Source organism: Rhizobium sophorae (assembly GCF_013087515.1).
Lineage (GTDB): Bacteria > Pseudomonadota > Alphaproteobacteria > Rhizobiales > Rhizobiaceae > Rhizobium > Rhizobium sophorae.
In genome coordinates, this window is the sequence record NZ_JABFCN010000045.1 from 166,085 (window position 1) to 279,415 (window position 113,331).

Annotated in this window: 106 protein-coding genes (2 of these 106 only partly in view); 42 read left to right on the forward strand and 64 right to left on the reverse strand. The window is 62.2% G+C overall.

All coding sequences use genetic code 11. The features are described from left to right. Positions 1-820: the 3' portion of a DMT family transporter gene (locus G9X64_RS23635; protein WP_168311042.1), read on the forward strand. 128 nt of this gene lie to the left of the window's left edge; only the last 820 of its 948 coding nucleotides appear in the window; its start codon lies beyond the left edge, outside the window; the stop codon is at positions 818-820. Positions 821-943: 123 nt separating this feature from the next. Here G9X64_RS23635 and ubiA read toward each other — a convergent pair whose 3' ends face one another. The 5 genes from ubiA to G9X64_RS23660 all read right to left on the reverse strand — a co-directional run bounded on the left by ubiA (position 944) and on the right by G9X64_RS23660 (position 7,354). Further along, on the reverse strand, positions 944-1,903 hold the full coding sequence (ubiA, locus tag G9X64_RS23640) for a 4-hydroxybenzoate octaprenyltransferase (protein WP_171377453.1): 960 nt from the start codon (positions 1,901-1,903) through the stop codon (positions 944-946). 160 nt (positions 1,904-2,063) lie between these two features. Beyond that, positions 2,064-2,876: a MipA/OmpV family protein gene (locus G9X64_RS23645; RefSeq protein ID WP_168311044.1), complete on the reverse strand. Its 813-nt coding sequence runs from the start codon at positions 2,874-2,876 to the stop codon at positions 2,064-2,066. Positions 2,877-3,003: 127 nt separating this feature from the next. Then, positions 3,004-3,585 (reverse strand): histidine phosphatase family protein, encoded by a 582-nt coding sequence (locus G9X64_RS23650; protein WP_168311045.1) that lies wholly within the window; start codon positions 3,583-3,585, stop codon positions 3,004-3,006. 66 nt (positions 3,586-3,651) lie between these two features. Next, the gene (locus tag G9X64_RS23655; RefSeq protein ID WP_168311046.1) at positions 3,652-4,911 is read right to left on the reverse strand and encodes a cyclopropane fatty acid synthase; all 1,260 of its coding nucleotides are present in this window, start codon (positions 4,909-4,911) and stop codon (positions 3,652-3,654) included. Positions 4,912-5,044: 133 nt separating this feature from the next. Then, a complete protein-coding gene (locus G9X64_RS23660; protein WP_171377454.1) occupies positions 5,045-7,354 on the reverse strand; it encodes a Tex family protein in 2,310 nt (769 codons plus the stop codon). Positions 7,355-7,768: 414 nt separating this feature from the next. Between G9X64_RS23660 and glyS the strand changes: the two genes are divergently transcribed. Beyond that, a complete protein-coding gene (gene glyS, locus G9X64_RS23665; protein ID WP_168311048.1) occupies positions 7,769-9,883 on the forward strand; it encodes a glycine--tRNA ligase subunit beta in 2,115 nt (704 codons plus the stop codon). Positions 9,884-9,941: 58 nt separating this feature from the next. Further along, positions 9,942-10,430: a 2-thiouracil desulfurase family protein gene (locus G9X64_RS23670; RefSeq protein ID WP_168311049.1), complete on the forward strand. Its 489-nt coding sequence runs from the start codon at positions 9,942-9,944 to the stop codon at positions 10,428-10,430. Between the two features lie 80 nt (positions 10,431-10,510). Here the strand turns inward: G9X64_RS23670 and G9X64_RS23675 are convergent, their stop codons facing one another. From G9X64_RS23675 to G9X64_RS23715, 9 genes are all read right to left on the reverse strand, one after another. Then, a complete protein-coding gene (locus G9X64_RS23675) occupies positions 10,511-12,334 on the reverse strand; it encodes a methyl-accepting chemotaxis protein (RefSeq protein ID WP_168311050.1) in 1,824 nt (607 codons plus the stop codon). A 415-nt stretch (positions 12,335-12,749) separates the two neighbouring features. Next, complete coding sequence (locus G9X64_RS23680) at positions 12,750-13,211, reverse strand: plant virulence effector HPE1-like domain-containing protein (protein ID WP_168311051.1); 462 nt, start codon at positions 13,209-13,211, stop codon at positions 12,750-12,752. Positions 13,212-13,310: 99 nt separating this feature from the next. Further along, positions 13,311-14,588, reverse strand: coding sequence for a phosphoribosylamine--glycine ligase (gene purD, locus G9X64_RS23685; protein WP_171377455.1), 1,278 nt, complete (start codon positions 14,586-14,588; stop codon positions 13,311-13,313). Positions 14,589-14,654: 66 nt separating this feature from the next. Continuing rightward, complete coding sequence (locus G9X64_RS23690) at positions 14,655-16,589, reverse strand: DUF2207 domain-containing protein (protein WP_171377456.1); 1,935 nt, start codon at positions 16,587-16,589, stop codon at positions 14,655-14,657. Positions 16,590-16,625: 36 nt separating this feature from the next. Next, complete coding sequence (locus tag G9X64_RS23695; protein WP_168311392.1) at positions 16,626-17,888, reverse strand: 3-phosphoshikimate 1-carboxyvinyltransferase; 1,263 nt, start codon at positions 17,886-17,888, stop codon at positions 16,626-16,628. A 173-nt stretch (positions 17,889-18,061) separates the two neighbouring features. Further along, entirely contained in the window at positions 18,062-18,613 is a 552-nt protein-coding gene (locus G9X64_RS23700) for a LemA family protein (RefSeq protein ID WP_171377457.1), read from the reverse strand. 136 nt (positions 18,614-18,749) lie between these two features. Continuing rightward, a complete protein-coding gene (locus G9X64_RS23705; RefSeq protein ID WP_168311393.1) occupies positions 18,750-19,706 on the reverse strand; it encodes a glycine--tRNA ligase subunit alpha in 957 nt (318 codons plus the stop codon). A 391-nt stretch (positions 19,707-20,097) separates the two neighbouring features. Continuing rightward, entirely contained in the window at positions 20,098-20,289 is a 192-nt protein-coding gene (locus G9X64_RS23710) for a hypothetical protein (protein ID WP_168311394.1), read from the reverse strand. 18 nt (positions 20,290-20,307) lie between these two features. Then, on the reverse strand, positions 20,308-21,168 hold the full coding sequence (locus G9X64_RS23715; protein ID WP_168311395.1) for a S49 family peptidase: 861 nt from the start codon (positions 21,166-21,168) through the stop codon (positions 20,308-20,310). Positions 21,169-21,339: 171 nt separating this feature from the next. Here G9X64_RS23715 and G9X64_RS23720 point away from each other — a divergent pair, with 171 nt between their 5' ends. After that, positions 21,340-22,680 carry an Nramp family divalent metal transporter gene (locus G9X64_RS23720; protein ID WP_168311396.1) on the forward strand — a complete coding sequence of 447 codons (1,341 nt, stop codon included), beginning with the start codon at positions 21,340-21,342 and terminating at the stop codon, positions 22,678-22,680. A 60-nt stretch (positions 22,681-22,740) separates the two neighbouring features. Here G9X64_RS23720 and G9X64_RS23725 read toward each other — a convergent pair whose 3' ends face one another. Both G9X64_RS23725 and G9X64_RS23730 read right to left on the reverse strand, forming a co-directional pair. Next, positions 22,741-23,511, reverse strand: a complete 771-nt coding sequence (locus G9X64_RS23725) for a tRNA1(Val) (adenine(37)-N6)-methyltransferase (protein WP_168311397.1) — start codon at positions 23,509-23,511, stop codon at positions 22,741-22,743. Positions 23,512-23,517: 6 nt separating this feature from the next. After that, on the reverse strand, positions 23,518-23,745 hold the full coding sequence (locus G9X64_RS23730; RefSeq protein ID WP_168311398.1) for a putative signal transducing protein: 228 nt from the start codon (positions 23,743-23,745) through the stop codon (positions 23,518-23,520). Between the two features lie 107 nt (positions 23,746-23,852). On the opposite strand from G9X64_RS23730, the gene G9X64_RS23735 reads away from it, so the two are divergent. From G9X64_RS23735 to moaB, 4 genes are all read left to right on the forward strand, one after another. Next, on the forward strand, positions 23,853-24,869 hold the full coding sequence (locus G9X64_RS23735) for a polyprenyl synthetase family protein (RefSeq protein ID WP_168311399.1): 1,017 nt from the start codon (positions 23,853-23,855) through the stop codon (positions 24,867-24,869). A 134-nt stretch (positions 24,870-25,003) separates the two neighbouring features. After that, the gene (locus tag G9X64_RS23740) at positions 25,004-26,836 is read left to right on the forward strand and encodes a tetratricopeptide repeat protein (RefSeq protein ID WP_168311400.1); all 1,833 of its coding nucleotides are present in this window, start codon (positions 25,004-25,006) and stop codon (positions 26,834-26,836) included. A 12-nt stretch (positions 26,837-26,848) separates the two neighbouring features. Beyond that, entirely contained in the window at positions 26,849-27,745 is an 897-nt protein-coding gene (locus G9X64_RS23745) for a 4-(cytidine 5'-diphospho)-2-C-methyl-D-erythritol kinase (protein ID WP_168311401.1), read from the forward strand. Then, positions 27,745-28,296: a molybdenum cofactor biosynthesis protein B gene (gene moaB / locus G9X64_RS23750; protein ID WP_020048682.1), complete on the forward strand. Its 552-nt coding sequence runs from the start codon at positions 27,745-27,747 to the stop codon at positions 28,294-28,296. The genes G9X64_RS23745 and moaB overlap by 1 nt, the downstream gene beginning before the upstream one ends. 22 nt (positions 28,297-28,318) lie before the next feature. Here the strand turns inward: moaB and G9X64_RS23755 are convergent, their stop codons facing one another. After that, a complete protein-coding gene (locus G9X64_RS23755) occupies positions 28,319-28,654 on the reverse strand; it encodes a hypothetical protein (protein WP_168311402.1) in 336 nt (111 codons plus the stop codon). A gap of 191 nt (positions 28,655-28,845) precedes the next feature. Continuing rightward, positions 28,846-29,364: a glycosyltransferase family 2 protein gene (locus tag G9X64_RS23760; protein ID WP_018245012.1), complete on the reverse strand. Its 519-nt coding sequence runs from the start codon at positions 29,362-29,364 to the stop codon at positions 28,846-28,848. A gap of 137 nt (positions 29,365-29,501) precedes the next feature. Here G9X64_RS23760 and G9X64_RS23765 point away from each other — a divergent pair, with 137 nt between their 5' ends. Then, a complete protein-coding gene (locus tag G9X64_RS23765) occupies positions 29,502-30,659 on the forward strand; it encodes a PA0069 family radical SAM protein (protein ID WP_168311403.1) in 1,158 nt (385 codons plus the stop codon). Positions 30,660-30,882: 223 nt separating this feature from the next. Further along, positions 30,883-31,572 carry a ribonuclease HII gene (gene rnhB / locus G9X64_RS23770; protein WP_168311404.1) on the forward strand — a complete coding sequence of 230 codons (690 nt, stop codon included), beginning with the start codon at positions 30,883-30,885 and terminating at the stop codon, positions 31,570-31,572. A gap of 225 nt (positions 31,573-31,797) precedes the next feature. Here the strand turns inward: rnhB and G9X64_RS23775 are convergent, their stop codons facing one another. The 11 genes from G9X64_RS23775 to G9X64_RS23825 all read right to left on the reverse strand — a co-directional run bounded on the left by G9X64_RS23775 (position 31,798) and on the right by G9X64_RS23825 (position 43,040). Then, positions 31,798-32,289 (reverse strand): F0F1 ATP synthase subunit B, encoded by a 492-nt coding sequence (locus tag G9X64_RS23775; protein WP_168311405.1) that lies wholly within the window; start codon positions 32,287-32,289, stop codon positions 31,798-31,800. Between the two features lie 3 nt (positions 32,290-32,292). After that, positions 32,293-32,916: a F0F1 ATP synthase subunit B gene (locus tag G9X64_RS23780; protein WP_029872627.1), complete on the reverse strand. Its 624-nt coding sequence runs from the start codon at positions 32,914-32,916 to the stop codon at positions 32,293-32,295. Positions 32,917-32,993: 77 nt separating this feature from the next. After that, positions 32,994-33,221, reverse strand: coding sequence for a F0F1 ATP synthase subunit C (locus G9X64_RS23785; RefSeq protein ID WP_003545854.1), 228 nt, complete (start codon positions 33,219-33,221; stop codon positions 32,994-32,996). Positions 33,222-33,288: 67 nt separating this feature from the next. Then, positions 33,289-34,041: a F0F1 ATP synthase subunit A gene (locus tag G9X64_RS23790; RefSeq protein WP_168311406.1), complete on the reverse strand. Its 753-nt coding sequence runs from the start codon at positions 34,039-34,041 to the stop codon at positions 33,289-33,291. Between the two features lie 62 nt (positions 34,042-34,103). Further along, positions 34,104-34,442, reverse strand: coding sequence for an AtpZ/AtpI family protein (locus G9X64_RS23795; RefSeq protein WP_012756239.1), 339 nt, complete (start codon positions 34,440-34,442; stop codon positions 34,104-34,106). A gap of 271 nt (positions 34,443-34,713) precedes the next feature. Further along, the gene (locus G9X64_RS23800; RefSeq protein ID WP_168311407.1) at positions 34,714-35,943 is read right to left on the reverse strand and encodes a cell wall hydrolase; all 1,230 of its coding nucleotides are present in this window, start codon (positions 35,941-35,943) and stop codon (positions 34,714-34,716) included. 263 nt (positions 35,944-36,206) lie between these two features. Beyond that, the gene (locus tag G9X64_RS23805) at positions 36,207-38,105 is read right to left on the reverse strand and encodes a potassium transporter Kup (protein ID WP_168311408.1); all 1,899 of its coding nucleotides are present in this window, start codon (positions 38,103-38,105) and stop codon (positions 36,207-36,209) included. An 18-nt stretch (positions 38,106-38,123) separates the two neighbouring features. Next, positions 38,124-39,101, reverse strand: a complete 978-nt coding sequence (locus tag G9X64_RS23810; RefSeq protein ID WP_168311409.1) for a magnesium transporter CorA family protein — start codon at positions 39,099-39,101, stop codon at positions 38,124-38,126. 447 nt (positions 39,102-39,548) lie between these two features. Beyond that, positions 39,549-40,721 (reverse strand): Mrp/NBP35 family ATP-binding protein, encoded by a 1,173-nt coding sequence (locus tag G9X64_RS23815; RefSeq protein WP_168311410.1) that lies wholly within the window; start codon positions 40,719-40,721, stop codon positions 39,549-39,551. A gap of 533 nt (positions 40,722-41,254) precedes the next feature. Continuing rightward, complete coding sequence (locus tag G9X64_RS23820; protein ID WP_168311411.1) at positions 41,255-41,989, reverse strand: LuxR family transcriptional regulator; 735 nt, start codon at positions 41,987-41,989, stop codon at positions 41,255-41,257. Positions 41,990-42,242: 253 nt separating this feature from the next. Further along, positions 42,243-43,040, reverse strand: coding sequence for an IclR family transcriptional regulator (locus tag G9X64_RS23825; protein ID WP_168311412.1), 798 nt, complete (start codon positions 43,038-43,040; stop codon positions 42,243-42,245). A gap of 104 nt (positions 43,041-43,144) precedes the next feature. On the opposite strand from G9X64_RS23825, the gene G9X64_RS23830 reads away from it, so the two are divergent. The 5 genes from G9X64_RS23830 to G9X64_RS23850 all read left to right on the forward strand — a co-directional run bounded on the left by G9X64_RS23830 (position 43,145) and on the right by G9X64_RS23850 (position 47,202). Next, positions 43,145-43,909: an SDR family NAD(P)-dependent oxidoreductase gene (locus G9X64_RS23830; protein WP_376766410.1), complete on the forward strand. Its 765-nt coding sequence runs from the start codon at positions 43,145-43,147 to the stop codon at positions 43,907-43,909. Continuing rightward, a complete protein-coding gene (locus tag G9X64_RS23835) occupies positions 43,909-44,826 on the forward strand; it encodes a 2-dehydro-3-deoxygalactonokinase (RefSeq protein WP_168311413.1) in 918 nt (305 codons plus the stop codon). The genes G9X64_RS23830 and G9X64_RS23835 overlap by 1 nt, the downstream gene beginning before the upstream one ends. A 13-nt stretch (positions 44,827-44,839) precedes the next feature. Further along, positions 44,840-45,481: a 2-dehydro-3-deoxy-6-phosphogalactonate aldolase gene (locus G9X64_RS23840; RefSeq protein ID WP_168311414.1), complete on the forward strand. Its 642-nt coding sequence runs from the start codon at positions 44,840-44,842 to the stop codon at positions 45,479-45,481. Continuing rightward, positions 45,478-46,365 carry an SMP-30/gluconolactonase/LRE family protein gene (locus tag G9X64_RS23845; RefSeq protein WP_168311415.1) on the forward strand — a complete coding sequence of 296 codons (888 nt, stop codon included), beginning with the start codon at positions 45,478-45,480 and terminating at the stop codon, positions 46,363-46,365. Before G9X64_RS23840 ends, G9X64_RS23845 begins: the two co-directional genes overlap by 4 nt. A gap of 231 nt (positions 46,366-46,596) precedes the next feature. Continuing rightward, on the forward strand, positions 46,597-47,202 hold the full coding sequence (locus G9X64_RS23850) for a PRC-barrel domain-containing protein (protein ID WP_171377459.1): 606 nt from the start codon (positions 46,597-46,599) through the stop codon (positions 47,200-47,202). A gap of 73 nt (positions 47,203-47,275) precedes the next feature. Here G9X64_RS23850 and G9X64_RS23855 read toward each other — a convergent pair whose 3' ends face one another. Both G9X64_RS23855 and G9X64_RS23860 read right to left on the reverse strand, forming a co-directional pair. Continuing rightward, positions 47,276-48,640 (reverse strand): putative bifunctional diguanylate cyclase/phosphodiesterase, encoded by a 1,365-nt coding sequence (locus G9X64_RS23855; protein WP_168311417.1) that lies wholly within the window; start codon positions 48,638-48,640, stop codon positions 47,276-47,278. A gap of 154 nt (positions 48,641-48,794) precedes the next feature. Continuing rightward, the gene (locus tag G9X64_RS23860) at positions 48,795-50,516 is read right to left on the reverse strand and encodes a response regulator (RefSeq protein ID WP_171377460.1); all 1,722 of its coding nucleotides are present in this window, start codon (positions 50,514-50,516) and stop codon (positions 48,795-48,797) included. 183 nt (positions 50,517-50,699) lie between these two features. Between G9X64_RS23860 and mutL the strand changes: the two genes are divergently transcribed. Further along, positions 50,700-52,502 (forward strand): DNA mismatch repair endonuclease MutL, encoded by a 1,803-nt coding sequence (mutL, locus tag G9X64_RS23865; RefSeq protein WP_171377461.1) that lies wholly within the window; start codon positions 50,700-50,702, stop codon positions 52,500-52,502. A gap of 173 nt (positions 52,503-52,675) precedes the next feature. Beyond that, positions 52,676-52,906, forward strand: a complete 231-nt coding sequence (locus G9X64_RS23870) for a DUF2093 domain-containing protein (RefSeq protein WP_003588271.1) — start codon at positions 52,676-52,678, stop codon at positions 52,904-52,906. A gap of 235 nt (positions 52,907-53,141) precedes the next feature. Here the strand turns inward: G9X64_RS23870 and G9X64_RS23875 are convergent, their stop codons facing one another. The 3 genes from G9X64_RS23875 to G9X64_RS23885 form a co-directional block, all read right to left on the reverse strand. After that, the gene (locus tag G9X64_RS23875; RefSeq protein ID WP_168311420.1) at positions 53,142-54,059 is read right to left on the reverse strand and encodes a sugar ABC transporter substrate-binding protein; all 918 of its coding nucleotides are present in this window, start codon (positions 54,057-54,059) and stop codon (positions 53,142-53,144) included. A gap of 75 nt (positions 54,060-54,134) precedes the next feature. Further along, the gene (locus tag G9X64_RS23880) at positions 54,135-54,899 is read right to left on the reverse strand and encodes an ATP-binding cassette domain-containing protein (protein ID WP_168311421.1); all 765 of its coding nucleotides are present in this window, start codon (positions 54,897-54,899) and stop codon (positions 54,135-54,137) included. Then, a complete protein-coding gene (locus G9X64_RS23885; protein WP_171377462.1) occupies positions 54,896-55,954 on the reverse strand; it encodes an ABC transporter permease in 1,059 nt (352 codons plus the stop codon). The genes G9X64_RS23880 and G9X64_RS23885 overlap by 4 nt, the downstream gene beginning before the upstream one ends. A gap of 98 nt (positions 55,955-56,052) precedes the next feature. On the opposite strand from G9X64_RS23885, the gene G9X64_RS23890 reads away from it, so the two are divergent. Beyond that, positions 56,053-56,937 carry a GntR family transcriptional regulator gene (locus G9X64_RS23890; protein ID WP_168311423.1) on the forward strand — a complete coding sequence of 295 codons (885 nt, stop codon included), beginning with the start codon at positions 56,053-56,055 and terminating at the stop codon, positions 56,935-56,937. 156 nt (positions 56,938-57,093) lie between these two features. Here the strand turns inward: G9X64_RS23890 and lpxK are convergent, their stop codons facing one another. The 6 genes from lpxK to G9X64_RS23920 all read right to left on the reverse strand — a co-directional run bounded on the left by lpxK (position 57,094) and on the right by G9X64_RS23920 (position 63,056). After that, complete coding sequence (gene lpxK, locus G9X64_RS23895) at positions 57,094-58,167, reverse strand: tetraacyldisaccharide 4'-kinase (protein WP_168317483.1); 1,074 nt, start codon at positions 58,165-58,167, stop codon at positions 57,094-57,096. A gap of 182 nt (positions 58,168-58,349) precedes the next feature. Continuing rightward, entirely contained in the window at positions 58,350-59,072 is a 723-nt protein-coding gene (locus tag G9X64_RS23900) for an HAD family hydrolase (RefSeq protein WP_171377463.1), read from the reverse strand. 9 nt (positions 59,073-59,081) lie between these two features. Further along, positions 59,082-60,401, reverse strand: a complete 1,320-nt coding sequence (gene waaA / locus G9X64_RS23905) for a lipid IV(A) 3-deoxy-D-manno-octulosonic acid transferase (RefSeq protein ID WP_171377464.1) — start codon at positions 60,399-60,401, stop codon at positions 59,082-59,084. A 172-nt stretch (positions 60,402-60,573) separates the two neighbouring features. Continuing rightward, on the reverse strand, positions 60,574-60,822 hold the full coding sequence (locus tag G9X64_RS23910; protein WP_018244984.1) for a DUF4170 domain-containing protein: 249 nt from the start codon (positions 60,820-60,822) through the stop codon (positions 60,574-60,576). Positions 60,823-60,883: 61 nt separating this feature from the next. Beyond that, positions 60,884-61,693, reverse strand: a complete 810-nt coding sequence (locus tag G9X64_RS23915) for a 3'(2'),5'-bisphosphate nucleotidase CysQ (protein ID WP_168311426.1) — start codon at positions 61,691-61,693, stop codon at positions 60,884-60,886. 16 nt (positions 61,694-61,709) lie between these two features. Then, positions 61,710-63,056 (reverse strand): TldD/PmbA family protein, encoded by a 1,347-nt coding sequence (locus G9X64_RS23920; protein WP_168311427.1) that lies wholly within the window; start codon positions 63,054-63,056, stop codon positions 61,710-61,712. Between the two features lie 119 nt (positions 63,057-63,175). On the opposite strand from G9X64_RS23920, the gene G9X64_RS23925 reads away from it, so the two are divergent. From G9X64_RS23925 to G9X64_RS23940, 4 genes are all read left to right on the forward strand, one after another. After that, a complete protein-coding gene (locus tag G9X64_RS23925; protein ID WP_168311428.1) occupies positions 63,176-64,990 on the forward strand; it encodes a monovalent cation:proton antiporter-2 (CPA2) family protein in 1,815 nt (604 codons plus the stop codon). A 90-nt stretch (positions 64,991-65,080) separates the two neighbouring features. Further along, positions 65,081-65,488 carry a hypothetical protein gene (locus G9X64_RS23930; RefSeq protein ID WP_171377465.1) on the forward strand — a complete coding sequence of 136 codons (408 nt, stop codon included), beginning with the start codon at positions 65,081-65,083 and terminating at the stop codon, positions 65,486-65,488. 89 nt (positions 65,489-65,577) lie between these two features. Further along, complete coding sequence (locus G9X64_RS23935; RefSeq protein WP_171377466.1) at positions 65,578-66,951, forward strand: PepSY-associated TM helix domain-containing protein; 1,374 nt, start codon at positions 65,578-65,580, stop codon at positions 66,949-66,951. A 13-nt stretch (positions 66,952-66,964) separates the two neighbouring features. After that, complete coding sequence (locus tag G9X64_RS23940) at positions 66,965-67,429, forward strand: copper uptake system-associated protein (protein ID WP_171377467.1); 465 nt, start codon at positions 66,965-66,967, stop codon at positions 67,427-67,429. Between the two features lie 13 nt (positions 67,430-67,442). Here the strand turns inward: G9X64_RS23940 and G9X64_RS23945 are convergent, their stop codons facing one another. The 3 genes from G9X64_RS23945 to G9X64_RS23955 are packed head-to-tail and all read right to left on the reverse strand — an operon-like array spanning position 67,443 to position 70,752. Further along, positions 67,443-68,324 carry a patatin-like phospholipase family protein gene (locus G9X64_RS23945; protein WP_171377468.1) on the reverse strand — a complete coding sequence of 294 codons (882 nt, stop codon included), beginning with the start codon at positions 68,322-68,324 and terminating at the stop codon, positions 67,443-67,445. 12 nt (positions 68,325-68,336) lie between these two features. Beyond that, positions 68,337-68,897, reverse strand: coding sequence for a 16S rRNA (guanine(966)-N(2))-methyltransferase RsmD (rsmD, locus tag G9X64_RS23950; RefSeq protein WP_168311432.1), 561 nt, complete (start codon positions 68,895-68,897; stop codon positions 68,337-68,339). Next, a complete protein-coding gene (locus G9X64_RS23955; protein ID WP_171377469.1) occupies positions 68,878-70,752 on the reverse strand; it encodes a pseudouridine synthase in 1,875 nt (624 codons plus the stop codon). The genes rsmD and G9X64_RS23955 overlap by 20 nt, the downstream gene beginning before the upstream one ends. Before the next feature lie 90 nt (positions 70,753-70,842). Here G9X64_RS23955 and G9X64_RS23960 point away from each other — a divergent pair, with 90 nt between their 5' ends. Beyond that, positions 70,843-71,280, forward strand: a complete 438-nt coding sequence (locus G9X64_RS23960; protein WP_171377518.1) for a nucleoside deaminase — start codon at positions 70,843-70,845, stop codon at positions 71,278-71,280. Positions 71,281-71,329: 49 nt separating this feature from the next. Here G9X64_RS23960 and G9X64_RS23965 read toward each other — a convergent pair whose 3' ends face one another. The 4 genes from G9X64_RS23965 to G9X64_RS23980 all read right to left on the reverse strand — a co-directional run bounded on the left by G9X64_RS23965 (position 71,330) and on the right by G9X64_RS23980 (position 77,134). After that, positions 71,330-71,959 carry a hypothetical protein gene (locus G9X64_RS23965; RefSeq protein WP_168311434.1) on the reverse strand — a complete coding sequence of 210 codons (630 nt, stop codon included), beginning with the start codon at positions 71,957-71,959 and terminating at the stop codon, positions 71,330-71,332. A gap of 133 nt (positions 71,960-72,092) precedes the next feature. Further along, on the reverse strand, positions 72,093-74,984 hold the full coding sequence (gene ileS, locus G9X64_RS23970) for an isoleucine--tRNA ligase (RefSeq protein ID WP_171377470.1): 2,892 nt from the start codon (positions 74,982-74,984) through the stop codon (positions 72,093-72,095). A 287-nt stretch (positions 74,985-75,271) separates the two neighbouring features. Continuing rightward, positions 75,272-76,255: a bifunctional riboflavin kinase/FAD synthetase gene (locus G9X64_RS23975; protein ID WP_171377519.1), complete on the reverse strand. Its 984-nt coding sequence runs from the start codon at positions 76,253-76,255 to the stop codon at positions 75,272-75,274. Positions 76,256-76,285: 30 nt separating this feature from the next. After that, positions 76,286-77,134, reverse strand: a complete 849-nt coding sequence (locus G9X64_RS23980) for a TIGR01459 family HAD-type hydrolase (protein WP_171377471.1) — start codon at positions 77,132-77,134, stop codon at positions 76,286-76,288. Positions 77,135-77,532: 398 nt separating this feature from the next. Here G9X64_RS23980 and groES point away from each other — a divergent pair, with 398 nt between their 5' ends. The 3 genes from groES to G9X64_RS23995 all read left to right on the forward strand — a co-directional run bounded on the left by groES (position 77,533) and on the right by G9X64_RS23995 (position 80,627). Then, a complete protein-coding gene (gene groES / locus G9X64_RS23985) occupies positions 77,533-77,829 on the forward strand; it encodes a co-chaperone GroES (protein ID WP_003545797.1) in 297 nt (98 codons plus the stop codon). A 72-nt stretch (positions 77,830-77,901) separates the two neighbouring features. Beyond that, positions 77,902-79,542: a chaperonin GroEL gene (gene groL, locus G9X64_RS23990; protein ID WP_018244970.1), complete on the forward strand. Its 1,641-nt coding sequence runs from the start codon at positions 77,902-77,904 to the stop codon at positions 79,540-79,542. Between the two features lie 632 nt (positions 79,543-80,174). Further along, a complete protein-coding gene (locus G9X64_RS23995) occupies positions 80,175-80,627 on the forward strand; it encodes a hypothetical protein (protein ID WP_171377472.1) in 453 nt (150 codons plus the stop codon). A gap of 216 nt (positions 80,628-80,843) precedes the next feature. Here G9X64_RS23995 and G9X64_RS24000 read toward each other — a convergent pair whose 3' ends face one another. Continuing rightward, positions 80,844-81,554, reverse strand: coding sequence for a glutathione binding-like protein (locus G9X64_RS24000; RefSeq protein ID WP_171377473.1), 711 nt, complete (start codon positions 81,552-81,554; stop codon positions 80,844-80,846). Positions 81,555-81,768: 214 nt separating this feature from the next. Between G9X64_RS24000 and G9X64_RS24005 the strand changes: the two genes are divergently transcribed. Then, on the forward strand, positions 81,769-82,206 hold the full coding sequence (locus G9X64_RS24005) for a DoxX family protein (protein WP_168311440.1): 438 nt from the start codon (positions 81,769-81,771) through the stop codon (positions 82,204-82,206). 79 nt (positions 82,207-82,285) lie between these two features. Here the strand turns inward: G9X64_RS24005 and hisG are convergent, their stop codons facing one another. The 3 genes from hisG to hisS form a co-directional block, all read right to left on the reverse strand. Next, positions 82,286-82,981 (reverse strand): ATP phosphoribosyltransferase, encoded by a 696-nt coding sequence (gene hisG, locus G9X64_RS24010; RefSeq protein WP_171377474.1) that lies wholly within the window; start codon positions 82,979-82,981, stop codon positions 82,286-82,288. Continuing rightward, positions 82,978-84,099, reverse strand: a complete 1,122-nt coding sequence (locus G9X64_RS24015; RefSeq protein ID WP_171377475.1) for an ATP phosphoribosyltransferase regulatory subunit — start codon at positions 84,097-84,099, stop codon at positions 82,978-82,980. Before G9X64_RS24015 ends, hisG begins: the two co-directional genes overlap by 4 nt. Before the next feature lie 231 nt (positions 84,100-84,330). Next, complete coding sequence (gene hisS / locus G9X64_RS24020; protein ID WP_171377476.1) at positions 84,331-85,851, reverse strand: histidine--tRNA ligase; 1,521 nt, start codon at positions 85,849-85,851, stop codon at positions 84,331-84,333. A gap of 130 nt (positions 85,852-85,981) precedes the next feature. On the opposite strand from hisS, the gene G9X64_RS24025 reads away from it, so the two are divergent. The 3 genes from G9X64_RS24025 (at position 85,982) to copM (ending at position 87,598) form a co-directional block, all read left to right on the forward strand. Then, positions 85,982-86,743: a hypothetical protein gene (locus tag G9X64_RS24025; RefSeq protein ID WP_171377477.1), complete on the forward strand. Its 762-nt coding sequence runs from the start codon at positions 85,982-85,984 to the stop codon at positions 86,741-86,743. A 57-nt stretch (positions 86,744-86,800) separates the two neighbouring features. After that, positions 86,801-87,163, forward strand: a complete 363-nt coding sequence (locus G9X64_RS24030) for a hypothetical protein (protein ID WP_171377478.1) — start codon at positions 86,801-86,803, stop codon at positions 87,161-87,163. Between the two features lie 75 nt (positions 87,164-87,238). Then, complete coding sequence (copM, locus tag G9X64_RS24035; protein WP_171377479.1) at positions 87,239-87,598, forward strand: CopM family metallochaperone; 360 nt, start codon at positions 87,239-87,241, stop codon at positions 87,596-87,598. A gap of 66 nt (positions 87,599-87,664) precedes the next feature. Here the strand turns inward: copM and G9X64_RS24040 are convergent, their stop codons facing one another. Continuing rightward, the gene (locus tag G9X64_RS24040; protein ID WP_171377480.1) at positions 87,665-88,714 is read right to left on the reverse strand and encodes an aldo/keto reductase; all 1,050 of its coding nucleotides are present in this window, start codon (positions 88,712-88,714) and stop codon (positions 87,665-87,667) included. A gap of 230 nt (positions 88,715-88,944) precedes the next feature. Between G9X64_RS24040 and G9X64_RS24045 the strand changes: the two genes are divergently transcribed. Continuing rightward, positions 88,945-89,649 carry an HAD family hydrolase gene (locus tag G9X64_RS24045; protein ID WP_168311448.1) on the forward strand — a complete coding sequence of 235 codons (705 nt, stop codon included), beginning with the start codon at positions 88,945-88,947 and terminating at the stop codon, positions 89,647-89,649. 121 nt (positions 89,650-89,770) lie between these two features. Here G9X64_RS24045 and G9X64_RS24050 read toward each other — a convergent pair whose 3' ends face one another. Together G9X64_RS24050 and G9X64_RS24055 are read right to left on the reverse strand one after the other, a co-directional pair. Then, entirely contained in the window at positions 89,771-90,277 is a 507-nt protein-coding gene (locus G9X64_RS24050) for a hypothetical protein (protein ID WP_168317469.1), read from the reverse strand. After that, the gene (locus G9X64_RS24055; RefSeq protein ID WP_171377481.1) at positions 90,274-90,903 is read right to left on the reverse strand and encodes a DNA-3-methyladenine glycosylase I; all 630 of its coding nucleotides are present in this window, start codon (positions 90,901-90,903) and stop codon (positions 90,274-90,276) included. Before G9X64_RS24055 ends, G9X64_RS24050 begins: the two co-directional genes overlap by 4 nt. A 248-nt stretch (positions 90,904-91,151) precedes the next feature. Between G9X64_RS24055 and G9X64_RS24060 the strand changes: the two genes are divergently transcribed. From G9X64_RS24060 to G9X64_RS24070, 3 genes are all read left to right on the forward strand, one after another. Next, a complete protein-coding gene (locus tag G9X64_RS24060) occupies positions 91,152-91,901 on the forward strand; it encodes a L,D-transpeptidase (RefSeq protein WP_171377482.1) in 750 nt (249 codons plus the stop codon). Positions 91,902-92,142: 241 nt separating this feature from the next. After that, positions 92,143-92,835, forward strand: coding sequence for a L,D-transpeptidase (locus G9X64_RS24065; RefSeq protein WP_168317467.1), 693 nt, complete (start codon positions 92,143-92,145; stop codon positions 92,833-92,835). A gap of 120 nt (positions 92,836-92,955) precedes the next feature. Next, the gene (locus tag G9X64_RS24070; RefSeq protein ID WP_171377483.1) at positions 92,956-93,630 is read left to right on the forward strand and encodes an outer membrane protein; all 675 of its coding nucleotides are present in this window, start codon (positions 92,956-92,958) and stop codon (positions 93,628-93,630) included. 18 nt (positions 93,631-93,648) lie between these two features. Here G9X64_RS24070 and G9X64_RS24075 read toward each other — a convergent pair whose 3' ends face one another. The 4 genes from G9X64_RS24075 to G9X64_RS24090 all read right to left on the reverse strand — a co-directional run bounded on the left by G9X64_RS24075 (position 93,649) and on the right by G9X64_RS24090 (position 98,218). Then, positions 93,649-94,089, reverse strand: coding sequence for a hypothetical protein (locus G9X64_RS24075; RefSeq protein WP_171377484.1), 441 nt, complete (start codon positions 94,087-94,089; stop codon positions 93,649-93,651). Between the two features lie 65 nt (positions 94,090-94,154). Then, positions 94,155-95,465: a glycolate oxidase subunit GlcF gene (gene glcF, locus G9X64_RS24080; RefSeq protein WP_171377485.1), complete on the reverse strand. Its 1,311-nt coding sequence runs from the start codon at positions 95,463-95,465 to the stop codon at positions 94,155-94,157. A 117-nt stretch (positions 95,466-95,582) separates the two neighbouring features. Then, positions 95,583-96,782, reverse strand: coding sequence for a glycolate oxidase subunit GlcE (gene glcE / locus G9X64_RS24085; protein ID WP_171377486.1), 1,200 nt, complete (start codon positions 96,780-96,782; stop codon positions 95,583-95,585). Then, entirely contained in the window at positions 96,779-98,218 is a 1,440-nt protein-coding gene (locus G9X64_RS24090; RefSeq protein WP_168311456.1) for an FAD-linked oxidase C-terminal domain-containing protein, read from the reverse strand. The genes glcE and G9X64_RS24090 overlap by 4 nt, the downstream gene beginning before the upstream one ends. A gap of 160 nt (positions 98,219-98,378) precedes the next feature. Here G9X64_RS24090 and G9X64_RS24095 point away from each other — a divergent pair, with 160 nt between their 5' ends. Next, the gene (locus G9X64_RS24095) at positions 98,379-99,275 is read left to right on the forward strand and encodes a LysR family transcriptional regulator (RefSeq protein WP_168311457.1); all 897 of its coding nucleotides are present in this window, start codon (positions 98,379-98,381) and stop codon (positions 99,273-99,275) included. A gap of 13 nt (positions 99,276-99,288) precedes the next feature. Here the strand turns inward: G9X64_RS24095 and G9X64_RS24100 are convergent, their stop codons facing one another. Continuing rightward, positions 99,289-100,140 (reverse strand): LysR family transcriptional regulator, encoded by an 852-nt coding sequence (locus G9X64_RS24100; RefSeq protein ID WP_171377487.1) that lies wholly within the window; start codon positions 100,138-100,140, stop codon positions 99,289-99,291. Positions 100,141-100,283: 143 nt separating this feature from the next. Here G9X64_RS24100 and G9X64_RS24105 point away from each other — a divergent pair, with 143 nt between their 5' ends. Then, the gene (locus G9X64_RS24105; protein WP_168311459.1) at positions 100,284-101,279 is read left to right on the forward strand and encodes a zinc-dependent alcohol dehydrogenase family protein; all 996 of its coding nucleotides are present in this window, start codon (positions 100,284-100,286) and stop codon (positions 101,277-101,279) included. A gap of 19 nt (positions 101,280-101,298) precedes the next feature. On the opposite strand, the gene G9X64_RS24110 is transcribed toward G9X64_RS24105, so the two are convergent. Continuing rightward, positions 101,299-102,456, reverse strand: a complete 1,158-nt coding sequence (locus G9X64_RS24110; RefSeq protein ID WP_168311486.1) for an adenosylhomocysteinase — start codon at positions 102,454-102,456, stop codon at positions 101,299-101,301. 96 nt (positions 102,457-102,552) lie between these two features. After that, the gene (locus G9X64_RS24115; protein ID WP_171377488.1) at positions 102,553-103,464 is read right to left on the reverse strand and encodes a LysR substrate-binding domain-containing protein; all 912 of its coding nucleotides are present in this window, start codon (positions 103,462-103,464) and stop codon (positions 102,553-102,555) included. A 232-nt stretch (positions 103,465-103,696) separates the two neighbouring features. Here G9X64_RS24115 and G9X64_RS24120 point away from each other — a divergent pair, with 232 nt between their 5' ends. The 4 genes from G9X64_RS24120 to G9X64_RS24135 all read left to right on the forward strand — a co-directional run bounded on the left by G9X64_RS24120 (position 103,697) and on the right by G9X64_RS24135 (position 108,064). Further along, a complete protein-coding gene (locus tag G9X64_RS24120) occupies positions 103,697-104,227 on the forward strand; it encodes an NUDIX hydrolase (protein WP_168311461.1) in 531 nt (176 codons plus the stop codon). Positions 104,228-104,289: 62 nt separating this feature from the next. Then, entirely contained in the window at positions 104,290-105,789 is a 1,500-nt protein-coding gene (locus tag G9X64_RS24125; RefSeq protein ID WP_168311462.1) for an inorganic phosphate transporter, read from the forward strand. A gap of 17 nt (positions 105,790-105,806) precedes the next feature. After that, positions 105,807-106,544: a 16S rRNA (uracil(1498)-N(3))-methyltransferase gene (locus G9X64_RS24130; protein WP_171377489.1), complete on the forward strand. Its 738-nt coding sequence runs from the start codon at positions 105,807-105,809 to the stop codon at positions 106,542-106,544. A gap of 146 nt (positions 106,545-106,690) precedes the next feature. Continuing rightward, positions 106,691-108,064: a glutamate--cysteine ligase gene (locus G9X64_RS24135; protein WP_171377490.1), complete on the forward strand. Its 1,374-nt coding sequence runs from the start codon at positions 106,691-106,693 to the stop codon at positions 108,062-108,064. Between the two features lie 66 nt (positions 108,065-108,130). Here G9X64_RS24135 and G9X64_RS24140 read toward each other — a convergent pair whose 3' ends face one another. From G9X64_RS24140 to G9X64_RS24150, 3 genes are all read right to left on the reverse strand, one after another. Then, entirely contained in the window at positions 108,131-109,015 is an 885-nt protein-coding gene (locus G9X64_RS24140; RefSeq protein ID WP_171377491.1) for a hypothetical protein, read from the reverse strand. Between the two features lie 67 nt (positions 109,016-109,082). Continuing rightward, the gene (gene iolE / locus G9X64_RS24145) at positions 109,083-109,994 is read right to left on the reverse strand and encodes a myo-inosose-2 dehydratase (RefSeq protein WP_171377492.1); all 912 of its coding nucleotides are present in this window, start codon (positions 109,992-109,994) and stop codon (positions 109,083-109,085) included. Positions 109,995-110,069: 75 nt separating this feature from the next. Continuing rightward, positions 110,070-111,065 carry a LacI family DNA-binding transcriptional regulator gene (locus tag G9X64_RS24150; protein WP_129418039.1) on the reverse strand — a complete coding sequence of 332 codons (996 nt, stop codon included), beginning with the start codon at positions 111,063-111,065 and terminating at the stop codon, positions 110,070-110,072. Between the two features lie 181 nt (positions 111,066-111,246). Here G9X64_RS24150 and G9X64_RS24155 point away from each other — a divergent pair, with 181 nt between their 5' ends. Continuing rightward, positions 111,247-112,197 carry a sugar ABC transporter substrate-binding protein gene (locus G9X64_RS24155; RefSeq protein WP_138328939.1) on the forward strand — a complete coding sequence of 317 codons (951 nt, stop codon included), beginning with the start codon at positions 111,247-111,249 and terminating at the stop codon, positions 112,195-112,197. Positions 112,198-112,302: 105 nt separating this feature from the next. Beyond that, positions 112,303-113,331, forward strand: partial view of an ABC transporter permease gene (locus G9X64_RS24160; protein WP_168311468.1) — the 5' portion only. 93 nt of this gene lie beyond the right edge of the window; the window shows 1,029 of its 1,122 coding nt (coding positions 1-1,029); its start codon is at positions 112,303-112,305; its stop codon lies off the right edge, out of view.

Below are 113,331 nucleotides of genomic sequence, written 5' to 3' on the forward strand. Positions count from 1 at the left end.
GGTCTGTCTGCTCATGATGTTCGATCGCCGGTTCCGGCCGATGGGGATGACACCCTCACGGTTCTTGATCGGCCTGCTTCTTGGTGGTGCAGGATATGTCGGATATTTTGTCAGCGCTGCCTTTGCCGTGCAGCTTGCGGGTGCCGCCATCCCTCCGGTCATCATCGGCACCATGCCAGTGTTTCTAGCCATCATCGGCAATATTCAAGACCGTTCCGCGCCATGGCACGCTCTCGCCTTTCCACTGGCAATGATCGCGACCGGAGTGGTGATCGTCAATGTCGCGACGATCCGGGCGGCAGACCTTTCCACCACGGCGGGGATCATTCTCGGCATTCTCGCCAGCTCAGTCGCGCTGGCGATCTGGATTGTCTATGGACTGGCAAATGCGGCCGTGATGCGGTCAGCCGACGCCCCAGACGGATTGCAATGGACAGGACTGCAAGGCATCGGAGCGGCAATCGGCAGCCTTCTCCTGCTGCCACTTGCTTCTTTGGATCTGGCGGATACGGCATCCGTTCCCGAAGTCTCGCGTTTCATCGGATGGGCGTTGGTGATGGGGCTCGCCGGCTCGTGGTTCGCGACCTGGTGCTGGGTGGTCGCTTCCCGTCGCCTGCCGCTGGCTCTCTCCGCCCTGCTCATTGTTGCCGAAACAATGTTCGGCCTCGCCTATGGCTTCATGTTCGAGGGGCGGTTGCCATCTCCTGCCGAGGCGATCGGCGCGGCATTGCAGCTCGCCGGCGTCTGCGCTGCCGTCGCGGCTTTCAGCAAGCCGCGCCCTCTATCCGAGCTTTCGCAAGACTCCGTCGCGAAAATTTGAGCTTTTTTGCGAGGGAGCTTTGCGACAGAAAATTCCCAAAAAGCGCGGCGTTGTAGGAAGAATTCGATATTCCAGTCTACGGCGAATCCAGGGCTGGCGCCCGCGCCGGGATTATCGTCCCGATCAGGGAATAGCAAACAGCAGCGAGACGAAGAGGCCGAAGAAGATGATCAGGCCGACGCGGTTGTTCGATTTGAAGAGCGCCAGGCACTGCTCGGCATCGTTGATATCGAGCCGGACGATCTGCCAGGCGAACATGCCGGCCGCACCGAGCAAGGCCAGGAAAGCGATGAGATTGGCGCCGGCGAGAGCGAAAGCAATAAACATCAGCAGCAGCGTCAGCCCATAAAGGCCGATCAGCCATTGCCGTGTCCTGTCGCCGAACAGGCGCGCGGTGGAACGGACGCCGATCAGCTCGTCATCCTCCTTGTCCTGATGCGCATAGATCGTGTCATAACCGATCGTCCAGGCGACGGAGGCGGCGTAGAGCAGGATGGCAGCAAAGGAGAGGCCACCCAAAATCCCGGCCCAGCCCATCAGCGCGCCCCAGGAAAAGGCAAGTCCGAGGTAGAATTGCGGCCAGTCGGTGAAACGTTTGGCAAAGGGATAAAACGCCACGATCCCGAGCGAGAGCACGCCGAGGAAGACGTTGAGCCAGTTGAACTGCAGCAACACGATGAGGCCAACCAGCGCCTGCAAGCCGATGAAGATCTTCGCGTGGGCGCGCGTGACGCGGCCGGAGGGCAGCGGACGCGACCGCGTGCGCGCCACTTCCATGTCAATCTCGTGGTCGACGAGATCATTATAGGTGCAGCCGGCGCCGCGCATGGCGACCGCGCCGATGAAATAAAGGAACAGATGAGACACCAGCAAGCTGCCGGAATAGAGCCCCTCGCCGATCGCCGCATTGGCCGCAAGTGTCGCCGACCAGAAGCACGGCCACATCAACAGCTGCCAGCCGATCGGGCGATCCCAGCGTGCGAGCTGCGCATAAGGCCAAAGCCATGGCGGCAGGATCCGGTAGACCCAGTTATCGGAAGGTGCGTCGGAGACGCGATCGTTGAAGTCGCCGGTATCGTGCATGCCGCTCATCTAGCGGCGGGCCGTCGATCCGGTCAAGAAGCGATCATTGCGCTGCCATTTGTATCATTCCTTGGATCGGGATCGATCCAAAGACGAAATTATACGGCAATTCAAAGTGTTACAGCGCTGCGCATCTGAGAGAGATGCGCAGCCGCATCAGTCACTGCAGTGAGAAATTGAACTTGTAAGTCGCCGAGACGCCGATCAGGACCTGGTTCTTCGAGCCGCGGTCACGCACGAGGCTGCTGTCGGCGGCAGGGCCTGCCAGCCGCTTATATTCGAGGAAGGAACTTGCCGAGAGGTTTTCCGTCGCCTTCCAGGTCAGCGCCGCGCCTGCGCCATAGGATTGGATGCCAGACGACGGCTTATAGGGATCAAGGCCGCTTGCCGCCGCCTGCTTGGCGTTGACGCCGTAATAGGCGTCGTAATAGCCGCTGGTGGCGAAGGTCGCACGCGGTCCGCCCGACAACTGCAGGTCGGGGGCGATATCGGTGAAGGCATCGACCGCGAGATCGGCGACGATGCCGTCATGCGAGCGGATGCCCTGGCGGACTTCGGCGCGGGCACGAAGGAAATCTGTCGGGTAGACCTCGACGAAACCGCCGGCTTCCGCCCCCCATTTGACCTTCTTCAAGCCCTTCAGCTCGCTGCCGTCGCCGTCATCGCGCGACGGCACGAACCTGCCGACGATGCCGGCGCGGAAAGCGCCCTTGTCGATGAGGGCGAAAGAGGGATTGTCGTTGCGCGAGGAAAAACGCGCCCCGGCACCTTGGCGGCCGACGGAGATCAGCGGGCTGAACTTGAATTCATTGTGCGACGAGCCCTCGAATTTCGGAGCGGAGAAGCCGGCGACACCGACGCTCAGATACCAGTCGCCGGACCAGAAGTGCTGGCCGCCTTCCTGGGCGGCCACCGAACCAGCGGATAAAAGGGCAATAGCCAAAGAGATCGATACGACTGATCGATGAGACACGTCCACACTCCAGAAAACGCAAAAACAAAGCCGCGGAGGGCGGCGCTCGCTACATCTATCCCGATGTCGTTACCTCAATGTTAACCACGGCTGCGAGATTGAGCGGGCAGTGGACTGCGTCTGATTTTTATCTCTGGTTCCAGCGGCGGATGACCGGTTCGGTCAGATCGTGCTCGTAGCCGAGCACGCTGATGCTCGCCGTATCAAGCACGAAACGGGAGCCGTCTTCCGGCGGCAGGCCGAGCCAGCGGGCGGCGAGGACGCGCAGGAAATGCGAGCTCGAAAAGACCAGGATGGTGCCGGCCGTTTGACGAAGTCCGCCAATCACGGCGTCGGCGCGATCGCCGACATCGGCGGCGAATTCGCCCTTCGGGCAGCCGTCGCGAAAGAGCTGCCAGCCGGGGCGGCCCGCCAGGATTTCCTTGGTGGTGATGCCTTCATAGGCGCCATAGTCCCATTCGGCGAGATCGTCCTTGATCACCGCGCCCGGTCCGAACCCGGCGAGCGCGCAGGTCTTACGGGCCCGCTCGGACGGGCTCGACCAGACGGCGGAGAAGCTAAGGCCCGCCAGCCGGTCGGCGAGTTTGCGGGCAGCGGCCTCGCCGTTCGCCGTCAAGGGAATATCGCTGCGTCCGGTATGGCGCCCGGACAGGCTCCATTCGGTTTCACCGTGGCGGACCAGGTAGATCTCGGGAAACGCACTGCTCATCGGCACAACCTTTCATGAGGACCGGTTCCTCGGCAAAATCGCAGCGGAAGCGGCATTTCCGGGGGATCAGAATGTCACCTTTTCGAGCGGAGCGCGCCTCGCCTCGAATTCCTTCAGCTTCGCTTCGTTGCGCGCGATGTAATTGCGATTGTCCGGAACGGCGAACTGGTTCTTGGCGATCTGGATCTGCAGGATGAAGAGCTCGTCCCAGCGGAAGCCCATTTCGGAACCCGCCAGATAGAATTCCCACATGCGGAAGAACTGCTCGTCGTAAAGTGCCACCGCTTCGGCCTTGCGCGCCACGAAACGCTCGCGCCAATGACGCAGCGTATAGGCATAATGCAGCGGCAGGATTTCGATATCCTTGACCAGCAGCCCGGCCTTTTCAAGCGGCGGCACCACCTCGCCGACGGAGGGGATGTAGCCGCCCGGGAAAATGTATTTCTCGATGAAGGCATTGGTGCCGAAGCTCGGCTTCGGGCGGCCGATCGAATGCAGCACCATGACGCCGTTGTCGTCGAGGAGATCCGATACCTTACGAAAGAAATTGCCGTAATGGCCGATGCCGACATGTTCGAACATGCCGACCGAAACGATGCGGTCGAACTTCCTGCCCGTCATGGTGCGGTAGTCCTGCAGTTCGAAACGCACCCGATCGGCAAGGCCGCGCTTTTCGGCGCGCGTACGCGAGACCTTGAGCTGCTCTTCGCTTAGCGTGATGCCGGTGAACTCGGCACCTTCGGTCGCCTCCGTCAGGTACATGCCCATGCCGCCCCAGCCGGAGCCGATCTCCAGGATGCGCTGGTTCGGCTCGAGCAGAAGCTTGGCGGCGATATGGCGCTTCTTGGCGAGCTGCGCCTCGTCGAGACCAATGCCCGGCGGCTCGAAATAGGCGCAGGAATATTGCCAGTCCTCGTCGAGGAAAAGATCGAAGAGCTTGGCCGACAGGTCGTAATGATGGGCGACATTGTGCTTGTTGCGATTGACCGGCACGCGGCTCTTCAGCTGCTGCCAGGCAATGCGGCCGAGGAGCAGTGCCGCCATCTTGAAATCGAAGATTTCATTGGTGGTGTTCTGTTTCACCAGCGACAGGAAATCGTAGATGTTGCCCTGTTCGAGAATGAACCGGCCTTGCATGTACATTTCGCCGAGCTTCATGGTCGGGTCGCGCCGGATGGCGTCCTCGGCCTCTTGATCGGCAAGTCGGGCGACAACGGGTTCACCGGTGCCGTCGCCGATAGTGTAGGTTTCGCCATTGGCAAGGGTAAGTTTTAATGAACCCTTGCGGACGATTTGCTGGACGATCGATAAGAATGCCGACGCCATGGACGCCTCGCAAATGTGACAGGACAGTCACATCAACTTAATAGCTCTCTTTCGCCTTACAAGCGCCGGATTTAGCACTCCGCTCAGAACGCTGCCAAACTGTTGCATTTTTGCCGAAATACCGGCTAAACCCTTATTTTCGCTTCATCGCCTCGGCAAGTGCTGCGCCGAAGGCGCCCTGGCTTTCGGCTTTCTGCGCCGCCGGCCGGCGTTCGTTCTGCGGCCGGGAACCCTGACTTCCGCGAGAATCACCACGGGGCGGAGGGGCTGAAGAGCCGTCATCACGTTTCATCGAGAGAGCGATGCGCTTGCGCTTGGCGTCGACTTCGACAACCCGCACCTTGACGACATCGCCGGCCTTCACGACTTCGTGGGGATCCTTGACGAAGCGATCGGCAAGCTGGGAGACGTGCACCAGACCATCCTGGTGCACGCCGATATCGACGAAGGCGCCGAAGGCGGCGACATTGGTCACCGTGCCTTCCAGCACCATGCCGGGTTTTAGGTCGGAAATTTCGTTGACGCCCTCGGCAAAGGTCGCGGTCTTGAAGCTCGGGCGCGGGTCGCGGCCGGGCTTTTCCAGCTCCGCGATGATGTCTTTGACCGTCGGCAGACCGAACTTCTCATCGATGAACAGGCGCGGATCAACCGATTTCAACACGGCGCTGTCGCCCATCAGCGCGCGCAGATCGCGGCCACAGGCGGCGACGATCTTCTTGGCGACGCCGTAAGCCTCCGGGTGCACCGAGGAGGAATCGAGCGGCTCCTTGCCGTTGGGAATGCGCAGGAAGCCGGCGCATTGCTCGAAGGTGCGGCCGCCGAGGCGGGCGACCTTCAGGAGATCCTTTCGCGTCTCGAAACGGCCTTCGCTGTCGCGGTGGCGGACGATGGCATCGGCGATCGACGGGCCGAGGCCGGAGACGCGCGACAGCAGCGGCGCAGACGCGGTGTTGAGATCGACACCGACGGCATTCACCGCGTCTTCGACGACGGCATCGAGCGAACGCGACAGCTTCTGCTGGTCGACGTCGTGCTGATACTGGCCGACGCCGATCGATTTCGGCTCGATCTTGACGAGTTCGGCCAGCGGATCCTGCAGGCGCCGCGCGATGGAGACGGCGCCGCGCAGCGACACGTCGAGATCGGGGAATTCCGCCGCTGCAGTCGCCGAGGCGGAATAGACCGAGGCGCCGGCTTCCGACACGATGACCTTGGTCGGCTTCGGCGCCGGCAGCTCGGCCAGCATGTCGGCCACCAGCTTTTCGGTTTCCCGGCTGCCGGTGCCGTTGCCGATCGAGATCAGCTCGACATTATGCTTGCGGATCAGCGATGCGAGCTCGACCTGGGCGCCGCGCACGTCGTTCCGCGGCTGGAAGGGATAGACGGTCGATGTCGCCACCACCTTGCCGGTGCCGTCGACGACGGCGACCTTGACGCCGGTGCGGATGCCGGGATCGAGACCCATCGTCGCGCGCGAGCCGGCGGGCGCCGCCAGCAGCAGGTCCTTGAGATTGCGGGCGAAGACGTGGATCGCCTCTTCTTCGGCCCTTTCGCGCAGTTCCCGCATCAGGTCGAGCGAGAGCGACATGGAAAGCTTGACGCGCCAGGTCCAGCTTGCGACCTCCATCAGCCAGCGGTCGCCGGGACGGCTCGTACCGATCTCGTAAGCAGCCACGATCATGCGTTCGACCGGCTTGTTCGGAGAGGCGGTTTCGGCGTCGGCCTCGATCGTCAGCGTCAACACCTCCTCGTTCCAGCCGCGCAGCATGGCGAGCGCGCGGTGGCCCGGCGCAGTCGCCCAGCGTTCGGAATGGTCGAAATAATCGGAAAACTTCTCGCCCGTCGCCTGCTTGCCGTCGACAACTTTTGCCTTCAGCAGTGCGGCCTGGCGCATATGGGCGCGCAACTTGCCGAGCAGGTCGGCATTTTCGGCAATGCCTTCGGCGATGATGTCGCGCGCGCCTTCGAGCGCCGTCTTCACATCGGGTACGTCAGCCGTGACGAAGCCTTCGGCCAATACCGCCGGTTCCCTGGCTCGGTCGGCAAGGATCGTCTCGGCGAGCGGGCCGAGGCCGCGTTCGCGGGCGATTTCCGCGCGGGTGCGGCGCTTCGGCTTGTAGGGCAGATAGAGATCTTCGAGCTCGGCCTTGGTTTCGGCGCCAGCGACCTTGGTCATCAGCTCGTCGGTCATCTTGCCCTGGCCGGTGATCGATTCGACGATCGCGTCGCGCCGGGCTTCGAGTTCGCGCAGATAGACCAGCCGCTCGGCGAGATTGCGCAGCTGCGTATCATCCAGCCCACCCGTCACTTCCTTGCGGTAGCGGGCGATGAAGGGCACGGTGGCGCCCTCGTCGAGCAGCTCGATGGCGGCTTTGGCCTGTTCGGGCCGGGCGTTGATTTCGGCGGAGATGCGGGCTGCGAGAAAACGGAGGTCTGCGGCCATGAGATTTCCTGTTTCGTCAGAGGTGGCGGGACCATAGCGGCGAAAAGCGGCAAGGCAATGCCCGACTGTGGTTTTCACAGGTTAATGGATTGGGGGATCATCGGCGTGTTGCCGTGTGGCCCCCTCATCTGCCTGCCGGCATCTTCTCCCCGAGGGGAGAAGGGATATGCCGCACTGCTTTCCTCCATCACAAACGGCAGCGGCAAGAATGGATCGCTGAGGCAACTCCCCTTCTACCCATCGGGGAGAAGGTGCCCGGCAGGGCGGATGAGGGGGCCACGCGGCAACACGCCTGCCGGTTGCCCCACCCCATCGCTCTCGTCCGTTTTTGCGGTTGTGCAGATGCGGCATTCTTTGATAGCAGAAGCAACGTTTTTGGATCGCCCTGCCCGCGGGCGCAAGGAAAAGATTGACATGCCAAACCTTCTTCTCGAACTCCGCTCCGAAGAGATTCCGGCCCGCATGCAGCGCAAGGCTGCCGGCGACCTGAAGAAGCTCGTCACCGATGCGCTTGTCGAAGCGGGTCTATCCTACGAGGGCGCACGCGAATACTGGACGCCGCGGCGGCTTGCGCTCGACATCCATGGCCTGACGGCCCGTTCAGCCGATGTGCGCGAGGAACGCAAGGGACCGCGCACCGACGCCAACGAGAAGGCGATCGAAGGTTTTCTGCGCGGTGCTGGCCTGTCCTCCGTCTCCGAGGCGCAGGTGGTGAGCGATCCGAAGAAGGGCGATTTCTACGTCGCAGTCATCTCCAAGCCCGGCCGTGCGACGGAAGAGATCGTCAGCGATGTGATGCCCGGCATCATCCGCGATTTTCCCTGGCCGAAATCGATGCGCTGGGGCAAGGCCTCGTCGAAGCCCGGCGCCCTGCGCTGGGTGCGGCCGCTGCAGTCGATCGTCTGCACATTCGGCCCGGAGCATGAAGAGACCACCGTCATCCCCTTCGAGATCGACGGCATCACCGCTTCCAACATCACCTACGGCCACCGTTTCCACGCGCCCGAGGCGATCACGGTGCGGCGCTTCGACGATTATGCGGCGAACCTGGAAAAGGCGAAGGTCATCCTCGACGCCGAGCGGCGCAAGGACATCATCCTGCACGACGCCCGCGATATCGCCTTTGCCAACGGGCTCGAGCTGGTGGAAGACGAAGGCCTGCTGGAGGAGGTCTCCGGCCTCGTCGAATGGCCGCAGGTGCTCATGGGCAGCTTCGAGGAGGATTATCTCTCGATCCCCTCAGAAATCATCCGGCTGACGATCAAGACCAACCAGAAGTGTTTCGTGACGCGGCCGCAGGGTGGCGAAACGCTGTCGAACAAGTTCATCCTCGTCTCCAATATCCAGGCAAGCGACGGCGGCAAGGAAATCGTCCACGGCAACGGCAAGGTGGTGCGGGCCCGGCTTTCGGATGCGCTGCATTTCTGGAAGCGCGATCAAGGCAATCTGCCGGATCTCGAGACGCTGACGGCTTCGGCGGCAAAGTTCGGCCTCGACATCAAGAAGCCGCTCGACCAGCGCATGGCCAAGCTCGATGCGCTTGACGTGACCTTCCATGCCAAGCTCGGCACACAGGGCGCGCGCGTCGCCCGCATCCGCACGCTGGCCAAGGAATTGGCCACTATAACCGGCGCAGACGCGGCTCTGGTCGATCGTGCCGCCGTGCTCGCCAAGGCGGATCTGCGCACCGAAGCCGTCGGAGAGTTCCCGGAACTGCAGGGCTTGATGGGCCGCAAATATGCGGTGCTGCAGGGCGAGAATGCTTCCGTTGCCGCGGCGATCGAGGACCACTACAAGCCCCAGGGCCCATCGGACCGCGTGCCTGAGGACAGAGTGGCGATCACGATCGCCCTTGCCGACAAGCTCGATACGCTGATCGGCTTCTGGGCTATCGACGAAAAGCCGACCGGGTCGAAAGATCCGTTCGCCCTGCGGCGTGCGGCGCTCGGTGTCGTCAGGATCCTGCTGGAGCGAAGGATCCGCCTGCCGCTGCTGGCGACGACCAGGGATGGCGACCTGCTCTCCTTCTTCCACGATCGTCTCAAGGTCTATCTGCGCGACCAGGGCGCCCGCCACGATCTGATCGACGCCGTGCTGACGCCCGATGCCGACGACCTGCTGATGGTGGCGCGCCGGGTCGAAGCGCTGACGGCTTTCATCACCTCTGAAGACGGCAAGAACCTGCTTTCCGGCACCAAACGCGCGACGCAGCTGCTTGCCGCCGAGGAAAAGAAGGGCACGGTCATCGCCGACGGCGTTTCGCCAGCGCTTCTGAAGCTCGATGCCGAGAAGGAGCTCTTCGCCGCAATCTCCAGCGCCTCGAAGGATGCCTCGGACGCAGTTGCCGGAGAGGATTTCCGCTCGGCGATGGAAGCGCTTTCCAAGCTGCGCGGCCCGGTCGACCGCTTCTTCGAAGAGGTACTCGTCAACGACGAGGACGCCGCCATCCGCGCCAACCGTCTCGCTTTGCTGCGGCTGATCCGCGAGGCGACGGGAACGGTTGCGGATTTCTCGAAGATTTCGGGGTGATGTTCGGCCGCCATCGGCCGTCTGGCATTGCCGCCGCCGAGGCGTTATTCATGCAGACATGCAGAGCAAGATTCTCGTCAGCGCCTGTCTCATGGGCCACGCCGTCCGCTATGACGGGCGGGCGAAGCCGTTGCTTCATCCTGTGATCGAGACATGGCGGGCCGAGGGCAGGCTGGTGACGATCTGTCCGGAGATGTCGGCGGGCATGACGGTGCCGCGGCCGCCGGCGGAGATTGCTGGGGCGGCAACCGGCGAGGATGTGCTGGCCGGCAAGGCGCGGGTTGTCGAATTGACGGGTGCCGACGTGACGGAAGAGTTCCTGCAGGCGGCAAGGAATGCCGTGACGCTCGCACTGCAAGCCGGCTGCCATTATGCGCTGCTCATCGACGGCAGCCCGTCCTGCGGATCCGGTTTCATCTATGACGGCACGTTTTCCGGCCGCAAGCAGGCCGGTAACGGCGTGACGGCGGCGGCGCTAAAAGCGGCCGGTGTCGAAGTGTTTTCCGATCACGAAATCGAGCAGTTGATCGACCGCATCGCGGAATAGTGGGCCAAATGGCACGGCCGCCGGAGAACCGACGGCCGCTAAGAATTTGGTGATAAAATTTCCTATTGTCCCCGCGCCGTTTAGGCGGCACGGCGACCTTGATGCATGGCCGGGGCAGCGCTTTCGCCACTGACGCGGAAGCCGCGGATGAGGTCGATCAGCTCGTCGGTATCGGTGGCGAGTGTCTCGGCGGATGCCGTGGTCTCTTCAGCCATGGCGGCATTCTGCTGGGTGGCGGCGTCGAGCTGGTTCATCGAGGACGAGATCGAGCGCAGCGTCGTGTCCTGTTCGGAAGCGCTGTGGGCAATCTTGGCGACGATCTCGTTGGCGGCCTTGATCTGGTCGGAGATGCGCTTCAGCGCTTCGCCGGCCTCACCGACCAGACGGACGCCGTGGTCGACCTGGCTGGAGGAGCGGGCGATCTGATCCTTGATCTCCTTGGCCGCAGCCGCCGAGCGCTGGGCAAGTTCGCGGACTTCCTGGGCGACGACCGCAAAACCCTTGCCGGATTCACCGGCACGCGCCGCCTCGACGCCGGCATTCAGCGCCAAGAGGTTGGTCTGGAAGGCGATCTCGTCGATGACACCGATGATCTTGGTGATCTCCGAGGACGACTTCTCGATGCCGCTCATCGCCTCGATCGCCTGGGTGACGATCGCATCGCTATGGGTGGCTTCGGTGCTGACCGAGTGAACACGCTTGCTGGCCTCATGGGCGCCGTCAGCCGTCTGACGGACGGCGACGGTGAGTTCGTCGAGTGCCGCCGAAGTTTCTTCCAGGCTGGCGGCCTGGCGCTCGGTGCGCTGCGACAGTTCGTTCGAAGCGCGGCGGATCTCTTCCTTGCTGGTGCCGATATCGGTGCCCTTGGCGCTGACCTTGGCCATGGCGGCTTCGAGATGCGACAGCGCATCGTTGAAGTTGTCGCGGAGGGCGGCATATTTCTGGCCGAGATCGGCGCAGCGGACAGTGAGATCGCCGCGGGCAATCATCTCCAGTGCCTGGCCGATCGTCGTCACCACCTGCGCCTGCAGCGTTGCTTCGTCCTGCTGCTGGCGCAGATTGTTTTCGCGCTCGCTTTCCAGCGCCAGCTGCTGGGCCGCCTCGCGATCGGACATCGCATGACGTTCCCTGATCTTTTCCTGCAGCGACTGTGTCGCCTTGGCCATCATGCCGACTTCATTGTTCATGCCGATGTGCGGAATGGTGATCGAAACGTCCTCTTCGGCGACAGCCTTCAGGGCGGCATGGACGTTGTTGAGAGGTCCCGATATGCCGCGGATGACGAAGTAGGCGGCAGCCATGGCAAGGAAGAACAGGACGATGCTGCCGGAGAGTGCGGTCAGGATCGTGCTGTTTATCTGTGCATCGAGATCGTCCATATAGACGCCGGTGATGACGACGACCTTCCAGGGATCGAAGGCCTGTCCATAGGCCGTCTTGCGGTAATCGCCGACCGGCTGGCCCGGTTTGCTGGTGGAATAATATTCGACGAGACCGCCGCCCTGCTGCCCGAGCTTGACCAGCTCTTCGCGATAGAGCTTGCCCTTGCTGTCCGGCTGACCCTTCAGGTTCTGCCCGACTTTCGCGGCATCGTAGTGGAACATCATCTGGACGTCGTAGCTATAGCCGAAGAAATAGCCGTCCGGATCGTATTTCATCCCGTTGACGGTGGTGTAGGCCTGCTTCTGGGCATCCTCCAGCTTCATTTCGCCGGCGGTGACCTTGGCCTGGTAAAGCTTGAGAACGGAGACCGCCGACTGAACCTCGGCGCGCAGCATGTCGTAACGCTCCTTGTAGATCGCATCGACCGAGGAGCGGATCTGCAGGGAGGTGGCGATCGCAAAGGCGATCATCAGGCCGACGACCAGCAATATGAGCTGCTTCGATATCTTCAAATTTTTCATGACGCCTCGCAACGGGAATGAATGGCTGCATTCCGGTGCGGTTTTCTACCGCCTGTGCGAGCGCGCCAAACAAGACGGCGCGTCTACCGCTGCTAAAACAAACATGCTGCGACCGGGTAAGTAACAATTGATGCTTACCCTATAAGAAAGCTTTAATTTTATTGAACGCGGCGCGAGTTTCCCTAAAAATCGAGGGGTAATTTGCAAGGCAAAACCGCCGGATTTCAGGCATATTAAAACAGGAATGCACCCTCGCTTCTCTTCGAGGGTGCATCCGGTCCACCGGAGGTGGAACCCCAAGCGATCGAAACCTTGATCAGGCAGGGGCAGGGAACTTTGGTTTTTACGCAATTCCCGGCAAAACCGCTGCGCGCTTTGCCTGGGAAAACCGCTGCGCACTTTCGCGCGACATGCTTTAGAAACGCAGCTTGAATTCGGAAACGTTCAGGGCTGCGGGTTGTTCCGCCATGCCGGCGGAAACGGGCTTGGCGTCGCCGCCGATGACAGCCGCCGTCGTCGCATTCATGTCGATGCCGTCGGCAGGCAGGGCGGAAGGCGCCGCGGCAAGCATCGCTTCCGGGGTCGCCTTGCTGACGAAGACGACGGGCGAGCCGCCCATCCAGCCTTCGGTGCGATAGAGCTTCTTTTCGCCGCCGACATCGCGGATTTCACTCGCCTGGAGGACGCCGGGCTTCAGCTCCGGCACCGTATAGTCCTTCTTGGTCAGCTCGTCCTGGAGCGGCGGGCAATGGGCGCAGGTTTCGGTGACGATGCTGCCTTCAGCGGACGGCGCAGTCTTGCCGACCACCTCGATCGAGGACGCCATTGCAGAACCTGCCATCAGCAGGATTGCCGCACCGAGGAAAATCTGACGCATCAAAGCTACTCCGTCTCATCTTCGGAGCAAATTAACGCAGCTTTGTTTCCATCCCGTCAGGGGAAAGGGTAAAAATTTAAAGAACGCGGCAGTTTATACTCACTGCGATCCGGTTTCGCGCTCGATCGCCCGCCAGCCGATGTCGCGCCGGCAGAAGCCGTTTTCCCATCTCACCCTGTCAAGCAGCGCGTAGGCGCGGTCCTTGGCCTCGGCGACCGTGCCGCCTGACGCGGTAACATTCAGCACACGGCCGCCGGTCGCAACCAATGCGCCGTCCTTCAGACCCGTGCCGGCATGAAACACCTTCTCGCCCTCGCCTGCCCCCGGCAGGGAGAGGATCGGCGTATTCTTCTCGTAGGCGCCGGGATAACCCTTCGAGGCCATGACCACCGTCAGTGCCGGATCGTCGCTCCATTCGGCCTTGACCTGATCGAGCGTGCCGTTGGCGGTGGCGAGCAGCAGCGGCAGGAGATCGCTCTTCAACCGCATCATCAGCACCTGGCATTCGGGGTCGCCGAAGCGGACATTGTATTCGATCAGCTCCGGCCCCTTCCTGGTGATCATCAGCCCGGCGAAAAAGACGCCGGAGAAGGGATGACCGCTCTCGGCCATGCCGCGGATCGTCGGCTCGATGATCTCCTTCATGGTGCGCTCGACCATTTCGGCGGTCATCACAGGCGCCGGCGAATAGGCGCCCATGCCGCCGGTATTGACGCCGGTATCACCCTCGCCCACCCGCTTATGATCCTGGGCGGTTGCGAGCGGCAGCGCATTTTTGCCATCGCAGAGACAGAAGAAGCTCGCCTCCTCGCCATCGAGATAGGCTTCGACGACGACTTCAGCGCCGGCAGCGCCAAAGGCGCCTTCGAAGCAGTCGTCGACGGCAGCCAGGGCCTCGTCCAGCGTCATCGCCACGGTCACGCCCTTGCCGGCGGCAAGACCATCGGCCTTGACGACGATCGGCACGCCTTGGGCACGGATATAGGCTTTCGCCTTCGGTCCATTGTTGAAGCGCTGGTAGGTGCCTGTCGGAATATCGTAGCGGGCGCAGATATCCTTGGTGAAGCCCTTGGAACCCTCGAGCTGGGCGGCGGCAGCGGAGGGACCGAAGACCGCTAGGCCATCGGCGCGCAGCCGGTCTGCGAGGCCGGCGACGAGTGGCGCTTCGGGACCGACGACGATGAAGTCGATCGCCTTCTCCCGGCAGAAGGCGGATACCGCTTCATGATCCTCGACGTCGACCGGCACGAGGACAGCGTGTTCCCCGATGCCGGGATTGCCGGGCGAAGCGTAGAATTCGCTCATCAACGGCGATTGCGCCAGCTTCCAGGCGAGCGCATGCTCGCGTCCGCCCGATCCGATCAACAGAACCTTCATGCGCCACCCCTTTCCTGTTCCGTCAGGCGGTTAAGGGCCACAGGCTGAAAGGTCAAGCGAGAAAGCTTACCAGCCCCCGCCTCCCCCACCTCCGCCACCGCCACCGGACGAGCCGCCGCCGGAAAAACCGGAGGATGAGCTCGACGGCGGCGGTGAAGGTATCGTCGACGCGATGGTCGAGGCCATCGACGAGGAAAAGCCGCCGATACGATCGGAGAAGCTGCCACTGTTGAAATTGCCGGAATACCAGGCGGGCGCATAGGCTGCAGCCGTGCCAGCGGCAGCGGCCGCAAGCCAGGTCTCGAAGGTGCGCGACCAGGGCTTTTCGACGCCGAGCGCCACCGCATAGGGCAGCAGCGTCTCGAAATGCCGCGGCGACATATCAGGTGCGCCTGCCGTGTTCATCCGGTCTTTCTCGGCAAGCGTCAGATATTGCCGCAGGCCGTCTATGCCATCCATCATCTTGGCGCCGAGCGGGGTCGGCGCACCCATGATGAAGAAATAGAGAATGTTCAAAAGCACGATGCCGCCGACGGCAAAGAGCATCGGCGTCTCGTGCAGTTGCACCAACGAGGAGGCAAGCGCCAGCCCCATGGTCGCCAGGATGCTGATGCCGACGAAGACGCCGATCGCGGCGGAGATGATGGCGATGATCTTGCCAAACAGCGACTTGCCGCGATGCAGCGACCTGACGAGACCGGCGACGAACACCGAAACGAAGACCGAGATGACGATCGGGATCAGCATCACCGCGATGGTGTCGGGCTCAAGCGAACCGAAAACGAACAGGATCACCAGGGCCGCGGCGCTGAGCGCGATGCCGCCTGCGGTATAAGCCAGGTTGGAATTGTAATATTTGCCGCGGTGCTCCTTCTCGATCGCCGAGCGGAAGGCCTGGCCGACGGACTTCACCCGCTCGCCATTGGCCTTGTCGATCGTCAGCGTCGAGCCGGCGCCACCGGCAACTCTCAGCAATTCGATCTCGCCGGCCTGGAATTTCTCCTTGCCGAGCGGCTTGCCGGTTCCGCGGATGACGATCGAATTCTTCAGGTCTTCGAGCTTGACGTAACCGCGGACGGCAAGATTGAGCGCGGTGGCGGACAGCGCCGTCCAGCCCTCTCCGGAGAAGCCCTTATTGTCGATATAGTTGACCAGCGCCGGCGAGATACCATCAGGCGCGTCCCAGCGTGGCACGACGACGCCACGGGCGGGATCGCGGCCGACCTTCAGCCAGGAGCGCGTGTAATAGGCGAAAACGAGGATCAGGCCGCCGAAGCCGATGAAATAATTGCGGTTGTCCTTCAGCCACCAGGTGCTTTCCATGTCCGCGCTCGGCGGATCGATCGACCCCTTCGGCATGCGGATTGCAAAGGTCAGCCCTTCGTTGGGGCCAAGGGGCGTGGTGGTGGAAAAGACCAGGCCAGCGCCGGTCTCGCTGACGCGGGCGTTCTTTCCGGTGGCTCCCTGCGGGCCGGTGAAGAAGGTCGTCTCCGTCGCGCTGACGTCAGGCGGCAGCTTCACCGTCGCAGTTGCCAAGCGGATCGGGAAGATCCAGCCATTGCCGGTGACGTTCCAATAGAGTTCGTCATGATCGTCGAAATAGCGGATCTGGCGATTGGTCCTGTAGGTGAAGACATATCGATGACGGCCCGGCGTCACCGTCACATCGGCAGAACCGGCATAGATGCGGATGCCGCCTGAGATCGATTCGGTGTGCCAGGGCTCGTCGTCGCCGTCGCGCTGGACCGACACCACGTCGAAATCGACGCTGCGGCGGCGGCCCGCAGCGTCGGTGAAATAGAGCGGGAAATCACGGAAGATGCCATGGTTGATCTGGTTGCCCTCGGCATTGACGGTGATCGTTTCGGTCACTGTCATCGCACCGCTTTTTTCGAGCGCGATGTCGGACGCGAAACTGTCGATCACCTCGGCGGCAAAGGCCACTGGGGCGGCGAGCATCAACAACAGTGCAAAGCAAAATCCGAAAAACCGACGCCCCATCCCTGTCTCCCCGCCGGCAGCCTCGGCTGCGTTTCGTCAATCGTTGTCCTGATAGGTCACGCCGAGGGCCGCCAGAGTCCTCCAATAGGCTGGGAAAGTCTTGCCGACGCAATCGGGATCGAGAATGGTGATGCCGTCGATCTTCAGCCCGGCGAGTGCGAAACTCATGGCGATGCGGTGATCGGCGAAGCTGTCGATCTCAGCCAGAAGCGTCTGACCAGCGAGAGCAGGATCGGAATGGACGATCAGATCGTCGCCGTCCTCCACGGCCAGGCCTCCGCGGATATTGTTGAGCCCCGTGGACAGGGCGCGGATGCGGTCGCATTCCTTGACTCGCAGATTGGCGATGCCAACGAAGCGGACCGGCGTCTCATTGAAAGCGGCAAGCACCGCGATCGTCGGAACGGCATCCTGCATCTGCGAGCCGTCGATTTCAGCCGGCAGATGCGGGAATTTGGCGATCGCCTCGTAGGCCTTGGCATCCGGCTGGGTGAAGGCATCGTTCGGCACGCCGAGATCGATCTTGCCACCACTCAGCACTTCGGCCGCCCAGAGATAGGTCGCGGCGGATGCATCCGGCTCGACGATGAAATCGGTGGCCCGGTAGGTGGTCGGCTCGACGCGCCAGATGACGGGACTGGTCTTTTCGACGTTGGCACCGAAGGCCTTCATCGCCGCCGTCGTGAGATCGATATAGCCAAGAGCGCCGATATCCTCACCGACGAGTTCGATATCGACAGGACGGTCGCCGCCGGCCGCCATCATCAGCAGCGCCGAAACATATTGGCTGGACAGGCCGCCATCGATCAGGATTCGGTCGGCCTCAAAGCGGCCGGTGCCCTTGACGGTGACCGGCGGGCAGCCGGTCTCGGCTGTGACGTCGATGCCGAGCGTGCGCATAGCCTCGACCAGCGGACCGATCGGGCGCTTGCGCATATGCTCGTCGCCATCGACGACAACGGTGCCGTCGACAAGGGCGGCGGCCGCCGTCAGGAAGCGTGTCGCCGTGCCGGCATTGCCGAGGAAGAGCGGCGCCTTCGGCGGCTTGAGCCTGCCGCTGCCGGTGACGACGAAGGTGGTGTCATCGGGCTCGTCGATCGAAACCCCCATGGCACGCAGCGCATCAGCCATATACCGCGTATCGTCGCTCTTCAGCGCACCCGTCAACCGGCTGGTGCCTTTGGCAAGGCCTGCGAGCAGCAGTGCGCGGTTGGTGATCGATTTGGAACCCGGCGGCATGGCGCGGCCCGAAAGCGGCTTGCCCGGCGGGATGATTGTGAGTTTGTCTGTGCTTTTCATGCTATGTCTTCCGTCCATAGGGCGACTCTAAAGCGCGTGCCGCGCTTTAGGTATTTGGTTTTGGGCATGTCGTCATCGCAAAACCGCTGCACACTTTTGCGCGACATGCTATAGCCGGCCGCGATCTGCCCCTGCTCTTAATCGCTTTCTCGCAAAGGCAAAATGCCGGATCGTCAGAATTTCACGGTGGGGACGGCGCGGTCGGCCTCGTTGGTGATTTCGAAATATTCCCGCTTGGCAAAACCGAACTGACCGGCAACGAGATTGGAGGGGAAGCTTTCGACCTTGACGTTCAGGTCGCGGGCGGCACCGTTGTAGTAACGCCGGGCCATTTGGAGCTCGCCTTCCATGGTTTCCAGCGAAGCCTGCAGCTCGGCAAAGTTCTGGTTGGCCTTGAGATCGGGATATGCCTCGGCGAGCGCGATCACCCGGCCCAGCGCCTGGCCGAGCAGACCTTCCGCCTGCGCCCTGCCCGCGACATCGCCTGATGGCACGGCCTGCGCCTTGTTGCGGAGCTCAACCACCTCTTCGAGCGTCGACTTTTCATGGGCGGCATAACCCTTGACCGTCTCGACCAGGTTCGGGATCAGGTCGGCGCGACGCTTGAGCTGGACGTCGATGCCCGACCAGGCCTCTTCCGCCATCTGCCGCGCGCGAACCAGGCCGTTGTAGACGAAGACGAGATAAAGCGCGACCAGAACGATGACGCCAAGTGCAATATACATCGCGAATCCCCGCAGCGAAGTAATGTCCGGGCGGACACTAAGCGGTTTTGGCGGCTGCGGTCAAACGCCGGCATCTCCAAGGCTTCGGGTGCCGACTAGCCACTTATATGGACGATACGGCCGGCGGGCTGTTGCGTCACGCCGCCTCTTTCGAGAGATTGACGCCGCCGGCGTCGGTCAGCAGGAAGGCTTCGCCACAGGCCTTGGCAAGCGTGCGTACGCGCAGGATATAGCTCTGGCGCTCGGTGACCGAGATGACGCCGCGGGCGTCGAGCAGGTTGAAGACATGGCTTGCCTTAATGCACTGGTCATAGGCCGGGAATACGCATCTGTGCAGGCGCTGGTTGGCGTTGTCGCCGGGGGCGCCGGCATCGAGCAACGCCCGGCATTCCTTCTCGGCATCGACGAAGTGGCGATGCAGCATCTCGGTATTGGCGAATTCGAAATTATGGCGCGAATATTCCTGCTCGGCCTGCAGGAAAACGTCACCATAGCTGATCTTCTCGTCGCCGTCGCGGCCGTTGAAGTTCAGGTCGTAGACATTGTCGACGCCCTGGACATACATGGCGAGGCGTTCGAGACCATAGGTCAGTTCACCAGCGACGGGCGAGCATTCGATGCCGCAGACCTGCTGGAAATAGGTGAACTGCGAGACTTCCATGCCATCGCACCAGCACTCCCAGCCGAGGCCCCAGGCGCCGAGCGTCGGGCTTTCCCAGTCGTCCTCCACGAAGCGGATATCATGCAGCAGCGGATCGAGGCCGATCGCCGCCAGCGAGCCGAGATAAAGCTCCTGCAGGTTGGGCGGGTTCGGCTTCAGGATGACCTGGTATTGGTAATAATGCTGCAGCCGGTTCGGGTTCTCGCCATAGCGGCCGTCGGACGGGCGCCGCGACGGCTGGACGTAGGCCGCCTTCCACGGCTTCGGGCCGAGGGCGCGCAGCGTGGTGGCCGGATGGAACGTACCGGCACCGACTTCCATGTCGTAGGGCTGCAGCACCGCGCAACCCTTGTCCGCCCAGTAGTTATGCAGGGTCAGGATCAGCGCCTGGAAGGAGCGCTTCGGGTTCATATGGTCTGAGATAGCTGACATCGAACGGCACCGATTGCTTGGGATTTATCGGCGCGACAGGTGCCATGGAGGGCGGCGGGGGTCAAGACATTTGCGGCGGACAGCCGGCGATGGCCGATATGGAAGAGGACTTCGCCGCCTCTCACCCTAACCCTTGTGGCAGCGGGGAATACCCCCCTCTGCCCTGCCGGGCATCTCCCCCACAGGTGGGGAGATCGACCAGTGGCTAGGGTTTCCCCAAACAACGAAAGCGCCTGCGCGAAGCAGTCAGGAAAGCCGAGACATTTCCCCTTGCCAATCTCCCCCCTTGTGGGGGAGATGTCCGGCAGGACAGAGGGGGATTCCAAGCCCGCCCTACGCTGCGCACTGCTAAGCGACTGCCGGATGAGAGGCAGATGAGTGGCGACGCCTTTTATTCTCCCTCGCGCTTCAACCGGTATTCTCCCGTCGCCGGGTCCTTGATCAGCGTGCCGATTGCGCCGGTCTGGCGCTCCTTTTCAGCGCGCCGCGACTTTTCGGCGAGCTTGCGGGCATCGGAGACGAAGCGGCGGTAGAGCCACCAGGCTGAGAAAACCAGGACCAGGATCGTAATAAGCTGTGCCATGCCCCTCTCTTGCTCCTCTCAAAGTCCGAAACGGCTCCACAATGCTCTCTCTTCCGCCGCTTCGACAAGCCCCGTCGCGAGGCCGGATACAGCACCTTCGAGCGAGACTGGCGATACGCCTGGAATCCGGCGGCCGAACAGGCCGCGGCCGGCGGTGACGAGCTCCAGCTTGGTCTTCTGGCCGTAGCGCCTCTTCAATTCCTGGCGCATGTCGCCGAGGCCATCGATCAGGCCGAGTTCGAGGCCGCGTGTGCCGCTCCAGAACAGGCCGGAAAACACCGTCGCATCGTCCGTCAGCTTGCCGGCACGGCGCTCGCGCACCATGGAGATGAAGACCTGGTGAATTTCGAGCTGCAGGCTCTTCAGATACTCGATGTCCTTTTCCTTTTCCGGCTGGAAAGGATCGAGGATCACCTTGTTTTCGCCCGCCGTATAGACGCGGCGCTCGACGCCGATCTTCTTCAAGAGCTCGGGAAAGCCGAAACCGCCGGAGACGACGCCGATCGAGCCGACGATGGAGGTGGCGTCGGCGATGATCTCGTCGCCGGCAAGCGCGATCATGTAACCGCCCGAGGCGGCGACATCCTCGACGAAGACCAGAACCTTCTTCTGCTTCTCGCGGGCGAGCTCGCGAATGCGGGTGAAGATCAAGCGCGACTGCACGGGTGAGCCGCCCGGCGAATTGATCGAGATGGCGACCGCCGGTGTGTCCTTCATGGCGAAGGCCTTTTCCAGAACCGGAGAGACATTGGCGAGGTTGAGGGTCGGCCGGAACTGGCCACCGCCGCTGATGATCGCCCCCTGCAGGCGAACGACCGGAATGGTGATGCCGTCCTTGCGGAACCGTTTCGGCATCAGTTTTCTCAAGAATCCGGCCATTTCCCATCCTTCGCTTCAGGTCGTTCGATCGTCACCCATGTATGCGCTGGAACGACAAACGCAATGGCTGCGTTCCTGAAAACATTGGGTTTGAATTTGTTGTTGCGAATGACTTGCATTGTCATTCTAACTCGTCATAGTGCGATGCACGGTAAAACAGGTGGAATTCGTATGGACGTTCTCAATCCGAAGACAAAGAGCGGCTGGCGGCACGAACGCGGAGAAGCGTCGCTGTCGGATGTCTACCGCACCGTCGGAACCGGGCGTCACAGCTCGATGTGGCGAAGGGCGGCAGCCTTCGCCGGGCCGGGCTACATGGTCGCCGTCGGTTACATGGACCCCGGCAACTGGGCGACCTCGCTCGCCGGCGGCTCGAAATTCGGCTATGCGCTGCTCACCGTCGCGCTGCTTTCCAACCTGATGGCGATCGTGCTGCAATCGCTCTGCGCGCGCCTGGCGATCGCCTCCGGCCGCGATCTCGCGCAGGCCTGCCGCGACGCCTTTCCGAAATATGTCTCGGTGCCGCTCTGGGCCTTTGCCGAGATCGCCATCATCGCCACCGACATCGCCGAGGTGATCGGCACGGCGATCGGCCTCAACCTGCTGATGGGGATTCCGCTCGAACTCGGCGTGCTGATCACCGCGCTCGACGTCTTCGTGATCCTCTTCCTCCAGAAGCTCGGTTTCCGCTGGGTGGAAGCCTTCATCATCGCGCTGCTCGGCGTCATCGCGGTCTGCTTCGGCGTGCAGATCCTGCTGGCCGACCCGCAATGGGGCTCCGTCCTCACCGGCTTCTTCCCGACGACCGAGATCGTCACCAATCCGGAGATGCTCTATCTGGCGCTCGGCATTCTCGGCGCGACCGTCATGCCGCACAATCTCTACCTCCACTCCGGCATCGTGCAGACGCGGGCCTATGGCCATACCGTTCCCGAAAAGAGGGAGGCGCTGACCTTTGCGACGATCGACTCGACGGTCGCGCTCTGTTTCGCGCTGCTGATCAACGCCTCAATCCTGATCCTGGCGGCCGCTGCCTTCAATGCCAACGGCAAGACCGATGTCGTCGAACTCGGCGATGCCTATTCGCTGCTGTCGCCGCTGCTCGGCCTCGCCATCGCGCCGACGCTGTTCGGCATCGCGCTTCTCTGCTGCGGCCTCAACTCGACTGTGACGGCGACGCTTGCCGGCCAGATCGTCATGGAAGGCTTCCTCAAGATCCGGCTGAAGCCGTGGGTGCGCCGCCTGATTACCCGCGCCATCGCCATCGTGCCGGCAGCGATCGTCACCATCTGGTATGGCGACCAGGGCACGGCGGAGCTGTTGATCCTGACCCAGGTGGTGCTCAGCCTGCAGCTTTCCTTCGCCGTCTTCCCGCTGGTAATGTTTACCGCCGACAAGGCCAAGATGGGCGAACTCGTGGCGCCGCGCTGGCTGAGCGGCATCGCCTATCTGATCGCGATCGTGATTGCCGGGCTGAACGTCAAGCTGCTCCTCGACTTCGTCACCGGCTGAGGCAATTCCGGAAAAAATGGGAAGCAGTTTTTCCCGGAATTGCGTGGGAACGAAACCGGTCTAAAGCCTGGCATAGGCCGCCCGGCCATTGTTGAAATCATCGACGAGAGGGGAGAACTTGTGGCTCCCCTCTTCGTGCATGATGAGGGCCGCACGCAGCGACAGCCGCGCCCGCGATCCCTTGATACCAGTCACCAGGATACGCACGGCATTTTCGCCGGGACGCGGATGGATGGCGGTGATCTCGATGCCGCCGAAGCGGCGGCCGCAGGCAGTGATGATCTCGGCAATCGACTGGGGCCTGGCAATCAGCGACAATTGCCCGCCTGGGATCATGATGGCGCCGGCCGTGCGGATCCAGCTTTCGAACAGGCAGTCGGTCATCGCATGAGCTTCGGCCTTCAGCGCATCCGGCGTGCGCCGGTCGCCGGCGTCGTTGAAGGGCGGGTTCATGATGACGTGGTGGAAGCTCTCATCGGTGAGCCCCGCATCGTTGCGCGCCTTGGCGGTTAGCGTCACATCGGCCTCGACGACGCTGACTCGCCCCGCGATGTGGGCATTGTCAGGCAGCAAGATGCTGCGTCGGGCATAATCGGCCATCTCGGCCGAGCGCTCGAAAAGCACCACTTCCGCATCGGCAAGGCGCGAGGCGACGGCAAGGCCAGCAGCACCGGCGCCGGCACCGAGATCGGCGACCCTGACCTTTCGATCGTCGGCGACCAAAGCCGCAAGCAGCATCGCATCCATGCCGGAGCGATGGCCCCTGCCCTTCGGCTGCACCACATGGAAGCCGCCGCGATGAAAGGCATCGACAGTGTCAGTGGCGTTCATCGGAACTCACTTCCGCTCCCGCAGCTCGCCGCCGAGACCGGCATCGATGAGGATGCGACGCGCCTGATCGGCCATCTCCTCATCCACCAGCAGTCGGCGCGACAGCATGTCGAGTGAGCCTTCCAGCACGCTCATGCCCTGATCGGCGATGAAGCAGTGAATTCCGGCATCCTTCATCAAACTCTCGGCATAAGAGAGCAGAACGGGGTCGTTGGCGCGGATGAGCTCATGCATTGCCGTCGTTTTCCTTCCAATTTCGCCCAGCGCGACAATTCACCCCTTGCCGCGTCCATCGCCCCTTTCTATTGTCAGGTACAATGAATGAATAGGAGTCCGGGTCGTTGGGCGTGGTCATACCGCTTGAAGAAAGCAAAAACAAACTGGCATCCATAAAACCGTTGGTCGATCTCACCAGGGTGGATATGGAGCGAGTAAACCAGCTCATTCTGTCTAAGGCCGGCTCCGATGTGCAGATGATCCCCGAAGTGGCGAACCATCTGATCTCGTCCGGCGGCAAGCGGCTGCGGCCGATGCTGACGCTGGCCGCCGCTTCGCTGTTCGACTACAGGGGCGAAAACCACGTCAAGCTCGCCACATCGGTCGAGTTCATGCACACAGCAACACTGCTGCATGACGACGTCGTCGACGAAAGCGATCTGCGCCGCGGCAAATCGACGGCGCGGATGATCTGGGGCAACCAGGCAAGCGTGCTGGTCGGCGACTTCCTGCTCGGCCAGGCCTTCCGCATGATGGTCGATGTCGGCTCGCTCGATGCGCTCGACGTCTTGTCTTCCGCCGCCTGCGTGATCGCCGAGGGCGAGGTGCTGCAGCTTTCCGTCGCCAAGAACATGGAGACGACGGAGGACGATTATCTCTCGGTCATCCGCGCCAAGACGGCGGCTCTCTTTGCCGCCGCCGCCGAAGTCGGGCCGATCGTCGCCGAGGCCGGCCGGTCCGGCCGCAATGCCCTGAAATCCTACGGCATGAATCTCGGGCTCGCTTTCCAGCTGGTCGACGATGCGCTCGACTATGGCGGCAAGGCGGCCGATCTCGGCAAGAATGTCGGCGACGATTTCCGCGAGGGCAAGATCACCCTGCCGGTCATTCTCGCCTATCGTCGCGGCACCGCGGATGAGCGCGCCTTCTGGCGCGATGCAATCGAGGCCGGCAACAGCACCGACGCCAACCTCGAAAAAGCGCTGGGACTGATCACCAAATACGGTACGCTCAGCGACACGATCGGCCGCGCGATCCATTACGGCACGATCGCGCGGGATGCGCTTGCGCCACTTCCCGATACGGTCTGGAAATCCGCCCTGATGGAAGTGATCGACTTCTGCATCGAGCGCGTCAATTGATCAAACGTCCTTGATCGCCGGCTGATTTTCTTGCAGCGCCGCTTCAAAAAAGCCATCCTGTTATGAATCAGTGATCGCAACTGATTTTGCGACCGGCACCATTTGTCGGGACGCTGTCGAAGAAAGGTTTCCTAATGCGGCAGAGAATCGCCATCCGTCTTCTTACGAGCGCAGCGCTAGCCGCTGTCCTTACGCTCAGCGGTGTCGGCGGCGCGAACGCCGAGGATGCGGCCAAGACAGACGATGCCGGCACAGCCGTTCATTTCGATGCGGACAGCGTCACCACTTTCTCCGGCGCCTTCCTCGCCGCGCGCACGGCCGATGTTGATCACGACTATGAAACGGCGATCGAACTCTACAAGAAGGCGCTGCAGATCGAGCCCGGCAATCCGGAGATTCGCCAGCGGCTGATGATCTCGCTGCTGCTCAATGGCGATATCAAGGACGGCGTCATATATGCCAATGACCTGAAGGGCGATCCTTCCGTCGAGCGCATCACCACGATCGTACGCGGCATGGATGCCGTGCGCCGCGGCGACTACAAGTCCGCCGAGGCCATTCTGAAATATAAGGGGCCAAACGATCTCGACCGGATGATGAACGACCTGCTGCTTGCCTGGGCCCGCGTCGGTGCCGGCCGCGGCAAGGAAGCGCTGACGATGGTCGAGAAGATGAAGGGGCCGGACTGGTTCCGCATCTTCCAGAATTACAATGCCGGGGCGATCGCCATCGCCATCGGCGACGTGAAATCCGCCCGAAAGCATCTGAACGATGCCGTGCTCGACAAGGAGGGCGGAGCGACCGCGCCCGACACCTTCATGCGCGCGATCATGGCGCTTGCCCGCCTTGAAGCAACACAAGGCAATAAGCAGAAGGCGCTCGACGCCGTTTCCGTCGGCGACAACCTGCTGCCGAACTATGCGCCGCTGAACGCGCTGCGCGACAGTATCGAAAAGAACGAGAAGCAGGAACAGCAGGTCAAGACGGCCGAAGAAGGTGCCGCCGGCGTGCTCTTCTCGGTTGGCGGCGCACTGAACCGCGACGGCGCCGAGGATATCGTCTCGCTTTACCTGCAGACGGCCAATGCGCTCGATCCGAACAGCGCCGATACGCTGGTGCTGCTCGGCGGCATTGCCGAGAAGCAGAACCAGATGGACCGCGCCATCGCGCTCTACAAGAAAGTGCCCGAGAATTCACCGATGCGGCGCATCTCCGAACTGCAGCTCGGCCTTGCCCTTGCCCAGGGCGGCAAGGTGGATGAGGCGCGCAAGCACCTGCAGGCGCTGATCGCCTCCGACCCGAAGGACATCCGCAGTTACCTCGCCTATGGCAGCGTGCTCTCCGACGCCAAGGACTACCAGGCGATGGCCACGAATTACGACAAGGCCGTCGAAGTGATCGGCCCCATCCCCGGCCGCGCCAACTGGAGCGTCTTCTTCCAGCGCGGCATCGCCTATGAGCGGCTGAAGAAGTGGGACCAGGCGGAACCGAACTTCCGCAAGGCCTTAGAGCTCAATCCCGACCAGCCGCAGGTGCTGAACTATCTCGGTTATTCCTGGATCGACATGAACCGGAACCTCGACGAAGGTCTCGGCATGATCAAGAAGGCCGTCGAGCTTCGCCCTGACGACGGCTACATCATCGATTCGCTCGGCTGGGCCTATTTCCGCCTCAACCGCTTCGACGATGCCGTCGACGAGCTGGAGCGGGCCGCACAAATCAAGGCCGGCGACGCGACGATCAACGACCATCTCGGCGATGCCTACTGGCGCGTCGGGCGCAAGCTCGAAGCCGTCTATCAGTGGAACCGGGCGCTCGCCTCCGAGCCCGAAGCTGCCGAGATCCCGAAGATCAAGGACAAGGTCGCCAACGGCCTGCCTCCCGTCAGCGACGATGCCAAGGCGGCCGACAAGAAGCAGCCGGACCCGGCACCGGTCACCCCGCCGCCGGTCGACAAGAAATCCTGACGGGCTGATAATATGCCTGAAGAGGGCCTGGCCGAGGCTTTCGGCGTCACCGAAGAGGCGCGCGCGAAGATCAACCTCGCCCTGCATGTGACGGGCCAGCGGGCGGATAGTTATCATCTGCTCGACATGCTGGTGACCTTCGCCGATTGCGGCGACCGGCTGGGCTTCCTGCCTTCGCAGGCCGACACGTTCACCCTGTCTGGCCGCTTCGGCGAAACGCTTGCCGACGATGGCGGCACCAACCTGGTGCTGCGGGCGCGCGATCTGCTGCGCGAAGCGGTCGGTCCCCTCGCCTTCCCTGTCCATATCCACCTGCAAAAGAACCTGCCGATCGCCTCCGGCATCGGCGGCGGCTCGGCCGATGCAGCGGCGACCCTGCGCGGCCTGATGCGGCTCTGGGGCATGAGCCTGCCGGTGGAAGCGCTTGCTACGCTCTCGCTGAAGCTCGGCGCCGATGTGCCGATGTGCCTGGAGAGCCGGCCGCTGATTGCCCGCGGCATCGGCGAACAGATCGAAGCTGTGCCGGAACTGCCGGCCTTTGCCATTGTGCTGGCCAATCCGCTGAAAGGCGTCTCGACGCCGGAAGTTTTCCGCCGGCTGCCCGCGAAGAACAATCCGCCTCTGAACCTGGCTTCAAATCTCGCTGGGACTGCCGACTGGCTCGCGGCGATCGGCATCGCCCGCAACGACCTGGAGCCGCCGGCGCGCGAACTCGTGCCCGAGATTTCGGCGATCTCGGCAATGCTGCAGGCCCGCGGCGCCCTGTTGACCCGCATGTCCGGCTCCGGCGCCACCTGTTTTGGCATCTTTACTACTATGGCCGCTGCGCAAGAGGCGGTGACAACTCTTCACGGCGAGCGGCCGGACTGGTATTTCCAGGCGACGGAAACGGTTTCGGGAGGCGCATGATGGCAGGTCTGGACGAAAAGCGGCCCTTCATCGCGGTCGGCATTGCGGTTCTCACGATCTCGGATACACGCACGCCGGAAACGGACAAGTCAGGCGACACGCTGGCGGCGCGGATCACGGAGGCGGGGCACAGGCTGGTCGACCGGGGGATCGTGCCCGATGATCGCGAAAAGATCGCCGCGCGGGTGAAGGCCTGGACTGAGAACCAAGACATAGACGTCGTCATCACCACAGGCGGCACCGGCTTTACCGGCCGCGATGTGACGCCAGAGGCGCTGGAGCCTTTGTTCGAAAAGCGGATGGACGGCTTTTCCGCCATCTTCCACCGCATCTCCTACGAGAAGATCGGCACGGCGACGATCCAATCGCGCGCCACGGCAGGTGTTGCCAACGCCACCTTCATCTTCGTGCTGCCGGGTTCGCCCGGCGCCTGCCGGGATGCCTGGGACGGCATTCTGAAAGGACAGCTCGACTATCGCAGCGCGCCGTGCAATTTCGTCGAGATCATGCCGCGTCTGGACGAGCACCTGAAACGCGGCGCGACAAAATAGACTGCCTGCAACAGCGGCATTCTTATGTCGCAAGGCCCGGCAGGACGGGCATCGTGTCCCAGCTGTCACCCGACAGCAGGACGCAGCTTATGCCGTGAACATCCGTGACGATGAGGGTCCAGGTGCCGCTTTCGGCGGCATAGACCTCGAGAATGGCGTTCTGGTTGATCAGTCCGACTGCCGTGAGCTTTTCGGCGAAGGTCTTGTCCAGGAAATTGACGATTTCGGGTCGGCCTGCGCAACTGCGCATCATCTGCGATGCTGCCGAATGCGGATGCGCGATCACCAATGTCGGCAATATGACGGCCATGAGGCCGTAGATCATACTGCGTACGCCGTAGATCCTACCGCGTGTCATGACGCACCTCCTTTCGCCGGGAACCCGGCAGAAGAGGAGATTTTTCGCTGACCTGTTCTGCCGTTCACCGGCATTTCATGGCCATTCCGTTGCGAAGCGCGGCGCTTCGACGGCGCCATGTTTTGAATTATAGCGCGAAATCCTATTGGGCGCCATGTTTTGCGCGCGGCCCATCGAGAAGGTTGCGATGCCTATCGCGCAGCGCGGGCAACCCATGACGGAATCAGTTCGCTCGCGAGCTTGCGCGGCTTCTGGCCCTTGACGAATTCGGTAAGTCGCATCCCGCTTTTGGCGATGGCGAGCGCCTGCTTCTTCGGCAGCAGAAAGCCGAGTTCCAGCGGCGGCACGGCTCGGCCGACACGCTGGAAGAACGGGCGCCTATAGCCGCGCGATGCAGTGAAGCGCGCCGGCAGTTTGTTCAACGCCACATATTCGGCGATTTCATCGATCCAGCCGGCCTGCGGTCTCGCGCCGGGCTCGACGAAGAGCAGCCATTCACCGCGGGCGGAGCGGACAATGTCCTTGATATCCCATTGCGAATGGAAGCGGCAGCCGGCGGCGTCGGCGACCCGCGAGGTGCCGTCGCGCGAGCCGTGATCGAGCACGACCACATCGCTCACCAGCCCCTCCACCGCGCCTGCCACCAGTACCGATAAAGTCTGTGCCAGCTCAGATTCCTGATCCTGACATTCGAGAACAACCGTCAACATTGACCATTTATAATGCGCCGCACAAATTTTTGCCAGCGCCGTTTTCCTCATTTTGTTCTTGCATTGTTCTCGTTTTGCGGATAGGAATTTAATCAGCAAAACGCGGAGGCGATGGCTTTCCGCCGCGGGAGAATCCGATGAGAGAACAGTCCCTGGCAGGGCAGGCCGCATTCGCGCCTGCCAACACGGCAGATATTGCCGATGCGATGATCGTGTCCTCCGGTCTGAGAGTCGAGGTCGATCGGCGGCGTGGGCGTGGGGCGGGACTGAACCCGACAGGGCGGTTCGAAGCGCAGCAGCGCGAGACCGTCGATGATGGCTGGCAGACGTGGGAAGAGCTGCCGCCCTTCAAGACCGAAGTTCAGGTCGAGAAGCCGCGCACGGCCATCACCCGCAACGAATCCCCGGACCTTTCTTTCGATCGTTCGATCAATCCCTATCGCGGCTGCGAGCATGGCTGCATCTATTGTTTCGCCCGGCCGACGCACGCCTATATGGGGCTTTCTGCAGGGCTCGATTTCGAGACCAAGCTCTTTGCGAAGCCCGATGCGGCAAAACTGCTGGAGCGGGAACTCGCCAAGCCCGGCTACAAGGTGCGGGTGATCGCGATCGGCACCAATACCGATCCCTATCAGCCGATCGAGAAGGAATGGCGCATCATGCGCGGCATTCTCGAGGTGTTGAACAAGGCGAACCATCCGGTATCGATCGTCACCAAGTCGGCGATGATCCTGCGTGATCTCGACATTCTGCAGGAGATGGCAGCTAAGAACCTGGTGCGCGTCGGCATCTCGGTGACCACGCTGGACCGCAAGCTTGCCCGGACGATGGAGCCGCGTGCCGCCACACCGCCGCGGCGGCTGGAGACGATCCACACCCTTGCCGAAGCAGGCATCCAGACGGCTGTCATGGCCGCCCCGCTCATCCCGGCGCTGAACGACCACGAGCTGGAGCGCATCCTCGAATCGGCCAAGGCTGCCGGCGCCGCCGAGGCGAGCTATGTCATCCTCAGGCTGCCGCTCGAGGTCAGCCCGCTGTTTCGCGACTGGCTGCTGCAGCATTACCCCGATCGTTACCGGCATGTGATGTCGCTGGTGCGCTCGATGCGCGGCGGCAAGGATTATGATGCCGAATTCGGCAAGCGCATGAAGGGCGCCGGTCCCTATGCCTGGCAGATCGCCCGGCGCTTTGAAATGGCCGCCCGACGTTTCGGCCTGACGCGCCGCAGCGTGCCGTTGCGCGACGATCTGTTCGTACCGCCAGACGGCAGCGGCGTACAGCTGTCGCTGCTCTAACCTTTTGTTTTTACGCAATTCCGGACGGAAAACCGCTTCGCACTTTTCCTGGAATTGCTTCAAGCTTGCGCATCGGCTTCTCGACAAAACCGCCCTGTTTTCGAGCTCCGAGCGCAATTCCCGCGGATGGCCCTGACCGCCACCATCCGCCGGACCGGTCCCCGGCCGCCGCCCTGATCCGGGGACTTGCGGGAAATCGGGTTGGCGTGCGAGGTTCAGCCGCATGAAACCTCGCACGCCACCCGATTCTCCCCTGCTTTTCGACACGGCACCGCTCGTGCCGGATTTCAAACTCGAGCTCAAAGCCCGCAAGGCCGGCCATTGGCCGGTCGCCGGCGCCGATGAGGCTGGCCGCGGGCCGCTGGCGGGACCGGTCGTCGCTGCCGCCGTCATCCTCGATCCCAAGCGCATCCCCGAGGGTCTGAACGATTCCAAGCAGCTTTCGGCGCAACGGCGCGAGGAACTGTTCGTGCAGATTCTGGCGACTGCGACCGTCTCCATCGCTTCCTCGAGCTCGACGCGCATCGACGAGACGGATATCCGCAAGGCAAGCCTCGACGCCATGCGCCGCGCCATATGCAGCCTCGCCATTCCGGCCAGCTATGTGCTGACCGACGGACTCGACGTGCCGCCCGGCCTCGATTGCCCCGGACAGGCCGTGGTCAAGGGTGACGCCCGCTCGGTCTCGATCGCCGCCGCCTCGATCGTCGCCAAGGTGACACGCGACCGGATGATGGCGCGGGCGCATAGAGTGTTTCCGGATTACGGCTTTGCGGCGCATGTGGGCTACGGCACGGCGCAGCATCGCGCCGGCATCGAGCGGCACGGCCCCTGTTCTCTGCACCGGATGAGCTTCAGGCCGTTGCGCAAGACCGAGGATGGTCCCGAGACGGACGAGCTGCTTTCCGAGTAGTGCGCTTTCCAGGAGAAGCCGGGCATGCCAAACGCAACGGCCGGGTTAGGAAGTCGGCGCGTCTTGCTCCCTCTTCTCCCCAGCGGGGAGAAGAGACAAGTGGCGGCGTCACGCATCGTTCTCAGCCGTTCCGGCGTTTGAGGTAGAGGCTGCGAAAAAAGAGCTTTGCCAAAAACCAAAGGCCGGGACATGCCCGGCCTTCGCTCTCAATCTTTTCGAAAATGCTCAGTTCAGCCGCGTCTTGACCTGGCCGACGGCATTGCCGAAGAGCTCGGACTGCACCTTGGCGTCGGCCTGCTTGGCAAGCACGGTTTCGGCGGCCGCGATTGCGAGATCGACAGCTGCGGAACGCACCGCCTTCATCGCCTCGACCTCGGCCTGCTTGATCTTCTGCTCGGACAGCGCCGTGCGGTTGGCGACGAATTCTTCCGTCTTCTTCTTCGCCTCAGTGGTCAGCATTTCGGCTTCGCGCTCGGCGGCGGCAACGATGTGGGCCGCTTCGGCTTCCGCTTCCTTGCGCTTGCGCTGGTATTCGGCGAGCAGGTGCTGGGCCTCTTCGCGCAGGCGCTTGGCTTCGGCCAATTCGTTGCGGATCTGGTCGGCGCGGTCGTCGAGCGACCGTGCCAACATGCCCGGAACCTTCAGGTAAACGACCAGCGCCAGGAAGAGGACGAGGCCGACAAAGGCGAAGAAAGTCGCGTCAAAGGCAAATTCCATCGATCAAGCCTCCTTCTTGGCAGCCGCGACGGCGGCGGCGACATCGGCCTTGGCGACGGTGCCGCCGATCAGCTGATCGACCACGGCAGCCGCCGTTTCCTCGGCAATGGTGCCGACGTCGGCGAAGGCCTTGGCCTTGATCTCGCCGATGCGGAGCTCGGCAGCCTTGATCTTTTCCGAAAGGCTCGCCTCGACAGCGCGGCGTTCCTCTTCGGCCTTGGCCTTGGCGGCGTCGCGTGCGGCAGAGCCGATCGCGTTGGATTTGGCGCGGGCAGCGGCCAGTTCACCTTCATAGGTCTGGACGGCGGCGTCGGCTTCGGCCTTCAGGCGGCCTGCTTCTTCCAGATCCTGGGAGATACGCGTGTGACGCTGATCGAGGATCGCCCCGATGCGCGGCGCGATGACCTTTTGCATGAGCAAATAGAAGACGCCGAACGTGATCACCAGCCAGAGCAGCTGGGACGCGAAGGTCGTCGAATCGAAAGGCGGGAAAGGGCCGCGGGCGTGTTCGCCTTCGGCAACACCAGTCTCGGTATGGACCTCGCCTGCGGCCGGAGCGGCGTGCGCATCCGTACCCGTCGCTGCCGCCGGTGCTTCCTCAGCGTAAGCCGGGGTCACAAAAAACATGCTCACCTCCAGGTGGACTGCAAATGCAAAGGATCACGGCTTGCGGTCGCAGGCCGTGATCCATCTATTCGCCGATATCAGACGGCGAAGAGGAGGAGGAGAGCGACGAGCAGCGAGAAGATGCCCAGAGCTTCCGTAACGGCGAAGCCGAATACCAGACGGCCGAACTGGCTGTCAGCGGCAGACGGATTGCGCAGCGCGCCGGAGAGGTAGCTGCCGAAAATATTGCCGAGGCCGAGAGCCGTACCGGCCATACCAAAGCAAGCCAGGCCTGCACCGATGTACTTTGCTGCTTCCGCTTCCATGTTGAACTCCTTTGAAATGGTTGTTGCGGCGAATGACTGACGCCCTTTGACGTCGATGTCGTTATCCTTAGTGCCCGCCCGGATGGATTGCGTCGTTGAGGTACATGCAAGTCAGCACCGCAAAGACGTAAGCCTGAAGGAAGGCGACGAGGAACTCGAGACCGGTCAGGGCGACGGTCATGATGAGGGGAAGAACGGCGCCGCCGATACCGAGAGCACCCATGGTTCCAAGCGAGGCGACGAAGCCTGCGAACACTTTGAGCGTGATGTGGCCGGCGAGCATGTTGGCGAAGAGACGAACCGAGAGTGAAATCGGACGTGACAGGAAGGAGATGATTTCGATCGTGATGACCAGCGGCAGCAGAAGGCCCGGCACGCCCGAAGGCACGAAGACATTCAGGAAGTGGAAGCCATGCTTATAGAAACCGTAGACGAGAACCGTGCCAATGACGAGCAGGGCAAGGGCGAAGGTGACAATGATCTGGCTCGTCACCGTGAAGAAATAAGGGAACATGCCGAGCAGGTTCGCCGTCAGGACGAACATGAAGAGCGAAAAGACCAGCGGGAAGAACTTCATTCCCTGCTTGCCCGCGCCTTCCTTCAGCATGTTGGCGATGAATTCATAGGACATTTCCGCAACCGACTGCGAACGGCCCGGCACAATGGCGCGGTTCGAGGTCGCGAAATAGAGGAAGCCTGCGGCAGCGGCAGCCGAAACGGCCATGAAGAGCGATGCATTGGTGAACGAAAAATCAATTCCGCCGATTTCGATCGGCACAATCTTCTGGATCAGGAACTGATGAGTCGGATCGTTAGACACCGCTTGTTCTCTCTCTTTGGCCCGCAGGACGCGGGGTCATTGCACTGGACCGGGACCGGTCCTTATTTCTTGTCGTCCTTGTCGTCCAGGGGATGGGCCACCACCCCCGCAGAACGCAGCACGTTCAGAACGCCGGCACAGAATCCGAGAAGCAGAAGAACAATCAAACCCCAAGGCGCCGTGCCAACAAAACGGTCGAGGAGATAGCCAAGGAGAGCACCGACGACGATTGCGGAGATGAACTCGCTGGAAAGCTTCATCGCCTGGGCATAACCTTTGCGGCTTACCTCGGCGCGGGCTTCCCTAGCCTCGTCTTCTCCCGTCTCGACGCCCTTGGTCGCGAGTTTCGCTCCCAATTGCGCACGGCGCTTTTCTAGACTTTCCTCGCGGTCGTCCGCCATGGATCTCTCCTCGCCTGCCCGTCGCCCGCACTCCCGCTACCCCGGTCATTCGGACCCCGGACGCGAAGGTTGAGACCCTTCCGGCCCGTTCTGAAGTCGCGCGCAACATAGTTTTAGGGATTAGCATAGTCAAGGCGTAGACAGCTTCTGTCCAGCGAGAAAATAATTCCATCAAATCAAAGAGATAAATCGACTCTGGGTCGATCGCGCAAATTCGACGGAAAGAATCCGCTTTTCCGGGCCGGAAATCGGCTTGCCCCGGCGATTTATCTCAGCTCCAGCCGCCGCCATAGGTGCGATAGAAGACGTGAAGACCGATGCGGCCGACCTTTTCCATGGTCTTTGCCCATTTCGGGCGAACATAAACGGCATGGTAATGCGTCGCCGAGCCCACCTGCGGCAGCCAGATCTTGCCTGATGTCACCGCCATCGCCACATCGCGGGCGACTCTCCAGTGATATTCCGAATTCACCCTGTCCTTGATGCTGTCGCAGGCGAAGGAAAACTGGCAACGGTTGCGCCAATCCTCGTTCTGATAGACGACGCCGCAGATGGTCTTCGGATAGGAAGGGTTGCGGACGCGGTTGAGGATGACCTGGGCGACGGCCGCCTGCCCCTTCACCGATTCTCCGCGCGCCTCGAAATAGATGCCGGAGGCAAGGCACTGCTGTTCGCGGGCTGAAAAGACGCTCGGCGCCAATATGCTTGCAGCCCAAGCATGGTCGCGCGGACCGATCTCCGGAACGAAGCGGCCGCTGTCCTGCTCGGTTAGGATCGAATCGAACGGCGATTGGCGGGCATAGTCAGGTGCTGCCGGCCCATAGGCGGTGGCCAGCACATCGGCCTTGCTGCTGGTGACGAGGCTTGCGAGCATCGCCGGCACGCCATTATCGGTCACCACCGGCTGCGTCTTATAAAAAGATGTGGCGATCTCGATTTCCTTGCCCTGGATCTTCGGTTTGACGAAGGCCGACCTGTCCTTGAGATCAAAGCTCGGGGTGAAGAGCATCTTGGTGCGCTCGAGGATCGAGCCGGCGGAAAAATCCTTCGGCGGCTGCATCTTCTCGACGGCGACGACGCGGCCTTTCTTGCTGCCGCGGTTGACGCGATCCTCGTCCGGCGTGCCCTCGTGGCCCCTATCCTTGGCAGTGCCCTTGTCCTTAGCGGTAAAAGCGACCTTGCGGCCGTCTGGCAGCACCATGCCGGCACCGGCGGAGATCGAACCCGTCACCATCGGTTCGGCGAAGGCGAGTTCGGCCTGGTGGATAGAGCCGGCCGGCGAATTGGTCAGCACCATGCGCCAGTTCTCCCCCTCATGATCGAGGCCGGCGAGCATGGCGGCGAGATCGGCATGGGATGCGACGCTCGGGAAAATCAGCCAGCCGGCGAGACCGAAGATTGCGGGCGACACCCAATTCTCGGGAATGAGACGCAGCTTGCTACGGGAAGGGCTCTTTCGACGCAAGACGGACTCCGGGCATGGAACGCGGGAACATTCCATTGAAAATCTCGCATTAACCTTGACGTCCGGTTAACAGGCCGTGCCGGAATGTGACCGTGAGAGCTTTTGGATGTTCTAATGCAGCTGATAATTTCGTGGGATGAGGTGTATCGCAGCCTTGCACAGTCCCCCAACCCCTCCGCACAAGGGGGAGGGACTTAGCGCGGCACCGCCTCGCTTATTCTGAAGTGTCGAAAAGCTGACAGACGGCGCAACTGGTTAAGCCCCTCCCCCTTGTGGGGAGGGGTTTTTGCCCCACGCAATCAAATAATCACGTGCGAGCCCAGTTCCACCACCCGGTTGGCCGGTAGACGGAAGTAATCTGAGGGGTTGGCGGCGGCGTTGGCGAGCGCGATGTAGAGCCGGTCCTGCCAGTAGGGCATGCCAGACTTGGCGTCCGGCACCAGTTTGCGGCGGCCGAGATAGAAGGAGGTCGACATGATGTCGAACTTCAGTCCTGTCTTGCGCAATGTCGCCAAGGCCTGCGAGACGTTCTGCGATTCCATGAAGCCGAAGAGCAGTTCGACACGGGAGAAACGTTCGGAAATCTGCTCGACCCTGTAGCGGTCGTGGCTTGGCACACGCGGTTTATTGACCGTGCGGATCGTCAGGATGACGTTTCGGTCGTGAAGCACATGGTTGTGCTTGAGATTGTGTAGCAAAGCGGCGGGAGCCGACTCCGGATCGCTGGTCAGGAAGATCGCGGTGCCCGGAACCTGGGCCGGCGAATGTTCGCTCTTGCGCTCGATCGAGCTGACGAAGGAGGCGAGCGGAATATCGGTATGGCGGGTCTTTTCCATCAGGATCGCGGTGCCGCGGCGCCAGGTCCACATGACGACGGTAAAGGCGGTGGCGATCATGATCGGGATATAGCCTCCGTCGTGGATCTTCAAAAGGTTGGCGCCGAGGAAGATCAATTCGAGCACGACCAACGGCGCAAGCGCGATCACAGCAACGGGAAGCGACCAGTTCCAGCGGGCGCGGACGAATTCGAAGGCCATGATCGAGGTGACGACCATGGCGCCGGTGACGGAGATGCCGTAGGCGGTCGCCAGCGCGTCCGAGGTCTTGAAACTTAAGACCAGGAAGATGACGCCGATGAACAGCACGGCGTTGACCGAAGGTACGAAGATCTGCCCGGTATTGGTTTCCGAGGTGAAGAGGATTTCCATGCGCGGCAGGAAGCCGAGGTTGATGCCCTGGCGCACCATCGAGAAGGCACCGGTGATGACAGCTTGGCTGGCGATGATCGTCGCGGCGGTCGCCAGGATGACGACCGGCAGCAGCGCCCATTTCGGATACATCAGATAGAAGGGATCGGACATCGTCATCGGATTGCCGAGAACGAGCGCCCCCTGCCCGAGATAATTCAGCGTCAGCGCCGGGAAAACCAGCAGAAACCAGGCCCACTGGATCGGGCGGCGGCCGAAATGGCCGAGATCGGCATAGAGCGCCTCAGCGCCCGTCACCGTCAGGAAGACGGCGCCAAGCACGACAATGCCGTAGAAACCCTCATGCAGCAGGAAGGCGACGGCATAATAGGGATTGAAGGCGGCAAGGATGCCGTAATCATCCGAGATATGGGAAATGCCGGCGGCGGCCATGACAAGGAACCAGACGGCGGTGATCGGGCCGAAGAACTTCGCGACGGCGCCGGTGCCGCGCGATTGCACGACGAAGAGCAGCGCCAGGATCACCACTGAGATCGGCACGATATATTCAGAGAGCCTGGGTGTGACGAGCTTCAGACCTTCGACGGCCGACAGCACGGACAGTGCCGGCGTGATCATCGCATCGCCGAGGAAGAGTGCTGCGCCCATCAGGCCGAGCAGCATCAGCATGGCGGTATGCCCGTTGGCGGTCTTCATCAGAAGAGCGAGCAGCGACAGCGTGCCGCCCTCGCCGTCGTTGTCGGCGCGCAGCAGGAAGAGCACATATTTGATGGTGACGATGATCGTCAGCGCCCAGATCATCAGCGAGATCAGGCTGATGACTTCGAAACGGGTGAGGCCGTCATGGGCCACTGGCTTCAGCGCCTCGCGAAAGGCATAGAGCGGGCTGGTGCCGATATCGCCGTAGACGACGCCGACGGAACCCAGCCCGAGATAGAACAGCTTTTTCGGCGTCATATGGCGTTCGTTCGGATGGCTATCTTCGGACATGAAGTTTCAACAGGCTCCTCAGAGCCAGCCTTTCCAGCGGAAAAAGAAAAAAGGGATGACGGCGGATAACACCATCAGGGCCAGCGAATAGGGATAACCCGCGGCCCAGGTGAGCTCCGGCATGACCTGAAAGTTCATGCCATAGATGGAGGCGACCAATGTCGGCGGCAAGAATACCACTGAGGCAATCGAGAAAATCTTGATGATCGAGTTCTGCTCGATGTTGATCAGCCCGAGCGAAGCATCGAGCAGGAAGGTGATGTTGGCGGCGACGAAGGAAGCATGCTCCGACAGCGACTGGATATCGCGGGAAACAGTACGGCAGAGCTCCTTCGCCTCGGGGTCCTGCTGGATCGCCGGGATGGTGTGAAAGAAGGTCAGCAGGCGGGAAAGCGAACCGAGGCTGTCGCGCACCTTGCTGATCATCCGGTGATGGCCGGCAATGTCACGCAGCTTCTCCTCGAGATAGTTCGAGGGCTTGCGCACCTTCCTTGCCCGGTCGCCGAAGACATGCATCGACAGAATGTCGAGGCGCGAGACGGCGATCTCGAGGATCTCGGCGGTGCGGTCGACGATCGTCTCCAAGAGCTTGGCGAGAAGGGCAGCGCCGCTGCGCCAGTTTTCCGGCAGCCGGTGGAGGGCGGCGATGAACAGTGCAAAGGATTTGGGATGGGCGTAGCGAATGGTGACCAGGCGATTTCCAGCCAGGATGAAGGCGACATCGGTCAGCGTCGGTACGTCCGTGTCAGCCTTCCAGAGCAGCGAGGCGGTCATGAAGACGGCGTCGTTTTCGACGTAGAGACGGGCGGAAGGCTCGATATCCTTGAGGTCGTCGCGGGTCGGAACCTCGATGCCGAGAACCTTCTCGACATAGAGTTCCTCATCGCGGGTCGGCTCGATCATGTCGATCCAGACGACATCCTCGGGAAAGGACGCGGCATGCGACAGATCGCGGATCTCGACTGACCTGCAATTGGAACAGTAAGCGGTGATCACCGGTCGTCTCTCCCGCTGCATCCAACCTTAAAGGCCGGCATGCGCGTTGTGCTCAACCGCATCGCAGTTCCCAATCCTTCGATCGACAAGACAACTCCGAACTTGCAGGCGGGCCGGCCTCTTCGAAAGGAAGACAGCCGTCACTGAGCATCTGCAGCAAAACGCCATCATGGCGCCGCGGCATATGAAGCAAAGCCGTGAAATAATCAAGACATCTTCCGTGAAACGCGGCTTTTCACCACGTTTCCCCCACAATTTGGGGTATCCGCCGCGGCGATTCGGCGCCCTCTAAAGTGCCGCGCATTGCAGCTGACCCATGCGACGCGCTTCAGCTTTTTGTTTATGCATGCCGCTATCCCGGAACCGCCTCACACTTCCGGGTGACATGCATTTTGTTTTATGCATGCCGTTATCCCGGAACCGCTTCACACTTCCGGGCGACATGCATTATTCGAAGACGATTGTCGGCGCCGGACGCTGGGACTGGCCGGCGATCTGTTCCCAGACCTTGGCGGCGATGCCGCGATAGATGCCGGCGACGACGCCGTTCGGCTCGGAGGCGACAAGCGGCGTGCCGGCGTCGGAGGTTTCGCGGATGTTCATCGTCAGCGGCACTTCGCCCAGGAAGGGCACGCCGATGCGCTCTGCCTCCTTGCGGGCGCCGCCATGGCCGAAGATGTCGTAGCGGGTGCCGGTATCCGGGGCGATGAAATAGCTCATGTTCTCGACGATGCCGAGCACCGGCACCTCGACCTTGCGGAACATGTTGAGGCCCTTGCGGGCATCGATCAGCGCGAGATCCTGCGGCGTCGAGACGATGACGGCGCCGGCAAGCGGCACCTGCTGGGCCATGGTCAATTGGGCGTCGCCTGTGCCGGGCGGCATGTCGACGACGAGGACGTCGAGCTCGCCCCAGGCGACTTCGCGCAGCATCTGCAATAGCGCCGACTGGACCATCGGCCCGCGCCAGATCATTGCCGTCTCCTCGTCGACAAGGAAGCCCATCGACATGACCTTGAGGCCATAATTCTCCATCGGATTGATGATGCGGCCGTCGATCTGCGTCGGGCGGCCGGATATCTTCAACAGCCGCGGCATCGAGGGACCATAGATATCGGCATCGAGAATGCCGACACGAAGACCGTTGGCGAGCAGGCCGAGTGCGAGATTGACGGCGGTGGTCGACTTGCCGACCCCGCCCTTGCCCGAGGCGACGGCGATGATGGCGCCGATGCCGGGCACGCCGATCTTGCCGGCGCGCTGCGGCTGTTGAGGAGCGTGGGCATGGCCCGCATGATCATGTTGGTGATCGTGGCCGGCATGGCCGTGAGGCGGGTTCGGCCGGGCAGCCGGAGCGGCAACGGCCGCCTTCTTGTCGGCGGTCAGTGTGACGAGGGCACCCTTGACGCCCGGCATTTCCTTGATGACGCGCTCGGCTGCGAGCCGCATCGGCTCCAGCTCCTTGGCGCGATCGGCCGGGACGGTGATGGAGAAATAAACCTTGCCGTCGGAGATGAAGACGTCAGAGACCATGCCGAGCTCGACGATATCGTGCTCGAGATCCGGTCCACGCACGGTCTTCAGCGTTTCGAGAACCTGTTCCTTGGTGACGTCGGCCATTCCACCCTCACTGCTTCTTGCAGATCACAAATAGTGGAGACGGAAGCCTTCGCCAAACAAAATCATCGGGAGGAAAATCCGGCACGCCAAAAGAGCGCCGGGGAGAATTGGCAATCCGTTGCGGCCATCAAGTCCGCCGGGCTTTCGCCCTGATGGCCGCAACGGTCTCCCCGAGAACCGGCGCAATCCGGGGCGAACTAGAGCAAGCCGAAAAAAAGACCAGCGAAAAGTGAACGGGGAAGACAAAATCTCAGACAGCCGGGAAAGAAGCGGTGCCAAAACGCAACAACCGCCGCCGACACCGAAGAGCCGGGAGAAAAGCGGCATCGGCGTCGGGCAGCAGTGTGTCGGCCGCGCCATTTCCTGGCGCTGGTCTCAAAGTCCCCTCTGGACCTCTCGCACAAGAGATGCAGAAAGCGTGCCAGATGGAAAATCAGAGAAAAGACTGTAAAAGCGCTTGCGACAGCCCCTCAGCGGGAAAGATATGCCTACGCGCTAGGCGGCTTCGACAGCAGTCGGTTGTTTTTTGCAACTTATTTGATCAGGCCGATGCGCAGCGCCTTGGCGACCGCTTGGGTGCGATTGACCGTGTCGAGCTTCTTGGTGGCGCGGTTGAGGTAGTGATTGACCGTATGCTCGGACAGCGTCAGGATTTCGGCGATTTCGGCGCTGGTCTTGCCGGCCGCCGTCCAGTTGAGGCAATCGATCTCGCGGTCGGTCAGCGTGTCCGTCATGCGCGTATCGAGGTTGCGGATCTCGGCAAGCCTATCGAAGACATGGATGGCGATGTAGCAGAGTTCGCGCATTTCCGCCGGGCTGAAGGGCTCGCGGTCGCCGGCGAAAGAGATGGCGCCGCGCAGCCCGGAGGGCTCATGCGTCGGGAAATAGGCGCAGCGCATCATCTTGAAACGTTCGAACAGGGAGGCGACGAGAATGGACTTGCCGTCGTCCCGCGACCAGTTCTGCCGGGACATGTCGTAGAAGAAGGGCCGCGCGGATGTTCTGAGCCGCCTGAGGACCGGGCTGTTCACCAACAAGCCTTCCTGGTCGTAGAGCGCCAGAAGCTCGGCCGGCCAACTGGTGATGACAGTGCTGCCCTGAAGATCGAAGGAGGTGATCGGCGGCAGGTTGAGAACCATGAAGGCACGGCTGCGATAGGCTTCCGTCACGCGTTTCATGAAACGGAAAATATCGAACTGGGTCTTCAGGCCCGCTATTTCCTGAACATAATCGTCTTCTTCCGTGGATGTTTGCGACAAGGGTGCCATCACATTTCTTCATCTTCGGCACAGCGGCCGGCAAACCGTTCGCGAAACCTGCCCGCCGCGGCCGGCTCGATTGCATCGGGAAACGACGATCGCTGGTTGGAATCGGCTTCAGCGTTGAGCGTTCGGCCGGTGAATGGTTGCAGATTTCGCGGACCGTTCTAGTTGTGGTGATTCGCCGAAAAATCTCAATATCGGGCTTATCATAAGCATGCTCTGCGACTACGTCCAGCAGTAGCCGATGGCGATTTTTCCCTCAGCGGCGCGGACCAAGACGGACGCGCATGCCTTCCATGATCCTGACAGCCGCCAGTTGCACCGGAACGACCCATTGATGCAGAAGTTCCATCGACAAGCGATAGGCCGGGCCGGTAATCGAAATGCCCCCCATGAAGGTCCGATCCTCCGACCAGACGGGCGCGGCAACGCAACGAATGCCGGCCTCATGTTCTTCGCGGTCGAAGGCATAGCCCTGATCGGCAATCTCGCGGATCTCGGCAAGCAGCGTTTCGGCAGAGACATGGGTCGAGGCGGTAAAGCTGGTGAAGCTCACGCCGGCAAGCAGATCGACGAGGCTTTCGGCCGGCAGCAGCGAAAGGGCGGCCTTGCCGACGCCGGTGCAATAACAGGGCGAGGCATTGCCGATCTGCGAATACATGCGCACCGGCTGACGGCCTTCGACCTTATCGAGATAGATGATCGACTGCCCCCTGAGGACACCGAGATGCACCGTCTCGCCGGTCGCCTGCTGCAGATCTCTAAGGTGCGGTTCGGCAATCAGGCGGAATTCGTTGCGCGCCCAGCTGCGCGCGGCGAAATCGAGCAGGCGCAGGCCGGGCGCATAACGCCCGTCGCCATCGAACTCGAGCAGCCCCTCCTCCACCAGGTGGGTGAGCTGGCGATGCAACGTGCCGCGCGGCTGGCCGGCAAGGGCCAGGATATCGGTGAAACGCAGCGGCGCATCGGCATGGGTGACGAGATCGAGCAGAACCATCAGTTTGCCGAGCGTGCCGGTCTCGCGTGCCTGTGCCGTGCTTTCGCCGTTTGAATTCATCGCTTCGTCCGCCCTTGACAGGACGGGCAGTGTAATTCGATAATTCCATATAGTCAAATTAAGTTCCAAATAATGGAACACAAAGTCGGGAGGCGACGGTGACCATGATGGCAGCACAATTTCCCGAGTTCAACGACCGAGCCGTGCTGGTGACCGGCGGCGGATCGGGCATCGGTGCTGCGATCGTCGAAGGTTTCGCGCGCCAGGGCGCCAAGGTCGCGTTCATCGATATCGCCGAGGCCGCCGGCCGCGAACTTGCCGAAAGGCTGTCGCGGGAGACGGCGCATCCGGTCTCCTTTTACCATGCCGACCTGCGCGACATCGCCGCGATCCGGCACACGGTCGATACCGTCATTGCGAGCTTGGGGCCGATCCGGGTGCTGGTCAACAATGCCGCCTGGGACGACCGCCATGAATTCGACGCGGTGACCGAGGCCTATTGGGACAACAACCAGGCGGTCAACCTCAAGCATGTGTTCTTCACCTCGCAGGCAGTCGTGCCGTCGATGCGGACGGCCGGCGGCGGGGCGATCATCAATATGTCGTCAATCGCCTTCAAGCTGAACATGGGCGGCTTTCCCGCCTATGCGGCAGCCAAGGCGGCGGTCGTCGGGCTGACGAAGAGCCTGGCGGGCAGGCTCGGGCCGGAAAACATCCGGGTCAACTGCATCCTGCCTGGCATGGTCGTCACCGAGCGGCAGATGCAGCACTGGCTCACCGAGGAGAGCATTGCGCGCTCGGTCGAGGACCAGTGCCTGAAGGTCGCGCTCAAACCCGATGCGATCGTCGGTCCCTGCCTGTTTCTTGCATCCGACTGTGCGGCGGCGATGACCGCCCAGTCCCTGATTGTCGATGGAGGCGTTCTGTAATGGCTAATCCCGCTTATGTCGCGGTGGACTGGGGCACTAGCAGCTTCCGGCTCTGGCTGATCGGTCGGGACGGCACCGTCCTTGCCGAGCGCCGTAGCGGCGAAGGCATGACGAGCGCCGCAAAGACCGGCTTTTCCGCCGTGCTTGCCGGCCATCTCGCCGCCATCGAGGCGCCGGAAAGCCTGCCGGTGATCGTCTGCGGCATGGCCGGCGCCAGGCAAGGCTGGGTCGAGGCCGGTTATATCGATGTGCCGGCGCCGCTCGCCTCGATCCTGACCGGGGCGGTCTCCGTGCCCGGCGAAAGCCGCGACATCCGCATCCTGCCGGGCCTTGCCCAGCGGGACATGGCAAGGCCCGACGTCATGCGCGGCGAGGAAACCCAGCTTCTCGGCGCGCTCGGCCCAGCAAGCTCGGGGGCGCAGGCGGTCTGCATGCCCGGCACCCATTCGAAATGGGTGCATGTGACGGACAGCAAGGTGACCGGCTTTTCGACCTTCATGACCGGCGAGCTTTTCGACGTCATCAGCAAACACACGATCCTTTCGCATGCCGTTGCCGGCGCAGGAGAGCAGCCGGCGGATGCGGCAGCCTTCGAGGCGGCGGTCTCGGCCGCTTTCGCACGCCCGGCTCTTGCCTCCAACCTGCTCTTTGCCGCCCGTTCCGGCCAACTCCTGCACGGGATTTCTGCCGCTGCCGCGCAAGCCCGGCTTTCCGGCACGCTGATCGGCCTCGAAATCGCCGGGGCGCTGAAGGATGCGGCAAACGGCACCACCATCACCCTCGTCGCCTCCGGGGGCCTGCAGGCGCTCTATGAACAGGCCTTCAAAACCCTCTCCCTTGCCTTCACCGCCATCGACGCCGACGCCGCCGTACGCCGCGGGCTTTCGGCTGCCGCCGAAGCCATCTGGCCGAACTGAGAAAGCTGACACGATGAACCGTATCCCCTTCCCCGACATGAAGCGCCCGCTGATCGCCATCCTTCGCGGCATCAGGCCTGAGGAGACCGAAAGCGTCGTCGGCGCCTTGATCGACAATGGCCTGACGGCGATCGAGATCCCGCTCAACTCACCGGAGCCGTTCAAATCCATCGAGATTGCCGCGAAGATGGCGCCGGCAGACGTGCTGATCGGCGCCGGCACGGTGCTGACCGTCGAGGCGGTCGACAGCCTGCATGCGGCCGGCGGCACGCTGCTGGTCACCCCGAATGTCGAGCCGGAGGTGATCATACGGGCGCGCGAATACGGCATGGTAACGATGCCGGGCGTCTTCACGCCGACCGAGGCGCTGGCCGCGGCACGCGCCGGCGCCACCGGTCTCAAATTCTTTCCGGCCAGCGTGCTCGGCCCTTCCGGCATTACGGCGATCCGGGCAATCCTGCCGCCGGAGCTGACGATTGCCGCCGTCGGCGGTGTCTCGGACAAGAATTTCGGCGATTATACCAAGGCCGGCATCTTTGCCTTCGGCCTCGGCACTAGCATCTACAAGCCAGGAATGACCGGGTCAGAGGTTGCCGAGCGCGCCAAGGCGACCATTTACGCCTATGATGCAGCCATTGGGAGCGTGAACGTATGACCGATATTTATGAGTTCGAGGGCAAAACACTTTGCAATACCAATTCCGTTCTCGGTGAGGGCCCGACCTATGATCCGGACAGCAATACCGTCTGGTGGTTCAACATCCTCGGCAAGGAACTGCACGAGCTCAACCTTTCGACGAGCGAGAAAAAGGTGCACCCGCTGCCTGTGATGGCGAGCGTATTGGCTCGCATCGACGCCGGGCGGCAGCTGATCGCGACGGAGGAAGGGCTGTTCGTACGTGATGTGGCGAGCGGCAACCTCACCTTCTACGCCGCGCTGGAAAACGACAGGCCGGAAAACCGTTCGAACGACGGCCGCACCCACCCTTCCGGTGCGCTCTGGATCGGCACGATGAGCAAGCGGGCGGAAAACCAGGCCGGCGCCATCTACCATGTCGCCGGCGGCAAGGTGACGAAGATCTTCAACGGCATCAGCATCCCGAATTCGATCTGCTTCTCGCCGGACGGCACGGTCGGCTATTATACGGATTCCCGAATCAACCGGCTGATGCGCGTCATGGTCGATCCGTTGACCGGCCTGCCCTCGGGCGAGCCGATCGTGCTCGTCGACAGCATGGACGACCCCGGCAGCATCGACGGCTCGGTGGTCGATGCCGACGGCTATCTGTGGAATGCGCGCTGGGGCGCCGGCGTCGTCGACCGCTACAGTCCGGACGGTCTGCGCATCTCGCGCTATATGGTTCCCGCCGTCCAGCCCTCCTGCCCTGCCTTCATCGGCGTCAATGCCGACCGGCTGGCGGTAACGACCGCCTGGGAAGGGCTGGATGAGGATGCCCGTTCGGCGCAGCCGAGCGCCGGCGCGCTGCTGGAACTCGGCATCGACGTCAAAGGTGTGTTCGATCCCGTCTATGTAATCTGATTTTTGCTTGTCATCGGTGATCAGAGGCGCTTCCAACCGGGGCGCCTTTTCTCGTCTCACCGGCTGCCCTTTGATAAACGTTCCGTGAAAATCGAAAAATTTTCCGTGTTTTCAACCGGAACCAATCACTCCACCAGTCATTTTCCCTTCGAACTGGCGCGGTGACGAGACCTGAGAAACAGGTATTGCCGGGTCAGCGATCGCTCTAGAAAAAACGAAGGTAGGTTCGAAATGACACGCAAACTCCTGACGACCGTTGCCGCTGGCGCACTGTTTGCCACGGCTTTCGCACCGGCGGCATTCTCGCAGACGGCACCGCAGCCTGCGGACCCTGCCGCTCCGACCCAGGCGGCTCCCGCCGATCCGGCAGCACCGAAGCCGATGACGCCTGACGTCACCAAGCCCGCAGGCGATGCCGCACAGGCTCCCGCCCCGGCCCCGACGGCAGATACGGCTCAGGCCGGCTATCTGACGGAGCAGTCTCCGGATCAGGTCAGCGCCAATACCTATATCGGCCAGTCGGTCTATAACGGCAACAATGAAAGCATCGGCAGCGTCAACGACCTGATCCTCAAGAAGGACGGCGGCATGGTTGCTGCAATCGTTGGCGTCGGCGGCTTCCTCGGCATCGGTGAAAAGAACGTCGCCGTGCCGATGGAAAAGATCACCGTCGCGCAGAACACCCAGGACGGCAGCGTCAAGCTGACGACCAGCGAAACGGCTGAATCGCTGAAGGCCGCACCTGAGTTCAAGACGCTGGCAATGCAGTCGGCCGAAAAGGCTCCGGCTGCGCCCGGTACCGATACCACGGCGACCGGCTCGACCACACCTAAGTAATCCGTGCGCGGTAGTATAGCGTAGGCGATGGCGCTCCCCAGGGGGCGCCATCGTTTTATGAGGCGCCATCGCTTTATGCGCTGGCCCGCTCCGCCATGGTCGGATCGTAATAGTTTTCGTGCAGGAAGCGCAACGTGGCGATACCATCGGCCGGACGGCCGAAATGATAGCCCTGGCCCATGCCGCAGCCCAGTGTGCGCAACTTCACCGCCTCGGCATAATCCTCAATGCCTTCCGCCACGACCTCCAGTTCCAAGCCCTCGCACATGGTGAGGATCGCCTTGATGATGTGTTCGGAGGCGCGATCGGAATTGATGCGCGAAACGAAGGCGCGGTCGATCTTGATCTTGTCGAAGATGAAGTCGCGCAGGCGCCCAAGGCTCGATTGGCCGGTGCCGAAATCGTCGAGCGAGATGCGAACACCGGCGGCGCGCAGATCGGCGATGATGCGGTGAGCGGTATCGGCCGAACTCATCACCGCGGTCTCGGTGATCTCCAGCTCCAGGCGATGCGGATCGAAGCCGACGCGGCCGAGGATCGACAGGATGCTGCTGCTCGTGCCCGGATCCATCAGTTGGGCCGAGGAGAGATTGAACGAGAGGAAGAGTTCGCGCGGCCAGGAAAGTGCGGCTTCAGCGGCTTTGCGCAGCAGCGCCTCCGACAGCGCATCGATGAAGCCGCGCTCCTCGGCGAGCGGCACGAAGACGCCGGGCGAGACGAAGCCGAGATCGGGATCGTTCCAGCGGGCGAGCGCTTCGAAGCCGACGACCTGATTGTTGGATAGGGAGACGATCGGCTGGAAATGCACGTCGATCGCGTCGGAGATGATGGCGTTTCTGAGCGCCTGCTCCAGCTGCGTCGCACGCTTCATTTCCTGGGCGATCTCGCGCGAATAGACGGTGATCTGGCCGCGGCCGCGGCGCTTGGAGCGGTAGAGGGCGGTTTCGGCGCTCTTCAGCAGTTCCTCGCAATCCTCTCCGGCAAAGGGATAGATGGAGAAGCCGAGGGAAGCGGAGAGACGGACGTTGCGGTCACCGAGGTCATAAGGCGCCGAAAGCACCTCGCGGATCATCTGGCCGAATTTCTCGGCACTCGCCCGCTCGAAGATCAACGGCAATACGAAGGCGAATTCGTCGCCATCGTGGCGGGTGACCAGCGCGCCGTCAGGAATGCAGGCCCTGAGACGATGGGCGACCTGGCAGAGGATTTCATCGCCGGCTGTCGAACCGAACAGATCGTTGATCGGCTTGAAACTGTCGAGGTTGACGATGCCGATGGTGAAGGGGGCCGGATCGCTGGCGCGCTCAGCGGAGATCTGCAAGACCTTGTCCCGCATGCGATTGCGGTTGCCCAATCCCGTCAACGGATCGGTATAGGCCATCGCCTGAGGCTCATTTTGACCGACGGTCAAGAAAGCTATTTCCGCCGATTTCATCATCCAAACCCGAGCTTTCCTCCGGAGCCATGCAGAAGAATGACCGGCAGGTCTTAACAATTCGATAGTAAATCAGCGGCATAGCCACCTGAACCTCCCCAAAATATAGGGAATTGACGGGTATTTTGGCGCCTGCGCACTTTTTGCGCGACATGCTTCAGATTCTGGCCCGCATGGCCTCATTCATTAGGTATTTCTGAAATATAGTCTCAAGCATATCAGGGCTGACGGGTTTCATCATGACGTCGTCCATGCCTGATTTGACGCATTCGGCGCGGTCACGCTCGAAGGCCTGGGTGAGCACGCCGATGATCGGGGTGTGGGTGCCACCGCCGGTTTCCTCCATCTGCCGGATGAGGCGCGCGGCCTCGAAGCCGTTGAAGCCCGGCAGGGAAATATCCATCAGCACGATCTGCGGCCGGTGCTCGGCCCAGAGGCGCACCGCCTCGTCGCCGGTCGCCGCTAGCATGTGTCGATAACCGAGGCCTTCGAGGATCTGCGAAAAGACGATCTGATTGATGTCATTGTCTTCGGCGACGAGAACCTGCAGGCCGACCGGATCGTCGGAAATGCTGATTTCCCAATCCGCATTCGAACCGGCGGCGCTGCGGCTGTTGCGATTGAAATGGCGGGCGATCTGGAAGGTGAGTTCATTGGCGATCTGGAAACCGTCCATGACGAGCGCCGGAATGCCGTATTGCTCGGCAAGTTCGAGGCAGCGCATGCCCATCTGGTTGTCGATGATCAGAAGATCGAGCGAGATGCCGGAGGAGGTGGCGATTTCCAGGAACCGCTCCTCTTCATCCTCGCCGCGGACCGAGCAGGATTCGAAGCCGTATTTCGTCAGCGTCCGCAGCGCGGCGGTCTCGGCGGCGAGGTCGGCCGTGACGACGAGGACCTTGCGGCCAGAGAAATTCTCCGGAACGATCGCTTCCATCGCCGCCGGTTCGCGCCGCGCAATGCCGCTTGGTACCGGCACATAGGCCCGGCGATAGCTTTGATTGCTGGAGGCGGTGATCGCGGACGCTTGGCCGAACTCGTCGAGATCGGCGCCGTCGCGCGGCAGGTCCTGCATGGTCGACACCAGGAAATAGCGGCCAGGCTTGCCGATGCGGTGCTTGCGGCTGACGATATCGCGCTCGATGCCGTCGCGGGAGATCTGCCGCTGACGGGAGACGGACATCTCGCCGGTGTCAAGCACATGGCGGTCGCTTTCTTCGAAGCGCCTGGCGATCTCTTCTGAAAAAAGATCGCCGCTCTTGCGCCCGAGCACCTCGTCGGCGCTTGTCTGATATTTCTCGCAGAAGGCGAGGTTGACCGCGACATAGGTGAGGTTGCGATCCTTGACGAACAGCGGGAACGGCAGATTGTCGAGAATGTCCTCGGTGAGCTGCACCCGCTCCAGATCGGAGCGCCATTGCTCTTCGCGCTTCTTGTTCTCGGAAATATCGGAGATGATGGTGACGCCGTAACCGCCCGGCAGCCTGCGCTTGACGAAGCGCACCCAGCTATCGGCACCGTGGCGTTCGACGGCGTCGAAGCGCTCGCGCCAATGCGAGGCGATTTTCTGCGACAGCCAGTCTTCGCGGCTGAGCGAGCCACCCTGCCTGACGTCATACTGCTGGCGAATGCCGGTGTCGTACATCGCGCCGAGGAAATCGCGCAGCCGCGTGCCCGGCTTCAGCATCTCGGCGGACAGCGGAAAGAAATCGAGAGTCTGGCGGCTTGCAAAGATCAGATGATCGTTCTTGTCGTAGATGATGAAAGCTGCGGAAAGGCTGTCGCACACCACATCGAAAAGCGCCGTCTGCAGATCGGCCTCGGCGGGAGACCCATCGATTTCTGATGATGTGTCCGCCTTTTCGAAGCCGGCACTCATGCTATTGCGTCCCACATCTGTTCGATTTCACAGCTTCCGGAGGTATGTGATTAGAAATGCCATTTTTATGTTAAAACCGGCTTAACATTACCTATTCCCAAATGTGGGGGAGGACCGGATCACGTTTCGGGAAAGCCCGTCGAAACCCCTTCCCTCCGGCCCGCGAATCCCCGAAAATAGCCCATGGCCATCAGACAGCTTTCCGAAACGCTCATCAACCAGATCGCCGCCGGCGAAGTCATCGAACGGCCGGCGAGCGCTGCCAAGGAACTGATCGAAAACGCGCTCGACGCGGGCGCGACGCGCATCGAAATCGCCACATCAGGCGGCGGCAAGGCGCTGCTGCGCGTCAGCGACAACGGCTCGGGCATGAATGCTGCCGATCTGGAACTGGCGGTCAGGCGCCACTGCACCTCGAAGATCTCGGAGACGCTCGAGGATATCCGCACGCTGGGCTTCCGCGGTGAGGCACTGCCCTCGATCGGCTCGGTCGCGAGGCTCAGCATCGCAAGCCGCAGGCGCGACAGTGCCGGCGGCCACGAGATTGCCGTTGCCGGCGGCAAGATCGCGCATCTGCGCCCGGCCGCCGCCAATCCCGGGACGATCGTCGAAGTGCGCGACCTGTTCTTCGCCACACCGGCCCGGCTCAAATTCCTGAAGACGGAAAAAGCCGAGGCCGGCGCCATCACCGAGATCGTCAAGCGCATGGCGATCGCCTTTCCCGCCGTGCGCTTCGTACTGTCGGGCTCGGACCGCACGACGCTGGAATTTCCGGCGACCGGCGACGACCATCTGGCCCGCATGGCGCAGGTGCTCGGCAAGGAGTTCCGCGACAACGCCATTGCACTCGACGCCGTGCGCGAAGAGATCTCGCTTGCCGGTTTTGCCGGCGTGCCGACCTTCAATCGCGGTAACTCCGCCCATCAATATGCCTTCGTCAACGGCCGGCCGGTGCAGGACAAGCTGATCCTCTCGGCGATCCGCGGCGCCTATGCCGAGACGATCCCATCCGGGCGCCATCCGGTGGCGGTGCTGTCGATCACGCTCGATCCCGCTCTCGTCGACGTCAACGTGCATCCGGCAAAATCCGACGTGCGGTTCCGCGACCCGGGCCTGGTGCGCGGCCTGATCGTCGGCGCCATCCGCGAGGCCTTGGCGCGCGACGGCAGCCGGGCGGCAACAACCGGGGCGAGCGACATGCTGCGCTCCTTCCGCCCGGGCTTCCAGCCGTACGCTCAGCGGCCGCAAACGGCATGGTCGGCCGAGACCTCGCCCTCCCGGCCCTATCAGCCGACAACGGGTTTCGGCGAGCGGCCACAGGCGTCCTTCGACGGACTTTCGATGCCGACGGCGCGGGCCGAGCCGCAGTTTTCGCAGAAGCCGGCAGCCCCCGAACCGACCGCACGGTATCCGCTCGGCGCGGCGCGGGCGCAGATCCACGCAAACTACATCGTCGCCCAGACCGAGGACGGGCTCGTCATCGTCGATCAGCATGCCGCGCATGAGCGGCTGGTCTTCGAGGCGATGCGCAAGGCGCTACATTCGAAGCGGCTCGCCTCGCAGGTGCTGCTCATCCCCGAGATCATCGATATTCCGGAAGAGGATTGCGACCGGCTGATGCAGCATGCCGCCGAGCTTTCCGAACTCGGCCTTTCGATCGAGCGTTTCGGCCCCGGGGCAATCGCCGTGCGCGAGACGCCGGCGATGCTCGGCGAGGTCGATGCGCATGGGCTGATCCGCCAGCTTGCCGACGAGATCGCCGAATGGGACACGGCGTCCGGCCTGTCGGCCAAGCTCGAATATGTGGCCGCGACCATGGCCTGCCACGGATCGGTGCGCTCCGGACGGCGGCTGCGGCCGGAGGAAATGAACGCGCTGCTGCGGGAAATGGAAGTGACGCCCGGCTCCGGCCAGTGCAATCACGGCCGGCCGACCTACATCGAATTGAAGCTCAGCGATATCGAACGGCTTTTCGGCAGAAGCTAAAAAAGCTGGAAAAGCAGCCCTTTCGAGAGTATGGCAGACTAAAGCGTGTCACGAATCTTTCAGATTCGCTTGGACCACGCTTTAGGTCTTTGGTGTTCCGCATGTCGTGATCGCAAACCGCGGCACACTTTTGCGCGACATGCTTTAGTGACAGACTGCAGGGAACGGAGCGCATGAATTTGTTCGAAGGCCATGGAAACCGCGAAGCGAAGATCCGGTATCTCGATGGCGATTTCCAGATTCTCTCGCCCGGCTCCTATGTCGTCTGCGCGATGACGGGAAAACAGATCCCGCTCGACGAGTTGCGCTACTGGAGCGTCGCCCGGCAGGAGCCCTATGCCGACGTGATCTCGGCGATCGAAGCCGACAAACGCGCCGGCGTGCTGCCGAACCAGCGGCGCTAGATATTGCGATCCGCGCCGGAGGTTCTGGCTGAGATGGTTCCCCGGTCTGCAGCCCCGGAGTTGCTGCAGGAAGAATATCCATTCGGTCACCCGACGACTTGAAATACCAGAGGCTCATCCACGACAACTTCGCATCGACTGGACGGCGTGGCTCCGGGCCAAAGGGCTCGACGATACCCCGACAGCGGGGTGAGGTTTGCCTCCGCCGCCTATGCGGTCGGCGGAGGGCGACCGTTCACTTGAATTTCGCCATATTCTCAGGCGTCACAAGCGCAGCGCCGGAGTCGATCAAAGATTCAACCTTCTCTCCGCGAATCGATTTTACCAGCGCATCCACACCGAGTTCAGCCATCTTGGTGGGGAACTGTGCCACCGACGCATCCTCGACCCCACTCTTCAGCGCTTCCTCTTCGCCGCAGCAGAAGTCGAAACCAACCAGCACAATCTTGTCATTGGCAATGCCAGCATTCTTGATGGCGCGCGCTGCGCCAGCAGCGGGCGGGCCGCAAGCGGCATAAATGGCCTTGAGGTCCGGGTTCTTCGTCAGCAGATCCTCGGCGACACTAATCCCGAGCTCCTCTGTGCAGTTTGTTGCGCCTTTCCCGACGATCTCGACATCAAGCCCCTTCAACCCTTCAAGCATGCCCTTCACGCGGTCATCAAGCGCCGGCACGCCGGGCACACCCTCGAGAATCCCGAGCGTGTCGCCGGCTTTAAGAACAGTTTTGAGATATTCGCCGGCGATTTTGCCGGCGGCGAAATTATTGGTCGTGGCAAGCGCCGTCCTGCCGTTCCAATCCGGAATATTGTTATCCATCAGCACGACCTTGATACCGGCCGCCACGGCCTTGTCCAGGGCAGTGGACACGGTGGGATCGACAGGCGTCAGGGCGATGCCCTGCACGCCTCGTGTCACCATCGACTCGATCTGGGCAATCTGCCCCTCGATGTCGGTTGCCGACGTACCCTGCCCGTAGATGATCTCGACGCCGGGATTTCTCTTTGCATAATCCTTCGCAGCGTTCTCCATTGTTGCGAAGAACGGTACCGGGAATTTGGTTATAAAGCCGAGCTTCACCGGCTCCTGCGCGAGGGACGGGACTACAGCGACGGCCAGGAGCGCAAGAGCTCCCAGCAGGGATTGCGGTTTCATGTTTACCTCCCATGTTCGACCGCCCTCCTCTAGAGCGACCTCGTTGTCCGCTGCCCAACGAAGCAGCGATCTCCCTTAGGCCTCGGCGCCGACAATCATCGCGACAATGTCCTGCTTGTTGGCTTCCGTCGGCTTCACTTCACCCACCTTGCGACCCTGCCGCAGCACAACCGCCCGATCGGCGATTTCGACGACATGTTCCATATTGTGCGTGATGATGATCACGGCATTGCCGTCGGCTTTGAGCTGGTTGATAAGGTCAAGAACCTGGCGAGACTCGCGAAGACCGAGGGCGGCCGTTGGTTCGTCAAGGATCACCAGCTTGCGCGCAAAAACAATGGCGCGCGCCACCGCGATCGCCTGTCGCTGTCCCCCAGACATCAGCGCGACCGGCGCGTCGAATCTCGGTAGCTTAACCTTCAGGCGATCGATGACACTCGCCGCCTCCCGTTTCATCACGCCCGTGTTGAGGAAGCGGAGCGGACGCGGCAGCCAGGAGGGGAAAGAGATTTCTCGTCCGCAATAGAAATTCTGTACGGGGGTCAGGTTGTCGAAAAGCGCCAGATCCTGATAGACGGTTTCAATACCGGCGCGGCGAGCCGCCGCCGTTGAATGGAGTGATACGGGCGCACCATCCACGAGGATGTCTCCTTCGTCGAGACGATGAAGCCCGCTGATGCATTTGACGAGCGTCGACTTGCCGGCGCCGTTGTCACCCAAGAGAGCGGTTACCTCACCTGCATAGGCATCAAAGCTTACATTTTTCAGGGCATGGATGGCGCCAAAGCGCTTCTGCGCGTTTCGAACCGAAAGTGCTGGAGTGGTGGATGCCGGGTTCATTGTACTCTCGCCGATTGAAGCACGCGTGCGCGCGCCTCGAGATGGTTACGAAGCACGTCAGCCTCTACGGCGATGACGATGACGAGCCCAATCGCGATCATTTGAAAGAACACGTCGACGCCGAGAAGGTTAAGGGCGTTGCGGATGACGCCGATCAGCACGGCGCCGATCAGGGCGTGGCCGAGATGGCCTCGTCCGCCAAGGAAACTAGCGCCACCGATAATCACCGCGGCAATCGTGTCCAGTTCCAAAAGATTGCCGTAGATTGGCGAGGCGGCGGCGGTCCGTCCCGCGAGCAGCACCGCGCCGACACCTGCACAAAAGCCGCAAATAATATAGGTTGCGAGCAGAACACCCTTTACCGGTATACCCATGCTTCTGGCGGCATTCGGCGCGCCGCCGACCGCATAGATCCATCGGCCACAGACCATCGACTTCGTCAGGATCAGAAAAAGAAACCCGAGCATCGCAACGACAAAGAAGGAATTGGGCACACCAAGCGTCGTACCGCCACCGATCGCAGTCACTGCATCGGGCATCCCGCGCATGGTGGTGTGGCCGGGCGCCAATGCAAGTGCCAGGCCGCGGCAGATACTCAAGCTCGCAAGTGTAATGATAAAGGGGTGCGGCAGCCGACCATAGACAAAGACCACGCCGTTGACTGCACCGACAGCCGCACCCGCCAGCAGCATGGCCACGATGACGACGATCGAGGAATCAACCTGCTGGTAGGCGAGCCCGCCAATGACTGTGGCGAGCGCAAGATTCGAGCCGACAGACAGATCGATCCCGCGCGTCAGGATAACGAGCTGCTGCCCCATTGCCACAACGGCAATCACTGCCGTCTGCGCAAGGATGTTCCCGAGGTTCATGGGCTTTAGAAAAGCCGGCGTGATCAAACTGACGACGGCGATGAGCATAATGAGGATCAATAGCGGGCCCAGGCTCAATAGCCTCAGCCCCAATGTGACGCCAGATTGTCTCGGATGGAAGGTTGCATCCTGCGAACCACCAGGCCGCGACGAATTCTGAGGCAGAATCCCGGAGTCTTCCAAATTCCCCTAGCCTCCCTCGTTTTTTATACATAAGAAACATATGATACACGTGCGTCAACTTGTTTTTTATGGATATTTAACCGTACTTGGAGTTGAATATGAGAACAGATACGACCTTCAAACGGGCATTCAACGATATGATCGATATCATTCGGACGCTCGATCTCGGGGAGGAATTGCCGTCCGAAAACGCCCTGCGCGCCCAACTCGGCGTGAGCAGAACGACGGTGCGCAAGGTGCTGGCGGGGATGTCCGCCCGTGGGATCATCATATCTGAAGCGCACAGGCGGATCATAGGCGATCAGCCGCGGCAGATAGAGCGCTATCCGAAGGAAGAGACCTTGGCAATTTCGGAACAGGTCGAGACGAGCTTCATGGAATGGATGCTGCGCGGCGATGCCTGTCCGGGCACGGAAATCAATGAGGCGGAATTAGCTCGGAAATTCGGCGTCGCGACAACGATCGTCCGTGAGTTTCTCAATCGATTTCAGAAATATGGGCTGATCGAGAAGCGTCAGAATGCCGGCTGGGTTTTTAAAGGGTTCACAGCCAGTTTCGCACTCGAACTGTTCGAGATCAGAGAGATGTTCGAAATGCGCTCCGCACGGCTGTTCGCTGCCCTGCCCGACGGCTCGCCCGTCTGGAGGCAGATCCAATCTATGCGGGCGGCACATTTGGAACTGCTCGCGGATATCGACGCCCGGTTTCAGGATTTCTCGGAGCTGGATAGCCGCTTCCACCGGCTGATTACGGCAGTCGCGCCAAACCGCTTTATCGAAAGCTTCCAAGACGTGATAACCATGGTCTTCCACTATCACTATCAGTGGAACAAGCGTGATGAACGCGCGCGGAACGAGGTCGCCATCAGGGAACATCTCGCGTTGATCGAAGCCCTGGAAAGCCGCAATATCGCTTCGATCGATCACGCTTGTCGATTACATCTGACTTCCGCCCGCGAGACTTTGCTTCGCTCGATCGTGTGATCGCGTTGCCTGCACAGATGCGCGCGGGACGAGACGTTTTGCAGCAGCCCGCTAAAGCCGCGTCGCGATCTTTCAGATTCGCTTGTCGCGCTTTAGGTCTTTGTTTTTACGCATGTCGTTGTCGCAAAACCGCAGCACACTTTTGCGCGACATGCTTTAGAGCGGTTCAGCCTTTCCCGGAATTGCTTTACCCCCGGCCTTCATCTCCCGCAAGCGCCGCTCGCGGCAGGCGGCGATCGCCCGGTCGATGATAAGGCTGGGGGCGAGGTGATCCTCAAAGACCATGTCGACCTCGATCACCCGGCTCTTTTCGACGAGCCGCGCCGCCTTGCCGTGATGGCCGGAAAGGCGGACGAAATCCTTGGAGGTGGTGACAATCAGGAGACCTTGATGCTCGGCGGTCGTCAGGATGTCGTCGATCTCCTCCTCGGTCAGGTGCTCATGATCGCCGAAGCTCTTGGCAACGACGATCTCGGCGCCGCGCGATTCAACCGTGCGGAAGAATTTGGCGGGATCGGCAATGCCTGCAAAGGCGAGCACCTTGGTGCCGGCCAGCGTATTGTCACCGCGGACTTTCAGCGATGCGGTGAAATAGGGCTTTGCCGCGCGCGCCGCCATGCGGACGATCCTGTCGGCGGCATTGCCGCCACCGACCTTCAGCAAAGCGGTCGCAGAACGCAGCTGCTGGCGGATCGGCGCGCGGACTGGGCCACCCGGAACGATATGGCCGTTACCGAGGCCGCGCGTCGCGTCAATAACGAGCAGGGCATAGTCGATCGCCAGCCGGGCACTCTGGAAACCGTCATCCATGATGATGAGATCGGCGCCCTCCGCCACCAGCCGCGCAGCCCCTTCGACGCGCCGGCGGGAAATCACCGTCAGCGCTTCCTGGGCAAGCAGCAAGGGCTCGTCGCCGACGGCAATCGCCCGGTGATGATCGGGGTCGACCACGGTGGTCACATCGAGCGAACCGCCGTAACCTCTGCTGAGAAAGCCGGGCTTCAGTCCCTTCGCCTTGGCGGCGCGGGCGATCGTTAGCGCCGTCGGCGTCTTGCCGGCACCGCCGACGGTGAAATTGCCGACGCAGATAACCGGAATGGGAACGGAGGCGCGGCGCGCATGGGCCATGCGGTGGCCGGCGATGCGGCCATAGAGAAAAGAAAGCGGCAGCAGCACCCAGGCACGCCAATCGGCTTTCCTCCACCAGAACGGTGGCGCTTCAGATATCATCTTGCCGTCCCGCTCCCCTGTCCGGCTTGTTCTCACGCAATCCCTTGGGAAAGTCGCTGCGCGCTTTTCCCGGCCAAACCGCTGTGCACTTTTGCTGGAATTGCTTTAGCCACAGCCAGTCCCCTGCTTTTCGACCGTCGGATTGAGAAGCCAAAACCTGAAAAAATGCAAGCCCTTACCCGTCAGGCGGGCTGCAGGTCCGGCAGCAGCGTCTCGATGGCGGTGATATCGTCGAGCACGTGGTCGGCCGCGGCGGCAAGCGTCTCCCGCGAACCGGTGCCGGTCAGCACCGCGATCCTCAGGCCGGTGCCGGCATTCAGACCCATGTGCAGATCGTGATTGTTGTCGCCGACCATGGCGACCTCGGCCGGGAAAAGACCGGTCGCGGCGCAGAAGCCGAGCACCATGCCCGGCTCCGGCTTGACACCGAAACCGCTGTCATAGCCGGCGATGTAATCGATATAGCGGGCAAAACCGAAACGTTCCGCCGTCTGGCGGATCGACCGCTCATTGTCGCTGGAGGCGACACCGAGCTTGAAGCCGCGCCGATGCAGCCGGGCGAAGAAGCCGGCGAGGTCGGTCACCGGCACGGAAAATTCGGCGGCGTTGGAAAAGAGATCGTCGAGGCGGACCGTCAGTTCGCCGACATCGACCATCGAGCCCGCGGCAACCAGACCCTCGGCGATCTGGCGGGTATTGCCGGCGGCAAGCAGGCTGTCGGGAACGATATGGCCGGTCACCGGATCCATGCCGCAGGCCGAAAGCAGCCGGTCGGCGAGAAGCGGATCGCCTTTGGCGGCGATACGGGCCAGCTCACGGTTGACCGGCAGCCAGCTCTCGTCATAGTCGAGCAGCGTGCCGTCCTTGTCGAAGAGAATGCCTTTGATAGGGGACGCTGCCGACATCTTCGCTCCTCAGACTTGGGCGACGGCCTTGGGCAGCAGCCGCGCCTTCACCGTCAGCGGGTTGATATAGGGTTCCAGCCCCTTCACCGTCGCCGTCAGCGCACCGCGCATCTCGTGCACGGCGGTGATGCCGGCCTCGATCATGTTGCGGCGGGCGTCGTCGTTGATCAGCAGATAATGCACGCCCTTGGCCAGCATTTCAGTATCGCGCACCATGCGGGCGCTGCCGCTGCGGGCAAGCTTCTGGTAGGCATCCCGGAAATTCTGCACATGGCCGCCGGAGAGAATGGCGCAGCCGAGCATGGCAGGCTCCAGCGGGTTCTGGCCGCCTTCGGCAAAGAGCGAGCGGCCGACGAAGGCGATTTCCGTCAGGCGCAGATAGAGGCCCATTTCGCCGATCGTATCGCCGAGGAAGATATCGACATCGGCGGACAAGACATCGTCGCGGGTGCGGCGGGCGACTTTCAGCCCCTGCTTGACGAGCGCCGCCTCGATCTCGTCGCTGCGCTCGGGATGGCGCGGCACGATGATGGTCAATTGATGGTCGCGCTCCCTGAGCGCCCGGTGAACGATGGCGGCGGCATTCTCCTCGCCGTCGAAAGTCGAGATCGCCGCCCAGGTCTTGCGCTCGCCGATCTGCTTCTTGTAGCGGGCAAGCACAGCGCTGTCATAAGGCGGCGCGTCAGTATCGACCTTCAGATTGCCGGAGGTGATGACGGGGACGGCGCCAAGATCGCGGAAACGTTCGGCATCGACATCCGACTGGGCGATGACGAGGGCAAGATTCTCGAACAAGGCTTCGGCAATCGCCGGGCGGCGGCGCCAGCGGGCAAAGGAGCGGTCCGACATGCGGGCATTGATCAGGATCTGCGGAATGCGGCGGCGGCCGAGCTCCAGCACCGTTGCCGGCCAGATCTCGGATTCGGCGATGATGGCGCAATCGGGCTGCCAATAATCGAGGAAGCGGCTGACGGAGGGCTTCAGGTCGAGCGGCACATATTGATGGATCGCTTCCTGGCCGAGGCGCTCGGCGGCGAGCTTGGCCGACGTGATGGTGCCGGTCGTCAGGATGACATGGATGTCGCGGCGGCGGATTTCGCGGATCAGCGGGATAACGGCGTTGGTTTCACCGACGCTTGCGGCATGGAACCAGACGAGCGGCCCCTGCGGCCGGTTGGCGCTCGGATAACCGAAGCGTTCCAGGCGGCGGCCCCGGTCTTCCTTGCCCTTGGCCGTGCGGTAGGTGATATAGAGGCCGACGACAGGAGAGGCCACGGTTCCCGCCAGACGGTATGCGTTCAGACCGAACCGCGCCATCCGGGAACTCATCGCGCCAGCCTCCGATCAAAACCGATCGACATCAAACCCATTCCCTAATTATCGTTGCGGCCGCAATGGCCGATTAATTTGTTCAGAATGCGTCAAACAATCCGGATCGACGGCGCGCGCCATGCACCAAAGCCCGCTCGACGAGCGGTCGGCCGGCGGCACTTGGCTCGGGTCAGTTGCCCCTGGCCTTTTCCTGCGGATCGAGCAAACGATGCATGTGGACGATGAAGTAGCGCATATGCGCATTGTCGACCGTCTGCTGCGCCTTCGCCTTCCAGGCCGTCAGCGCCGTGGCATAATCCGGGAAAATGCCGACAATATCGAGACCCTGCAGGTCACGGAACTGGACATCATCGAGGCTTTCCAGTTCGCCGCCAAAAACGAGATGCAAAAGTTGCTTCTTGTCACCGGATTCAGTCATTTTTTGTTCTCTTTCTGCCTATTCTCCTCCGCCACCCATCTGCGGGATTTTGACGGAAACGTCAACTGCCTCGTCGCCCCGCAAATGCCGCGAGGAATTCACTGATGCGGGGCGTTGGACCCGCGCAGAGGACCTTGTGGGTGACTTCGGCGCTGTTGTAGACGACCGGCCGGCCTTCGAGATCGACGAGACCGCCGCCGGCGCAGGCGAGGATCAGATCGGCGGCGGCAAGGTCCCAATCATGGGAATTGCCCTTGACGAAGGTGCCTTCGAGACGACCGTCCGCCACCATGGCGATGCGATAGGCGAGCGAGGGGATGTATTTCTCGCGCGTCACCCGCTCCTGGAATTCCGGCGGAAAGGTCTTCAGCAGGTCGTCGCCGATCGCAAGGCGGCTCATCTCTTCGGGTCCGGCCGCCGAGACGGTGAAGGGGACGCCGTTCTTCAGCGCCACGCCGCCCTCGACCGCCTCATAGAGCTCCTCGAGCGCCGGGGCATAGAGCACGCCGGCGACCGGCCGGCCGCGATGAACCACCGCGACGCTGACGCACCAGACCTTCTGCCCGCCGAGGAAGGCGCGCGTGCCGTCGATCGGATCGATGATGAACAGCGTCTCGCGGGAGAGACGGTCGGCATCGTCGTCGGTTTCTTCCGACAGCCAGCCATAATCCGGCCGGGCCTTGCGCAGGATGGTCTCGAGCGTCTTGTTTGCGGCGAAATCGGCAGCGCTGACAGGAGAACGGTCCTCGTTCTTCCACCAGACCTCGGGAGACTGGTTGAAGAAGCCGAAAGCGACGGCGCCCGCCTCTTTCGCAGCATCGGCGATCAGCGCGAGATCGCTCTGCCACCGGGCCTTTTCCCTATCGCTCATCCCGTCAATCCGTTTCTTACTGCCCTGCGAGCGTCATGCCTTCGATGGCGAAAGTGGGGGCCGCGACGCCGAACTTGCGATCGATGTCGTTTGCCGGCGTCAGGCGCATGAACATCTCCTTGAGGTTCGAGGCTATCGTCACCTCGGAAACGGGGAAGGTGAGTTCGCCGTTCTCGATCCAGAAGCCGGTGGCGCCGCGGCTGTACTCGCCGGTGATCATGTTGACGCCGTGGCCGATCAATTCGGTGACATAAAACCCGTTGCCGACGCTGCGGATCAAATCCTCCGGCGAGATATCGCCGGGTTCCAAGGCAAGGTTGGTGGAGGAAGGCGAGACGGCGGTGCCGCCGCGCACGCCGCGGCCATTGGTCTCCAGACCCAACTCGCGCGCGGTCGAGGTCGAGAGGAACCAGTGCTTCAGGACACCGTCCTCGATCATCACCAGCCGCTCGCCGGACACGCCCTCGCCATCGAAGGGCCGAGAGGAAGGGCCGCGCACGATCAGCGGATCATCGGTGATCGAAAGGCCTGACTTCAGCACCTGTTGGCCCATCTTGTCACGCAGGAAGCTGGACTTGCGGGCGACGGCAGCACCATTGATCGCACCGGCGATATGGCCGACGAAGCCGCGGGCGACACGCGGGTCGAAGATGACGGTGACGTCCTTGCCGGTCGGCACCTGGCGCGGATTGACGCGCTTGATCACCCGTTCGCCGGCGCGCCGGCCGATTTCAGAGGGATCGTCGAGCTCGGCATAATAGAGGCGGCTGTCGAAATCATAATCGCGCTCCATGCCGGTGCCTTCACCGGCGATGACGCTGACGGAATGACCGAAACGCGAGGCCATGTAACTGCCCTCAAAACCGTGCGAGGTGACAAGCACAAGACCGCCCATGCCGGCGGAAGCGCCGGCGCCGGAGGAATTGGTGACACCCTTGACCGCAAGCGCGGCGGCCTCAGCTACAAGAGCCGCCTCACGCAGCATTTCGGAGGAGACCTCGGTGGTATCGAGCAATTGCAGGTCGGGATAGGATCTCGAAAGGCTCGCCTCATCCGCCAAGCAGGCGAAGGGGTCTTCCGGAGAAACCTTGGCCATGGCGACGGCGCGTTCGGCCAGCGCCTGAAGATCGAAGCCCGGATTGGCCGAAACGCTGGCGACACGCTTGCCGATGAAGACACGCAGCGAAAAATCGTCGCTTTCGGAGGATTCAGTGCCCTCGACCTTGCCGAGGCGGACGCTCACCGATTGCGACCGCGACCGGACGACGACGGCGTCGGCGGCATCGGCCCCTGCCTTCCTTGCCAGATCGATCAATTGACTTGCGCGGGAAAGAAGTGTCGAGGAATCAATTTCAGAGGACATGATTTGGCCTTTCCTTCGGCTTCCATTTATTGTGCACTCTCCCAAGCATCAAGGCCGCCGCCGCCGATTCTTTATCGGGGCTGCCTGCGTGCTCCCTGCCGTCGAAAGAAATTGTCAGCATGTCAGCGTCCAATGCCTTTTTTTCCGAAACGATCCTGCTGCTTGGCGGGGCGGTGGTCGCCGCTCCGATCTTCAAGAAACTCGGGCTCGGCACGGTGCTCGGCTATCTCGCCGCCGGCATCGTCATCGGCCCGGTCTTTCACGGCATCACCGATGGCGAACAGATCCTCGCCGTCGCCGAACTCGGCGTCGTCTTCCTGCTCTTCATCATCGGACTGGAGCTGAAACCCTCCCGCCTCTGGCAGATGCGGCGCGACATTTTCGGCCTTGGCACGGCGCAGGTGGTGCTGACGGGCCTGGCGCTGACCGCGCTTGCCTGGTTTTCTGAGGTTCTCGACTGGCGCGGCAGCATCGTTGCCGGATTTGGCCTGGCGCTGTCGTCGACCGCCTTCGCCATGCAGATCCTCGAGGGCGACGGCGACGTCAACACCAGATACGGGCAGCGCTCCTTTTCGATGCTGCTGTTCCAGGACCTGGCGATCGTGCCGCTGCTGGCGCTGATCACCATCCTCGACGGCGGCGACAAGGGCAGCAACGCGCCGCTGTTGGATTTCGCCATTGCCCTCGGCGCGGTTGCGGCGATGATCGTCATGGGGCGCTACCTGCTGACGCCGCTTTTCCAGATCATCGCCCGGACCGGCGCGCGCGAGGCAATGATCGCGGCTGCCCTCTTCGTCGTCATGGGATCGGCGAGCCTGATGCAGCTGGCCGGGCTTTCGATGGCGATGGGCGCCTTCCTATCCGGCGTGATGCTTGCGGAATCCTCCTACCGGCACGAGCTGGAGGCGGATATCGAACCCTTCCGCGGCGTGCTGCTCGCTATCTTCTTCATCGCCGTCGGCCTGTCGCTGCAGCTCGACGTTCTCTTTGACAATGCGCTCTTCGTCATTGTCGCCGTGCCGATCGTCATGGCCGTCAAGGCGATCGTCATCTACGGGATCTGCCGGATTTCCGGCTCCCCGCACGACGATGCGATCCGCATCGCCTTCCTGCTGCCGCAAGGCGGCGAATTCGGCTTCGTGCTGTTCACCACGGCGGGGGCGACCGGGCTGATGTCGACGAGCACGGCCTCGCTGCTGGTCGCCATCGTCACGCTGTCCATGGCGCTGACGCCGATCGGGTCGGCCCTTTCGAAGCGGCTGCTGCGCGGCGACGAGCAGGAGGAGCTGGACGAGGATTTCGAGGGAGCCGGCGCCGACGTGCTAATGGTCGGCTTTTCGCGTTTCGGCCAGATCGCCGCCCAGATCCTGCTTGCCGGCGGGCGCAGCGTCACCGTCATCGATTTTTCGGCCGACCGCATCCGCCAGGCCTCCTCCTTCGGCTTCCGCATCTATTTCGGCGACGGCGCCCGCAAGGACGTGCTGCGCTCGGCCGGCATCGACCGGGCGAAGATCGTGCTCGTCTGCACGCAGAAGAAGGAAATCACCGACAAGGTGGTGGAGCTGGTGCAGGCCGACTATCCGCACACCCGGCTCTACGTGCGCTCCTACGACCGCATCCATTCGATCGAACTGCGCAACAAAGGCGTCGACTACGAGCTGCGCGAAACGCTGGAATCGGGCCTGCTCTTCGGACGGCGAACGCTGGAGGCGCTCGGCGTTTCCGAGGTCGACGCCTACGAAATCGGCGAGGATATCCGCAAGCGCGACGAGGCACGCCTGGTGCTGCAGGTGTCCGAAGGGCTGCAGGCCGGGCGCGACATGCTGTTTTCCCACCCTGTCCGCCCCGAACCGCTGGTCAAGCCGAAGCGCGCCGCCGATCCTTTCGAGGACGATCCGCTGGCCGGAACCGCGGATGCAACGGCGGATGCCTGAGCGCCCCGACCTGCTTGTGAAATTGCCGCATTGAATATGAGGGGAGCGGCGTTTATCAAACGTCCGATCGGAGCGATCCAAGAGGAAATCTTGATCAGACGGACGAGACAGATCGAACAATGGGCGCTGCGCATCCTGTGCGCGGTCGCACTGGTGTTCGTCGGCTTCGCCCATCAGCTGCCCGCCGCAGCGGCTGGCGAATTTGATCCGGCTGAACTTAGCCAATATGTGCTTCCGGACGGGACGCTGTCGACGCTTTGCGTCACCACGGCGGACAAATCCGGTCAGGACCAGCACGACAAGGCGCATTTGCACGGTTGCGAGGCCTGCCGGATCAGTACCTCCATCCTCCCGCCGGCGCCGGTGGACATCGCCGGTGCTGTCATACCCTTTGCGGCTGCAGTTGAACTGCCGATCCGGACCGAGGCCTTCCATCGCCAGCTTTTCCCGCCCAATGGCGGTCCTCGGGCTCCTCCTTCCGATCCGATCCCTGCCTGAACTTCGCGTTGCGGCAGGCGCCGTGCCGCGCCTTTCAACGCCGGCCGACCTGCATGCGTGCCGTCGGTCGTGGACACGGATCCATTTTCATGTCGACCATTACTGCTGCCGAACCGGCAGAGGACGTCGCAAACGGCGTGTCCCTCTACCGTGCCATCTGGCGCTGGCATTTCTTTGCCGGGCTTCTCGTCATACCCTTCCTGCTCAATCTGGCCGTTACCGGATCGCTCTATCTCTTCAAGGACGAGATCAACAGCACCTTCTTCGGCTACCGCTACAGTGTCCAGCCGACTGGCGAAACGCTGTCGGCGGAGCGGATCGCAGCGATCGCCGCCTCCGCCGTGCCGGGCTCAACCGTCACATCCTACAAAGACCCGGTCCTGCCCGAGCGATCGGCCATCGTCACCCTCTCCAGCGATGCCGGCTCGATGCTGGTCTTCGTCGCCCCCTATGACGGCAAGGTGCTCGATGTGGTCGGATCGACCGACGAGTTCAATTATGTCGTCAAGCGCATCCACAGCCTCGCCTATTTCGGCACCCTGACGAACCGGCTGATCGAAATTGCCGGCGGCTTTGCCATGGTGCTCGTGGTCACCGGCATCTATCTCTGGTGGCCGCGACGCCAGACGGGCGGCGTCGTCAGCGTGCGGGGAACGCCCGGTCGCCGCGTTTTCTGGCGCGACCTGCATGCGGTGACCGGTGCCTTCGCCGGTGTCCTGATCTTCTTCCTTGCGATGTCAGGCATGCCATGGTCGGGCTATTGGGGGGCGAACGCCAATGCCTGGCTAACCGAACACGGCCTCGGCTATCCGGTGCAGCTCTGGGACGACGTGCCGAAGTCGCGGAAAGTCACCGAGGATATCCTTCCGAACAGCGGCTGGATCGTCGAGAAGGCACCCGTTCCGCTTTCCGATATCGCCGCAGCGCAATCAGCCAGGCCAATCGGCCTCGACAAAGCCGTGGAGATCGCCAAACGGCTGGGCATGGCGCCGGGCTTCGACATGGCGATCCCCTCCGATCAGACGGGCGTCTATACCGCCTCGCTCTTTCCCGACGATCTTGCCGACGAACGCACGCTCCATATCGACCAGTATTCCGGCAAACCACTGATCGATATCGGCTTCGATCAATATCCGTTCCTCGGCAAAGCGATCGAGTGGGGCATCAATGTCCACCAGGGACAGGAATGGGGGCGTTTCAACCAGTTGCTGATGCTCGCAACATGCCTCGCCATTGTGCTCAGCTGCGTGACCGCCGTCGTCATGTGGTGGAAACGGCGCCCGATCGGCCGCCTCGGCGTGCCACCCATGCCGCCAAAACCTTCGATCTATTACGGCCTGTGGGTGATTGTCGGGATCTTCGCGGTCACCTTCCCGATGAGCGGGCTCGCAATTCTCGCCATGATCGCCTTCGACCAGATCGTCGTGCGGTTCGTACCGTTGCTGAAACGCGTTCTCGCTTGAGGGAGGCCATCAGATGAAGAAAATCATCGCTATTGTCGGCGGCGTGCTGCTTGCATCCATGGCATCTGCGGATGACGATCCGCAACAGGCGATCCCGGCAAGGCTGAAGGTGATGTTCGAAAGGCCTGACAAGCCGCTCGATATCGCGCCGGTCGTCGTTCAGGCCGATTGGGCGATCGTCGGTTGGCGGCAGGACGGACGCGGCGGACGGGCCTTAATAAAGAAGACGCATCATGGCTGGAGCATCTATCTCTGCAGCGGCGACAGTCTGAAGGATACCGGGACGCTGGAGACGATCGGGCTCTCCGCACATGACGCCGCCGGGCTGGCTGCGAAACTGAAGGCTGCCGAGGCCGGCCTCGATTCTTCCTCGCTTGCGCTCTTCTCAAGCTTCGAGGGCACGGTGACTATGATGAACGAGGCTTCGAACGGCGCGGGTCATGCCGGCCATGAGGACCATGAGGACCATGCCCAATGAAGCAAAGAAACCGCTAGCGCTTCAGCCGCGCTTCGATTTCCCGGTCAAGGGCGAATTTCAGGTCGTCCTTGACGCCGACGGACATGGCGAGGACTTCGCGGGCCTTGAGGAAATCCATGACGCCGGTGCGGCCGACCGTCGGGCGCAGGAAGATATGCGGCGGGCGAAGCTTCAGCTTCAGCGAGATCGCCGTCTGCATCATCAGTTGGCCGGAACCGAAGATGCTCTCCATGCGGTTCGGAATATGGGTACCGTCACCTTCCGGCGCGCCGACGACATCGATGCCGACGACGATGTCGGCAAGATCCATCAGGCATTCATAGGGCACCGGATTGCTGATGCCGCCGTCGATCATCACGCGGTCGCGCAAACGCACCGGCATGAAGACGGCGGGGATGGCGGAAGAGGCTGCGAGTGCGGGAAACAGTTCGCCCTGCTCGATGATGACTTCGCACTGCCCGTAATAATCCGTGGTGATCACCTTCATCTGGACCAGCAGATCCTCGAAGCGGGCCGGCAGCTCGGAGGGCAGGAAGGCCTTCAGGATCCGCTCCAGATTGAACTGGCCGATGCGGATACCCTTAGCCACGGCGTCGCGCACCGTCGCCGGTCTCAGGCCCCAGATGCGGGCGACAACCGCCGTCTTGTTGCCGACGGTCGTCAGCGCATGTTCGCGGATTTCGGCGCCGGACATGCCGGCAGCCATGCCGGCGCCCATGATCGCGCCCATCGACGAGCCCGACACCGCCACCGGGCGGATGCCGAGTTCATCCAGCGTCTCGATTATATGGATATGGGAAAGCCCGCGCGCGCCGCCGCCGCCGAAAGCGACCGCAACCGTTGGCAGATCGCTGATCGCAGGCAATTTCGGGCTGATGATCTCTGCCTGCTGCACGCCCGCCCCCGCTTATTGCGGCTGATATCGGAAAAAATGCACCCTCGTATCGCCAAAGATGCGGCTTTCGAGGAAAACATAGGAAGGATGGACGGAAACGACAATATCGGCGCGTTCTTCAAGCACGGCGATTGCGCCAGGCTGCAGCCAGCCGCCCTCGGCCGCCGCTGCCATCGCCTTTTCGCCGAGACCCTTGCCATAGGGCGGGTCGGCAAAGAGCACGTCGAAGGGTTCGAGATTGCCGACGCTGCCGAGATCAGTCGCATCCCGGCGCAGGATGCGCGTGCGGCCATGCAGGCCGAGCGCATCGATGTTCTCCCAGAGCAGCGCCCTGCCCTCGACGCTGTTTTCGACGAAGAGCGCATGGCGACAGCCGCGTGAAACCGCTTCGAGGCCGACGGCGCCGGTTCCGGCAAAGAGGTCGAGAATCCGGGTGCCATCGACGCATTCCGGATAGGCATGGCTCAATATATTGAACAGGCTCTCGCGCGTCCGGTCGGCAGTCGGCCGGATCTCGTTGGATTTTGGCACGGCGAGAGGCCGTCCGCGAAACTCACCGCCGACGATCCGCACCGCGCGTCATTCCTTTTCCTTTAGCGCCACCTCTGGACGGCCCGCTCGCAGGCCTGTCGCCGCCCGGCCCATCACCGCCCGGTTTGGCACCGCCCGACTTGGCACCTTTCGGCTTGCCGGAAAAACTCTTGGCCCCACTAGGCTTGGCCCCACCGGGCTTGGCCCCAAAGCCCTTGCCGCGCGGCCTGTCACCCGAAGGCCTTTCACCCGAAGGCTTGTCGCCGAACGATCTTTCGCCGCGCGGACGCTCGGAGCGGCCCTCACCGGCAAAGCTTCTGGCTGCCCGCGGACGTTCATCACCGTCCTCGCGCGGCCTGCGATCGCCGCGCGGCTTGTCGCCGAAGGGGCGATCCCCACGCGGGGGACGATCACCGAAAGGCCGGTCGCCGAAGGGCCGATCCCCACGCGAGGGACGATCGTCGAACGGCCGGTCGCCGCGCGCCGGGCGGTTGCCAGAACCGCGGTCTTCCCGGGCGGGGCGATCGCCAAAGCCGCGCTTGCGGCCGAAGCCTTCTCCCTCATCCTTGCGACGGGGCTCTTCGCTCGAGCGGATCCACTCGCCATCCTCTTCGCGGACGCGGTTCACCTGGGTGCGCGGGCGATCCTCGATGCGATCATTCTTTGACGGCGCCTGCTCGCCGCGCCGGCGCGCAGTCTGCGCATTCTTGGCGGCTTTCGCCGCGGCTTTTTCGCCGAGCGGCCGGGCGCCCGGCGCCATCCAGACATTGGCGCTGCGGCGCTGGCCGAGCGGCTGGGGGCGCTTCGGCTTCTCGTCGTCCCTGCGTCCGCCGTCGCGGCGATCGTCCTCTTTGCGCGCGCCACCGTGGCGGTCGTCGCGCTTGGTGTCGAGGCGGCTCAGCGCCCGCTCGCGCTTGTCCTCGTCGCGGCGCGGACGCTCGCGCCTTTCAGGTGCTGCGGGCTCTGCCTCTTCCTCGGCAGCGGCCGCCGCCGCATTGTAGATCGGCGCGTCGAAATTCGCCTTGGCTTCCTCGATGAGGCGCGGGCCGAGCTGGTCGCGCAGTGTGCGGCCGCGCACTTCGACGACATGGCCTTCCGGCAGGTCGCCGAGCTGGAACGGGCCATAGGAAATGCGGATCAGGCGATTGACGTCGAGGCCGAGCGCCCCGAGTACGTTCTTGATTTCGCGGTTCTTGCCTTCGCGAAGACCCATGGTGATCCAGACGTTCGAGCCCTGCGTGCGGTCAAGCGTCGCCTCGATCGAGCCGTAGAGCACGCCGTCGACGGCGATGCCGTCCTTCAGCTTGTCGAGCGCGTCCTGATCAATCTCGCCATGGGCGCGGACGCGATAGCGCCGCAGCCAGCCGGTCGCCGGCAGCTCGAGCGCGCGGGCGAGACCGCCGTCATTGGTCAAGAGCAGCAGGCCTTCGGTGTTGATGTCGAGGCGGCCGATCGACATGACGCGCGGCAATTCTTCCGGCAGGTTGTCGAACACGGTCGAGCGGCCTTCCGGATCGGCATTGGTGGTCACCAGGCCCGCAGGCTTATGATAAAGCCACAGTCTGGTGCGCTCGATGCCGCGGATCGGCACGCCGTCGACCTCGATGCGGTCGGCGAGCGTGACATTGACGACGGGGGTCTCGAGAACCCTGCCGTTCAGCGTCACACGGCCGTCCATGATCATGCGTTCGATGTCACGGCGAGAGGCGACGCCGGCACGCGCCATCACCTTGGAAATGCGTTCGGCCTTGGCCTCGCCATCGGTCTCGGCGGCGACCGCGCGGGCGGCCGCAGGCTTTGCCGGCTTCTCGCCGTCCGCCTTCGGGCCGGCTTTCGACCTGATATCCCGCGAAAGGGGCTTTGCGCCCGGGCGTTTTGGCTTGTCTTTGGGTGTCATTTGTTGTTTGCCTGCCTTTTGGGCCTGTCTATCAGGTCACGCATCTGCGGTTAAGTGGAAATTCTTGCGATCGTGAAGACAAATCGTTTCATGGAGATGGCGCTCGAAGAAGCGCGTGCCGCCGGAGAACGCGGCGAGGTGCCAATCGGCGCCGTGGTCGTTGTCGACGATATTGCCGTCTCACGCTCCGGAAACCGCACGCGGGAGCTCAAAGACGTGACTGCGCATGCCGAAATCGCCGCGATCCGGCTCGCCTGCGAAGCGATCGGACAGGAACGTCTTGTCGGCGCCGATCTCTACGTGACGCTGGAGCCTTGCACCATGTGCGCGGCAGCCATCTCGTTTGCGCGTATCCGCAGGCTCTATTACGGCGCCGAGGACCCGAAGGGCGGCGCCGTCGACAATGGCGTGCGGTTCTATGGGCAGCCGACCTGCCACCACGCCCCGGAGGTCTATTCCGGCTTCAACGAGGTCCAATCGGCCGATCTGCTGCGAAGGTTCTTTTCGCAAAGGAGAGAGGCGCCGTAATTCGCAGCGCCGGTGCACGGCGCCGTCATCCTTGTCGGCGGCGATAAAGCTATTGCAGGAAGTTCCACCACTGCTTGCCGGTGTTGGCGACCGCTGCTTCCTTCTTGCGCTTCTTCTGCTTCTTGAGCTCGGGCTCGCCGACATCATCGAGCTTTGCCGGATCGTCGACGGTGCGGTAGCCGGTCGGCGGATCCGATATATAGCGGCGCTGGTCGACATAGGAGCCCTTCTGCAGGGCACGGGCTTCACGATAAGCCTTGGTCTGGGCTTCCGTCGTGCGCCGGCCGCCTTCGATCGCAGAGCTGGCGAGCGGCGAGCGGTAATTCGGATTGTCCGAATTCGCGTCGGCCTCCGAAACGAGACGAGCACGCGTCTCCTCCGGCGATTCAAGCCATTGCGGATTGTCCTTGTTGGCAACCGTCTGCTGCGGCGCAACGAGGGTCTCCTTCTGCGCCTGAGCCGGCAGCACCAGCGTCGGACGCGGCGTGTACTTGACGCCCTTGTTCTTCGGGTCCGGGCCGGTCAACGACACGGATTGGCCGAGATCGTCGGTCAACTGTTCCATGGCGGTCTTGTCGGTGCCGTAGGTCGGGCTACTGGCGCAACCGGACACCAGGGAACATCCCGCCACTACAACAGACAGGCAGGCGCCCATACGGAACCAATGCGTCGCTAACATGAAAACCCTTCCAGCCCTGCCGGTGCAATCGTCGCCCAACCGGACAACCGTCCCCCTGACGCAAAAATCCGGCCATTTTCAGGCAGCTTTTACCGGATGAACCGCGAAAGCGCAATTCACCCGGCAATATTCTTCACTTGAGCGCGGCAAGTTCGCGAAGTGCAGCAGCGTCGCGAGCCGAAACATCGGGATAGTCAGGATCGGAACCGACATCCCTGGTGATGCGCCAGGAGCGGGCACATTTCTCACCCTCGGCAAGCTTCGGTACGACGCTGACCTGAGGCACCTCCGCCAGGCGGAAGGCATCCGCCGGTCCTTCGCCGGCCTTGATCTCGATTGCCGAGGTGATGCAAACCTCGGTGAAGTCCTGGCCTTCCAGAGCCTTCAGCAGTTCCGGATCGGCGATATGAACGACAGGAGCCGCTTCCAGCGAGGAGCCGATGCGCTTGTCCTTGCGTTCGATTTCCAGGGCGCCGGTCACGACCGAACGCACCGCGCGGATCTTCTTCCACTTCTCGGCCAAGGCGTCGTTGCGCCATTCCTTCGCGACCGGGGCAAACTGCTCCAGATGCACGGAAACGGCGGACGGATTGCGCGACAGCCAGGCCTCCTCGGTGGTAAAGGGCAGCATCGGGGCAAGCCATGTCACCATGCAATCGAAGATCTGGCGGATGACGTGCAGGCTGGCGCGCCGGCGCAGGCTCGACGGCGCGTCGCAATAGAGCGCATCCTTGCGGACATCGAAATAGAAGGCCGACAGCTCGACATTGGCGAAATCGATCAGCGCGCGGGCGATCTTCTTGAAGTCGAAGGCATCGTAGTTCTCGCGCACCAGCTCGTCGAGCTCGGCCAACCGGTGCAGCATCAGTTGCTCCAGTTCCGGCAGGTCGGCGAGAGCAATGACCTCGCCCTTGTCGTGGGCGAGCGTGCCGAGCATCCAGCGGATGGTGTTGCGCAGCTTGCGATAGGCATCGACATTGGTCTGGATGATCGTCTTGCCGACGCGCAGGTCGTCGGCATAATCCGAGGTCATGACCCAGAGGCGCAGGATATCGGCGCCGGCGTCCTTCATCACTTCCTGTGGTGCGGTGACGTTGCCCTTCGACTTCGACATCTTCTCGCCCTTCTCGTCCATGGTGAAACCATGGGTGAGGACGGCGTTGTAAGGCGCACGGCCGCGGGTGGCCGCCGATTCCAGCAGCGAAGAATGGAACCAGCCGCGATGCTGGTCGGAACCTTCGAGATAAAGGTCGGCCGGCCACTTCAGGTCCGGGCGGTCTTCGAGCGTGAAGGTGTGCGTCGAGCCAGAGTCGAACCAGACGTCGAGGATATCCATGACCTGGGTCCAGCGGGAATGGTCGTGGTCATTGCCGAGGAAGCGCTCCTTGGCGCCTTCGGCAAACCAGGCATCGGCGCCCTCATGTTCGAAGGCTTCGAGGATGCGGGCATTGACGGCCTCATCGACCAGGACTTCGCCCTCATCGTCGGCAAAGACGGCGATCGGCACGCCCCATGCCCTTTGACGGGAAAGTACCCAGTCCGGACGGCCCTCGATCATGGCGCGCAGGCGGTTCTGGCCGGCGGCGGGCACGAAGCGCGTATCGTCGATCGCACCCAGCGCGCGCGAACGCAGCGTCGTGCCGTCGGCAAGGGTCTTGTCCATATAGACAAACCATTGCGGCGTGTTGCGGAAGATGACCGGCTTCTTCGACCGCCAGGAATGCGGATACTGGTGCTTCAGACGGCCGCGGGCAAAGAGCGCGCCGCGGGCGATCAGCTCCCTGATGACACGGTCGTTGGCATCGCCCTTCTTGCCGTTATCGTCGATGACGCGGGCCCCCTCGAAGCCGGGGGCGTCGGCGGTATAGAAGCCGCCGTCGTCGACCGGAAACGGGATCTTGGTGTCGATGCCGCGGGCCTCAAGCGTGCGGGCAGCCGACATCCAGGCATCGAAGTCTTCGCGGCCGTGGCTGGGTGCGGTGTGGACGAAGCCTGTACCGGCATCGTCGGTGACGTGATCACCGTCGAGCAGCGGCACGAGGAATTCATAGCCGCCGTCGAGACCCTTGAAGGGATGCGCGCAGGTCATCGCTGCGAAGTCGGCCGCAGAGACATCGCTCAAGCGCTTGTACTGCAGCTTGGCCTTGGCGAAGGATTCCTCGGCCAGCTTATCGGCAAAGATCAGCTTTTCGCCCGGACGCGGACCAAAATCGTTCTCGGCGGCCGTTACCTCGTAGAGACCGTAGGAGACACGCGCGGAAAAGGAGACCGCGCGGTTGCCGGGGATCGTCCAGGGCGTGGTCGTCCAGATGACCACGAACGCATCCTTGAGCGCGACTGGGCCTTCGACCACCGGGAATTTCACCCAGATCGTGTCGCTCTCATAGTCCTGGTATTCGACCTCGGCCTCGGCCAGCGCCGTGCGTTCGACGACCGACCACATGATCGGCTTGGAGCCGCGATAAAGCTGACCGCTGGCGGCGATCTTCAAGAGTTCGCCGGCGATGCGCGATTCCGCGTGAAAATTCATCGTCGTGTAGGGATTGTCGAAGTCACCCTCGATGCCGAGGCGCTTGAACTCGTCCGCCTGGACCTTGATCCAGCCGGCGGCGAATTCACGGCATTCCCGGCGGAATTCGTTGACCGGGACCTCGTCCTTGTTCTTGCCCTTCTCGCGGTACTTCTCCTCGATCTTCCATTCGATCGGCAGGCCGTGGCAATCCCAGCCGGGCACGTAGTTGGCGTCATAGCCGCGCATCTGGAACGAACGGTTGATGACGTCCTTGAGGATCTTGTTCAGCGCGTGGCCGATATGGATGTTGCCGTTGGCATAGGGCGGGCCGTCGTGAAGGACGAATTTCTCGCGGCCGGCGGAGGAAGCACGCAGTTTCTTGTAGAGACCCATCTCCTGCCAGCGCTTGACGAGTTCCGGTTCCTTCTGCGGCAGGCCGGCGCGCATGGGAAAATCGGTCTCGGGCAAATAGAGGGTCTTCGAATAGTCGATCTTTTCGGCTGTGTCGGTCATGTCTGACAATCGTTTTCTGGCGGCCCAGAAAGGGGCGCAACGGGCGTGAAATAGCTGGTGACGGAAGCGCTCGTATCCAAGCGCCAAAAACCCGGACCTTCCGGCCGCTTAGCGCGCGCGGAAGGCCGGGCCGATAATTCGCATCATCATTGCCAGCCGATATTTCGTCATCGCGCCGGTTCATAGGCGTTTTTGCCGGGAAAAGGAAGAGAAGAATTCGCTGCCCGCGATCGGCATCAACGGCTGGAATTGCCGGTGTCCCAGCGACAGCCGCACTCAAGGCGACCTCAGGAAAAGCACAGTTTCCCATCAAGAGCGCCGAGTGGTTTAACACCCGCAAGCAGCGCCCTCGCCTCTTCCTCATCGCGTTTGATCTGGGCGACGAGCGGGTCCAGGCCGTCGAATTTCAGTTCGGGGCGGAGATAGCCGAAGAACGAGACGGAGCAGAGCTCACCGTAGAGATCGCCGCTGAAATCGAAAAGATAGGTTTCGAGCAGCGGCGCGCCGTTTTCCGTCACCGTCGGGCGGCGGCCGTAGCTTGCGACGGCATCGTGGAGCGTACCGTCCTGACGGCGGAAGCGAACGGCGTAGATGCCGGCGGCAAGATCGACCTCCGGCGGCAGGCGCATGTTGGCCGTGGGAAAACCCAGCTGCCGGCCGAGCTTTTCGCCGTCGATCACCTCGGCTTCCACCGTATAGCGATAACCGAGCATGCCGGCGACTTCGCTGACATTGCCCTCCTTCAGCAGCGCGCGGATATGGCTTGAAGAGACGACATCGGCGTTTTCGTCGCGGAAAGCATCGATCAGGGTGACGCCGAAGCCGTAGGTATGGCCGGCATTCATCAGGAAGGCCGGACCGCCCTCGCGGCCGCGGCCGAAATGGAAATCGAAGCCGGTGACGACTTCGGAGGCGCCGAGCCAATCCTTGAGGATCGAATGGATGAAATCATCGGCCGAGCGCTGCGAGAATTCGTAATCGAAGGGATATTCGATGACGGCGCTGAAGCCCAGCGTTTCCAGGATGCGGGCCTTCAGCGGCGCCGGCGTCAAGCGGAAGACCGGCGCCTGCGGCCGGAAGACCGTGCGCGGATGCGGCTCGAAGGTCAGCACCAAAGCGGGGATGCCGCGCGCCTTGGAGATTTCGAGCGCCCGGCTCAGCACCGATTGATGGCCGCGGTGCACGCCGTCGAAATTGCCGATGGCAATGACGCCGCCCTTCAGATGGGCGGGCAAGGGTTCCCGGGTTTCATTGCGGTGGAAGACGGTCATCGGCTGGCTTCTCTTCATGCAGGCGTGTCTTCATGCAAGGCGGGGCATCCACCACTTCGGCGCGGCGTTTTCCCGTTCGAGATAGGCGTTGAGGATCGCCTCGTCGGTCTCGCCGTTGAGGGTATATTCCTTGGCGTGGATACCGCCGCTGATGTAGAGGAGGTCGAGGCGGTAATTCAAGGCGCCGCGCACATCGGTCGGCATGCCGTCGCCGATCGCCAGCACGCGCTCGACCGGGAAATCGCCGCGAAGCTCGCGGGCAGCCGCAAGCGTCGCCTCGTAGATCGGCCGATGCGGTTTGCCGGCGATGCGGGTTTTTCCGCCAAGCTGCTCATAATAGGCGGCCATGGCGCCGGCGCAGGGGATGATGCGATGGCCGCGCTCGACAATGAGGTCGGGATTGGCGCAGATCATCGGCACGTCGCGGGCTTTGAAATCGAGAAGCATGTCGGTGTAATCCTCCGGCTTCTCCGTCTCGTCGTCGAAAAAGCCGGTGCAGACGAGCGATTGCGCTTCGCCGGCCGGCCGGCGCTCGACGCCAATGCCTTCGAGCAGCGCCTTGTCGCGCTCGGGGCCGAGCAGAAAGACGGTCTTCGGCCCTTCGGCGATCAACCCGCGCGTGACGTCTCCCGAAGTGACGATCCTGTCATAGGCGCTGTCGGGAACGCCGATCTGGCGCAGCTGCTCGACCACCTGCCAGGAAAGGCGCGGCGAATTGGTGATGAGGACGACGGCGAGGCCGCTTTCGCGTGCCGCTTCAAGGGCTGTGGCCGCCTTCGGGAACGGATCGACGCCGTTGTGAACGACGCCCCAGACATCGCAGAGCACCACATCATAGTGACCTGATATCTCCGAGAAGTTTTCTATCCGCTTGGCCATTCCGATTTCCCGATTTGCTTCAGTCACCGGTGACATTGCAAAGGCGCAAGACGATGGCAAGGCATTTTCTTCGCTGCCGGGCCAATGCGAGAAGCTTGAACGGCGATCCGGCGGAGCGGAAGGGCAAAGGGTTTTGACGATTATCGCGAAGCGGTAGATCGCCGGCGGCGGACGAGTTCGGCAAAGTTCGGCTGCTCCGCCCGGGGTTTCGGCCGCAATCTCCGACTATTCTCCGGCCTCTTCACAATTCCGGCACAAAAATTCGTGATTGCTCTCATTGACTCCTCTCGGAGCCATCCCTAAATGCTCGTCGCTAGCACTCACCGCAAGGGAGTGCTAACATCTATCCATGTGGACCACTCCGGTCCGCGAATGTCATTCGATCGAGGGATTAGACAATGGCAAGCACCAACTTCCGCCCCCTTCACGACCGCGTCGTTGTTCGCCGCGTTGAGTCCGAAGCCAAGACCAAGGGCGGCATCATCATTCCCGATACCGCCAAGGAAAAGCCGCAGGAAGGCGAAATCGTCGCCGTCGGCTCCGGCGCGCGCGATGAGTCCGGCAAGGTCGTCGCACTCGACGTCAAGGCTGGCGACCGCATCCTGTTCGGCAAGTGGTCCGGCACCGAAGTCAAGATCGACGGCGAAGACCTTCTGATCATGAAGGAAGCCGACATCATGGGCATCATCGGCTGATCGGCCGACCTGCTTTCCCGAAATGGCTGACGGGCCTTTTGCCCGAACAACTCGAATTCAGGAGTTAAGAATATGGCATCTAAAGAAATCAAGTTTGGCCGCACCGCGCGCGAAAAGATGCTGCGCGGCGTCGACATTCTCGCCGATGCAGTGAAGGTCACGCTCGGCCCGAAGGGCCGTAACGTCATCATCGACAAGTCCTTCGGCGCGCCGCGCATCACCAAGGACGGCGTTTCGGTCGCCAAGGAAATCGAACTCGAAGACAAGTTCGAAAACATGGGCGCCCAGATGGTCCGCGAAGTTGCTTCGAAGACCAACGACATCGCCGGCGACGGCACCACGACGGCTACCGTTCTTGCCCAGGCCATCGTTCGCGAAGGCAACAAGGCCGTTGCAGCCGGCATGAACCCGATGGACCTGAAGCGCGGCATCGACCTTGCTGTCGCCGACGTCGTGAAGGATCTCCAGGCCAAGGCCAAGAAGATCTCGACTTCGGAAGAAGTTGCACAGGTCGGCACGATTTCGGCAAATGGCGACAAGCAGGTCGGTCTCGACATTGCTGAAGCCATGCAGAAGGTCGGCAACGAAGGCGTCATCACGGTTGAAGAAGCCAAGACCGCCGAAACCGAACTCGAAGTCGTCGAAGGCATGCAGTTCGACCGCGGCTACCTCAGCCCCTACTTCGTGACCAACCCGGAAAAGATGATCGCCGACCTCGAAGACGTCTTCATTCTCCTTCACGAGAAGAAGCTCTCGAACCTGCAGTCGATGCTCCCGGTTCTCGAAGCCGTCGTTCAGACCGGCAAGCCGCTCCTCATCGTCGCTGAAGACGTCGAAGGCGAAGCCCTCGCAACGCTCGTCGTCAACAAGCTGCGCGGCGGCCTGAAGATTGCTGCCGTCAAGGCTCCTGGCTTCGGCGACCGTCGCAAGGCCATGCTCGAAGACATCGCCATCCTGACGGGCGGCACTGTCATCTCCGAAGACCTCGGCATCAAGCTCGAATCCGTCACGCTCGACATGCTCGGCCGTGCCAAGAAGGTTTCGATCTCCAAGGAAAACACCACGATCGTCGACGGTTCGGGCGCCAAGACCGACATCGAAGGCCGTGTTGCCCAGATCAAGGCGCAGATCGAAGAAACCACTTCGGACTACGACCGCGAGAAGCTGCAGGAACGTCTTGCCAAGCTCGCTGGCGGCGTTGCCGTCATCCGCGTCGGCGGCTCGACGGAAGTCGAAGTGAAGGAAAAGAAGGACCGCATCGACGACGCGCTCAACGCGACCCGCGCTGCCGTTCAGGAAGGCATCGTCCCCGGCGGCGGTATCGCTCTGCTCCGCTCCTCCACCAAGATCACCGTCAAGGGTGCAAACGACGACCAGGAAGCCGGCATCAACATCGTTCGCCGCGCCCTGCAGTCGCTCGTTCGTCAGATCGCTGAAAACGCAGGCGACGAAGCCTCGATCGTTGTCGGCAAGGTCCTCGACAAGAACGAAGACAACTTCGGCTACAACGCCCAGACGTCCGAATATGGCGACATGATCGCCATGGGTATCGTCGACCCGCTCAAGGTCGTTCGCACGGCGCTGCAGAACGCTGCTTCTGTCGCATCGCTGCTGATCACCACCGAAGCCATGATCGCCGAACTGCCGAAGAAGGATGCCCCTGCTGGCATGCCGGGCGGCATGGGCGGAATGGGCGGAATGGACATGATGTGATCGGCGAAAGCCATCACTGACCACCATTCCGGCATCCGGAACAGGAAGGGCGGCCCTCGGGTCGCCCTTTTCTTTTGCCCAAAGCGATTCGAGGTACGGCACAGTGATTTGCATAGCCGACGAACGCCTGCCCAGTTCCCTCTTGAGGGCCCGGGGTACGAAGCTTGCGCCAACCTTGCGCTGCCTGCATATTTCTCAGCCTGCCGACATGCGCGAGATCGCAGTGCTGCTGCAAGATTTCCGGTCTGATGTGGAGCGAAAACATTTGCAAAGCTCTAAAAGATGATCATCCCATGCCAATTTTCGCGAAATAGACCGAAAATCCGAGCATCCGAAGAAATGAGGCCGATCCGAATACCCCTTAAAAAGCCGTTGCCGTTTGTTCAAAAGCCCCTATAAATCCGCGCTGCAATTAAAGCGCGCCCCGGCGATAATTTTTCGCCAATAGACGAGGCCGGAGCGCGGAAGGCGATACGTGAACGTTCGGCTCGAGGGGCTCCGCTTACGGAGGCGAGGTGGCCGTGGCAATAATCGCCGGATGAAGCGCGGGCATCATGCCCGCTGCTGCGTGATCCTGTTTCTTTGTGTTTGCCGAGCGTGCGGCGGGAGCCGCATCCGAACGGGGGAACGCCTTGTTTAAGATCGCCAGAGCCAATGCAGCCGTCCCTTTGACACCCGGCTCGTTTGATGACGCCAATCAAAATCACGAGATGTTGGCGCAGTTTTCCGTTTCCGAAGCCTGGACCGGAGATTTTTCGAGCGGCATGCTCCGTCTCGGCGAGTGGAGCGCGATGCTGCACGGCCTCGCCGCACAGGAATGCGGATTGCTGAGCCTGATCCGCTGCTATGATGCCAAGGACCGCAGCCACATATTGGAGCTGTTCGAGCAGGCGGCAACGCTCTGCTCCTCTTTCTGTTTTTCGACGACGATCATCATGCCGAACGGCTTTCGCCAGCCGCTCTTCTGCATGGGCGAGTCCAACGGTCTGGAAGAAAAATTCAGCGGCAGCATGGTCGGCGTCTTCATCTTTCCGCGCTTTAAGCTGGAAGGCGCAAAGCAGATCTCAAGCCGGCGACAAGGCTGAAGAATCAAGATAAAGGCCAGCCTCGAAGGCAGTCTTAGGCGGCTGACAAACCTCGCTCTTTACTCGGCGTCATCCTCGGCCTTGTGCCGAGGATCTGATGCACCGGCTGCAGATGCTCGGGACAAGCCCGAGCATGACGAAAAAGGAGTTGACCAACTTTGCCGGCAGTCTGAAGCCGCATCAAGGGCGGCTTTCTACTTTCCAGCGATCTGTCCGTTACTCCGGCTTGACGGGTATATTGAGGCCTCTGGCACTTGCCGGACGGGCGATGCAGCGCTCCAGCCAATCCGAGACGGCGGGGAATTTCGCGTATTCGAGCGTCTCGCGGCCGCCATAGAAGATGTCGGCGCCGCGAACCCAGGTGAAGGTGGTGATGTCGGCGATCGTATAGAGATCGCCCATGATCCATTGACGACCCTTCAGCCGGCCCTCGAGCACGCCGAGCAGCCGTTTGGATTCATCGCGATAGCGCTCTACCGGGTAGGCGTTGTTGGCGACCTTGTCGGCGGCGAATTTGTGGAAATGTCCGAACTGGCCGAACATTGGGCCGATACCCGCCATCTGGAAAAACACCCACTGGATGGTTTCGTAGCGGCCAGCGGCATCAGCAGGGATGAGCTTGCCGGTTTTTTCCGCGAGATAAAGCAGGATGGCGCCGGATTCAAAAAGGCCGATCGGTTTCCCATCCGGACCGTTCGGATCGATGATCGCCGGAATACGGCCGTTCGGGTTGAGAGATTCGAATTCCGGCGACTTCTGCTCGTTGGCAGCGAAGGAAATATAATGCGGCTCATAGGCGAGGCCGAGCTCTTCGAGGGCGACGGAGACCTTCACCCCATTCGGCGTCTGCAGCGAATAGAGCTGGATGATGTCGGGATTTTTCGCCGGCCAGCGCGTCGTGATCGGAAATGCGGAAAGATCTGCCATCGGATTCTCCATGTTGGGCGCCGACCATAAAAGACCGGACTTGGCAAAGGCAAGCGGCTGCAGAGGCAAAGGCATCGTTCGATATTAGTGAACGAAGTGTCCCATTCCGTTTATCTTTCCACAACAGGAGAAAAGAGCGACATAGAGACATCCGAGGTCGAACCGGTGCTGGGGCACCAAGATCTCCAAAGTCCTTGAAACGGAGACAACGTCCATGTCGAACAACGTCATCATCCTGATTGCCCGTATCCTGCTTTCCTTCATGTTCATCTTCGCCGGCTTCGGCAAGGTGACCGATCCGGCATCGACCGCCGGCATGATCGCCGGCGCCGGCCTTCCGGCTTCCACCGCGCTCACCTATCTCGCCGGCCTGTTCGAACTCGCAGCAGGCATTGCCGTGCTGGTCGGCTTCCAGGTCCGCATCGTCGGCTGGCTGCTCGCCGTTTTCTGCGTGTTCACCGGCTTCGTCTTCCACTTCTCGCCGATCAACGTTCCTGATTTCCCGGCCGCTGCCAACGCCTGGCTCAACGGCCTGAACTTCGTCAATCTCATGAAGAACATCACGCTCGCCGGCGCCTATATCATGCTCGCAACCAATGGCGCAGGCGCCTACTCGCTAGACGCCCGCCGCGGCGCCTATGCGGCTGCGTAACACCAGCAGACATCCTCCCAGACATACCGAACCCGCCGTCATCCGACGGCGGGTTTTTATTGTGTCATGACAGCCAATTTCAGAGGGCGGTGCGCACAGCTTCGATGATCGCCTGCACAGCCGGCTCGTCCGTATGGCTTTCCTTGCGGGCGCGCACGAGGCAGGCCTGCGAGTGCAGGATGATGCCGTCCTGGAGCACCTTCAGGTGGTTGGCGCGCAGCGTCGAGCCGGTGGAGGTGATATCGACGATGATATCGGCCGAGCCGGAGGCGGGAGCGCCTTCGGTGGCGCCCAGGCTTTCGACGATGCGATAAAGCTGGATGCCGTGCTGGCTCGAAAAGAACTGCTGGGTCAGCCGCCAGTATTTGGTGGCGATGGCAAGGCGCCGGCCGTGGCGGGCGCGAAAATCGGCGGCGACATCGACGAGATCGGCCATGGTGTCGACATCGAGCCAGATCTCCGGCACGGCAACGACGACATCGGCATGGCCGAAGCCGAGGCGGGCGCAGAATTCGACGCGCTTGTCGACTTCGGCAAAACCCTCCCGCATCAGATCCTCGCCGGTGACACCGAAATCGACGGTGCCGTTGCCGATTTCGCGGGAGATTTCGGAAGCCGAGAGGAAGGCGATTTCCACGTCATCCCAGCCTTCGACGCGGCCGCGATAGGAGCGGTCGTTACCAACAGCCGAGATCGTCATGCCGGCACGTTCGAAGATCGCCGAAGCGTCTTCCTTCATCCGGCCCTTGGAGGGAAGCGCAATGGTGATGGTCATACGGCTGCCCTTTCGGTTTCGATGCGGTCGAGCCAGAAGGAGAAGCCGACGGCCGGGATGCGGTCCGTCGCACCGAGGAAGGTCAGGAGCCGGTCAAAGCGGCCGCCGCCGGCGAGCACCGCGGTCGAACCTTCCACCGTCACCTCGAAGACGAGGCCGGTGTAGTAGTCGAGCGGCCGCCCGAAGGCGGCGCGGTAGTCGAGGCAGGAAAGATCGACGCCGGCATTGGAAAGTGCTGCAACGCGGCCATTGAAGCGGGCGAGCGCGTTGCCGAGTTTCAGGCCGGCAGCATCAGCGAAACCGGAAAGGGCCGCGGAAGCATTGACGAGCGGCACGTCGAGCGACAGGAACTCTTCCAGCACATGGAAGGCCGCATCGTCGAGGCGCGTTTCGGACAGGATGAGCTTTTCCTTGAGCCTTCGGGCGATCTCCAGGGCCGAGCGGCCGGCATTCGTCGAGTAGCCGGTCTTCTGCATCTCCCGCTCGAGATAGGCGACCAGCGCCTGCTCGTCGCCTGATGCGACGAGCCTGGCGATATCGTCGTCCAGCCCGGTGACGAATTGCGGGCTGACAAGGCTGGCAAGCAGTGCTTCCAGCTGCGTCATATTGCCGAAGGCGTGGATCAGGCGCTTCTGCCAGCCGAGCGGCAGGCCAAGCGCCTGGACGACAGCCTCGAACACCGCCTGGTCGCCCAATGTCACGGCTAAGCGCCGGCCCGGCAGCAGGCGGGCGAGAATGCCGGTGGCATCGCCGATGGCGCGGGCGTCGGCGTTTGACAGGTCGATATCGCCAAGATCCTCGATGCCGGCCTGATAGAATTCGTTGGCGCCGTCGCGACGCTGGCGGAAAACCTCGCCGAGATAGGCGTAACGCTTCGGCGTGCCGGTCGCCGTCTCGATGTGGCGCAGACAGACGGGGATGGTGAATTCGGGACGCAGGCAAAGGCTGGCGCCGGTTTCGCTCTCCGTCATGAAGATGCGACGACGCAGATCCTCACCGGCGATATCCAGGAAAGGTTCGGCCGGCTGAATGACAGGCGTGTCGATGCGCTCGGCATTGCGTTCGACGAATTCGGTAAGCAGGTCGTTGGCAAATTCGGGGAGGTTGATCAGAGGCATGGGGCGCTCCGAATAATAGGCGACGGGCGCGCCGGAAAATAACCCCCTCTGCCCTGCCGGGCATGTCCCCCACAAGGGGGGAGATCAGCTGGGCGCTCCAGCTTCCCCAAATATTGAGCGTGCGCCAAGTGGCTTCGGCCTCCAAAGGTGTTTGATTGGGGCAAGAGGCCACTCCTATCCGATCTCCCCCCTTGTGGGGGAGATGCCGGGCAGGGCAGAGGGGGGTGCGCCTCAAACATTCGACGCTCGCTTCCGATCCTCGGCCTGCGCAGCAAGGATCTCCTTCACCTTGGCGACGAGGTCGGCTTCCGGTGCCGTTTCCTGCGCCACACGGGCCTCACGCCAGCTGGCATTGTCTTCGATCTCGCCGGAGAGCCGCTTGCCTTCGATCAGATCCTTGATCTGCACGACGCCTTCGGCGCGCTCGTCGCCGCCCTGGATGATGGCGACGGGGCAGCCGCGGCGATCGGCATATTTCAGCTGGTTGCCGAACTTTTTCCAGTTGCCCTGGAACATCTCGGCGCGGATGCCGGCGGCGCGCAGTTCCTGCGTCATCCTTTGATAACGGCCCATCGCCTCGACATCGCCGTCCATGACGGTCACCAGCACTGGCTCGATGACCTCGCTGGCTCCGAGCTTGCCGAGGTTCTTCAGCGCCGTCATCAGCCTGGAGACGCCGATCGAAAAGCCGGTCGCCGGAACCGGCTGGCCCATGAAGCGGGAGACGAGGCCATCATAACGGCCGCCGCCGCCGACCGAACCGAAGACGACCTTCTCGCCCTTTTCGTTGGTGACGTCGAAGGTCAGTTCGGCCTCGTAGACCGGGCCGGTATAATATTCGAGGCCGCGGACGACGGAGGGGTCGATCTTGATGCGGTCGGACCGGTAGCCGGCGCTCGCGACGAGAGCCCCGATGAAATTCAGCTCCTCGACGCCTTCGCCACCTTTGGAGGTTCCTGCAACGAGCTCGGCGAGGCGTTGAGCGCTTTCGGCATAGTCCTTGATGCCGACGAAGAACAGCACCTTGTCGATCTGCGGCTGATCGAGACCGGCGCCCTTGGTGAAGTCGCCGGATTCATCCTTGCGGCCTGGACCGAGCAGCAGCGCCACACCTTCCGGGCCGAACTTGTCGAGCTTGTCGATGGCGCGCAGCACGTTGAGCCGCTGGCCGGCCTTGTCGTCGCCGCCGAGACCGATCGCCTCGAGCACGCCATCCAGAACCTTGCGGTTGTTGACGCGGATGACATAGTCGCCGCGCTTGATGCCGAGGGCTTCCAGCGTATCGGCCATCATCATGCACATTTCGGCATCGGCCTGGACGCCGGGCGCACCGACGGTATCGGCATCGAACTGCATGAACTGGCGGAAGCGGCCGGGGCCCGGCTTCTCGTTGCGGAAGACGTAGCCGGCGCGATAGGTGCGGTAAGGCAGCTGGATCTCGTTGAAATTCTCGGCAACATGACGGGCGAGCGGTGCCGTCAGATCGTAACGCAGCGACATCCATTGTTCGTCATCGTCCTGCAGCGAGAAGACGCCCTCGTTCGGCCGATCGCTGTCTGGCAGGAACTTGCCAAGCGCATCGGTATATTCGAACAGCGGCGTTTCGAGCGGATCGAAACCATAATGCTCATAGACTTCCCGGATCTTTGCCGTCATCTCGCTGACGGCGCGGATGTCGGCGGCCGTGCGGTCGACGAAGCCGCGTGGCAGGCGGGCCTTGAGCTTTTGCGGTTTCTTCTGCTTGTCGTTCATTTCCGGGGATTCCACTGACTGTGACAGTGGCGGTTTCCTAGCGGATTGGGCGGGGAGCGGCAAGGGCGAAGGGTCTTGATCTCAAGAGCGGAATCGATTGAACGAAGAGGCATCCATCAGAAATGCGGATATGCTCATGATCACTGAGGCGCTTCTTTATGCCGCGACCCTGCCGCTGACCGGGAAGCCGCATCGAAAGTTCATCCGCTATTCCGTCAATCTCTGGTCGCGGGCCGGGCGCTGTGCGGCGGATTGGGCCGAACATGAGGAGATGAGCCGGAAGGCGATCCTGGCGGCGACGGCCGATCTCAGGCAGAAGCGGACCGCCGTCGTCCTCGGCTCCGGCCTGTTGCGCGACGTGCCGATCGAGGTGTTGGCGCGAGATTTCGACACCGTGGTGCTGGTCGATCTCGTTCATCTCGCCTCGGTGCGCCTGTGGCTGCCGGCCAAAGCCTATCGCAATGTCCGGCTGATCGAGCGCGATCTCTCCGGCTATGACGACCTTACCGCCGGTCGCGAGCCCGAACCGCTCGGCTTCCTGCGCGGCGTGCCCTATCTCGATTTCGTGGTTTCCGCCAACCTCTTGTCGCAGATCGGTCGCGGTGTGAAGCGGCGCCACGAGGCCGAGGCCGACCGGATGCCTGAAGACACGGTGGAAAGGCTGATCGCGGCACATCTTGCCGGGCTTTCGGGCCTTCCCTGCCGCAGCTGCCTGGTGACCGACATCGCCTATGCCGTCATCGACCGCAACGGCAAAACGCATGAGGAGGCCGACCTGCTGCATGGCGTTTTGCCGCCGCCGGCAAAGGCGGCCTGGACATGGCCTGTGGCGCCGCTCGGCGAGGAGAGCCGGGATTATCGGATCGAGCACAAGGTCATGGCTGCTTGGTGATCACGATGTGACCACCGGTCGCCTTGGCTTGCATCAGGCATTCGCCTATAAAAAAACATGCGCATGCTCGCCCTCGTCACGATGTTTCTCGGCTGGCTGGTCTACAGCGCCATGTTAGCATGGGCGGGTTGTCCGACCTGTGCGTCGATGAATGCAGCTGCCATCGAAACCGGCATGCATCATGAGATGGCAGGCATGGACATGCCCCAGGTGGCGGAGAAGACCGCTCCCTCGAAAGGCCCCTGCGCCGCCGGCAACGCCGCGCATATGCCGCTTTGCGCCGCCTGTCTTCTGCTGCCAGCGACGGTGACGGTCATGGATGGCGGAAACCCCATTTTCGGCTATCCCGCCCCGGCGCTTGCCCGCGCCCTGGACGACGAGAAGCCGACACTGCAGCCGCCTCCTCTCCGACTGTCCTGAGACAACGCCTATCTATGCAGAATGGGCGGCCCGGCCGCCTGGAAGACCTATTGTCAGACAGAGGAAGGAACTCTCATGTCTTTGAAAGTCATCGCCTTCTCCGCAATGCTCACCATCATTGCCACTTCCGTCCTTGCCGAAGACCAGCCGATGGACATGAGCAAACCGATGGGCAACCACGATGCGGCGAGCCACGCCTTCAGCGACGCGAACGCCAAGATGCACAAGGATATGATGATCGAGTATAGCGGCGATGCCGATGCGGATTTCGTCCGCGGCATGATCCCGCACCATCAGGGTGCGATCGATATGGCCAAGATCGAGCTGCAATACGGAAAAGATCCCGATATCCGCAAGCTCGCCGAAGCCGTCATCAAGGCGCAGGAAGCCGAGATCGCCGAGATGAACGCCTGGCTCAAGACCCACGGCAAATAATCGATCATTGATGAAAAGGGGAACGCCGGAAATGTCAGGCGTTCCCAAAGACTTATGTTGGCGAGGTCAGTCCTTCGGCTCGAAATCGGCCGGGCGGCGGCCGGCGCCCTGTCGTGCCAGCATCCAGCCCGGATATTCGGGCGCAAGCGCGCTCACCTCGTCGAGCTTCTTGATATCGTCTTCATCGAGCTTCAGCTTGACGGCGGCAAGGTTCTGGTCGAGCTGGTCGACACGCTTGGCGCCGATGATGACTGTGGTGACGAAAGGTTTGGCGAGGATATAGGCGAGCGCCACGGTGGCGACGCTGACGCCGTGTTTTTCGGCGACTTCGCGCATGACGGCGACGCAGGCCCAGGCCTTGTCCTTGTCGACGGGCGGGAAATCGAAACTGGCGCGGCGGCCTTCACCATTGCCGGGCGCGCCGGGACCGTACTTGCCGGAGAGCAGACCGCCGGCGAGCGGCGACCAGACCATCAGGCCAAGCTTTTCCTCCTGCATCATCGGCACGATGTCGCGTTCGAGATCGCGGCCGGCGATGGAATAATAGGCCTGCACGGTTTCGAAACGGGCAAAACCCCGGCGTTCGGAGAGGCCGAGCGCCTTGGAAATGCGCCAGGCCTGCCAGTTGGAGACGCCGATATAACGCACGAGGCCGCGGGAAACGAGATCGTCGAGAGCGCGCAGCGTCTCCTCGATCGGCGTCACCGTATCTGTCGCGTGGATCTGATAGAGGTCGATATGATCGGTCTGCAGGCGCTTGAGGCTCGCCTCCACCGAATCCATGATGTGACCGCGCGAGGCGCCGCGGTCGTTCGGCTTGTCGCCCATGACGCCGTAGACCTTGGTGGCGATGACGACGTCCTTGCGGGGCACGTCGAGGTTCTTCAGCGCCTGGCCGAGCAACCTTTCGGACTCGCCGGAGGAATAGACGTCGGCCGTATCGATGAAATTGACGCCTGAGCCGAGCGAGCGCTCGACGATCCGGTCGGCGGCATCCTGGTCGACATCGGCGATGGCGCCCCACAGACTGCCCTGTTTGGCTTCGCCGAAGGTCATCGTGCCCAGGCAGATTTCCGAGACGAAAAGTCCCGTATTTCCGAGTTGATTGTAACGCATGGTCGAAAAAATCCTTTGTGTCTGCCGCAAGAGGCTTGCGAACCGCTGAACTTCATTTCTTGATTATTGGCCTGCGCGTGACAGGCACAGCCGTGGCTGGCTGCAGGGTGAGGCAGATTCGATGTAGTGCGGCGGCGGAGCTTTTCAACGCGGTCCTGCCGCGAAGGCGATGCCCTTGTCTCGACACAGGCGGCCGATAGATTACCGGCCTTATTTCAAGAGGTACGCATATGGCGACGCGACCACTGACCACGATCGGCTTCGATGCCGACGATACACTCTGGCAGAACGAACAATATTACCGACTGACGGAAGCGCATTTCACCGGGCTTCTTGCCGATTTCGCCGAAGGACCGAAGATTTCCGAACGGCTGCTGGAGGCCGAAAAACGCAACCTTCGCCATTACGGCTTCGGCATCAAGGGCTTCACGTTGTCGATGGTCGAAACCGCGATCGAGATCACCGAGGGCAAGGTTCCGGCGAGCGTCATCGCCAAGATCCTAGATACCGGCCGCGATCTTCTCAACCATCCCGTCGAGACCATGCCGCATGTGCGCGACACGCTGGAGGCGCTTGCCGGCAAATACCTGCTTGTGATGATCACCAAGGGCGATCTCTTCGACCAGGAGCGCAAACTTGCCCAATCCGGGCTCGGCGACTTCTTCGATGCCGTCGAGATTGTCTCCGAGAAGACGGCGGTCACCTATCGCCGCATCTTCGCCAAGGTCGGCGATGGGCCGGAGCGGGCGATGATGGTCGGCAATTCGCTGAAATCGGACATCGTGCCGGCAATCGCCGCCGGCAGCTACGGCGTCTTCGTGCCGCACGAACTGACCTGGGTGCTGGAACATGTGGACGAGCCGAAAGAGGCCCCGCGTTTCCGCAAGATCAACCACCTCGGCGAATTGCGCGATCTAATCGACCGGCTCGGCTAGAGCGGTTCAGCTGTTAACGGAAACGCAGGACCGCTCTAGCCTTTTGTTTTTACGCAATTCCTGACGGAAAACCGCGTCGCACTTTTCCTGGAATTGCTCTAAGCCGGGCGCTACCTCTGCCTCATTGCGGCTTCGGCGGGGCCTTCGGGAACAGCGAGGGGCGCTCCGGCTCGGCCGGCGGTTTCGGCTGCTGCGGGGCAGCCGCCAGCGGCTCGATCAGGATGCTGAAGGGAGCGCCGAGGCCGCGGCGCGGCGAGACCTTGGAATAATAGGGACGCAGCAGCCAGGTGGCGTTCTCCTTGACCGTCGTCTCGAAGCTCATGCCGTCCTCGTCGGTGCCGAAGAAGGCCTCGTCATCGGGTTTCGACAGGTCGAAAATCGCCAGGAAAGCAAATTTGCTTTTCGTCGAAAAGCTGACTTTCAGGTGCTGGCCGGCGCGCACCGGCAGCGTGTAGACATGGCCATTGCCGAACTTCGTCCAGCCCTTCAACTGCATGGTGACGGCCGGGAATTGCAGCTTCTCCAGCTTCTCGCCGGGATCGAGCTGCGGCGTCTGCGCCATGGCGGAGACGGTCAGGAAAAACAGGGCAGCGGCGGCGATCAGTGTTCTCACGGCGTGATCTTTCATGGGCGAACCAGAGCGGTGCGCATCGCCTCGACCTCGGGCCGGCAGAAGCAGCCTTCCAGATGATCGTTGACGAGACCCATCGCCTGCATGAAAGCATAAACTGTGGTCGGGCCGACAAAGGTCCAGCCGCGTTTCTTCAGATCCTTCGAAATGACCACCGATGTCGGCGTCGTCGGATTGGCGATTATATGCTCGCGGTCGACCACCGCCGGCCGCTCGTTATGACCAGGCTCGTAGCGCCAGAAATAATGGGCGAGCGAGCCGAATTCGTCCTTGAGCTCGATTGCGCGTTTGGCATTGTTGATGGTCGAGACGATCTTGCCGCGATGACGGATGATGCCGGCATCGGTAAGACAGCGAGCGACATCGCCTTCGCCGAACAGAGCGACCTTCTCGAAATCGAAACCCGAAAAGGCGGCGCGGAAATTCTCGCGTTTGCGCAGGATCGTCAGCCAGGAAAGACCGGACTGGAAGCCTTCGAGGCAGATCTTCTCGAAGAGGCGGATATCATCGGTGACAGGGCGGCCCCATTCCTCGTCATGGTACCGGAGATAATCGGGCAGATTGGCGTGCCAGTGGCAGCGGCTCCTGCCGTCCTCGCCGATGATAATGCCTGTCGCGCTCATGATCCTTCATTCTGCGGGGATCCGCTTCGTTCTCTGCTCATGATTCCGGCTTTACCATTTGCAAACCGTCTTTCCAAACCGAACGGTAACCCTGACGAAAAGTTTATCCGGTCGGTCGGCTTTTCATGAATCGATCTTTACCATTCGCTGGCGGATCAGATGGCAGCGTCTTTCCCGGACGGAATATCTCCGCCCGGGCGGACATGTCCCGCTAGCGCATTTTCGGTCATTTGTAGAGAGTTCGTCCGATGATGAAACAACTTGTTCTTGCCGCAGCCCTGTTCGGCATTTTCTCCACGGCCGCCATTGCAGACGACCGCTACGCCACCCGCCCGCCCGTCGTGCTCAGCCCCGATCTGACCGCGCCCTGGATCAATCAGCTGGGCGGCGGCAGGGTTCGTCCCGTCGTCTATCAGCGGCCGGTCGTCCGGCAGCCGCAGCGCGGCATTTTCCAGCGCCGCGTCCTGCGCCAGGCGCCGCAGGCGGCACCACAGACCGTTTCGGCGATCAATCCCGGCATCCCGTCGATCCGCCGTCCGATCGAACCGCAATACCTGCCGCAGATGGTCGATTACGACACCACGGAAAGACCCGGCACGATCGTCATCGATACCAACAACCGCTTCCTTTATCTGGTCATGCAAGGCGGTAAGGCGCGGCGCTACGGCGTCGGCGTCGGCAAGCCGGGCTTCGAATGGGCAGGCGTCCACAAGATCACCCGCAAGACCGAATGGCCGGACTGGACGCCACCTTCCGAGATGGTCCGCCGCGAAGCCGCCAAGGGCCATTATCTGCCGGCGCGCATGGATGGCGGGGCGGAAAACCCGCTCGGTGCGCGCGCCATGTATCTCGGCTCGACGCTTTACCGCATCCACGGCACCAATGCGCCCTGGTCGATCGGCAGCGCCGTTTCCTCCGGCTGCATCCGCCTGCGCAACGAAGACGTCGTCGACCTCTACGACCGCGTCAATGTCGGGACCCGCGTCATCGTCATGTAACGGCGGCGCAATACTTCCAGCGCCGCGCGTCTTTTCTGATCCGCAAGGGGCGCTGTAACCCTTTAAATTGCTGCATAATTTTTCCTTACGTCGATTCCGATTTGAGGATAAATTATGCAGTAGGAGCCGCAAGAACATCCGGCTCCCCTTCTCCAAAAAATGCTTTTATCCGGCCACACCGATCTTGAATCGGGCAGAAGTTCATGTAGCTTCGAGCGGATTTGCTTGAGGGGAATCGATCATGATCAAACTAATGTCGGGTCTGGCTGCTGCCGGACTTGTCCTGTCCTTGATGTCCACATCCGCCTTTGCTGCACCCGCCGGCTCCGCTTCCGAGAATGCACGGCGCCCGGCGCAGATCGTGCGCGTGGCGCAGATGCCGAAATATGTGAAGCCGCAGTTCAAGCGCAAGAAAGTGCGGCTGGTGACGACGGAGGCCGCCGGCACCGTCATCATCGATACCAACAACAAGTATCTCTACCTCGTCGAAGGCAACAATCGCGCCACCCGCTACGGCATCGGAGTCGGCCGCGACGGCTTCGGCTGGTCGGGGGTCGTCAAGATCGGCCGCAAGGCCGAATGGCCGAGCTGGACGCCGCCGGCCGAGATGCGCCGTCGCGAGGCCGCCAAGGGCCATATCATTCCTGCCTTCCAGGAAGGCGGTGAGGACAATCCGCTCGGCGCTCGCGCCATGTATCTCTACCAGGGCGGCCGCGACACGATCTTTCGCATCCACGGCACCAACCAGCCTTGGACGATCGGCCTCAACATGTCTTCCGGCTGCATCCGCATGATGAACGCCGACGTCATGCATCTTTACGATCGCGCCTCCGTCGGCACCAAGGTGATCGTCATCGGCCCCGGCAACAGGCAGGGCAAGGTGGCGTTCGAGGACAGGGGCATCGACGTGCTACGCACGATGTTCGGCGGCTGAGCAACACTTACCAAAAAAATGAAAGGCGCAATTTGACGCGCCTTTTGTTTTGCTTAGACTTTGCGGCCAAAAGCTGGCACATGTGCCTAAGAGTCGACATATTTATATCGGGGCTATTCAATGACATCTGCGCTGCGTTCCTCCGCTTCCCTGTTTGCGGGCATCGCGTTTTTTACCATCTGTTCGGCAGTTTCCGCCTCGGCGGAAGACCTGCAATTCTCCATTTACGGCGGCTACCAGACCGCACCGCATAGCGGCGTCGACGTTTCGGACGGCACGAGTTTCACCGCCGGCTGGGAAGGCAAGTCCTTCGGCAGCCCGCCTTATTACGGCGCCCGCGTCACCTGGTGGCTCGAGGACTTCAACAAGCCGAACTGGGGCATCTCGCTCGATTTTACCCATGACAAGGTCTATGCCGACGACGATACGCTCGCCAAGGCCGGCTGGTCGCATTTCGAGTTCACCGACGGCCTGAACCTGCTCACCGTGAACGGTCTCTACCGCTTCCAGGATCCGGCCCGCCGCTGGACGCCCTATCTCGGCGCCGGCGTCGGCGTAAACATTCCGCATGTCGAAGTGATTCGCCCCGAGGGCAAGACCTGGGCTTATGAATTCGGCGGCGTGACGCTGCAGGCCCAGGCCGGCGTCGACTTCAAGGTGACCGAGCGCTGGTCCACCTTCGTCGAATACAAGGGCACCTATTCGCGCGTCGACGTTCCGATCGACAGCGGCGACCGGCTGAAGACCAACATCTTCACCAATGCCGTCAATGTCGGCGTATCATTCCATTGGTGATAAATTTCAGCTGCGGTGCTATTTCGTGCCGCAGCTGACCTTGCCCTCGACGGCATAGGGTTTTTCACCGCCTTCGATCGCCAGGGAATAGCTGCCGCTGAAATTTGCTGCCGGCTTGCCGCGCTCGCCGGCGACAACCACCAGATCCAGCGTTGCTCCACCGGTGTCATCTTCGCCGCCGTCGAAGACTTCCATGAGCAGTTCGCCGTCACGCGACCAATGGTTGGTCAGGTGCTGCGATTCGAAAACACGTTTTCCGAATACGGCCTCTTGGGCCGGATCCTTGACGATCAGCGCGCCGCGGAAATGGTTGAGCTTGTGGCCGGCGGCGCTTTCGAAACCGCTTTCCAGCGTGAAGCGCGCTTCCTTGTCGTCGGCGGAACAGAAAAAACGACTATTCGCATGGGCAGTGCCTGCCGCACCGAGCAGTCCCGCAAATACGATCATTCCACGCCACATCGCCTAACCTCCCGAGACAGCGTCCTTTGCGGCTCTCGATAAGATGCGCGGCGCTGCAATAGGTCTCAGCCTAACGGCAAACCTGTTAATTTTTCCGGCACAGCGCCGCCATAGGCCCAATCGAGAAGCTCGACCGTATGCAGGATCGGCATGCCGGTGCCGGTGGCGATCTGGGTGATGCAGCCGATATTGCCGGTGGCGATGATATCGGCCTTGGTGGCCTCGATGTTCTTGACCTTGCGCGCCTTCAGCGCGGCCGAGATCTCCGGCTGCATGATGTTGTAGGTGCCGGCGGAACCGCAGCAGAGATGACCTTCCGCCGGATCGCGTACCGTAAAGCCCGCCGCTTTCAGCAATTGCTTCGGCGCCAACGTGATGCGCTGGCCGTGCTGCATGGAGCAGGCGGAATGATAGGCGACCGTGATGCCCTTCGGCGTGTGCGCCGGCAGGTCGAGGGTTGCCAGATATTCGGTGACGTCCTTGGCCAGCGCCGAGACCCTGGCCGCCTTTGCGGCATAGGCGGGATCGAGGCGCAGCATGTGGCCGTAATCCTTGATCGTCGTGCCGCAGCCCGAAGCGGTGATGATGATCGCGTCGAGGCCCTGCCCGTCGATCTCGCGCGTCCAGATATCGACATTGGCGCGGGCACTTTCGAGCGCCTGTTCGGCGCGGCCCATGTGATGGACCAGCGAGCCGCAGCAGACCTCGCCTTCCGGCATCACGACCTCGACGCCGAAGCGCGTCAACAGACGGATCGCCGCCGCGTTGATGCCGGGATCGAGCACCGGCTGAGCACAGCCGGAAAGGATCGCCACCCGGCCGCGCCGTTCCATCTCGGGCCGATACGTGCCGGGCTTTGCGAAGTCCGAAGCGGTCGGGATCCACCGCGGTGCAAGTGCCAGCATGGCAGCGAAGGGTTTCATTGCGCCACCGCGCATCAGGCTGGCGAAGGGCCGGCCGAGACGGGCGAGTTTGAGCGCCAGACGGAAACGGCCGGGATAGGGCAGCACGGCGGCAAGGATGGCGCGCGTCAGCCGGTTCATGAACGGGCGTTTGTAGGTCTTTTCGATATGGGCGCGGGCGTGATCGACCAGATGCATGTAATCGACGCCGGAGGGACAGGTGGTGACGCAGGCAAGGCAGGAGAGACAGCGGTCGATATGGGTGACGACCTCGGCATCGGCGGGCCGGCCGTTTTCCAGCATATCCTTGATCAGGTAGATGCGGCCGCGCGGGCTGTCCAGCTCATTGCCGAGCGTCACATAGGTGGGACAGGTGGCGGTGCAGAATCCGCAATGAACACATTTGCGCAGAATCTGCTCGGATTCGGCGACATCGGGATCGAGGAGCTGGGTCAGGGTGAAGTTGGTTTGCATCCTAGCGGGACCTCTGCTTTGGGAGGATGTCGGGCGTTGTGCCTGGAATACCCCCTCTGTCCTGCCGGGCCCGGCAGGACAGAGGGGGGTAACCCAGACGCAGACCCATTTTGTCCCTCATCCCATCTTCCCCGGGTTGAATATGCCGGCCGGATCAAACTTCTCCTTCACCCGCCGCGACAGCATCGCTACCGCCTCAGGCTCCGGGTGGAAGGCAGCGGTGACCGCCCTCGCCTCACCCGATGCACGGATCAGCGTTGCGTGGCCGCCGCCGAGCGCCTTGATATAGCGACGGACTATCTCGGCTTCGGGGCCTGCCTCCATGCGCATCCAGACGAGGCCGCCCTGCCAGTCGTAGAAGGCGTCGACACCGGCCTCAAGGCGGAGGGCTGCGACCAGCTGATGGCCGGTGCCGGGGGCGACCGAGACGCGCCAGACCGGCCGCGCGGTGCCGTCGGCATAGGGCAGCACGTCACGGATTTCCTGCCAGAGCCTGGAGCTCTCCGGCTGTTCCAGTAGCGTGACGGTAGCGAAGCCCGCCATTGCTGCGGCAAGCTTTTCGATCCGCACATCGACCGAGCCCGGCAGGCCTTCGATGCGCAGAACGGTCGCCTCGCCCTCGGGCAATTTGCCGGCAAGGAATTTCCACGTCACCGTCAGCGGCAGGTGGGCGGCGCCTGAGACTTCTACCGGCAGAGCCATCGCCGCCGCCATGGCGTTTGCCGCCGCGGCGTCGTTGAGGCCGGATAGCACCACCGTCCGCTCCGTCTTCGGGCGCGGCGGCACACGAAAGGTGACTTCGGTGAGGAAACCCAGCGTGCCATGCGAGCCGGCAATCAGCTTGACGAGATCGAGGCCGGTGACATTCTTCATCACCCGGCCACCGGCCTTGATGATCTCGCCCTTGCCGTTGATGAAGCGCACACCGAGCAGGCTGTCGCGGGCGGCACCTGCGATCAGCCGACGCGGACCGGAGACATTGGCGGCAAAGACGCCGCCGATGGTCGGCTCACCCGATGTGCCCATCACAGGGCGATGATCCATAGGCTCGAAGGCGAGCATCTGGCCGCTCTGCGAAAGTGCCGCCTCGACCTCGGCAAGCGGCGTGCCGGATCGGGCGGTCATGACCATTTCGCCGGGATTATAGGCGACGATGCCGGTAAGCCCTATCGAGCGCAGCCGATCCCCGGCGGCAACCGCATTGCCGAAGCCCGAGCGGGTATTGCTGCCGCAGATTGCGAGCGGCCGGCCGCTTTCCGCATGGGCGCGCACGATCGCCGCTGCCTCTTCCTCGCTCGTCGGCATCAGATCAATCATGCGGCGGGGCGCCCTTCGAGCGGGAAGACCTTCGACGGGTTGAGGAGCCAGCCGGGATCGAAGGCAGCACGCGCCGCCATCTGCTGGGCGAGGTCGGTCTCGGAATATTGGTGGCGCATGAGATCGCGCTTCTCGATGCCGACGCCATGTTCACCGGTGAGGCAGCCACCGGCATCGACGCAGAGCCTCAGGATATCGTTGCCGGCCGCCTCGGCGCGGGCGGCATCCTCGGGATCGTTAGCGTTGAAGAGGATCAACGGGTGCATATTGCCATCACCGGCATGGAAGACGTTGGCGACGCGCAGGCCATAATGATCGACGATCTCGGCGGTTCTTTTCAACACGTAGGAAAGCTGGCTGAGCGGCACGGTGCCGTCCATGCAGATATAGTCGGCGATGCGGCCGGTGGCGCCGAAGGCAGATTTGCGACCCTTCCAGATCAATGCCGCCTCGGTCGCCGACTGGCATTCGCGTACGGTCTTCACAGCGTGCCGGCGGGCGATCTCGACAATGTCCTTCAGCGCGGCGTCCATCTCCGCTTCCGACCCCTCGACCTCGACGATCAAAAGCGCGCCGACATCGAGCGGGTATCCGGCATGGGCGAAGGCCTCGCAGATCTCGATCGCCGGCTTGTCCATGAATTCGATCGCCACCGGGATGATGCCGGCGGCGATGACATCGGCAACGCAAGCGCCCGCCTCCTCCGAGCTCTCGAAGCCGAAGAGCACGGGGCGCGCGCCTTCCGGCTTGGCGATCAACCGCACTGTCGCCTCGGTGACGATGCCGAGCTGGCCTTCATGGCCGCAGACGAGGCCGAGCAAGTCGTAGCCTGCCGCATCCAGCGCCTTGCCGCCAAGCTCGATCTCCGTGCCATCGACTAGCACCATCCTGACGCCGAGCAGATTGTTGGTGGTGACGCCATATTTCAGGCAGTGGGCACCGCCGGAATTCATGCCGATATTGCCGCCGATGGTGCAGGCAAGCTGCGAACTCGGGTCAGGCGCATAGAAAAAGCCGTCCGCGGAAACGGATTCGGAAATATTGAGATTGGTGACGCCCGCCTGGACCAAGGCGACGCGGTTCGCCAGATCGATTTCAAGGATGCTGTTCATCTTCGACAGGCCGAGAACGACGGCATCTTCCTGCGGAATGGCGCCGCCGGAGAGCGAGGTGCCGGCGCCGCGCGGCACGACCGGAATGCCGTAGCGGTGGCAATAGCGCATGACGGCGGAAACCTCGGCCGTGGTGCGCGGCAGGGCAACGGCGAGCGGCAGGCGGCGGTAGGACACGAAGGCGTCGGTCTCGAACGGCACCAACTCGCGCGCCTCATGCACCAGGCATTCCGGCGGCAGAAGATCGGTCAGATCGGTAACGATCTGGGCTCTGCGTGCCAAGACATCGGCGCGGGGACTGAGAAACGAAATGGCGTCGGACATGGCGTTCTCCCTGGCCCTGACGAGAGGGAATGACGGCGGGAAGGTGAGCGGAAACCGGCCGCGAACCTCCCTGCCGCCGATAGATCGGCTTAGCACTTTCCCGAAAGTGGCGCAAATGCTAAGCACTTATGCCAAAAGGGGAAAAAGTCGCGAAAACCTTATGACCAATCTGGGTGATCTCGAAATCTTTGCCAAGGTCGTTTCAACGGGAAGCATGTCGCTCGCCGGGCGGGCGCTTGGCTTTTCGCCGGCCGTGGTCTCCAAGCGCATCAAGCGGCTGGAGGATCGGCTCGGCACCCGGCTTTTGCAGCGCACGACGCGGCAGATTTCGCTGACGGAAGCCGGACAGGGCTTCTACGACCGCGTTCTCGGCATTCTCGCCGGGCTGGAGGAGGCAGAATTTTATATCTCAGGCCGTTCGGCGCAGATGCACGGCACGCTGAAGATTTCGGCCCCGACCTCCTTCGGGCGCATGCATATCGCGCCGCATCTGAAGGATTTCATGGAGGCGCATCCGGAGCTTGCGATCAACCTGATGCTGACCGACGAATTCAGCGACATCGTCGGCGGCGGCTTCGATCTGGCGATCCGCATCGCCGAACTCACCGATTCGAGCCTCGTTGCCCGAAGGCTGGCGCCGGTGCGCCGGCTGCTCTGCGCTTCGCCGGACTACCTTGCAGCGCATGGCGAGCCGAAGCACATCGACGAGCTGAAACACCACCGCTGCCTGCCGGCCCATAATAACGACACCTGGCGGCTGAAGGGGCCGGACGGGGCGCTGAGTCTCAGGCCGGAAGGTTTGCTGATCACCAATTCCAGCGAGGTGATCCGCGAGGCTGTCATCGCCGGTCTCGGGATCGCGCTGCGCTCCACCTGGGATATCGGCGAAGAGCTCAAGAGTGGCCGACTGGTGCAGGTGCTGCCGGCCTACGAGAGCTCGCACAATGTCGCGCTGTCGGCGGTCTATCCCAGCCGGCAGTTTCTGCCGGCCAAGGTGCGGCTGTTCATCGACTATCTGGCAGAACTTTATGGGCCTGTCCCCTATTGGGAGCGCTGATGGCGCCGCCGGTTCAGCGCGCCAGCCTCTCGATGACGAGATCCAGCAGGGCGCGCAGCCGCGCCAGGCGCTTCATGTCGCGGTGATAGCCGACCCAGGTGTCGCGGCCGGGCGGCGGTTCACCGAGATCGACCAGTTCGATGGTCGCAAGAGAATCGCCGAGCGGCCGTGGCAGGACGGCGAGCCCGGCTCCATTGGCACAGAGTGCCGCCTGCACGTCGCGGCTGTTGCTGCGCATGACGATGCCGGCCCGCGGCAACAGGCGCTGCAGCCAGCCGACATCCGGCATGTCGCCGAAAGCTTCGTCCATGGTGACGAGGCGGGTGCCCGCGCCGTCGCCGGCTTCGGGGTGCGGCGCGCCGCGGCTGATGTAAAGGCCGTATTCGATATGGATGAGCTTGCGCGATATGACCTCCGCTTCCGTGAAAGGCTGGATACGGAAGACGAGGTCGGCTTCACGTCGCGACAGGCTGAGAAACCGACTGTCGGTCAACAATTCGACCACCACCTTCGGATGGACTTGCGAGAATTCCGCCAGCACCGGTGAAAGCACATGCGCACCGAACCAGTCGGATGAGGACAGCCTGAGAAAACCATCGAGCTGACGGCTGCCGCCGGCAAGGACACGCTCGACGGTGAGCGCCTCCTCCTCGATCCGTTCTGCGCCGGCGAACACGGCCGCGCCTTCATCCGTGAGGACGAAGCCATCGGTCGTGCGCTGAAAGAGCGTCTGGCCGAGAGAGGTTTCAAGGGCACGCAGCCGTCTGCCCATCGTCGGCTGCGTCAGTCCGAGGCTGCGGGCTGCTGCCCCCAGCGTACCGAACCGCGCGATCGCCAGAAACAGCTTGAGGTCGCTCCATTCCATCGTTCGCATCCGCCAAACAAAAATGCATGGACTTCAGTCGTTATCTTTCATTTTCATTCGCGTTTCAATGGACCATCTTCTTCCAGAACAAACTCATTGCGGAGGTCTCTACAGACACCGCACTGCGAATGAAGGAGAGTTCCATGTCCGTAAAATCAACGATGAAAGCGTTGCTGGCGGAAGCGCCGAATTCGCCATTGCGCATCGCCGATATTGCAAGACCGGTGCCCGGCGAAGGCCAGATTCTGGTACGCGTCAAGGCAAGCGGCGTCAATCCGCTCGACCTCAAGATCCGGGCCGGCAATGCGGCGCATGCCCGCCACCCGCTTCCCGCCATTGTCGGCATCGATATGGCCGGCATCGTCGAAGAGATCGGGGCTGGCGTCAGCGGTTTCCGCCAGGGCGACGCGGTCTACGGCATGACCGGCGGGGTCGGCGGCATTCAGGGATCGCTTGCCGAATTTGCAGCTGTCGACACCGCACTGCTGGCGCCAAAGCCGCAGAATCTGTCGATGCGCGAGGCAGCCGCCCTGCCGCTGATCTCGATCACCGCCTGGGAAGGGCTGGTCGACCGCGCCGGGGTCAAGGCCGGCCAGAAGGTTCTGGTGATTGGCGGCGGCGGTGTCGGCCATATCGTCGCGCAGATCGCCAAGGCTGCCGGAGCCGAGGTCTATGTCGTCGACAGTGCTTCGAAAGCGGACTATCTCGCCGGCCTTGGCGCAACGCCGATCGATCGTGATGCGGAAACGGTTGAAACCTACCTCGCAAGACATACCGCCAGCAGGGGTTTCGATCTGGTCTACGATACGGTCGGCGGCCAGGGGCTTGATACGGCATTCCGAGCGGTCAGCCAGTTCGGCCATGTCGTCAGCTGCCTTGGCTGGGGAAGCCACGCGCTGGCGCCGCTCTCCTTCAAGGCCGCCACCTATTCCGGCGTCTTCACGCTGCTTCCGCTTCTGACCGGCGAGGGACGCGCCCATCACGGTGAGATCATGCGGGAGATGACGAAGCTCGTCGAAGCCGGCAAGGTGATGCCGAAGCTCGACCCGCGCCGCTTCAGCCTTGCCGATACAGATGAGGCGCATCGGCTGATCGAAGAGCGGCAGGCGGACGGAAAGCTCGTCGTCGAGATCGACTGATCTTGATCCGTCGGCGGAATTAGCGCGTCAGATCGAGATAGGCGTTCGCCACCAGCGCATCGATATCGGAGGGCACAGGCACGAGGCAGGATTGGGCACCGGCTTCGCCTCTGGCGATGCGCTCCAGGCAGCGGGCCTGAAGGGTGAAGCCGAGATCCATCGATTCGACGGTATTGCCGAGCGGCCGCGGGCCGGCGAGATTGGCCATGTGGCCGCCGCCAAGTAGATGGAAGGAGCGGCCGTCGCTGAGATGGAAGGTCTCGATGTGATCGGCCTCATAGCGGTCGATGCCGACGACATCGGGATGGCGGCGGAAAGCCTCGACATTGATCTCATGCGGGAAATGGCCGCCATTCATCAGGATCGCGCCGTCCTTGACAAGCGGCAGGTCGGCCGCCGTCACGATAGCGGCAAAACCAGTGACGGTGACGATGATATCGGCCGAGCGGATCGCAGCGTCGCGTAGCGGCGTGACGAAGCCGTCGAGATGGGCTTCGAGCGTCGTCACCGGATCGATATCGACGACGCTGACGGTGGAAAAGGCATTGCGGAAACAGGCAGCCGTGCCCTTGCCGCACGCGCCGTAGCCGAAGACCGTCACGCGTTTGCCGTTGGTGGAGCGGTTGGTGAAGCGCAGGTAGCTTTCGAACAGGCTCTGGCCGACGGCATGCCTGTTTTCGGCGAACTGCTTGATCGGGCTGTCGTTGATGACGAGTATCGGCATGTTCAGGCGCTCGCGCAGCGGCAGCAGGCGGGTGCGGCCGGAGGTGGTTTCCTCGGTGCCGCCGCGGAGATTGGCGTAGGGTTTTTCCGCCGCAATGGCGAAGAGATCGCCGCCATTATCGAGCAGCAGATCCGGCTTTTCGGCGATGACCGCTTCGAGGCTCTGATGATGCGCGGCGGGATCGGTCGTCTGCGTCGCGAAGACCGTGATGCCTTGGGAACGCAGGAATTCGACCGTCGACGGCTGGGTGCTGTTGAGATTGCCGGTGCAGACGAGCCGCGCGCCACCGGCGCGAAGCGTCACCAGCAGCGCCACCGTCTTCGGCTCGAGATGAATGCCGGTGCCGATCGACAGGCCCTCGAAGGGACGCGTCCGCTCGAATTCGGCCGCCGTCGCCTTGAGCAGCCGGCAGCTGTTGCCGATCCAATCGATGCGGGTTGCGCTCTTTTCCATCATCTCTCCTATTTGCGTGTTGGTGCTGTTTTTAGCGGAGCAACAGGACTGCGAACATGGAAGTAATTCTGGCGAATGGGCAGAAAATCTGCCCTTTCAGGCCGGTGTCCCGCAATGGAGCAACCAGCTGGCCAAGGCGGCAAAGGCCGGCCGTTTCGCATCCGGCGTGCGACAGCAGAGGCTATAGCCCGATGGCCGGGAGATGAAACCGTAGGGCGCGACCAGATGCCCGCGCTCGAGATCGTCTTCGATCGACGCGCGCGGGGCAAGTGCGACGCCAAGCCCGGAGCGGGCGGCCCCCAACGCCAGCAGCAGATCCTCGAATTCTTGGGCGTGGGAAAAGACGACCGGCGCCGTGCCGCTTTCGGCAAACCATTCGTCCCAGAGTTTCGGAACGCTGCGGCTGATTAGCATTGTCAGCGTGGCCATCGATGCAGGGTCGCTCGATAGTGTCGCGGCAAGCGTCGGCGTGGCGACCGGGCCGAACTCGTCCTCCATGAACCGCAGGGCGGTGATGCCCGCGGCCGGACGGTATTCTCCGCCCATGATCACAGCGTCCAATTCCGCGTGCATCTGCAGCGGCTCGACCACCGCCGTCGGCACGATATCGACCGCGATATCGCCGAGGCTTGCCTGCATTCCTGCCACGCGCGGCATCAGCCACCAGACGGCAAAGGCGGAGGGCACGCCAAGGCGGATGCGGCCCGGCGCGGCGCCTCCGAGTTCCGAAGCTGCGCGCTGCAGAATGTCGAAAGCCACACTCGAAGCCTCGGCGAAAGCGCTGGCCTGCAGGGTCGGGACCAGCCTGCGGCCGTCACGCGTGAAGAGCTTGCTGCCGAAGTGATTCTCCAGCGTGCCTATCTGCTGGCGTACGGCGCCGCGCACCACATTCAGCTCTTCGGCAGCCTTCAGAATGCTGCCGTGACGGCAGACGGCCTCGAAGGCGCGGATGGCATTGAGCGGTGGAAGACGCATGAGGACGACATTCACAAAATCGTAGTGGATCACTAGATCTCGCCATTGAACAAAAAGCAAGATCACGCCATATTGTACAGCTGTGCAATGTGACGCATTCGAGACAGGGCGTGACGGATTTTCCGAGCCTGTCCCGCCTCGATTCCCCTATGAACGGCGATCAAATCGCGTTTCGAATCGTCATGCCTATTTTGGATTGAGTAAGCTTTCCATGATATACGTATATGAGTGATTCCTGACGACGACTGCGAAGGTGACCCGACAATTGACTCTTCTCGCCCGACTGGCTTCCGATGTGCAACTGATGTTCCGCCGTCCGCCGCGACAGCAATATGGTGCGCTCTGCTATCGGGTAAAGAAGAAGAGCGGCGAGGTCGAGGTGCTGTTGATGACGAGCCGCGACACCGGCCGATGGGTCATTCCCAAGGGCTGGCCGATGACTGGAAAACGCGCCCATGAAGTCGCGGTGCAGGAAGCCCTCGAGGAAGCCGGCGTCCGCGGCGTCGTCGAAACGGAGACGCTCGGCGCCTACACCTATCCGAAGGTGCTGCGCGACGGGGTGGAGGTGATCTGCAAGGTGCAGGTCTATGCGCTCGAAGTCACCAATATAGCAAAGAACTTCAAGGAAAAGGGTGAGCGCACCATCGAATGGGTCTCGTTCGACGAGGCGGTCCGGCGCGTGCGCGAACCGGAACTCCGCAATCTTTTCCTCGCCTTCCAGCAGACGATAACCGACAGGCTTTCGTCCAGAGCACCGAAGAAAATTCCAGCAGTGAAACAAATTCCGGCGGAATGAATCCTGCCATCTTGCGCTGCTAGGAAAGCAGCGTAGAAGCAGATTCATCCTCAGGAAAAAGAATGCCGCCACGTCCCGCAGTCCTCACGAAACGCACGCTCGACAAGGACCTCGACAAGATCACCTATGCCGAGGACGCGGCGAAGCATGTTTTGCGGCGGCTGGTAACACCTGGTCTCGGGTTGATCTTCGTCGGTCTGGCCATGCTCTTTGCCGGTGTCTACGTGTTCGACCAGCCGGGGGCAGTGCTCGTCGTGGCGGCGGCAGCCCTTGCCGGCTACATGGCGATGAACATCGGCGCCAATGACGTGACCAACAATGTCGGTGCCGCCGTCGGCGCGCGCGCCATGACGATGGGCCAGGCACTCATCATCGCTGCGATTTTCGAAATCCTTGGCGCCACGATCGCCGGCGGCGATGTCGTCAAGACAATTTCCGCAAACATCGTCGATGCCGTCCAGGTGCCGCCGGCGATGCTCGGCTGGATCATGATGGCGGCGCTGACGGCCGCCGCCCTCTGGATCAACCTCGCAACCTGGATGAACGCGCCGGTTTCCACCACCCATGCGATCGTCGGGGCGGTGATCGGCGCCGGCATCTCAGCCGTCGGGCCGGAGCCGGTGAACTGGCGGGTGATGCTGGAGATCACCGCGAGCTGGATCACCTCGCCGCTGATCGGCGGGCTGATTGCCGCCGGGCTGCTTTATCTCGTCAAGACCCTGATCGTCTATCGCGACGACAAGGTCGCCGCCGCGCGGCACTGGGTGCCGGTGCTGGTCGCAGTGATGGCCGGCGGCTTCATGGCCTATATGGTGCTGCAGCTCTCGCCCACGGGGAAATATCAGTCTTTCACGATCATCCTCATCGGGATCGGCATCGGCCTGGTGAGCTGGCTTGCCGCCCGGCCGCTCGTGCTCGCCCAAGCGCGGGATCTCGAAAACCGCAACAGCTCGCTGCGGACGCTGTTTCGGCTGCCGCTCATCGGCTCTGCGGCGCTGCTGTCCTTCGCGCATGGCGCAAACGACGTATCGAACGCTGTCGGGCCGCTTTCGGCGATCGTCCACTCGGTCGGCATCGGCGGCGATGGCGGCGTCGGGTATCCGCCGCTCTGGGTGATGCTGATCGGCGCCTTCGGCATCTCCGTCGGCCTGCTGCTCTTCGGGCCGCGCCTGATCCGCCTGGTCGGCGAGGAAATTACCAAGCTCAATCCGATGCGGGCCTATTGCGTCGCGCTGTCGACCGCCTTCACTGTCATCGTCGCCTCCTGGCTCGGCCTGCCGGTCAGCACCACGCATATCGCCGTCGGCTCCGTTTTCGGTGTCGGGTTCTTCCGCGAATGGTACACGCGCCATTCGAAGGCCCGCATCGCCTATATCAGACGCAAGGCCGAAAGCTTCAACATCGACGAGCCGGAAGAGCCGAATATCCACGAGACCCGGCGGCGCTATCTCGTGCGACGTTCGCACTTCATGACAATCGTCGCTGCCTGGATCGTCACCGTGCCGGTTTCGGGGGTGCTTGCGGCGATGATTTATTGGGCTATGTTCGCGCTCTTCATCTGAAACCTCGAGTTTTTCGAATGCGCGCCAATTTCCGTATGCAACGGCTTTTCGTCGACGCGCCGCTTTCCCGCGGCGCCGTCATCGAGGCGAATGCCGACCAGTTCAACTATCTCGGCAATGTGCTGAGGATGGAGGAAGGTGCGGAGATCCTGCTCTTCAACGGCCGCGACGGCGAGTGGAAGGCGACCCTTACCTTCCCCACGCGCAAACGCATCCTCTTGACGGCAACCGAAGAGACGCGGCCGCAGCCGCCGCCTTGCGACCTGCATTATCTCTTTGCGCCGCTGAAGGTCGGCCGCATGGATTATCTCGTGCAAAAGGCTGTGGAAATGGGAGCCGGCCTGCTGCAGCCGGTCATGACCCAGCACGTCCAGGGCAAGATCACCAATCTCGACAAGCTGCGCGCCAATGTCGTCGAGGCGGCGGAGCAATGCGGCATTCTCGGCATCCCCGATGTGGCCGAGCCGGTGAGGCTTCTCGACCTGCTCGACCGCTGGCCGAAAGAGCGCCGCATCATCTATTGCGACGAGGGCGATACCGGGCAGAACCCACTGCCGGTGCTGTCGGCGATCAGGGAAAGACATCTCGCTTTGCTCGTCGGGCCGGAAGGCGGCTTTTCGGAAGAAGAGCGGGCGCGGCTTCGAAGCCTCGATTTCGTCACCGCCATTCCGCTCGGACCGCGCATCCTGAGGGCCGATACGGCAGCTGTCGCGGCCCTCGCGGTGGTGCAGGCGGCGATCGGCGATTGGAATTAGGTCGAAAACGGGTTGACATGGAAATCGCTGCTATTTTTTTGATGCGTCGTTGAAACAATTTCACTTGCAACATAGGTGGCTTGGGTCCAAATCACCCTTCCAACTGCCCGGCCCCCTGGGCGCCTTTTCGAATACAGGTATCCCGCATGGCCCGCGACACCACCGACCAGACACCGCTCTCTTCGGTCCAGGATCTGACCGATTACATCGCCGCGGGCAACAAGCCGCGGGAGCGCTTCCGGATCGGCACCGAACATGAGAAATTCGCTTTCTTTCGCGCCGACAACAGTCCGGTTCCCTATTTCGGCGATGCAAGTATTTCGGCCCTCTTGACCGGTCTGCAGAAAAAAAACGCCTGGGAGCCGATCACCGACGGCGGTAACATCATCGGGCTTGCCGAGCAGAACGGCATGGGCGCGATCTCGATCGAGCCAGGCGGCCAGTTCGAACTCTCCGGCGCACCGCTGGAGACGATCCACGAGACCTGCAAGGAATCGAACCAGCATCTGGCGACGCTGCGCGAAATTGCCGAACCGATGGGCATCCGCTTCCTCGGCATCGGCGGCAGTCCGAAATGGACCTATGCGGAAACCCCGCAGATGCCGAAATCACGCTACGAGATCATGACCCGCTATATGCCGAAGGTCGGCACCCAGGGTCTCGACATGATGTACCGCACCTGCACGATCCAGGTGAATCTCGATTTCTCCTCGGAAGCCGACATGCGCAAGAAGATGCGCGTGTCGATGAAGCTGCAATCGCTGGCGACCGCGCTTTTCGCATCCTCGCCCTTTACCGAGGGCAAGCCGAACGGGCTGCTCTCCTGGCGCGGCGATATCTGGCGCGATGTCGACAACCGGCGCGCCGGCCTGCTCGATTTCACCTTCCGCGATGATTTCGGTTTCCGCGACTATGCCGAATGGGCGCTCGACGCGCCGATGTATTTCATCGTCCGCGATGGCCGCTATCACGACTGTACCCATGTCACCTTCCGCCAGTTCATGAACGGCGCATTGAAGGGCGAGGTCGCCGATCCGGCGCCGACGATGGGTGACTGGACGAACCATCTCTCGACACTTTTCCCCGACGTGCGGCTGAAGCGTTTCCTCGAAATGCGCGGCGCCGACGGCGGCCCGTGGCGCCGGATCTGTGCCTTGCCGGCCTTCTGGGTCGGCCTGCTCTACGATGATGCGGCACTCGAAGCCGCCGACGAACTGACCAAGGATTGGAGCTTTGCCGAGATCGGGGCGCTGCGCAACGCCGTCCCCGCCGAAGGCTTGAAGGCGCAATTCCGCGGCCATCCACTGTTCGACATGGCGCGCGAGGTGATCGGCATATCAAGAGCCGGCCTCAAGGCGCGCGGCAGGCTCAACCGGGAAGGCCAGGACGAGAGCATCTTCCTGGCGCCGCTCGAAGAAGTGCTCGCCAAAAAGGCGACGCTCGCCGAGGATCTGCTGTCGCTCTATCACGGCCGCTGGCACGGCTCCGTGGAACCGGTCTTCGAGGACTATCAGTACTGAGCCTGAGCCATTGGATAGTTACCTAAATCGGAACTGATTCAAAGAATATGCAGTGGGAAGCTGTGGTCACGGCGCCGTCGCGCGCTTCCTGGCTTCGCGCGATCTTGCCGTGCGGCGGGCAGGCCTCAGTTCCTCGATCGTCGGCAGCCACCACTCGGCGTCCTGAACTGATGGCATCTTCGCAGGCCAGGTGCGGACGAGTTCTTCCAATGTGGGCACCCGCCAAAATCCCCAGACGTGATCCTCGGTCACGCCGGGATAGAAGTCCGTAACGATGTTCGGGTCGACCAGTTCGCCGGTGATATCGGTAAAGACGACGATTCCGTAGGCGATGACCACAGGACGGCCTATCGGCGGCAAGTCGTCGCCCTGAAGCGGGTAGCGATGACGCTTTCGTTCCGCAGAGCGGAGCTTGCTGCGCCTGTCCTGTTCGCTCCCCTTCCGCTCCTCGGCGCGACGCCGTCTCTCCTCCGGCTCGTTTCTGCGCGCCGCCGCCTCGATATCAGGCCACCGGCGTCGGAGTTCCTCATAGGACCGGAAGGGCACGTGCCATATCCTGAGATCGCCATCCCATCGCGAGAATGGCACCTCGCGCAGTTCGTCGACGACGGTCTTCGAATAGGGCGTGCGGATTCGGAAGCCTGCCTTGCCGAGTTCGAGATATGGACTGTCGATGGGATCGAAGACGAAGGCGTCGCGTCCCTTCGCATCCGCATGGGCGTCGGTCTCGGCCTCCATCTCGGCAAGCCATCGTCCGATGCGGCGGGACGCCGTCCGCCCGGGAACGAACCAAGCCTTGCGGACATCGCTCCAGCGGGCACGGGGGAAGCGTCTTCGGAATTGCTCGACGGTCATCCTGTCATAGGGAAAGGAAATATCCGCGCCCGGCTTTGCACCGTCTTCGCTAGGCGGCGCCTCGTCGTGATCAGCGGGGGATTTCGTTTCGGCCATGGAAGGAGAACGCCGGCGCGCAGGGATCGGTTTCCGGTGAGGATATCATGCCGCCGAAGAAATCGGCTCAGCTCCGGAAATTTGCCTGCACATGCTTAAATGCCCGCTCGACGGCGGGGCGTGGTTCAGCGACGGCGGGGTCCTGCTCGGCTTCGACGACCAGCCATCCGCGATAGCCGCTGTCCCTGACGAAACGGGCAAGCGGCTTGAAATCGATGATGCCGTCGCCGGGGACGGTGAACATGCCCCGGCGCACGCCGGCATTGAAGCTCATGTCACCCGCACGCACCTCGTCGATAATAGGACCGCGAATGTCTTTCAGATGAATGTGCACGACGCGATCGCCGAACCGATCGATCAGCCTGGCATAGTCGAAGCCGCCGGCGACGCAATGGCCGGTATCAAGAAGCAGTCCCGCCGCCGAGCCTGTCTTGTCAAAGATTGCCGATATCTCGTCGAACGTTTCGGCGACCATCATCAGGTGATGGTGGTAGGCAAGCGTCAGACCATATTCCGCCGCCAGGCGTCCGGCGAAATCGGTCAGGCGTCCGGCATATCCCGCCACTTCGGCCGCCGGCATGCGCAACCGCTGCGACATCGGTGCATCCAGCGGCGATCCAGGAGTCATCATCGCGACTTCGCCATAGACCATCACCTTGCAATCCATCGCTCGCAGCAGCGCGGCGTGCCCGGCAACGGCCTTCATCTCGTCGTCGACACTGCGCTCGGCCAACTCGCCGGAATGCCATCCGGATGCGAGAGCAAGCCGATGGCTGTCCAGCAGCGAGCGGAGCGCTCCTGCCTCGCGCGGGAATTTCCGCCCGAGCTCGATCCCCTCATAGCCGCTCTCGGCAGCGTCCCGAAGGCAGGTTTCCAGCGATATGTCGGCGCCGAGGTCTTCCAGAACGTCGTTGGCCCATGACAGCGGACTGACCGCCAGACGCACGCCAACGGGCAAGGCAGTGATATGTCCAGTCATCGAGATTTCCTCCGAGATATGTCTTGAGAGTGCCGCTTGGTGGCCGCGAAAAGGAGCGCCCCATGTGGAAATGGCCTATGTGGATGTGCGCACGACCAGCTTGCCGGGAAGGGTTACGGTTTCCGGCTCCAGCCGGCCCTTGATCATGCCGATGACCGCCTGCACCATCTCGATCCTCGGCTGCTCATAGGTCGTCAGGCCATAGCAGGAGGCGCCGCCGAGTTCGTAATTGTCGAAGCCGACGACGGCGATGTCATCAGGTATCCGCAGTCCGAAATTGCCGCGGATCTCGTCCATCGCTCCGAGGGCGAGGATATCATTTTCGCACATGAGGACGTCGACCCTTGCGGCCGGGTCGATGTCGTTCAGATAGTGACGGACGGATCCTGCCCCAGCTTCGGCGCTGTATCTGTCGGCGGACAGAATGGCGATCTCGTCCACCCCCTTCCCCTTCCAGAAATCGATGAAATGCTGCCGGCGCCGCAGCGCCGTCGATAGCGCCGGCGCACCGGTCATGAAACCGGGACGCCGGTATCCCCTTTCATAGAGGTGGTCGACAATGTCGCGCAGCGCCAGTTCGGCGTCGCAGACGACGGCCGGCACGCCGTCGATCTGGCTGTCACGCGCCAGGACGAACATCGGCGGCATGCCCCTGCCCAATTGCCGGTCGCTCAGCGTTTCGTTGCGAAAGGCGGTGCCGAAGAGGATGACGGCGTCGACCTGACGCTGATCGGCGTTCAGCAGCGCATGGACGTGATCGAAGTGATTGTTGATATTGATCAGCACCGCGACCAGGCCTTCCGCCTGCAAACGTTCGGTCAGGGTTTCCAGGAACGGCAGCTTCTGGGGATTGGCGAAGTCGTCGACGAAGACCGCGACCTGATGCGTCAGATTGGTCGCGAGACTACGGGCGAGCAGATTGGGCGTGTAGTTGAGCACGGCCGCCGCCTCGAGAACCCTACGCTTGCTTTCCTCGGTGATCGAGGCGCCCGGCGTAAATGCCCGGATGACCGTCCACTTCGAGACGCCTGCCGCATCCGCGACCTCTTTGGCCGTTGCTCTTTTTCGCAATGATGCCTCCCCGCAAAAATGAAACAAACATTCCATTTTATGATTCTGATGAAATGAATGCTTGATTTTAGCGCATCCGTGAATAAGATGCACCCGTTTGCACCCGGTAGCAAGCACCTTTGCACCCGGTAGCAATCGTTTTTCACCATCCTGAGGAGTGGATGGTCTAGAGGAGGAAGACATGACATCTATTTTGAAGAAGCTCGCATTCGGCGCCCTCGCCCTTGGCGTTGCGACCACGGCGGCTGTCGGAGCCAAGGCCCAGGAGCCGACGATCATCGCCGTCACCCACGGCCAGGCGTCCGATCCGTTCTGGTCGATCGTCAAGAACGGCATGATGCAGGCGGCCAAGGACAGCAACGTCAAGGTCGACTATCGCGCTCCCGAAACCTTCGACATGGTGGCGATGGCGCAGTTGATAGAAGCCGCCGTCAACCAGAGCCCTGCCGGCATCGTCATCTCGAACCCCGATCCCGATGCGCTCGGTTCGGCGATCGAAAAGGCCGTTGCCGCCGGCATCCCGGTCATCTCGATGAACTCCGGCATTTCCGCTGCCGAAAAACTCGGCATCAAGCTGCATGTCGGCCAGGACGAACTGCCGGCAGGCGTCAAGGTCGGCGCCAAGCTCAAATCTCTCGGCCTGAAGCACGTCCTCTGCGTCAACCAGGAAGTTGGCAACGCAGCGCTGGATCAGCGTTGCGCCGGCACCGAGAAGGGCTTTGAAGGCGGCACGGTCACCGTTTTGCCGACCACGGCCGATCCGGCCGAAATTGAAGCGAAGATCCAGGCGGCTCTGACCTCCGATCCGTCCATCGATGTCGTTCTCGGCCTGTCGGCTCCGCTCGTCGGCGAGCGTGCGGTCGCCGTCGTCGAGAAGATGGGCGCTGGCGACAAGGTCAAGGTCGCATCCTACGATCTGTCCGCCGGCTTCCTGCAGGCTGTCGCCGACGGCAAGGCGTTGTTCGCGGTGGACCAGCAGCCATACCTCCAGGGCTATCTCCCCGTGACCTTCCTGGCGCTCAACGCTCGATATGGCACGATCCCGGCAGGCAACGTCGCCTCCGGCCCGAGCTTCGTCGAGAAGGATGCGGCCGCATCGGTCATCGAGAAATCCTCCCAGGGCATCCGCTGAGGCGGAGCCGCGGCAGCTTCCGCCTGGGCGGAGGCTGCCTCCAACGCCGCGCCTCCACGCGTGAAGGCGGACGCACGGCAACGACCAATCCTTGAGGAATGAACCATGACGCTCGCCAATGAACAGAATGGGGCTGCCACCCGATCCGATGAGCGGCTGAAAAAGGTTTCGGGTTTGACCGCGCTGCTGCGGCGGCCGGAACTCGGCGCCGTCGCCGGTCTGGTGCTCGTCACCATCTTCTTTTTCTTCACCGCCAATCCCGCCATGTTCACGCTGGCCGGCGTGATCAATTTCATGGCGCCGGCCGCGCAGCTCGGCATTCTGGCGATCGGCGCGGCATTGTTGATGATCGGCGGCGAATTCGATCTGTCGATCGGCTCGATGGTGGCCTTTGCCGGATTGGTCTTCGGCTCCGCCCTCGTCGTTCTGCACCTGCCGCTCAGCGTGGCGATCCTCGTTGCGCTGGCCTTCGCCGCCGTGATCGGCGTGACCAACGCCCAGATCACCATGCGGACCGGACTTCCATCCTTCATCGTCACGCTCGCCTTCCTGTTCATCCTGCGCGGCCTGACGCTCGTCGGCCTGAAATGGGCAAGCGGCGGCGCCACCCAGCTGCGCGGCATGAAGGAAGCCGCAGCCGGCAGTCCGCTCGCGCCATTCTTCTCGGGCGACGCCTTTATCGGCCTGTTCTCATGGCTCGCCGGGCACGGGATCATCGAGACCTTCCCGAACGGCACGCCGAAAGTGCCGGGAATTCCGGTCGAGATCCTGTGGTTCTTCGGCATCGCCTTTCTTGCCACCTGGGTCCTGCTCAGAACCCGCTTCGGAAACTGGATCTTCGCAGCCGGCGGCGATCCGCGCGCCGCCAGAAAATCGGGCGTTCCGGTTGCCCGCGTCAAGACCACGCTTTTCGTGATCACCGCCCTTTGCGCCACGCTGGTCGCCATCCTGACCGTGCTCGACGCAGGCTCGACGGATGCGCGCCGTGGCTTCCAGAAGGAGTTCGAGGCCATCATCGCCGCCGTCATCGGCGGATGCCTGCTGACAGGCGGCTATGGCTCGGCCATCGGCGCATTCTTCGGTTCGATCGTCTTCGGCATGGTGCTGATCGGCCTGACCTACACCTCGATCGAC

Excerpts from the sequence above, each read along its gene's own strand:
- G9X64_RS24025 (WP_171377477.1), top strand. The coding sequence starts at position 85,982 with ATGCTCATGATCACTGAGGCGCTTCTTTATGCCGCGACCCTGCCGCTG.
- G9X64_RS23755 (WP_168311402.1), bottom strand. The coding sequence starts at position 28,654 with ATGACACGCGGTAGGATCTACGGCGTACGCAGTATGATCTACGGCCTC.
- G9X64_RS23910 (WP_018244984.1), bottom strand. The coding sequence starts at position 60,822 with ATGACTGAATCCGGTGACAAGAAGCAACTTTTGCATCTCGTTTTTGGC.
- G9X64_RS23650 (WP_168311045.1), bottom strand. The coding sequence starts at position 3,585 with ATGAGCAGTGCGTTTCCCGAGATCTACCTGGTCCGCCACGGTGAAACC.
- G9X64_RS23870 (WP_003588271.1), top strand. The coding sequence starts at position 52,676 with ATGAATTTGTTCGAAGGCCATGGAAACCGCGAAGCGAAGATCCGGTAT.
- G9X64_RS24070 (WP_171377483.1), top strand. The coding sequence starts at position 92,956 with ATGACATCTGCGCTGCGTTCCTCCGCTTCCCTGTTTGCGGGCATCGCG.
- G9X64_RS23795 (WP_012756239.1), bottom strand. The coding sequence starts at position 34,442 with ATGGCGGACGACCGCGAGGAAAGTCTAGAAAAGCGCCGTGCGCAATTG.
- glyS (WP_168311048.1), top strand. The coding sequence starts at position 7,769 with ATGCCAAACCTTCTTCTCGAACTCCGCTCCGAAGAGATTCCGGCCCGC.
- G9X64_RS23825 (WP_168311412.1), bottom strand. The coding sequence starts at position 43,040 with ATGAATTCAAACGGCGAAAGCACGGCACAGGCACGCGAGACCGGCACG.
- G9X64_RS23850 (WP_171377459.1), top strand. The coding sequence starts at position 46,597 with ATGACACGCAAACTCCTGACGACCGTTGCCGCTGGCGCACTGTTTGCC.
- G9X64_RS24125 (WP_168311462.1), top strand. The coding sequence starts at position 104,290 with ATGCCGCCACGTCCCGCAGTCCTCACGAAACGCACGCTCGACAAGGAC.
- G9X64_RS24050 (WP_168317469.1), bottom strand. The coding sequence starts at position 90,277 with ATGAAAGATCACGCCGTGAGAACACTGATCGCCGCCGCTGCCCTGTTT.
- G9X64_RS23710 (WP_168311394.1), bottom strand. The coding sequence starts at position 20,289 with ATGGCACAGCTTATTACGATCCTGGTCCTGGTTTTCTCAGCCTGGTGG.
- G9X64_RS24090 (WP_168311456.1), bottom strand. The coding sequence starts at position 98,218 with ATGTCCGACGCCATTTCGTTTCTCAGTCCCCGCGCCGATGTCTTGGCA.
- G9X64_RS24045 (WP_168311448.1), top strand. The coding sequence starts at position 88,945 with ATGGCGACGCGACCACTGACCACGATCGGCTTCGATGCCGACGATACA.
- G9X64_RS23965 (WP_168311434.1), bottom strand. The coding sequence starts at position 71,959 with ATGTTAGCGACGCATTGGTTCCGTATGGGCGCCTGCCTGTCTGTTGTA.
- G9X64_RS23675 (WP_168311050.1), bottom strand. The coding sequence starts at position 12,334 with ATGAAAAATTTGAAGATATCGAAGCAGCTCATATTGCTGGTCGTCGGC.
- hisG (WP_171377474.1), bottom strand. The coding sequence starts at position 82,981 with ATGACCATCACCATTGCGCTTCCCTCCAAGGGCCGGATGAAGGAAGAC.
- groL (WP_018244970.1), top strand. The coding sequence starts at position 77,902 with ATGGCATCTAAAGAAATCAAGTTTGGCCGCACCGCGCGCGAAAAGATG.
- G9X64_RS24000 (WP_171377473.1), bottom strand. The coding sequence starts at position 81,554 with ATGGCAGATCTTTCCGCATTTCCGATCACGACGCGCTGGCCGGCGAAA.
- lpxK (WP_168317483.1), bottom strand. The coding sequence starts at position 58,167 with ATGATATCTGAAGCGCCACCGTTCTGGTGGAGGAAAGCCGATTGGCGT.
- copM (WP_171377479.1), top strand. The coding sequence starts at position 87,239 with ATGTCTTTGAAAGTCATCGCCTTCTCCGCAATGCTCACCATCATTGCC.
- G9X64_RS23815 (WP_168311410.1), bottom strand. The coding sequence starts at position 40,721 with ATGGCCGACGTCACCAAGGAACAGGTTCTCGAAACGCTGAAGACCGTG.
- mutL (WP_171377461.1), top strand. The coding sequence starts at position 50,700 with ATGGCCATCAGACAGCTTTCCGAAACGCTCATCAACCAGATCGCCGCC.
- G9X64_RS23855 (WP_168311417.1), bottom strand. The coding sequence starts at position 48,640 with ATGATGAAATCGGCGGAAATAGCTTTCTTGACCGTCGGTCAAAATGAG.
- G9X64_RS24065 (WP_168317467.1), top strand. The coding sequence starts at position 92,143 with ATGATCAAACTAATGTCGGGTCTGGCTGCTGCCGGACTTGTCCTGTCC.
- G9X64_RS23745 (WP_168311401.1), top strand. The coding sequence starts at position 26,849 with ATGCCTGAAGAGGGCCTGGCCGAGGCTTTCGGCGTCACCGAAGAGGCG.
- G9X64_RS23725 (WP_168311397.1), bottom strand. The coding sequence starts at position 23,511 with ATGAACGCCACTGACACTGTCGATGCCTTTCATCGCGGCGGCTTCCAT.
- G9X64_RS23840 (WP_168311414.1), top strand. The coding sequence starts at position 44,840 with ATGAACCGTATCCCCTTCCCCGACATGAAGCGCCCGCTGATCGCCATC.
- G9X64_RS23915 (WP_168311426.1), bottom strand. The coding sequence starts at position 61,693 with ATGAGCGATAGGGAAAAGGCCCGGTGGCAGAGCGATCTCGCGCTGATC.
- G9X64_RS23875 (WP_168311420.1), bottom strand. The coding sequence starts at position 54,059 with ATGAAACCGCAATCCCTGCTGGGAGCTCTTGCGCTCCTGGCCGTCGCT.
- G9X64_RS23740 (WP_168311400.1), top strand. The coding sequence starts at position 25,004 with ATGCGGCAGAGAATCGCCATCCGTCTTCTTACGAGCGCAGCGCTAGCC.
- G9X64_RS24155 (WP_138328939.1), top strand. The coding sequence starts at position 111,247 with ATGACATCTATTTTGAAGAAGCTCGCATTCGGCGCCCTCGCCCTTGGC.
- G9X64_RS23800 (WP_168311407.1), bottom strand. The coding sequence starts at position 35,943 with ATGGAATGTTCCCGCGTTCCATGCCCGGAGTCCGTCTTGCGTCGAAAG.
- G9X64_RS23890 (WP_168311423.1), top strand. The coding sequence starts at position 56,053 with ATGAGAACAGATACGACCTTCAAACGGGCATTCAACGATATGATCGAT.
- G9X64_RS23680 (WP_168311051.1), bottom strand. The coding sequence starts at position 13,211 with ATGCGTCAGATTTTCCTCGGTGCGGCAATCCTGCTGATGGCAGGTTCT.
- G9X64_RS23705 (WP_168311393.1), bottom strand. The coding sequence starts at position 19,706 with ATGTCAGCTATCTCAGACCATATGAACCCGAAGCGCTCCTTCCAGGCG.
- G9X64_RS23780 (WP_029872627.1), bottom strand. The coding sequence starts at position 32,916 with ATGTTTTTTGTGACCCCGGCTTACGCTGAGGAAGCACCGGCGGCAGCG.
- G9X64_RS23940 (WP_171377467.1), top strand. The coding sequence starts at position 66,965 with ATGAAGAAAATCATCGCTATTGTCGGCGGCGTGCTGCTTGCATCCATG.
- G9X64_RS23975 (WP_171377519.1), bottom strand. The coding sequence starts at position 76,255 with ATGACCGTCTTCCACCGCAATGAAACCCGGGAACCCTTGCCCGCCCAT.
- hisS (WP_171377476.1), bottom strand. The coding sequence starts at position 85,851 with ATGAACGACAAGCAGAAGAAACCGCAAAAGCTCAAGGCCCGCCTGCCA.
- G9X64_RS23835 (WP_168311413.1), top strand. The coding sequence starts at position 43,909 with ATGGCTAATCCCGCTTATGTCGCGGTGGACTGGGGCACTAGCAGCTTC.
- G9X64_RS24100 (WP_171377487.1), bottom strand. The coding sequence starts at position 100,140 with ATGGAATGGAGCGACCTCAAGCTGTTTCTGGCGATCGCGCGGTTCGGT.
- G9X64_RS23760 (WP_018245012.1), bottom strand. The coding sequence starts at position 29,364 with ATGTTGACGGTTGTTCTCGAATGTCAGGATCAGGAATCTGAGCTGGCA.
- iolE (WP_171377492.1), bottom strand. The coding sequence starts at position 109,994 with ATGACTGGACATATCACTGCCTTGCCCGTTGGCGTGCGTCTGGCGGTC.
- G9X64_RS24005 (WP_168311440.1), top strand. The coding sequence starts at position 81,769 with ATGTCGAACAACGTCATCATCCTGATTGCCCGTATCCTGCTTTCCTTC.
- G9X64_RS23880 (WP_168311421.1), bottom strand. The coding sequence starts at position 54,899 with ATGAACCCGGCATCCACCACTCCAGCACTTTCGGTTCGAAACGCGCAG.
- G9X64_RS23785 (WP_003545854.1), bottom strand. The coding sequence starts at position 33,221 with ATGGAAGCGGAAGCAGCAAAGTACATCGGTGCAGGCCTGGCTTGCTTT.
- moaB (WP_020048682.1), top strand. The coding sequence starts at position 27,745 with ATGGCAGGTCTGGACGAAAAGCGGCCCTTCATCGCGGTCGGCATTGCG.
- ubiA (WP_171377453.1), bottom strand. The coding sequence starts at position 1,903 with ATGCACGATACCGGCGACTTCAACGATCGCGTCTCCGACGCACCTTCC.
- G9X64_RS23820 (WP_168311411.1), bottom strand. The coding sequence starts at position 41,989 with ATGGCACCCTTGTCGCAAACATCCACGGAAGAAGACGATTATGTTCAG.
- G9X64_RS23660 (WP_171377454.1), bottom strand. The coding sequence starts at position 7,354 with ATGGCCGCAGACCTCCGTTTTCTCGCAGCCCGCATCTCCGCCGAAATC.
- G9X64_RS23845 (WP_168311415.1), top strand. The coding sequence starts at position 45,478 with ATGACCGATATTTATGAGTTCGAGGGCAAAACACTTTGCAATACCAAT.
- G9X64_RS23700 (WP_171377457.1), bottom strand. The coding sequence starts at position 18,613 with ATGTATATTGCACTTGGCGTCATCGTTCTGGTCGCGCTTTATCTCGTC.
- G9X64_RS23670 (WP_168311049.1), top strand. The coding sequence starts at position 9,942 with ATGCAGAGCAAGATTCTCGTCAGCGCCTGTCTCATGGGCCACGCCGTC.
- G9X64_RS24095 (WP_168311457.1), top strand. The coding sequence starts at position 98,379 with ATGACCAATCTGGGTGATCTCGAAATCTTTGCCAAGGTCGTTTCAACG.
- G9X64_RS23805 (WP_168311408.1), bottom strand. The coding sequence starts at position 38,105 with ATGTCCGAAGATAGCCATCCGAACGAACGCCATATGACGCCGAAAAAG.
- G9X64_RS24135 (WP_171377490.1), top strand. The coding sequence starts at position 106,691 with ATGGCCCGCGACACCACCGACCAGACACCGCTCTCTTCGGTCCAGGAT.
- G9X64_RS24105 (WP_168311459.1), top strand. The coding sequence starts at position 100,284 with ATGTCCGTAAAATCAACGATGAAAGCGTTGCTGGCGGAAGCGCCGAAT.
- G9X64_RS24055 (WP_171377481.1), bottom strand. The coding sequence starts at position 90,903 with ATGAGCGCGACAGGCATTATCATCGGCGAGGACGGCAGGAGCCGCTGC.
- G9X64_RS24030 (WP_171377478.1), top strand. The coding sequence starts at position 86,801 with ATGCGCATGCTCGCCCTCGTCACGATGTTTCTCGGCTGGCTGGTCTAC.
- G9X64_RS23935 (WP_171377466.1), top strand. The coding sequence starts at position 65,578 with ATGTCGACCATTACTGCTGCCGAACCGGCAGAGGACGTCGCAAACGGC.
- waaA (WP_171377464.1), bottom strand. The coding sequence starts at position 60,401 with ATGAGTTCCCGGATGGCGCGGTTCGGTCTGAACGCATACCGTCTGGCG.
- groES (WP_003545797.1), top strand. The coding sequence starts at position 77,533 with ATGGCAAGCACCAACTTCCGCCCCCTTCACGACCGCGTCGTTGTTCGC.
- G9X64_RS23690 (WP_171377456.1), bottom strand. The coding sequence starts at position 16,589 with ATGGGGCGTCGGTTTTTCGGATTTTGCTTTGCACTGTTGTTGATGCTC.
- ileS (WP_171377470.1), bottom strand. The coding sequence starts at position 74,984 with ATGACCGACACAGCCGAAAAGATCGACTATTCGAAGACCCTCTATTTG.
- G9X64_RS24110 (WP_168311486.1), bottom strand. The coding sequence starts at position 102,456 with ATGGAAAAGAGCGCAACCCGCATCGATTGGATCGGCAACAGCTGCCGG.
- glcF (WP_171377485.1), bottom strand. The coding sequence starts at position 95,465 with ATGCAAACCAACTTCACCCTGACCCAGCTCCTCGATCCCGATGTCGCC.
- G9X64_RS23925 (WP_168311428.1), top strand. The coding sequence starts at position 63,176 with ATGTCAGCGTCCAATGCCTTTTTTTCCGAAACGATCCTGCTGCTTGGC.
- G9X64_RS24060 (WP_171377482.1), top strand. The coding sequence starts at position 91,152 with ATGATGAAACAACTTGTTCTTGCCGCAGCCCTGTTCGGCATTTTCTCC.
- G9X64_RS23900 (WP_171377463.1), bottom strand. The coding sequence starts at position 59,072 with ATGTCGGCAGCGTCCCCTATCAAAGGCATTCTCTTCGACAAGGACGGC.
- G9X64_RS23730 (WP_168311398.1), bottom strand. The coding sequence starts at position 23,745 with ATGCATGAGCTCATCCGCGCCAACGACCCCGTTCTGCTCTCTTATGCC.
- G9X64_RS23655 (WP_168311046.1), bottom strand. The coding sequence starts at position 4,911 with ATGGCGTCGGCATTCTTATCGATCGTCCAGCAAATCGTCCGCAAGGGT.
- G9X64_RS23960 (WP_171377518.1), top strand. The coding sequence starts at position 70,843 with ATGGAGATGGCGCTCGAAGAAGCGCGTGCCGCCGGAGAACGCGGCGAG.
- G9X64_RS24040 (WP_171377480.1), bottom strand. The coding sequence starts at position 88,714 with ATGCGTTACAATCAACTCGGAAATACGGGACTTTTCGTCTCGGAAATC.
- G9X64_RS24130 (WP_171377489.1), top strand. The coding sequence starts at position 105,807 with ATGCGCGCCAATTTCCGTATGCAACGGCTTTTCGTCGACGCGCCGCTT.
- G9X64_RS23830 (WP_376766410.1), top strand. The coding sequence starts at position 43,145 with ATGATGGCAGCACAATTTCCCGAGTTCAACGACCGAGCCGTGCTGGTG.
- G9X64_RS23715 (WP_168311395.1), bottom strand. The coding sequence starts at position 21,168 with ATGGCCGGATTCTTGAGAAAACTGATGCCGAAACGGTTCCGCAAGGAC.
- G9X64_RS24015 (WP_171377475.1), bottom strand. The coding sequence starts at position 84,099 with ATGCCTCTGATCAACCTCCCCGAATTTGCCAACGACCTGCTTACCGAA.
- rnhB (WP_168311404.1), top strand. The coding sequence starts at position 30,883 with ATGAAACCTCGCACGCCACCCGATTCTCCCCTGCTTTTCGACACGGCA.
- G9X64_RS23695 (WP_168311392.1), bottom strand. The coding sequence starts at position 17,888 with ATGAAAAGCACAGACAAACTCACAATCATCCCGCCGGGCAAGCCGCTT.
- G9X64_RS23980 (WP_171377471.1), bottom strand. The coding sequence starts at position 77,134 with ATGGCCAAGCGGATAGAAAACTTCTCGGAGATATCAGGTCACTATGAT.
- G9X64_RS24140 (WP_171377491.1), bottom strand. The coding sequence starts at position 109,015 with ATGGCCGAAACGAAATCCCCCGCTGATCACGACGAGGCGCCGCCTAGC.
- G9X64_RS23775 (WP_168311405.1), bottom strand. The coding sequence starts at position 32,289 with ATGGAATTTGCCTTTGACGCGACTTTCTTCGCCTTTGTCGGCCTCGTC.
- G9X64_RS24075 (WP_171377484.1), bottom strand. The coding sequence starts at position 94,089 with ATGTGGCGTGGAATGATCGTATTTGCGGGACTGCTCGGTGCGGCAGGC.
- G9X64_RS23920 (WP_168311427.1), bottom strand. The coding sequence starts at position 63,056 with ATGTCCTCTGAAATTGATTCCTCGACACTTCTTTCCCGCGCAAGTCAA.
- G9X64_RS23860 (WP_171377460.1), bottom strand. The coding sequence starts at position 50,516 with ATGAGTGCCGGCTTCGAAAAGGCGGACACATCATCAGAAATCGATGGG.
- purD (WP_171377455.1), bottom strand. The coding sequence starts at position 14,588 with ATGAAGGTTCTGTTGATCGGATCGGGCGGACGCGAGCATGCGCTCGCC.
- G9X64_RS23765 (WP_168311403.1), top strand. The coding sequence starts at position 29,502 with ATGAGAGAACAGTCCCTGGCAGGGCAGGCCGCATTCGCGCCTGCCAAC.
- G9X64_RS23955 (WP_171377469.1), bottom strand. The coding sequence starts at position 70,752 with ATGACACCCAAAGACAAGCCAAAACGCCCGGGCGCAAAGCCCCTTTCG.
- glcE (WP_171377486.1), bottom strand. The coding sequence starts at position 96,782 with ATGATTGATCTGATGCCGACGAGCGAGGAAGAGGCAGCGGCGATCGTG.
- G9X64_RS23720 (WP_168311396.1), top strand. The coding sequence starts at position 21,340 with ATGGACGTTCTCAATCCGAAGACAAAGAGCGGCTGGCGGCACGAACGC.